The sequence below is a fragment of the Acinetobacter kanungonis genome (assembly GCF_009939195.1).
Taxonomy (GTDB): Bacteria; Pseudomonadota; Gammaproteobacteria; order Pseudomonadales; family Moraxellaceae; genus Acinetobacter; species Acinetobacter kanungonis.
This window is the reverse complement of record NZ_JAACKC010000007.1, coordinates 57,253-156,795: the sequence shown is the minus strand read 5'-3', so window position 1 is coordinate 156,795 and position 99,543 is coordinate 57,253. Positions and strand designations below refer to the sequence as shown.

The 99,543-nt window shown below is 41.6% G+C and carries 98 protein-coding genes, 3 tRNA genes and 1 pseudogene (1 of these 102 only partly in view); 71 read left to right on the top strand and 31 right to left on the bottom strand.

Annotated features, from left to right (window positions below; genetic code table 11):
• The 14 genes and pseudogenes from GWK51_RS13800 to GWK51_RS13735 all read left to right on the top strand — a co-directional run.
• Nucleotides 1-244 (top strand): annotated as a pseudogene (locus tag GWK51_RS13800) (acetyl-CoA C-acyltransferase); the annotation flags it as partial.
• 34 nt (nt 245-278) lie between these two features.
• Nucleotides 279-1,634: a 3-carboxy-cis,cis-muconate cycloisomerase gene (gene pcaB / locus GWK51_RS13795; protein WP_161934134.1), complete on the top strand. Its 1,356-nt coding sequence runs from the start codon at nt 279-281 to the stop codon at nt 1,632-1,634.
• 8 nt (nt 1,635-1,642) lie between these two features.
• Nucleotides 1,643-2,419: a 3-oxoadipate enol-lactonase gene (pcaD, locus tag GWK51_RS13790; protein WP_216071778.1), complete on the top strand. Its 777-nt coding sequence runs from the start codon at nt 1,643-1,645 to the stop codon at nt 2,417-2,419.
• A gap of 41 nt (nt 2,420-2,460) precedes the next feature.
• Entirely contained in the window at nt 2,461-3,816 is a 1,356-nt protein-coding gene (locus GWK51_RS13785; protein WP_100243157.1) for an MFS transporter, read from the top strand.
• Nucleotides 3,817-3,830: 14 nt separating this feature from the next.
• Entirely contained in the window at nt 3,831-4,265 is a 435-nt protein-coding gene (gene pcaC / locus GWK51_RS13780) for a 4-carboxymuconolactone decarboxylase (RefSeq protein ID WP_161934132.1), read from the top strand.
• A gap of 27 nt (nt 4,266-4,292) precedes the next feature.
• A complete protein-coding gene (gene pcaH / locus GWK51_RS13775; RefSeq protein WP_142768988.1) occupies nt 4,293-5,018 on the top strand; it encodes a protocatechuate 3,4-dioxygenase subunit beta in 726 nt (241 codons plus the stop codon).
• A gap of 15 nt (nt 5,019-5,033) precedes the next feature.
• On the top strand, nt 5,034-5,663 hold the full coding sequence (gene pcaG, locus GWK51_RS13770) for a protocatechuate 3,4-dioxygenase subunit alpha (protein ID WP_161934131.1): 630 nt from the start codon (nt 5,034-5,036) through the stop codon (nt 5,661-5,663).
• A 150-nt stretch (nt 5,664-5,813) separates the two neighbouring features.
• Nucleotides 5,814-6,674 (top strand): type I 3-dehydroquinate dehydratase, encoded by an 861-nt coding sequence (gene aroD / locus GWK51_RS13765; protein ID WP_161934130.1) that lies wholly within the window; start codon nt 5,814-5,816, stop codon nt 6,672-6,674.
• 29 nt (nt 6,675-6,703) lie between these two features.
• A complete protein-coding gene (locus GWK51_RS13760; protein WP_161934129.1) occupies nt 6,704-8,164 on the top strand; it encodes a NosD domain-containing protein in 1,461 nt (486 codons plus the stop codon).
• A 60-nt stretch (nt 8,165-8,224) separates the two neighbouring features.
• On the top strand, nt 8,225-9,541 hold the full coding sequence (locus GWK51_RS13755; protein ID WP_161934128.1) for a carbohydrate porin: 1,317 nt from the start codon (nt 8,225-8,227) through the stop codon (nt 9,539-9,541).
• Nucleotides 9,542-9,720: 179 nt separating this feature from the next.
• Complete coding sequence (locus GWK51_RS13750; protein WP_161934127.1) at nt 9,721-12,150, top strand: glucose/quinate/shikimate family membrane-bound PQQ-dependent dehydrogenase; 2,430 nt, start codon at nt 9,721-9,723, stop codon at nt 12,148-12,150.
• A gap of 94 nt (nt 12,151-12,244) precedes the next feature.
• Nucleotides 12,245-14,353 (top strand): TonB-dependent receptor, encoded by a 2,109-nt coding sequence (locus GWK51_RS13745; protein ID WP_161934126.1) that lies wholly within the window; start codon nt 12,245-12,247, stop codon nt 14,351-14,353.
• A 142-nt stretch (nt 14,354-14,495) separates the two neighbouring features.
• Nucleotides 14,496-15,530 (top strand): DUF1311 domain-containing protein, encoded by a 1,035-nt coding sequence (locus tag GWK51_RS13740; protein ID WP_161934125.1) that lies wholly within the window; start codon nt 14,496-14,498, stop codon nt 15,528-15,530.
• Nucleotides 15,531-15,601: 71 nt separating this feature from the next.
• A complete protein-coding gene (locus tag GWK51_RS13735; RefSeq protein ID WP_268895817.1) occupies nt 15,602-16,399 on the top strand; it encodes a Rossmann-like and DUF2520 domain-containing protein in 798 nt (265 codons plus the stop codon).
• 73 nt (nt 16,400-16,472) lie between these two features.
• Here the strand turns inward: GWK51_RS13735 and trmB are convergent, their stop codons facing one another.
• Complete coding sequence (trmB, locus tag GWK51_RS13730) at nt 16,473-17,189, bottom strand: tRNA (guanosine(46)-N7)-methyltransferase TrmB (RefSeq protein ID WP_100243162.1); 717 nt, start codon at nt 17,187-17,189, stop codon at nt 16,473-16,475.
• A 216-nt stretch (nt 17,190-17,405) separates the two neighbouring features.
• Nucleotides 17,406-18,854: a SulP family inorganic anion transporter gene (locus GWK51_RS13725; protein ID WP_161934123.1), complete on the bottom strand. Its 1,449-nt coding sequence runs from the start codon at nt 18,852-18,854 to the stop codon at nt 17,406-17,408.
• Nucleotides 18,855-19,069: 215 nt separating this feature from the next.
• Between GWK51_RS13725 and GWK51_RS13720 the strand changes: the two genes are divergently transcribed.
• Complete coding sequence (locus tag GWK51_RS13720; protein ID WP_161934122.1) at nt 19,070-19,681, top strand: glutathione S-transferase N-terminal domain-containing protein; 612 nt, start codon at nt 19,070-19,072, stop codon at nt 19,679-19,681.
• 58 nt (nt 19,682-19,739) lie between these two features.
• Here the strand turns inward: GWK51_RS13720 and GWK51_RS13715 are convergent, their stop codons facing one another.
• The 6 genes from GWK51_RS13715 to GWK51_RS13690 all read right to left on the bottom strand — a co-directional run bounded on the left by GWK51_RS13715 (nt 19,740) and on the right by GWK51_RS13690 (nt 23,275).
• Complete coding sequence (locus GWK51_RS13715) at nt 19,740-20,429, bottom strand: hypothetical protein (RefSeq protein ID WP_161934143.1); 690 nt, start codon at nt 20,427-20,429, stop codon at nt 19,740-19,742.
• A 73-nt stretch (nt 20,430-20,502) separates the two neighbouring features.
• Nucleotides 20,503-21,288: a thiazole synthase gene (locus tag GWK51_RS13710; protein WP_100243144.1), complete on the bottom strand. Its 786-nt coding sequence runs from the start codon at nt 21,286-21,288 to the stop codon at nt 20,503-20,505.
• A 12-nt stretch (nt 21,289-21,300) separates the two neighbouring features.
• A complete protein-coding gene (gene thiS / locus GWK51_RS13705) occupies nt 21,301-21,498 on the bottom strand; it encodes a sulfur carrier protein ThiS (RefSeq protein ID WP_100243143.1) in 198 nt (65 codons plus the stop codon).
• 26 nt (nt 21,499-21,524) lie between these two features.
• The gene (locus GWK51_RS13700) at nt 21,525-21,890 is read right to left on the bottom strand and encodes a DUF423 domain-containing protein (RefSeq protein ID WP_142768977.1); all 366 of its coding nucleotides are present in this window, start codon (nt 21,888-21,890) and stop codon (nt 21,525-21,527) included.
• A gap of 140 nt (nt 21,891-22,030) precedes the next feature.
• Nucleotides 22,031-22,900 carry an RNA polymerase sigma factor RpoH gene (gene rpoH / locus GWK51_RS13695; protein WP_016167620.1) on the bottom strand — a complete coding sequence of 290 codons (870 nt, stop codon included), beginning with the start codon at nt 22,898-22,900 and terminating at the stop codon, nt 22,031-22,033.
• 141 nt (nt 22,901-23,041) lie between these two features.
• Entirely contained in the window at nt 23,042-23,275 is a 234-nt protein-coding gene (locus GWK51_RS13690) for a sulfurtransferase TusA family protein (protein WP_142768976.1), read from the bottom strand.
• Between the two features lie 384 nt (nt 23,276-23,659).
• Here GWK51_RS13690 and GWK51_RS13685 point away from each other — a divergent pair, with 384 nt between their 5' ends.
• Nucleotides 23,660-23,872, top strand: coding sequence for a cold-shock protein (locus GWK51_RS13685; protein ID WP_005177104.1), 213 nt, complete (start codon nt 23,660-23,662; stop codon nt 23,870-23,872).
• A gap of 98 nt (nt 23,873-23,970) precedes the next feature.
• Entirely contained in the window at nt 23,971-25,122 is a 1,152-nt protein-coding gene (gene rhlB / locus GWK51_RS13680) for an ATP-dependent RNA helicase RhlB (RefSeq protein WP_100243140.1), read from the top strand.
• A 77-nt stretch (nt 25,123-25,199) separates the two neighbouring features.
• Here the strand turns inward: rhlB and GWK51_RS13675 are convergent, their stop codons facing one another.
• Nucleotides 25,200-25,574, bottom strand: coding sequence for a hypothetical protein (locus GWK51_RS13675; protein ID WP_142768975.1), 375 nt, complete (start codon nt 25,572-25,574; stop codon nt 25,200-25,202).
• A 198-nt stretch (nt 25,575-25,772) separates the two neighbouring features.
• Between GWK51_RS13675 and GWK51_RS13670 the strand changes: the two genes are divergently transcribed.
• The 14 genes from GWK51_RS13670 (at nt 25,773) to GWK51_RS13605 (ending at nt 39,033) form a co-directional block, all read left to right on the top strand.
• Nucleotides 25,773-26,348 carry a nitroreductase family protein gene (locus tag GWK51_RS13670; protein ID WP_100243138.1) on the top strand — a complete coding sequence of 192 codons (576 nt, stop codon included), beginning with the start codon at nt 25,773-25,775 and terminating at the stop codon, nt 26,346-26,348.
• 31 nt (nt 26,349-26,379) lie between these two features.
• A complete protein-coding gene (locus tag GWK51_RS13665; RefSeq protein ID WP_161934121.1) occupies nt 26,380-27,453 on the top strand; it encodes an NAD(P)H-dependent glycerol-3-phosphate dehydrogenase in 1,074 nt (357 codons plus the stop codon).
• Nucleotides 27,454-27,571: 118 nt separating this feature from the next.
• Nucleotides 27,572-28,027, top strand: coding sequence for a SixA phosphatase family protein (locus GWK51_RS13660; RefSeq protein ID WP_161934120.1), 456 nt, complete (start codon nt 27,572-27,574; stop codon nt 28,025-28,027).
• Between the two features lie 27 nt (nt 28,028-28,054).
• Complete coding sequence (gspL, locus tag GWK51_RS13655; protein ID WP_161934119.1) at nt 28,055-29,197, top strand: type II secretion system protein GspL; 1,143 nt, start codon at nt 28,055-28,057, stop codon at nt 29,195-29,197.
• Nucleotides 29,197-29,676, top strand: coding sequence for a type II secretion system protein GspM (gspM, locus tag GWK51_RS13650; RefSeq protein WP_161934118.1), 480 nt, complete (start codon nt 29,197-29,199; stop codon nt 29,674-29,676). The genes gspL and gspM overlap by 1 nt, the downstream gene beginning before the upstream one ends.
• 90 nt (nt 29,677-29,766) lie before the next feature.
• Nucleotides 29,767-30,777, top strand: coding sequence for a quinone-dependent dihydroorotate dehydrogenase (locus GWK51_RS13645; RefSeq protein WP_161934117.1), 1,011 nt, complete (start codon nt 29,767-29,769; stop codon nt 30,775-30,777).
• Nucleotides 30,774-31,358 carry a CvpA family protein gene (locus GWK51_RS13640; protein ID WP_142768970.1) on the top strand — a complete coding sequence of 195 codons (585 nt, stop codon included), beginning with the start codon at nt 30,774-30,776 and terminating at the stop codon, nt 31,356-31,358. Before GWK51_RS13645 ends, GWK51_RS13640 begins: the two co-directional genes overlap by 4 nt.
• A gap of 24 nt (nt 31,359-31,382) precedes the next feature.
• Nucleotides 31,383-32,924, top strand: a complete 1,542-nt coding sequence (purF, locus tag GWK51_RS13635; RefSeq protein ID WP_100243131.1) for an amidophosphoribosyltransferase — start codon at nt 31,383-31,385, stop codon at nt 32,922-32,924.
• A gap of 100 nt (nt 32,925-33,024) precedes the next feature.
• Nucleotides 33,025-34,905 carry a M48 family metallopeptidase gene (locus GWK51_RS13630; protein ID WP_407925991.1) on the top strand — a complete coding sequence of 627 codons (1,881 nt, stop codon included), beginning with the start codon at nt 33,025-33,027 and terminating at the stop codon, nt 34,903-34,905.
• A gap of 145 nt (nt 34,906-35,050) precedes the next feature.
• Nucleotides 35,051-35,695, top strand: a complete 645-nt coding sequence (locus GWK51_RS13625) for a hypothetical protein (RefSeq protein WP_407925990.1) — start codon at nt 35,051-35,053, stop codon at nt 35,693-35,695.
• Nucleotides 35,688-36,653 carry a 2-hydroxyacid dehydrogenase gene (locus tag GWK51_RS13620; RefSeq protein WP_161934116.1) on the top strand — a complete coding sequence of 322 codons (966 nt, stop codon included), beginning with the start codon at nt 35,688-35,690 and terminating at the stop codon, nt 36,651-36,653. The genes GWK51_RS13625 and GWK51_RS13620 overlap by 8 nt, the downstream gene beginning before the upstream one ends.
• 120 nt (nt 36,654-36,773) lie before the next feature.
• Nucleotides 36,774-38,177, top strand: a complete 1,404-nt coding sequence (locus tag GWK51_RS13615; protein ID WP_161934115.1) for a M48 family metalloprotease — start codon at nt 36,774-36,776, stop codon at nt 38,175-38,177.
• A 53-nt stretch (nt 38,178-38,230) separates the two neighbouring features.
• Complete coding sequence (locus GWK51_RS13610) at nt 38,231-38,596, top strand: GFA family protein (RefSeq protein WP_100243127.1); 366 nt, start codon at nt 38,231-38,233, stop codon at nt 38,594-38,596.
• A gap of 71 nt (nt 38,597-38,667) precedes the next feature.
• Complete coding sequence (locus GWK51_RS13605) at nt 38,668-39,033, top strand: hypothetical protein (RefSeq protein ID WP_161934114.1); 366 nt, start codon at nt 38,668-38,670, stop codon at nt 39,031-39,033.
• 71 nt (nt 39,034-39,104) lie between these two features.
• Here GWK51_RS13605 and GWK51_RS13600 read toward each other — a convergent pair whose 3' ends face one another.
• Both GWK51_RS13600 and rpsU read right to left on the bottom strand, forming a co-directional pair.
• The gene (locus GWK51_RS13600; RefSeq protein WP_161934113.1) at nt 39,105-39,551 is read right to left on the bottom strand and encodes a GatB/YqeY domain-containing protein; all 447 of its coding nucleotides are present in this window, start codon (nt 39,549-39,551) and stop codon (nt 39,105-39,107) included.
• A gap of 37 nt (nt 39,552-39,588) precedes the next feature.
• Nucleotides 39,589-39,804 carry a 30S ribosomal protein S21 gene (rpsU, locus tag GWK51_RS13595; protein WP_001136722.1) on the bottom strand — a complete coding sequence of 72 codons (216 nt, stop codon included), beginning with the start codon at nt 39,802-39,804 and terminating at the stop codon, nt 39,589-39,591.
• A gap of 145 nt (nt 39,805-39,949) precedes the next feature.
• On the opposite strand from rpsU, the gene tsaD reads away from it, so the two are divergent.
• The gene (gene tsaD, locus GWK51_RS13590) at nt 39,950-40,966 is read left to right on the top strand and encodes a tRNA (adenosine(37)-N6)-threonylcarbamoyltransferase complex transferase subunit TsaD (protein WP_161934112.1); all 1,017 of its coding nucleotides are present in this window, start codon (nt 39,950-39,952) and stop codon (nt 40,964-40,966) included.
• A 515-nt stretch (nt 40,967-41,481) separates the two neighbouring features.
• On the opposite strand, the gene GWK51_RS13585 is transcribed toward tsaD, so the two are convergent.
• The 4 genes from GWK51_RS13585 to GWK51_RS13570 all read right to left on the bottom strand — a co-directional run bounded on the left by GWK51_RS13585 (nt 41,482) and on the right by GWK51_RS13570 (nt 45,086).
• Nucleotides 41,482-41,994, bottom strand: coding sequence for a hypothetical protein (locus GWK51_RS13585; protein ID WP_161934111.1), 513 nt, complete (start codon nt 41,992-41,994; stop codon nt 41,482-41,484).
• Nucleotides 41,995-42,010: 16 nt separating this feature from the next.
• On the bottom strand, nt 42,011-43,006 hold the full coding sequence (locus tag GWK51_RS13580) for an AraC family transcriptional regulator (RefSeq protein ID WP_016165553.1): 996 nt from the start codon (nt 43,004-43,006) through the stop codon (nt 42,011-42,013).
• A gap of 46 nt (nt 43,007-43,052) precedes the next feature.
• The gene (locus tag GWK51_RS13575) at nt 43,053-43,883 is read right to left on the bottom strand and encodes an oxidoreductase (protein WP_161934110.1); all 831 of its coding nucleotides are present in this window, start codon (nt 43,881-43,883) and stop codon (nt 43,053-43,055) included.
• Nucleotides 43,884-44,213: 330 nt separating this feature from the next.
• On the bottom strand, nt 44,214-45,086 hold the full coding sequence (locus GWK51_RS13570; RefSeq protein WP_161934109.1) for an ATP-binding protein: 873 nt from the start codon (nt 45,084-45,086) through the stop codon (nt 44,214-44,216).
• A gap of 181 nt (nt 45,087-45,267) precedes the next feature.
• Between GWK51_RS13570 and GWK51_RS13565 the strand changes: the two genes are divergently transcribed.
• The 5 genes from GWK51_RS13565 (at nt 45,268) to GWK51_RS13545 (ending at nt 48,004) form a co-directional block, all read left to right on the top strand.
• A complete protein-coding gene (locus tag GWK51_RS13565) occupies nt 45,268-46,779 on the top strand; it encodes a DUF3336 domain-containing protein (protein ID WP_142768963.1) in 1,512 nt (503 codons plus the stop codon).
• Entirely contained in the window at nt 46,757-47,593 is an 837-nt protein-coding gene (locus GWK51_RS13560; protein ID WP_161934108.1) for a serine/threonine protein kinase, read from the top strand. The genes GWK51_RS13565 and GWK51_RS13560 overlap by 23 nt, the downstream gene beginning before the upstream one ends.
• A 107-nt stretch (nt 47,594-47,700) precedes the next feature.
• A tRNA-Leu gene (locus tag GWK51_RS13555) sits at nt 47,701-47,785 on the top strand.
• Between the two features lie 31 nt (nt 47,786-47,816).
• Nucleotides 47,817-47,890, top strand: a tRNA-Trp gene (locus tag GWK51_RS13550).
• A gap of 29 nt (nt 47,891-47,919) precedes the next feature.
• A tRNA-Leu gene (locus GWK51_RS13545) sits at nt 47,920-48,004 on the top strand.
• A 311-nt stretch (nt 48,005-48,315) separates the two neighbouring features.
• On the opposite strand, the gene GWK51_RS13540 is transcribed toward GWK51_RS13545, so the two are convergent.
• The 3 genes from GWK51_RS13540 to GWK51_RS13530 all read right to left on the bottom strand — a co-directional run bounded on the left by GWK51_RS13540 (nt 48,316) and on the right by GWK51_RS13530 (nt 51,410).
• A complete protein-coding gene (locus GWK51_RS13540) occupies nt 48,316-48,519 on the bottom strand; it encodes a hypothetical protein (RefSeq protein WP_100242376.1) in 204 nt (67 codons plus the stop codon).
• A gap of 349 nt (nt 48,520-48,868) precedes the next feature.
• Entirely contained in the window at nt 48,869-50,035 is a 1,167-nt protein-coding gene (metK, locus tag GWK51_RS13535) for a methionine adenosyltransferase (protein ID WP_161934107.1), read from the bottom strand.
• A 574-nt stretch (nt 50,036-50,609) separates the two neighbouring features.
• The gene (locus GWK51_RS13530; RefSeq protein ID WP_161934106.1) at nt 50,610-51,410 is read right to left on the bottom strand and encodes a hypothetical protein; all 801 of its coding nucleotides are present in this window, start codon (nt 51,408-51,410) and stop codon (nt 50,610-50,612) included.
• 604 nt (nt 51,411-52,014) lie between these two features.
• On the opposite strand from GWK51_RS13530, the gene tkt reads away from it, so the two are divergent.
• The gene (gene tkt, locus GWK51_RS13525; protein WP_161934105.1) at nt 52,015-54,003 is read left to right on the top strand and encodes a transketolase; all 1,989 of its coding nucleotides are present in this window, start codon (nt 52,015-52,017) and stop codon (nt 54,001-54,003) included.
• Between the two features lie 277 nt (nt 54,004-54,280).
• On the top strand, nt 54,281-54,865 hold the full coding sequence (locus tag GWK51_RS13520; protein ID WP_016167647.1) for a YceI family protein: 585 nt from the start codon (nt 54,281-54,283) through the stop codon (nt 54,863-54,865).
• A 105-nt stretch (nt 54,866-54,970) separates the two neighbouring features.
• Here GWK51_RS13520 and GWK51_RS13515 read toward each other — a convergent pair whose 3' ends face one another.
• Together GWK51_RS13515 and GWK51_RS13510 are read right to left on the bottom strand one after the other, a co-directional pair.
• Nucleotides 54,971-55,684: a glutamine amidotransferase gene (locus GWK51_RS13515; RefSeq protein WP_161934104.1), complete on the bottom strand. Its 714-nt coding sequence runs from the start codon at nt 55,682-55,684 to the stop codon at nt 54,971-54,973.
• A gap of 83 nt (nt 55,685-55,767) precedes the next feature.
• Entirely contained in the window at nt 55,768-56,322 is a 555-nt protein-coding gene (locus tag GWK51_RS13510; protein WP_161934103.1) for a TetR/AcrR family transcriptional regulator, read from the bottom strand.
• A gap of 90 nt (nt 56,323-56,412) precedes the next feature.
• Between GWK51_RS13510 and GWK51_RS13505 the strand changes: the two genes are divergently transcribed.
• From GWK51_RS13505 to GWK51_RS13490, 4 genes are all read left to right on the top strand, one after another.
• Nucleotides 56,413-57,165 carry an SDR family oxidoreductase gene (locus GWK51_RS13505; RefSeq protein WP_161934102.1) on the top strand — a complete coding sequence of 251 codons (753 nt, stop codon included), beginning with the start codon at nt 56,413-56,415 and terminating at the stop codon, nt 57,163-57,165.
• A gap of 36 nt (nt 57,166-57,201) precedes the next feature.
• On the top strand, nt 57,202-57,795 hold the full coding sequence (locus tag GWK51_RS13500) for a 2-hydroxychromene-2-carboxylate isomerase (RefSeq protein WP_161934101.1): 594 nt from the start codon (nt 57,202-57,204) through the stop codon (nt 57,793-57,795).
• Nucleotides 57,796-57,977: 182 nt separating this feature from the next.
• On the top strand, nt 57,978-58,556 hold the full coding sequence (locus GWK51_RS13495) for a TetR/AcrR family transcriptional regulator (RefSeq protein WP_161934100.1): 579 nt from the start codon (nt 57,978-57,980) through the stop codon (nt 58,554-58,556).
• The gene (locus tag GWK51_RS13490; RefSeq protein WP_161934099.1) at nt 58,553-59,503 is read left to right on the top strand and encodes a DMT family transporter; all 951 of its coding nucleotides are present in this window, start codon (nt 58,553-58,555) and stop codon (nt 59,501-59,503) included. Before GWK51_RS13495 ends, GWK51_RS13490 begins: the two co-directional genes overlap by 4 nt.
• 116 nt (nt 59,504-59,619) lie before the next feature.
• Here GWK51_RS13490 and exaC read toward each other — a convergent pair whose 3' ends face one another.
• Nucleotides 59,620-61,131 (bottom strand): acetaldehyde dehydrogenase ExaC, encoded by a 1,512-nt coding sequence (gene exaC / locus GWK51_RS13485; protein ID WP_161934098.1) that lies wholly within the window; start codon nt 61,129-61,131, stop codon nt 59,620-59,622.
• Nucleotides 61,132-61,326: 195 nt separating this feature from the next.
• Here exaC and GWK51_RS13480 point away from each other — a divergent pair, with 195 nt between their 5' ends.
• A complete protein-coding gene (locus GWK51_RS13480; RefSeq protein ID WP_161934097.1) occupies nt 61,327-62,517 on the top strand; it encodes a transcriptional regulator in 1,191 nt (396 codons plus the stop codon).
• On the opposite strand, the gene GWK51_RS13475 is transcribed toward GWK51_RS13480, so the two are convergent.
• Nucleotides 62,518-63,486, bottom strand: coding sequence for an alpha/beta hydrolase (locus GWK51_RS13475; protein ID WP_161934096.1), 969 nt, complete (start codon nt 63,484-63,486; stop codon nt 62,518-62,520).
• Between the two features lie 217 nt (nt 63,487-63,703).
• Nucleotides 63,704-64,915, bottom strand: coding sequence for an iron-dependent methanol dehydrogenase (gene mdh, locus GWK51_RS13470; RefSeq protein ID WP_100242390.1), 1,212 nt, complete (start codon nt 64,913-64,915; stop codon nt 63,704-63,706).
• A 276-nt stretch (nt 64,916-65,191) separates the two neighbouring features.
• Here mdh and GWK51_RS13465 point away from each other — a divergent pair, with 276 nt between their 5' ends.
• The 3 genes from GWK51_RS13465 (at nt 65,192) to GWK51_RS13455 (ending at nt 70,221) form a co-directional block, all read left to right on the top strand.
• The gene (locus tag GWK51_RS13465; protein ID WP_161934095.1) at nt 65,192-67,192 is read left to right on the top strand and encodes a PcfJ domain-containing protein; all 2,001 of its coding nucleotides are present in this window, start codon (nt 65,192-65,194) and stop codon (nt 67,190-67,192) included.
• A gap of 226 nt (nt 67,193-67,418) precedes the next feature.
• Nucleotides 67,419-69,134, top strand: coding sequence for an AAA family ATPase (locus tag GWK51_RS13460; protein WP_142768948.1), 1,716 nt, complete (start codon nt 67,419-67,421; stop codon nt 69,132-69,134).
• Nucleotides 69,135-69,237: 103 nt separating this feature from the next.
• Nucleotides 69,238-70,221 carry an ion transporter gene (locus GWK51_RS13455; protein WP_161934094.1) on the top strand — a complete coding sequence of 328 codons (984 nt, stop codon included), beginning with the start codon at nt 69,238-69,240 and terminating at the stop codon, nt 70,219-70,221.
• 77 nt (nt 70,222-70,298) lie between these two features.
• Here GWK51_RS13455 and GWK51_RS13450 read toward each other — a convergent pair whose 3' ends face one another.
• Entirely contained in the window at nt 70,299-71,519 is a 1,221-nt protein-coding gene (locus GWK51_RS13450) for an MFS transporter (RefSeq protein WP_161934093.1), read from the bottom strand.
• Between the two features lie 237 nt (nt 71,520-71,756).
• Nucleotides 71,757-72,701: a 3-carboxyethylcatechol 2,3-dioxygenase gene (locus tag GWK51_RS13445; protein WP_161934092.1), complete on the bottom strand. Its 945-nt coding sequence runs from the start codon at nt 72,699-72,701 to the stop codon at nt 71,757-71,759.
• Between the two features lie 922 nt (nt 72,702-73,623).
• Here GWK51_RS13445 and GWK51_RS13440 point away from each other — a divergent pair.
• On the top strand, nt 73,624-74,544 hold the full coding sequence (locus GWK51_RS13440; RefSeq protein ID WP_100242396.1) for a LysR family transcriptional regulator: 921 nt from the start codon (nt 73,624-73,626) through the stop codon (nt 74,542-74,544).
• 73 nt (nt 74,545-74,617) lie between these two features.
• Here the strand turns inward: GWK51_RS13440 and GWK51_RS13435 are convergent, their stop codons facing one another.
• Complete coding sequence (locus GWK51_RS13435; protein ID WP_100242397.1) at nt 74,618-75,070, bottom strand: DUF441 domain-containing protein; 453 nt, start codon at nt 75,068-75,070, stop codon at nt 74,618-74,620.
• A gap of 125 nt (nt 75,071-75,195) precedes the next feature.
• On the opposite strand from GWK51_RS13435, the gene GWK51_RS13430 reads away from it, so the two are divergent.
• Nucleotides 75,196-75,906, top strand: a complete 711-nt coding sequence (locus tag GWK51_RS13430) for a pseudouridine synthase (protein ID WP_161934141.1) — start codon at nt 75,196-75,198, stop codon at nt 75,904-75,906.
• On the opposite strand, the gene GWK51_RS13425 is transcribed toward GWK51_RS13430, so the two are convergent.
• The 3 genes from GWK51_RS13425 to GWK51_RS13415 form a co-directional block, all read right to left on the bottom strand.
• Nucleotides 75,899-76,342 carry a GNAT family N-acetyltransferase gene (locus tag GWK51_RS13425; protein WP_161934091.1) on the bottom strand — a complete coding sequence of 148 codons (444 nt, stop codon included), beginning with the start codon at nt 76,340-76,342 and terminating at the stop codon, nt 75,899-75,901. The genes GWK51_RS13430 and GWK51_RS13425 overlap by 8 nt on opposite strands.
• A 92-nt stretch (nt 76,343-76,434) precedes the next feature.
• The gene (locus tag GWK51_RS13420; protein WP_161934140.1) at nt 76,435-76,785 is read right to left on the bottom strand and encodes a type II toxin-antitoxin system RelB/DinJ family antitoxin; all 351 of its coding nucleotides are present in this window, start codon (nt 76,783-76,785) and stop codon (nt 76,435-76,437) included.
• Between the two features lie 109 nt (nt 76,786-76,894).
• Nucleotides 76,895-77,800 carry an RluA family pseudouridine synthase gene (locus GWK51_RS13415; protein WP_161934090.1) on the bottom strand — a complete coding sequence of 302 codons (906 nt, stop codon included), beginning with the start codon at nt 77,798-77,800 and terminating at the stop codon, nt 76,895-76,897.
• Between the two features lie 132 nt (nt 77,801-77,932).
• On the opposite strand from GWK51_RS13415, the gene tsaE reads away from it, so the two are divergent.
• The 4 genes from tsaE (at nt 77,933) to hfq (ending at nt 81,898) form a co-directional block, all read left to right on the top strand.
• On the top strand, nt 77,933-78,409 hold the full coding sequence (gene tsaE / locus GWK51_RS13410; protein WP_161934089.1) for a tRNA (adenosine(37)-N6)-threonylcarbamoyltransferase complex ATPase subunit type 1 TsaE: 477 nt from the start codon (nt 77,933-77,935) through the stop codon (nt 78,407-78,409).
• The gene (gene mutL, locus GWK51_RS13405; RefSeq protein ID WP_161934088.1) at nt 78,402-80,333 is read left to right on the top strand and encodes a DNA mismatch repair endonuclease MutL; all 1,932 of its coding nucleotides are present in this window, start codon (nt 78,402-78,404) and stop codon (nt 80,331-80,333) included. Before tsaE ends, mutL begins: the two co-directional genes overlap by 8 nt.
• A 6-nt stretch (nt 80,334-80,339) precedes the next feature.
• Nucleotides 80,340-81,284: a tRNA (adenosine(37)-N6)-dimethylallyltransferase MiaA gene (gene miaA / locus GWK51_RS13400; RefSeq protein WP_161934087.1), complete on the top strand. Its 945-nt coding sequence runs from the start codon at nt 80,340-80,342 to the stop codon at nt 81,282-81,284.
• 95 nt (nt 81,285-81,379) lie between these two features.
• The gene (hfq, locus tag GWK51_RS13395) at nt 81,380-81,898 is read left to right on the top strand and encodes an RNA chaperone Hfq (RefSeq protein ID WP_142768940.1); all 519 of its coding nucleotides are present in this window, start codon (nt 81,380-81,382) and stop codon (nt 81,896-81,898) included.
• A gap of 186 nt (nt 81,899-82,084) precedes the next feature.
• Here hfq and GWK51_RS13390 read toward each other — a convergent pair whose 3' ends face one another.
• Together GWK51_RS13390 and GWK51_RS13385 are read right to left on the bottom strand one after the other, a co-directional pair.
• A complete protein-coding gene (locus GWK51_RS13390) occupies nt 82,085-83,395 on the bottom strand; it encodes a peptidylprolyl isomerase (protein ID WP_161934085.1) in 1,311 nt (436 codons plus the stop codon).
• A gap of 16 nt (nt 83,396-83,411) precedes the next feature.
• On the bottom strand, nt 83,412-85,853 hold the full coding sequence (locus GWK51_RS13385; RefSeq protein ID WP_161934084.1) for an LPS-assembly protein LptD: 2,442 nt from the start codon (nt 85,851-85,853) through the stop codon (nt 83,412-83,414).
• Between the two features lie 120 nt (nt 85,854-85,973).
• Here GWK51_RS13385 and GWK51_RS13380 point away from each other — a divergent pair, with 120 nt between their 5' ends.
• The 18 genes from GWK51_RS13380 to gspK form a co-directional block, all read left to right on the top strand.
• Nucleotides 85,974-86,990, top strand: a complete 1,017-nt coding sequence (locus GWK51_RS13380; protein WP_161934083.1) for an aminoglycoside phosphotransferase family protein — start codon at nt 85,974-85,976, stop codon at nt 86,988-86,990.
• Complete coding sequence (gene murU, locus GWK51_RS13375) at nt 86,987-87,676, top strand: N-acetylmuramate alpha-1-phosphate uridylyltransferase MurU (protein WP_161934082.1); 690 nt, start codon at nt 86,987-86,989, stop codon at nt 87,674-87,676. Before GWK51_RS13380 ends, murU begins: the two co-directional genes overlap by 4 nt.
• Before the next feature lie 85 nt (nt 87,677-87,761).
• Nucleotides 87,762-88,394, top strand: coding sequence for a 16S rRNA (guanine(527)-N(7))-methyltransferase RsmG (gene rsmG / locus GWK51_RS13370; RefSeq protein ID WP_100242406.1), 633 nt, complete (start codon nt 87,762-87,764; stop codon nt 88,392-88,394).
• 21 nt (nt 88,395-88,415) lie between these two features.
• A complete protein-coding gene (locus GWK51_RS13365) occupies nt 88,416-89,198 on the top strand; it encodes a ParA family protein (protein ID WP_100242407.1) in 783 nt (260 codons plus the stop codon).
• Nucleotides 89,195-90,082 (top strand): ParB/RepB/Spo0J family partition protein, encoded by an 888-nt coding sequence (locus GWK51_RS13360; protein ID WP_100242408.1) that lies wholly within the window; start codon nt 89,195-89,197, stop codon nt 90,080-90,082. The genes GWK51_RS13365 and GWK51_RS13360 overlap by 4 nt, the downstream gene beginning before the upstream one ends.
• A 25-nt stretch (nt 90,083-90,107) precedes the next feature.
• Nucleotides 90,108-90,746 (top strand): MotA/TolQ/ExbB proton channel family protein, encoded by a 639-nt coding sequence (locus GWK51_RS13355; protein ID WP_161934081.1) that lies wholly within the window; start codon nt 90,108-90,110, stop codon nt 90,744-90,746.
• An 8-nt stretch (nt 90,747-90,754) separates the two neighbouring features.
• Nucleotides 90,755-91,177 (top strand): ExbD/TolR family protein, encoded by a 423-nt coding sequence (locus GWK51_RS13350; protein WP_142768934.1) that lies wholly within the window; start codon nt 90,755-90,757, stop codon nt 91,175-91,177.
• Nucleotides 91,177-92,904 (top strand): lipid A export permease/ATP-binding protein MsbA, encoded by a 1,728-nt coding sequence (gene msbA, locus GWK51_RS13345; protein WP_161934080.1) that lies wholly within the window; start codon nt 91,177-91,179, stop codon nt 92,902-92,904. Before GWK51_RS13350 ends, msbA begins: the two co-directional genes overlap by 1 nt.
• A gap of 3 nt (nt 92,905-92,907) precedes the next feature.
• Nucleotides 92,908-93,912 (top strand): tetraacyldisaccharide 4'-kinase, encoded by a 1,005-nt coding sequence (lpxK, locus tag GWK51_RS13340; RefSeq protein WP_161934079.1) that lies wholly within the window; start codon nt 92,908-92,910, stop codon nt 93,910-93,912.
• Nucleotides 93,913-93,921: 9 nt separating this feature from the next.
• Nucleotides 93,922-94,683 carry a 3-deoxy-manno-octulosonate cytidylyltransferase gene (gene kdsB, locus GWK51_RS13335; RefSeq protein ID WP_161934078.1) on the top strand — a complete coding sequence of 254 codons (762 nt, stop codon included), beginning with the start codon at nt 93,922-93,924 and terminating at the stop codon, nt 94,681-94,683.
• Nucleotides 94,684-94,695: 12 nt separating this feature from the next.
• A complete protein-coding gene (locus GWK51_RS13330; RefSeq protein WP_161934139.1) occupies nt 94,696-95,682 on the top strand; it encodes a DNA polymerase III subunit delta' in 987 nt (328 codons plus the stop codon).
• A 12-nt stretch (nt 95,683-95,694) separates the two neighbouring features.
• A complete protein-coding gene (locus tag GWK51_RS13325) occupies nt 95,695-96,036 on the top strand; it encodes a PilZ domain-containing protein (RefSeq protein ID WP_100242414.1) in 342 nt (113 codons plus the stop codon).
• Between the two features lie 24 nt (nt 96,037-96,060).
• The gene (locus GWK51_RS13320) at nt 96,061-96,834 is read left to right on the top strand and encodes a TatD family hydrolase (protein WP_161934077.1); all 774 of its coding nucleotides are present in this window, start codon (nt 96,061-96,063) and stop codon (nt 96,832-96,834) included.
• 54 nt (nt 96,835-96,888) lie between these two features.
• A complete protein-coding gene (locus GWK51_RS13315) occupies nt 96,889-97,488 on the top strand; it encodes a TetR/AcrR family transcriptional regulator (protein WP_142768928.1) in 600 nt (199 codons plus the stop codon).
• Nucleotides 97,489-97,503: 15 nt separating this feature from the next.
• Entirely contained in the window at nt 97,504-98,073 is a 570-nt protein-coding gene (locus GWK51_RS13310) for a prepilin-type N-terminal cleavage/methylation domain-containing protein (protein ID WP_161934076.1), read from the top strand.
• Nucleotides 98,063-98,434, top strand: coding sequence for a type II secretion system minor pseudopilin GspI (gspI, locus tag GWK51_RS13305; protein WP_161934075.1), 372 nt, complete (start codon nt 98,063-98,065; stop codon nt 98,432-98,434). Before GWK51_RS13310 ends, gspI begins: the two co-directional genes overlap by 11 nt.
• 2 nt (nt 98,435-98,436) lie before the next feature.
• On the top strand, nt 98,437-99,063 hold the full coding sequence (locus tag GWK51_RS13300) for a type II secretion system protein GspJ (RefSeq protein ID WP_171519184.1): 627 nt from the start codon (nt 98,437-98,439) through the stop codon (nt 99,061-99,063).
• Nucleotides 99,064-99,103: 40 nt separating this feature from the next.
• Nucleotides 99,104-99,543 carry the start of a type II secretion system minor pseudopilin GspK gene (gene gspK / locus GWK51_RS13295; protein ID WP_161934073.1) on the top strand. It continues 508 nt past the right edge of the window, so 440 of the gene's 948 nt are visible here — the first part of the coding sequence; the start codon lies at nt 99,104-99,106; its stop codon lies off the right edge, out of view.

The window sequence follows — 99,543 nt, the reverse complement described above, 5'->3', positions numbered from 1 at the left end:
GCTGAATGAAGCTTTTGCTGCACAAGCACTTGCAGTCACCCGTGATCTTGGTCTGGCAGATGACACGACTCAAGTCAATCCGAATGGTGGTGCGATTGCGATTGGTCATCCACTCGGTGCTTCAGGTGCACGTTTGGTGACAACTGCACTGAATCAATTGGAACAAACCGGTGGTACTTATGCCCTGTGTTCAATGTGTATTGGTGTGGGGCAAGGCATTGCGCTGATTATTCAGCGCGTTTAATTGGATGAGCAAAGCGGATTAGGGAAAGACAAACATGAGCCAGTTATATGCCAGCTTATTTTACCAAAATGAAGTGACTGAAATTTTCAGTGATCGCGCTTTGGTCTCTTACATGATTCAAACTGAAGTCGCGTTGGCGCAAGCTCAGGCTCAAGTGGGTGTCATTCCAGAATCTGCTGCAACAGCAATTTCGAACATTGCAGCAACTGCACTCGATCAGATTGATTTTGATGCTTTGACTGTGGCAACAGGCTTGGCGGGCAATATTGCGATTCCATTTGTAAAGCAATTGACCGCAATTGTGAAACAAAGCGATGAAGATGCTGCGCGCTATGTGCACTGGGGTGCAACCAGTCAGGACATTTTAGATACCGCATGTATTTTGCAATGCCGTGCAGCAATGGCGCAGGTTGAAACCTTAATTCAGCAATGTTATCGCACTGCTTTGGCTCAAGCACAGCAGTATCGTGCACAAGTCATGATTGGTCGTACTTGGTTGCAGCAAGGCCTGCCAATTACCTTGGGTCATAAATTAGCGCGTTGGGCTTCGGCATTTCATCGTGATTTAGCCCGTATCGAAGCCATGAAAACGCGTGTGTTTACTGCTCAATTGGGTGGTGCTGTGGGTTCATTGGCATCTTTGCAGCATCAAGGTACAGCAGTCGTTCAAGCCTTTGCAGCGCAGTTACAACTTTCAGTTCCAAGCTGTACGTGGCATGGCGAGCGTGACCGTATTGTCGAAGTCGCAAGTGTTGTTGCGATGGTCACAGGCAGCTTGGGCAAAATGGCACGTGACTGGTCGTTGATGATGCAAACAGAAATTGCAGAAATCTTTGAGCCTACTGCAAAAGGTCGTGGTGGTTCATCCACCATGCCACACAAGCGTAATCCAGTTGCGGCGGCATCTGTATTGGCAGCGGCGAACCGTGTACCTGCATTGATGTCGAGCTTGTACCAAAGCATGGTGCAGGAACACGAGCGTAGCTTAGGTGCTTGGCATGCAGAATGGCTGGCGATCCCAGAAATCTTCCAACTTTGTGCCGGTGCTTTAGCGCGCACATTGGATGTACTGCAGGGGATGCAAGTCAATGCCGAGAACATGCAGCGTAATTTGGAATGTACCCAAGGCTTAATTATGGCAGAAGCCGTGATGATGGCTTTGGCACCACATATGGGACGTTTACAGGCGCATCATGTAGTGGAAGCTGCCTGTAAAACAGCTGTTGCCGAAGGTGTGCATTTAAAAGATGTGATTGCGGAACTGGATCAAGTCAAAGACTTGTTTAGCGCAGCGCAGATTTCAGAAATTTTTAAACCCGAATCATATCTTGGCAATATTCAAGACCAGATTGATGCGGTGTTGCAGGAAGCAAAAGGAGAGGCAAAGTGAATATTACAATGACTAATCGTCAGGGCAAATGTTTGGCTGTGCAAATTAGCGGTCAAGAAAATGCCCCTGTAATTGTATTTTCAAATTCACTCGGCACAGACAAGGGCATGTGGCAACCTCAAGTTGCGGCATTTGAACAGCATTTTAAAGTCGTGACCTATGACACTCGTGGTCATGGGCATAGCGATGTGATTGAGCATACGACTGTACAAAATCTTGCTGAAGATGTGATTGATATCCTCAATGGTTTGAATATTGAAAAAGCCCATTTTTGCGGGATTTCCATGGGCGGTATGACCGCGTTATGGTTAGGTATTCATCATTCAGCGCGTTTTCATAGCATTACTGTAGCGAACTCGGCAGCCAAAATCTGGACTGCGGAAGGTTGGAATGCACGTGCAGATGCAGTGACTGAAAACGGTGTTGCGGACTTGGTTAAGACGACGCATACCCGTTGGTTCAGCGAACAGTTTGATTATCAACATGATGCTTTGGCACAACGTACCATTCAGTCTTTAGCAACGACCCCAGCATTGGGATATGCAGAATCTTGCCGTGCATTGGCACAAGCCGATTTAAGCAATGAAATTCAAAACATTCATATCCCAACTTTAGTGATTGCAGGGGCATTCGATCCTGTGACCACGGTTGCTGACGGCATTTTCATGCAACAACAGATTCAAAATAGTGAACTCGCGGTGATTGACGCATCGCATCTTTCCAATATCGAACAACCTGAGCTGTTTAATCAAACCCTCAGTCAATTCATTGGTTCGATTCAATAGTTTAAGGATTTAAAAAGGACTTTCAGCCTAAGGAGGCAGGTATGGCGTCTCAGGAATACGCTACTCAAAAAACGAGTATAGACGCACAGGCACTGATCAATGATGCACCACTTAGCAAGTATCAGTGGCTTATCGCAATTGTATGTTTTTTCATTGTTTTTGTTGATGGTATTGATACTGCAGCAATGGGTTTTATTGCGCCAGCCTTAGCACAAGACTGGGGCGTAGACCGTTCACAATTGGGTCCAGTGATGAGTGCGGCATTAGGCGGCATGATCATTGGGGCTTTGGTGTCTGGTCCTACGGCTGACCGTTTTGGTCGTAAGGTGGTATTAAGCGTTTCCATGTTGATTTTTGGTGGCTTTACGTTGGCATCAGCTTATGCACCTGATTTAGATACGTTGGTGGTACTGCGCTTTTTAACGGGTATTGGCTTGGGTGCGGCAATGCCGAACGCAACCACATTATTCTCTGAATATTGTCCAAAACGTTCACGTTCTTTACTCGTCACCTGCATGTTCTGTGGTTACAACTTGGGTATGGCAACAGGCGGATTTATTAGTAGTTGGCTTATTCCAGCATTTGGATGGCACAGCCTATTCTTGCTAGGTGGTTGGTCTCCGCTGATTTTAATGCTTTTGGTGATTTTCTTCTTACCTGAATCGTACCGTTTCTTGATTGTGAAAGGTGGTGATAACGCCAAAGTTCATCAAATTCTGTCACGTATTGCACCTGCTCAAGTACAGGGTGTGACTGAATTTCATGTACCCGAAGAAAAAATTGATGGTGCAGAGAAGAAAGGCGTATTTGGCATGTTGTTCTCTAAGCAATATGTCAAAGGGACGGTTTTACTTTGGCTTACCTATTTCATGGGTTTGGTGATGATCTATCTACTCACCAGTTGGTTACCAACCTTAATGCGTGAAACAGGCGCAACCATGGAGCGTGCAGCATTTATTGGTGGTTTATTCCAGTTTGGTGGTGTACTCAGCGCTTTATTTATTGGCTGGGCAATGGACCGTTTCAATCCAAACCGAATTATCGCTGGCTTCTACATGGTGGCGGGTTTATTTGCTGTTGCCGTGGGTCAGAGCTTAGCGAATCCAACCTTACTTGCAATTTTAGTGCTCTGTGCAGGTATCGCAATTAATGGTGCACAGTCTTCAATGCCAGCTTTAAGTGCTCGTTTTTATCCAACCCAATGTCGTGCAACGGGTGTGGCTTGGATGTCAGGGATTGGTCGTTTCGGTGCGGTGTTTGGTGCTTGGATTGGTGCGGTTTTACTCGGCAATGACTGGTCATTTACCGCAATTTTAAGCTTGCTGATGATTCCTGCAACCGCAGCAGCTGTCGCAATTTTTGTTAAATCACTTGTTGCTCACACTGATGCAACTTAATTGAGGGTTCTCCCATGAATGATGAACAACGCTATGAACAAGGGATCAAAGTTAGAACTGAAGTGCTGGGTGAAAAGCATGTGAATCGTTCGATCGAGAACCTGAATGACTTTAACGCAGATTTTCAAAACTTTATCAGCCGTTTTGCTTGGGGTGAAGTTTGGTCTAGACCAGGTTTACCGCGTCATACCCGTAGTTTAGTGACCATCGCGATTTTATTGTCGCTCGGTCGTGAAGACGAATTGCGTATGCATTTACGTGCTTGCTTTAACAACGGTGTGACCAAGGACGATTTAAAAGAGTTGATTCTGCATTGTTCATTGTATGCAGGTCTACCAGCAGCAAACGCAGCCATGCATATGGCAGAAGAGGTTTTTGCGGATTTGGGTATTGCACCCCAAAAACTGAATGAAAAGCAGTTAAACCAAGAACAAACCAACCAAGAGTAAATGGAACAAGTTTAAGAGGGACTTCACATGTCGCAACTTATTTTAGGTGCATACGCACAACGCAATACCGATGATCATCCGCCAGCATATACACCTGGCTATAAAACCAGTGTATTGCGTTCGCCTAAAAATGCATTGATCTCAATTGCAGAAACTTTAACTGAAGTCACAGCACCACATTTTAGTGCAGAGCAGTTTGGTCCAAAAGACAACGATTTGATTTTGAACTATGCCAAAGAAGGTTTACCAATTGGTGAGCGCATTATTGTGCATGGTTATGTACGTGACCAGTTTGGTCGTCCAGTGAAAAATGCCTTGCTCGAAGTTTGGCAAGCCAATGCTTCAGGTCGTTACCGTCATCCAAATGATCAATATATTGGGGCAATGGATCCGAACTTTGGTGGTTGTGGTCGCATGATGACAGATGCTAATGGTTATTTTGTATTTCGTACCATTAAACCAGGTCCTTACCCTTGGCGTAACCGTATTAATGAATGGCGTCCTGCGCACATCCATTTCTCTTTGATCGCTGATGGTTGGGCGCAGCGTCTTATTTCGCAGTTCTACTTTGAAGGCGATACCTTAATTGATTCGTGTCCAATTATTAAAACCATTCCTTCGGAAGAACAACGTCGTGCACTAATTGCTTTAGAAGACAAGAGCAATTTCATTGAAGCAGACAGCCGTTGTTACCGCTTTGACATCACTTTACGTGGTCGTCGTGCGACTTATTTCGAAAATGATTTGACTTAATTCAGGGAGAACAACATGAACAATTGGAATTTTCAAGAATTACATGAAACGCCATCTCAAACAGGTGGACCATACGTACACATTGGTTTATTACCAAAACAAGCCAATATTGAAGTCTTTGAAAATAACTTTAACAACCAGTTAGTTAAAGAAAATACTTTAGGCGAACGTATTCGTTTAGAAGGTCAAGTCTTTGATGGTTTAGGTTTGCCATTACGTGACGTTCTCATCGAGATCTGGCAAGCAGATGCCAATGGTGTATACCCAAGTGCTGCAGATAGCCAAGGCAAACCAGCAGATCCTAATTTCCTCGGCTGGGGACGTACAGGTGCAGACTTTGACACAGGTTTCTGGAGTTTCGACACCATTAAGCCGGGTGCAGTACCTGGGCGTAAAGGCACAACTCAAGCACCACATATCGCCCTGATCATTTTTGCACGCGGTATCAACATTGGTTTGAACACACGTGTTTATTTCGATGATGAAGCAGAAGCCAATGCGCAAGACCCAGTGCTGAAAAGCATTGAGTGGGCACCACGTCGTCAGACTTTAATTGCCAAGCGCGAAGAGCGTGATGGTGAAGTAGTTTATCGTTTCGATATTCGCATTCAAGGCGAAGATGAAACGGTGTTTTTAGATATCTAAACTCCCGAAAGCTTGTTGTAAGTCATCTTGCACGAGCCGAATAGATAGAAGTTTATACGTGGTGATTCCATGTCCCATTGCATGAATCCCACGTATGTTTGCGGCTGATGACTGAAGTCAGGCGATAGTTTGAAAATACAAGGAACTGTAATGATTACCATCAAAAAATTAGCAATTCAATTATGCTTAAGCAGCGCTGTTCTTGCAGTAATGCCAACGACCTTTGCAGCTGAAGTGGCTCAATCAAACGCACAACACTATATGGTGAAAAACGTCAATATTGGCGACTTACCTGTTAAAACCATCGTACCCATTACCGCAAAAACGGCTGAACAAGCGATTGCACAAGCCAAAGTGATTGCCAGCAATCCTGATGTCGATTTGGCTGAATTCCGTATCGATTTACTCGAATTTTCTGCTGACACGAAAAAAGTCATTGCACTTGGTCAGCAACTCAATCAAATTTTAAAAGACAAACCGCTGATTGCCACCATTCGTACCCATAACGAAGGCGGAAAAATGACGGTGTCTGACCAGGACTATGAAAAGATTTATCGTGAATATTTGAAAAAGCCATTCATGCAATTGCTCGATATCGAGATGTTCCGTGATGCAGGCAGTGTCGCAAAATTGACCAAATTGGCGCATGATAAACATGTGTTAGTGATCATGTCGAATCACGATTTTAATAAAACTCCTGAACAACAAGAAATTGAAAACCGTTTGCTGAAACAAGACCAAATGGGCGCAGATATTTTGAAAATTGCGGTGATGCCGAAATCTAAACAAGATGTCTTTACCCTGATGAATGCAACGCTTGCTGTAAGCCAAAAAAGTCAAAAACCATTATTGACCATGTCGATGGGGCAATTGGGCACGATCTCGCGTGTCGCTACTGCCAACATGGGGGGCAGCCTCAGTTTCGGCATGATTGGTGAGGCTTCAGCACCAGGTCAAATTGATGTGACTCAACTTAAACAGTTCCTTAAAACTGTGCAGCCTACACCTTAAGACTTGAAGATATAAAAAAGGATTTGAACATGAAATTATCAGCTTTACGTTTAAGCACACTGGTTTTAAGTTTGGCGGCTTCTGGTCTTGCCAGTGCAGAAACTTATATTGTTGACCGCTATCAGGACGATAGTGCCAAAGGTTCATTACGCTGGGCAATTGAACAATCCAATGCCAATGCTGCACAAGAAAATGAAATTCAAATTCAGGCAGTGGGCAAAGCGCCTTATGTCATTAAGCTGAATCAAGCTTTACCACCCATCAAATCTTCCGTGAAAATTATTGGAACGCAGTGGGATAAAACTGGTGAGTTTATTGCCATTGATGGTTCCAATTACATCAAAGGTGAAGGTGCCAAAGCTTGCCCGGGTGCAAATCCTGAACAGTATGGCACCAACGTCCGTACCATGACTCTACCGGGTCTGGTGCTGCAAGATGTGAATGGTGTGACTTTAAAAGGTCTGGATATTCACCGTTTCTGTATTGGTGTCTTAGTTAACCGTTCAAGCAACAACTTGATTCAGCACAACCGTATTAGCAATAACTACGGTGGTTCAGGCGTGATGTTGACGGGTGATGATGGTAAAGGCAACCCAACCTCAACCACCACCAATAACAACAAAGTCTTGAATAACTTGTTTGTAGACAATGGCGATGGTTTAGAACTGACGCGTGGTGCAGCATTTAACCTTGTGGCTAATAACCTGTTCACTTCAACCAAAGCCAACCCAGAGCCATCTCAGGGCATTGAAATTCTTTGGGGCAATGACAACGCTGTGGTCGGCAACAAGTTTGAAAACTATTCTGATGGTTTGCAAATTAACTGGGGTAAACGTAACTACGTTGCTTATAACGAACTGACCAATAACTCGATAGGTTTTAACCTCACGGGTGATGGCAACATCTTTGACAGCAACAAAGTGCATGGTAACCGTTTAGGGATAGCTATACGTTCAGAAAAAGATGCCAATGCACGCACTACCTTAACCAAGAACTCGATTTGGGATAACGGTAAAGATATTAAGCGTTGTGAAGCAGGCGGTTCATGTGTACCCAACCAACGTTTAGGTGCCATTGTATTTGCTGTACCAGCACTTGAGCATGCAGGTTTTGTCGGTTCTCGTGGTGGTGGTGTGGTGATTGAAGATGCAAAACTTCAAAAAACTTGCACACAGCCAAACCAAGAAGGCTGTAATGCGATGCCTAACCAAAACATCCAAGCACCGCGTTTAAGCTATAGCAAAGGACAAATTACCGCGACAGTTCAAGGGCAACCAAATCAGCGTTATCAGGTTGAATTCTTTGCCAACCGTCAAGCGAATAGTCAAGAAGCTGAACAGTACTTAGGTGCTCAAGTGCTCACAACCAATGCACAAGGTCAAGGTCAAGCCACTTGGAAAGCACTGAGTGGTGCTGCAAGTGTGACAGCCAATGTAACCGACCATTTGGGCGCAACTTCTGAACTCAGCCCAGCCGTTCGCATTAAATAATAAAAACCGCATGGAAAGCTCACTTGAGTTGAGCTTTCCTCACAAAAAAGGATGTTTGGTATGCAACAACTATTAAAACTTGGCACATTATCTTTGGCACTTCTGACTTGCCAACTGGCTTCTGCAAATGAATTTTATTCGGCTGATCGTCAATGGTTATTTGGGGATTGGAACGGTGAGCGGAAGCAGCTGGAAGATCAAGGTTATAAATTTACAGCAGCTATTATGAGTCAGGCGGCAACCAATCTGGATGGTGGTTATAACGATGACAATACTTTGGAAAATGCTGGACAACTGACCTTAGGTGCTAATTTTGATTTGAACAAAATTGCGGGTTGGGAAAATACCACAGCAGGTTTAATGATCACCAAACGTGATGGTAATTCTTTAACGCTAGAGCGTATTAAAGATCCGCGTGCTAGCACATTAGGCAATACCCAAGAAATTTACGGACGCGGAAAAATCTGGCGCCTTACTCAAGCATGGATCAAAACTGGATTTGATGACAATAAAGTCCAATTCAAGATTGGTCGTATGGGCATGTCGGATGACTTTAACAGCTCACAATGTGAATTCCAAAACTTGCTGCTATGCGGCGGTCAGTTAGGTAAATCGATTGGTTCAATCTGGTACAACTGGCCGGTCGGGGTTTGGGGTACTAACCTGAAGTATCAATTTGCCCCTGCATGGTCACTCGGCTTGGGTGTGTATGAAGTCAATCCTGACAATGTCAAAACACAATCCAACAGCGATGGCTTTAACCTCGATATGGATAATGTTGAGGGTGCCACCATTCCTTTAGAGTTGGCTTGGAAACCCAAATTAGCGGCATTCAACAGCTTGCCGGGGGAATATAAAGTGGGTGCTTTGTACTCTACTGCGGAAGCGAAAGATATTCGCAGTGGTGAAATGCAAGATAGCAAATACAGTTTCTGGCTGAATGCCCAACAACAATTGACACAACACGGCACCGATCCAAAACGTGGTTTATACATTAGCTTTAATGGCGTCGTGAACGATAAAGCCACGACAACAGTGGAAAGTACACAACAATTGGCACTTTGGTACAAAGGTCCATTTGATAGCCGTCCGAACGACTCGATTGGTCTGGGCTTTGCAAATTATGTGGTCAATGATCGCGTTACAGATAAACAAATTGCCACCAATGAAGGTCGTGGTTACTACAGTTACGATGCCATTGCCAGCGACTACGTTCCGATTCAGCGTGACGAGCTGAATGTCGAGCTGAACTATACCTACCAATGGTCACCAGCGGTCATGCTTAGACCGAACCTGCAATACATCTACCAACCAACAGGGGTTAAAGAAGTAGAGGATGCTTGGGTTGCGGGTTTAAGTATGAAAGTTAATTTTTAACAGCACTTAGATTGGAAAAATGATTAAAATATAAACAGTAGTGCTGTTTTGTTTAAACACTTAAGTCATGGCTTTCGTAACCCAGTTGCGAAAGCACAAGAATTTATTCGTGAAGATAAATGATACTCAAAGGAGAGAGGGAGTGATCATTTAAACGCACGGCACTTGGAGTAAGATGTATGTCTGAAGCTCAATCAAAGCCAGGACTCATATTTAAAATATGGTGCTTTGTCCTTGGCTTAGCCTTATTGTTAACAGGCCTATTTTATTTAATTGGTGGCGGAAAGCTCATCAGTTTAGGTGGCTCTTGGTACTTCTTTATTGCAGGCTTAGTGACCATCGTTTCAGCGATTTTCATTTTTAGAAAAAAAGCCCTTGGGGTTGGATTATTCAGTTTAGTCTTTATTGGCACTGTCATTTGGGCATTGATTGATACTGGCTTTGAATTCTGGCCACTGCATTCTCGCCTGATGTTCCCAGCAGGACTCTTTGCTGCAGTACTGTTTACGCTGCCTTCTATCCGTAAATACCAGCAACAAGATGCAATGAACGCACCGGCTTATGTCGTCGGTGGATTAACCGTTCTGGGTATGATCGGCGGTTTATATGGCATGTTTATTCCACATCCAACCGTTGAAGCATCGGGTCAGGAATTGCCGCTTGTACCTGTAGAACCCAGTAAACAGCAAGTGAATTGGGATCATTACGGCAGTGATGCAGGCGGTAGCCGTTTCGCTGCGCTTGATCAAATTAACCGTAATAACGTGTCTAAGCTTAAAGAAGCTTGGCGTTTCCAAACGGGTGATATGACCACAGGGTCGGGTAATGGTGCAGAAGATCAAATGACCCCATTGCAGGTGGGCAACAAAGTCTTGTTGTGTACCCCGCATAACAACATCATTGCTTTGGATGCGGACACAGGTAAGCAAATCTGGAAAGCCGAGGTCAACTCTAAAGCGGATGCGTGGGAACGTTGCCGTGGTGTAGCTTATTTTGATTCGACTCAAACATTGGTTCAGCCAACTTTAGCAGGGGCAACTGCCGTGACTGCTGTCGCGACCAATACGGCATGTCCACGTCGTGTCTATACCAATACCCCTGATGGCCGTTTAATTGCAGTGAATGCAGATACAGGTGAACGCTGTAAAGACTTCGGTGTCGATGGTACGGTAAATCTGCTTGAAGGCTTAGGTGATGGCACCAAAGCGCCACGCTTTGAAGTCACTTCAGCACCGACCATTGCAGGAACCTCCATTGTCATTGGTAGCCGTATTGCCGATAACGTGGGTGCAGACATGCCGGGTGGTGTGATTCGTGCATACGATGTCATTACAGGTCAGTTGCGTTGGGCATTCGATCCGCGTAATCCAGATCCGAACTATGTGTTAAAACCAGGTGAAACTTATAAACGTAGTTCAGCCAACTCATGGGCTGCTATGTCTTATGACCCGCAAATGAATACCGTGTTCTTACCGATGGGCAGTTCTTCGGTTGACCTTTGGGGTGCAAACCGTCAGCCGCTGGATCATAAATACAATACGTCGGTATTGGCTTTAGATGCGACCACAGGTAAAGAGAAGTGGGTCTATCAAACCGTTCATAATGATTTATGGGACTTTGATTTACCAATGCAACCAAGTTTGGTGGATTTCCCGCTAAAAGACGGTTCGACTAAACCTGCTGTGGTGATTGGTACTAAGTCTGGTCAGTTCTTTGTGCTTGACCGTGTGACAGGTAAACCATTAACCAAAGTCGTTGAACAGCCTGTCAAAGCCGCGGACATTCCAAACGAACAATACAGTTTGACCCAGCCACGTTCAGTTGAAATGCCACAAATTGGCAATGCGACTTTAACTGAATCTGACATGTGGGGCGCAACGCCATTCGATCAATTGATGTGTCGTATCAATTTTAAATCGATGCGTTATGAAGGTCTATTTACTGCACCAGGCACTGATGTGTCATTAAGCTTCCCAGGTTCGTTGGGTGGTATGAACTGGGGTTCTATCGCATTCGATCCAACCCATCGCTATATGTTTGTAAATGACATGCGTCTAGGACTTTGGATTCAGTTGATCAAACAAACCCCTGAAGACTTGGCGATTCAAGCCAATGGCGGTGAGAAAGTGAATACGGGTATGGGTGCAGTGCCAATGAAAGGTACACCATACAAAGTCAACAAAAACCGTTTCTGGTCAGCATTAAGTATCCCTTGTCAGAAACCACCATTTGGTACCATGACTGCAATTGACATGAAAACACGTCAAATTGCATGGCAGGTTCCGTTGGGTACTGTAGAAGATACAGGTCCTATGGGCATCAAAATGGGCTTAAAAGCACCGATTGGTATGCCAACCATTGGCGGTCCAATGGCGACACAAGGTGGTTTGGTGTTCTTCGCTGCAACACAGGATTACTACTTACGCGCTTTCAACTCTTCAAATGGTAAAGAGGTATGGAAAGCACGTTTACCAGTGGGTAGCCAAGGTACGCCAATGAGCTATATTTCACCAAAAACGGGTAAACAATATGTGGTTGTTTCCGCAGGCGGCGCACGTCAGTCACCTGATCATGGCGATTATGTGATTGCCTATAGCTTAGGCGAATAATCAACAAGAAGACACGGAAAGCCCTTCTGTACTAGAGGGGCTTTTTACACTCTACCAGATGATAAGAAAAGGATATCTTGTGAGATTACTTAATATGACTCCATTTCCCTTTCAATATGCATTATTGACTGCTGTGATCTTGCAGTCGATGGCACTGCATGCCCAAGATTCTTCCGAATACCAGCAACTTCCAGTGATTAAAGTGCAAGCGGTGCGTACGGATAGTGAATTGTTGCAGACCTCAGCCTCAGTGCAGAAAATTCAAGCGCCAAAGACGCAAGAAAATACCAATGTCAATCTATCTGAAGTACTGCAGGGTGTCGCGGGCTTACAAATCAATAATCGTGAAAACTACGCGCAAGATTTGCAAATTTCCATGCGCGGCTTTGGCGCACGTTCCACCTTTGGGGTGCGGGGTATTCGCCTGTATGTGGATGGTATTCCTGCCACCATGCCAGATGGGCAAGGGCAAAGCTCGAATATTGATTTAGACAGCTTAGACAATATTGAAGTTCTGACAGGTCCATTTTCTGCCATTTACGGGAATTCTTCGGGCGGCACCATTTTGACTCAGACCAAAGAAGGTCAGGGGAAAGATTCTATTCAGGTGGGTTTCATTGCAGGCAGTCACCATAAGCAGCAGGCCAATATTCAACTGCAAGGCGGTTCAGAGCAAGCCAATCAGCCTGCTTATGTGATTAGTTCTTCTTATTTCGATACAGACGGTTTCCGTGATCATAGTGCTGCGAACAAAGTATTGAATAATGCCAAGCTCACTTGGAATCTGGAGGATGGCAGTAAAATTAATTGGCTGATGAACCGTACGAAAATAGAGGCCGATGATCCTCAAGGTTTAAATCGAACACAATGGCAAGCCAATCCGAAACAGGTCAATGACAGTCAGAATGTTTATGATGTACGTAAAAGTATTGATCAGACCCAGACAGGGCTGACATGGAGCAAACCGCTGAATGATCAGAACGAACTCTATGCCATGTTCTATTTGGGTAATCGCCAAGTGGTGCAATATCAGTCGATTCCGAGCAGTGCACAAAAAAATCCGCGTCATGCGGGTGGTGTGATCGATTTTGATCGGGACTACTACGGTGCAGATTTACGTTGGACAGGCAAAGACTTGTTACCGAACACCACTTTCATTGCAGGCTTGGCATTCGACCAAATGCGGGAAGATCGTCAAGGCTATGAGAACTTCGATTCGGCAGGGCGTTATGGTGTGAAAGGCGCGCTACGTCGAGATGAAGTCAATACCTTATGGAATCTTGATCCCTACATCCAAGCCTCATGGCAGTTTTTACCGCAATGGCATCTAGATGCGGGTCTGCGCTATAGCAATGTCAATTATGAATCAGACGATCATTACATCACCACAAGCAATGGCGATGACAGTGGCAGTACCGACTATCAGAAATTACTTCCGACTGTTGCCTTGGGCTGGGATATATTGCCTGAGCTCTATGCCTATGCCAGTTATGGCAAAGGGTTTGAAACGCCGACCTTTACCGAAATGGCGTATCCTACGGTGGGAACGTCAGGGATTAACTTTGATTTAAAACCAGCAACCAGCGACACGACCGAACTCGGTTTAAAATCACAAAATCCATCTGGGCTGTTTACTTTTGCGGTGTTTCATACCGAAACCAAAGATGATATTGTGCCTGATGACGCCAATGGCGGGCGGAGTACCTTCCGTAATGCAGAAAAAACCTTACGTGAAGGGCTGGAGTTGTCGTGGCAAAAGCAACTCTGGCAAGACCTGAATATTCGAACCAGTTATAGTTATTTGGATGCAACCTTTGACGCAGATATTCCTGCAACCACAACTAAACCACTCATTCAGAAAGGAACGTATATTCCGGGGATTGCTAAGAATCAGGCTTTTGCAGGTTTGGCGTGGCAACCTGAACAGGGCTTTCAGGCAGGTTTGGAAGCGCGTTATATGGATAAAATCTATGTCGATGATATCAACTCGGATACTGCACCAAGTTATACTGTTGTGGCGGCAAACGTGGGTTATTTATGGGTGAATCAAGACTGGAAAATCAATACCTACGCGCGCATCGATAATTTGTTTGACCGTAACTATGTCGGTTCTGTCATCGTAAATGACAGTAATGGGCGCTATTTTGAACCTGCGGATGGACGTAATTTTAGTCTAGGAATGAGTGTAAACAAGACCTTTTAATTGAAACTGAGGCAGAATACAAAAGGGGCTAAATTGCCCCTTTGTTATGGTTGAAAATCTTTCATGGCGGAGGTGCTCGTTTTTTTATTACAAATTTGCTTAAATACGCCTCGAAAAATAACAAACAGACATTAGGCTTTATATGAATAAATTTGCCAATACTTTGGTTTTTGCAACATTGTGTAGCAGTATGCTTTTAACAGGGTGTGATTTCTTTAAAGGAAAGAAAGACAGCGCTGAAGCAGAACAAGCAGTACCCGCAGTCAATGAATGGGACTGTAGCAATGAAGCAAAATTAAAAGAGATAAAGGCTGCGCTACAGCAAGACTATCTAAAAAAACTGGATAAAGCTTTACGTGACTCTAGTTACTATCAGGCAGATAAAAACCTGACCGATACCATCACCCAAAACATTCATTTTGAAGTGAAAAGCATTACTACAGTGACTGAACAACCAGATACATCTAAACAATTAGAATGCCGTAGCGAGCTGATTGTGAAAATGCCGAAAGGGTTACAGCAACGTGCTGAAAATGGTTATGAAGCAGAAAGTTGTGATGATTGTGATCGCTATGACACCTTGAATGATTTACTGGAAAGTGAATCGTATGGTTTGAGCTTGCAGAAAGATCAGTTGAAAGGATCATTTAATTATCAGTTGATTAAAACCGATAAAGAAGGTATTCAACTTCAGTTACCCAAAGAAAATACAGTGTTAGATGGTTTGGTCTATATCACTGAAAAAGCAGTACAACTTGCCGCTTATGAAGAAGAAAATAAAGCCAATGCAGATAGCCATGAGGCTTACATGCAAAAGGAAGCCGAGCAACAGGAATTGGCTCAAAAGGCGATGGATATCCGACAAAAAGAACTCAATGATGACCAGTCGAAAGTGGTAGAGCGCTTAAATCAGACTTGGGATAATTTTACCAGTGAGCAAAAAGAACAGTTGCAACAAGACCAGTCTGATTGGTTTGAAAAGCGGGATGTAGACTGTAAAGTGCTTGCACAAACGAGTGTTTATAATATTCCCGAAAAAGATCGTGAAACCTATCAGCAGCATCACGATTATTGGGATGAGCAAATGAAAGCACAAAATCAGGATATGCAATACACCAAATGCTTTAACAAAAAAACAACTGAACGTATTGTTTATCTGAACAATGTCTTTAGTTAATACAAAAGCTGTTTGAAATAAAAAGGACGAATTGATTCGTCCTTTTTTTATTGGCATGCTTAGCACAGAAATTGAGAGAAATAGCAGACATGCGAATTAGTTTTATTGGTGCGGGACGCGTTGCTCACCATTTGGCATCAGCTTTAAAGTCACAGCATCAAATTGTGCAAATTTATAGTCGGACTTGGGAAAAGACACAGCAATTCGCAGCGCAGGTGGCGGCACAGCCTTGTCGATCGCTCACTGCATTAAATTCTGACATTGATCTGTTGATACTTGCTGTGAGTGATCAATCTATAGCCACGATTATTGCTGAAGTAGCACCATTATTGCCGAATGTGCTGATTGTGCATACTTCTGGTAGTACTGATTTACAGCGATTGCAGCAACATCACCCACGTTCAGGTGTGTTTTATCCTTTACAGACTTTTAGCTTGGAACGCGAGATTGACTGGAAGCAAACCCCGCTCTTTGTTGAAGCAGCAGTTGAAGAAGATCAACAGTGTTTATTGCAACTGGCACAACAGCTTAGTGACCGTGTCTATGCTTATAGTTCGCAGCAACGTTTAAGTCTGCATTTGGCAGCCGTGTTCGCCTGTAATTTTGCCAACTCCTGTTATGACATGAGCAAGCAAATAGTCGATCAGACACAGGTAGATTTTAGCTTACTCTATCCATTGATTTTGGAAACAGCCGCCAAAGCCACGCAGAATGATCCTAAAACCATGCAAACAGGGCCTGCAGTACGCGGGGATGTGAATATTTTACAGATGCATCAGTCGATCTTAACGGATTTACAACGACCAGATTTGGCTGAAGTATATGCCTTAATGAGTCAGCAGATTATGCAACGTCATCAAGCTGAATAAATGATTTGATCTTGAGAGGGGGAATCTCAAGCATGCATTGGATCATGCTTGAGAAAAATTTTACCGAGATGGATTACTTAATTTTCTTGAAAATAAAGTCATTAATTTTGTGACCAGCTTCCAAACCACGACGTTCAAATTTGGTTTGTGGACGCCATTCAGGACGCGGGTAGCTATTGCCTTTACCTGCCAGATTTTCAAGATTTGGACGGTTGTCTAATACATCCAGCATCCATTCTGCATACGGTTCCCAGTCAGTTGCGGCATGGAATGTTCCACCCATTTCCAACTTCTGCTCAACCAGTGGCATACGGTCATGTGAAACGAAACGACGTTTAAAGTGACGTTTTTTCTGCCATGGGTCTGGGAAATACAATTGTACGCAGTTGATGCTGTTGTCTGGCATTTCACGTAGCACTTGAATCGCATCGGCATCTAAAACACGTAAGTTTTTCAGTTCGGCCATGCCTGCTTCATATACGCATTGTGCGATACCAGGAATGTGAACTTCAATCCCGACAAAGTTGCGCTCTGGATTGGCTTTAGCCATTAGCACCAGTGAGCGACCCATACCAAAACCGATTTCAACGGTCAAAGGACGTTCAGGGTGTTCAAAATGCTGACGCAAATCACCTACTGGATATTCCAAAATCAAGTGACCATATTGTTCAAGCGCAGTACGTTGAGAAGTATTCAGCGGAGCAGAGCGACGCATATACGTCACAATTTCACGATGCTCATTTAAGTTGTCTAGCTCGACGACTTGCGGTTCTAATAGATCGGTTGACATAACTTTGGCAAATGTAAAAATTCGAAAGCGGTATTTTAAATCCTGAGACCGGCAAGTCAAATTTTTTACCGTTATTTCGGCAATTAAATTGTTTTTGATTTTGTCAGGGTAAATTTCAGGTCTAGGAAATTCGCGTTGCGCATGATTTTCGATGATTAATTTACGCAATAAAAAAAAGAGCTGAATCACCAGCTCTTTCCTCATACATCGCAAGTTTTACAGCGGATTGTAGCGATCAATCAGTGTGCTGCTGGCTTCATTTAAACCGACCACTTCAATCTCGATGCCCTGATCTCGAAATTTTTGCACGACAGTATTCAACATATTCACCGAAGTAATATCCCAGACATGCGCATGGGTTAAATCCAGAATGACACGTTTCGCAACAGTTGAAAAATCAAAGAATTGATAGAATTTTTCTGAACTGCTAAAGAAGATCTGTCCTGAAATTTGGTATTGCAGCGTTTCAGTATTCAATTGCTGAGCTTGCACTTTCACTTCACTTTCCAACTTGTTCACAAGGAACAGGGCAGATAGACAGACCCCGACAAATACACCGAGTGCCAAATTGTGCGTTGCCAATACAATCACCACTACACTTAACATGACGATGTTACTTTGTTTAGGATGTTTACTAAACTGCTTGACCGAATCCCAGTTAAAGGTGGTAAACGACACCATAATCATAATCGCAACCAGCGCAGCCATTGGAATGTACGCCAGCCAGTCTTTTAAAAACACCACCAGACACAGCAAGAACACACCTGCGACTAGGGTCGAAAGTCGTGTGCGTGCGCCAGAACTCACGTTAATAATCGATTGACCAATCATGGCACAACCTGCCATACCGCCCATAAAACCACTGACAATATTGGCATAACCTTGACCACGACATTCTTTATGGCGGTCACCTTCAGTACCCGTGACTTCATTGACAATGGTGGTGGTCATCATGGTTTCCAGTAAGCCAACAGTTGCTAAAGTCATGGCATAAGGGAAGATGATTTTTAAGGTTTCCAGATTCAGAGGAATATCTGGAATTAAAAAGACAGGTAGCGTGTCTGGGAACTGTCCTAAATCACTGACGGTGCGCATGTCTGCGCCAAAAACCAGTGCCACTAAGCTCAGTAAAATAATACAAACCAGTGGAGCAGGCAGCAATTTGCCAATTTTAGGGATATAAGGGAATAGATAGACAATCACCAAGCCTAAAGCGACAAAGCCATAGCCGATATAGTCCATTTTTTGTATTTCAGGGATTTGTGCCACAAAAATCAAAATAGCTAAGGCATTCACAAAGCCATAGACGACCGACTGCGAAACAAAGCGCATCAGTTTCGCGACTTTAAAATAGCCTGCAATAATCTGAATCAGACCAGTCAAAATGGTGGTTGCAAACAGGTACTGTAATCCGTGATCTTTCACAAGGGTAATCATCAGCAATGCCATGGCACCTGTAGCCGCAGAAATCATGGCAGGGCGTCCACCAAAAAAGGCAATACTAACGGCTATACAGAAGGAGGCATATAAACCCACTTGAGGGTCAACACCCGCAATGGCGGAGAAAGCGATAGATTCGGGAATAAGGGCTAAACCAACAACAATACCCGCAAGTACATCAGTACGAATATTTGATAACCATTCTGATCTTTTAAGGCTAATCACTACGACATTTCATTAAATTTAAAGAATGTGTATGTTAAAACATCTAACAATAAAAAAGCACACGAGATTGTCTTGAAAAATTGTAAAAATTGAACAATATTCAAGAAGTACTATTTATAAGTCGTTACGCTTTTTTGCAATTTACAGGTCTGAACGCTTGAAAGTTTGTCTGAAGGCATTTAAAAAATTAAAGAGTTAGATAACAAGGATTATATATGAAGCTTTATTATTCCCCAGGCGCTTCTTCATTGGCATCACATATTATTCTAAATGAAATTAATGTCGATTTTGATCTGGTTCGTGTAGACCTTAAGACCCATAAAACAGAAAAAGGCGAAGATTATTATGCCATTAACCCAAAAGGTTATGTGCCAGCGCTGGAAATTAATCCAGGGTTAATTCTTACTGAAAATGTTGCAATTTTACCGTTTCTGGCACAGCACGATCCAAAGCAAGACTTGATTCCACCATCAGGTTTAGGTCGTGCCAAAGTACTGGAATGGTTGGGTTATTTGAATTCTGAACTGCATGATGCCTATGCGGTGTTCTTCTGTGGGGCGTTGTCAGAAGAAGCTAAAACCAAAGCTTATGCTGAAATTGACCGTTTATTAACACATATCGATCAAGCCATTGCGGAATCGGATCACGATTATTTGGTAGATGATAATTTTGGACCTGCAGATGCTTACTTATTCGTGCTAACCAACTGGTCAAACTACATTCATCATGATTTAACGCCGTATACGAATATTATCGCAATTCGCAATAAAGTGGCTGAACGCCAGTCTGTACAAATGGCGATGCGCGATGAAGGCTTAATTCCTTAATCAATGAAATCTAGGTCTTAAGACTACAGTTAAAAGATGCCTCACGAAGAGGCATTTTTTATTGGTATTCCGTATATTCACTGAAATCGATATCTTGCAGTGTCAGTGGGTACTTATTTTTTAGTGTACTCCACTGAACCTTTATGGGTTGTGACGCATCTGCAAATTCATTTTTCCCTGTCGTGGTTTTGACTTTACTGGTAGAAAAATTGATGCTTCTCTCGGTGATGTCGCCCGAAGCACGATGAAAATCATTGCTATCGAAACCAATCAAGCTTAAGTTGTTATTTTGATAGCGGAAAGTATAGCTGTTATTGGTAACGTACCATGAGCCACAACTTAACCAATAATGCAGGTTTATCTTGAGTAATCCTTTGGTTATGGACATACCTCCATCTTCCAGTGGGTCAGCAAGGCAAGGGGATTCTTCGTCATTCTCAGTGGGAAGCGAGTCGTTTTCAGTAATCAGTTGATAACCTTGCGCTGTTTGAAAGAGGATTAATAGTTTTCTCGGATTCAGATTTAAGCGATCACTGCCTAAACCTTCATGGCTTTTGATATTGTTTGGGTTATTTTGCTGAATAATAAGCGCAGCATCTATTTTGCCATCACGGTTTAAATCGCCAGTGGCTGTTTCTAAAACGGTCCAGCCTTGGGGAACAAACTTTGCATAAGCTGATTTGTCTGAAGCTGCTAAGGTGACTGTGCTGAAACTGATTAAAGTTAGTGGAAGTATTGTTTTTAGCATATGATTCATAGCTTTATTATAAGAAAAGTTTAAAAGAAAAAATGGATTCCGAAGAATCCATTTTAGTCATTCATTATTTAAAGAAATAACCCGTTTCAGGCGAGCTGGCATTTGCCATACGCTTGCGTGGCATACGTCCTGCAAGGAAAGCTTCACGTCCTGCTTCAACCGCTTTTTTCATGGCAGATGCCATTAAAATCGGATTTTGTGCAGCAGCAATTGCCGTATTCATCAGCACGCCGTCACAACCAAGTTCCATTGCAATCGCAGCATCACTGGCAGTACCTACGCCAGCATCGACCAACACTGGAACTTTGGCATTTTCTTTAATAATTGAAATGGTGTGTGGATTTAAAATACCTAAACCTGAACCAATCAAACTCCCTAAAGGCATAATTGCGACACAGCCCATGCTTTCCAGCTCTTGCGCCACAATTGGGTCATCCGAGGTGTAAACCATAATCTCGAAACCATCATCAATCAGGGTGCGTGCAGCTTTCAAGGTTTCGGTAATATTTGGATAAAGTGTTTTCTCATCACCCAATACTTCCAGTTTCACCAGATTGTGACCATCTAAGAGTTCACGTGCCAACATACAGGTACGGATTGCACTGTTTGCATCAAAGCAGCCTGCTGTATTCGGTAAAATGGTGTATTTTTCTGGTGGAATCACAGAAAGCAAATTCGGCTGATCGGGGTGTTGCCCGATATTCACACGACGAATGGCCACCGTGACGATTTCAGCACCACTGGCTTGAATGGCTAAGTCAGTTTCGTTTAAATCTTTATATTTCCCCGTGCCCACTAACAGACGTGAGTGAAATGTTCTTGAACCTACAATAAGAGGGGTATCTTCCATGGGAGCTCCGAATTAGCCGCCACCAACGGCATGAATAATTTCAATGCGATCTTGATCACAAATGGGGGTTTGCTCGAGTTTAGATTTAGAAATAATCATTTCATTTTGTTCGACAGCAAAGCGTTTGCCTTCCAGTTCTAATTCTTGAACCAGTTGTAAAAGATTCAGGCAAGAAGTTTCTTGTGCTTCGCCATTTAGAAAAATTTGCATGTTTTAATTCCCAACAATCTGCGACTTTATTTGGCGTATTTATAAGCATTCCAAGCCAGAATCAGCCATCCAGCAATCATCAATGCACCGCCAATTGGTGTAATGGCACCCAAGCCGCGAGGTAAACCCAAAGCCATGACATACAAAGAACCGCAAAAGAAGAAAATTCCAATTTGAATGAGGGCGAAACTCACTTTAATTGGAAGTTGTGGAACTACTTTTGCCAAAATGGCGAGCGCCAATAAGCCCAATGCATGGTAGAAAAAATAATCTGTTGCAGTCTGCCACCAAGCCAATTGAGCTTCGGTTGCACGGGCTTTTAAACCATGAGCACCAAAAGCGCCTAACATGACAGCAATTGCTAAATTAAGTGCAGAGATTGCGATCCACATAAGCCATGATGACCTGAACAAATTTGCGCATAACCTTAGCATATTCTGCGTAGGGTAAAAAAGCGAAATGTGACATTGTTCAAAGCGTTCATACAAAAAGGGCACAACATGCAAGTTGTGCCCTTTAAGGATAGAAAGAATTAGTTGGATGACATCGCAACTTTAATTTTTTCCATCGCATTTTTCTCTAACTGACGAATACGCTCAGCCGAAACATTATATTCTGCGGCCAGTTCATGCAGAGTCGATTTATCATCATCTAACCAGCGGCGCTGCAAGATATTACGCGAACGATCATCGAGCTGTTCCATGGCTTCATGTAAAGCCGAGGTGCTTTGTTCTTCGTAGTCTTCACTTTCAACCAAGCGGGCAGGGTCGTAGCGATTATCTTCTAAATACAAGGCAGGCGCGACATGAGTTGAACCCTCATCGTCATCATCACCTTGTGCTTCAAAAGCTGCATCATAAGCGGTTAAGCGACCTTCCATTTCCAGCACTTGTTCTGGGGTCACATTCAAATCATTGGCAATTGATTGAGCTTCTTCGAGCGTCAATTTTTTGCTGGATTTTTTCAGGCTACGCAAATTAAAGAACAATTTGCGTTGTGCTTTGGTGGTCGCAATTTTGACAATACGCCAGTTACGAATTACGTATTCATGAATTTCTGCTTTAATCCAATGCACAGCAAAGGAAACCAAACGCACGCCCATGTTCGGGTCAAAGCGTTTAACGGCTTTCATTAAGCCAAGGTTACCTTCCTGAATAAGATCACCTTGCGGTAAACCATAACCTGCATAACTGCGTGCAATATGTACCACAAATCGTAAATGCGACATGACCAGCATTTTTGCAGCATCAAGGTCTTGGTCGTAGTAGTAACGTTCAGCCAACTCTTTTTCTTGTTCGGCTGTTAAAATTGGAATCTGATTGACAGTACTAATATATGCCCCAAGGTTTACACCTGGTGCAGATAATGACAGGGGCATCAATTGATTGCTGCTGTCACTCATAGGTACTCCTTAATAAAATTGGACATTGATGTTCCACTACCTTTTATCTTAATGCCTATAGGCTCACACATTAAGGAAATTTGGGTAGTGTTATGTAATTTTTTATGCCAAATTGAAACCATTTAGTCTAATTGAAAATAATTAAGATTCAATTAAGTAATGGTATTCATGCTCTGAAATTTTTTGCACAACACAAGCCATTTGATGCATTTGACAATATCGAGTGACATCAATTTGACTATGCGGATCGGAAGATTTAAGCAAGACCCGACCAGGCGGAGAATTTTTTAAAGCGCGCTTCAACATGAGTAAGGGCATAGGGCAAGGCTTACCCATTGCATCAATGATGAGGTCGCCTTCGCGTTGATTCGACATATGTAGTGAGTAGTCTCAGAAAACACCGCCAAATCTTAGCAAATTTGATGCCAAATCCCAACTTAAAACACAGTAAAACTATATTTATGTTTATCTTGGTGTTAAATAAGTATCGAAAAAAAATTACTTAATTTGATGTGGAATAAGTAAAAAAAATTCTATTAATTGTCATAAACCCATGTTAAGCTCGATGCCGTATTGAGGATTTATCACAACTATAAATTGTTTTAAACCCATGCTCTACAATTGGATGTAACCGGGATTTTGTTAATAGTTATACAGAATGATTACAAGCTTAGAAATAATAAATGTTTTTAAACCTTGTTTGCTCTGCTGTTTGCAACACCGGGTGGTCCTTCTTTTAAATACAATGAGGATTAACTTATGACAGCTCGTGAACAAGGCGTAGTTAAATGGTTCAACGACACTAAAGGTTTTGGTTTTATTCAACGCAATGGCGGTGACGATGTATTCGTTCACTTCCGTGCTATTCAAGGCGAAGGCCACCGTTCACTTCGTGACGGCCAACGTGTTGAATTCAGCGTTGTAAAAGGTCAAAAAGGCTTCCAAGCTGAAGAAGTTCAACCTTTAGACTAATACGCTAAAGATTCTTCGAAACGCCTCAATGTATATTGGGGCGTTTTTTGTTTATAATGACCATGTTTTTCTATATTCATTAGTTTGAGCAAGTATTTATGTCATCTGGTTTTGAAACCCTAAATTTACATCCTCAACTTAAACAAGCGATTGATGCTTTAGGGTTTAAGGAAATGACGCCAATCCAGCAAAAGGTGCTCAAATTTACTTTGGCTGGGCATGATGCAATTGGTCGTGCACAAACGGGAACGGGAAAAACAGCTGCCTTTCTAGTCAGTGTGATTAATGACTTGTTGAATAATCCAATTCAAGAACAGCGCTTCCGTGGTGAGCCGCGTGCCTTAATTTTGGCGCCAACACGTGAATTGGCTTTGCAGATTGAAAGTGATGCAAAACATCTAACCAAATTTTCAGACTTGCATTTGGTGACGTTATTGGGTGGGGTGGACTTTGATAAGCAAAAAGCACAACTCGATAAAAAACCAGTTGATATTATTGTCGCGACACCAGGGCGATTAATTGATTTTGTGGAACAAAAAGAAGTTTGGTTAGACCAGATTGAATTTTTGGTGATTGATGAAGCTGACCGTTTATTGGATATGGGCTTTATTCCATCGGTTAAACGCATCGTGCGTTATTCACCACGTAAAGAACAACGTCAAACCTTGATGTTCTCTGCAACCTTTAGCTACGATGTTTTGAATTTGGCACAACAATGGTTATTTGAACCTGTGACTGTTGAAATTGAGCCAGAAAAGAAAACCAATGCAGATGTAGAACAGCGTGTGTATATGGTGGCGAAGTCGGACAAATATAAATTGCTGCAAGATATTCTGCATGATGAGCCGATTGAAAAAGTCATGATTTTTGCCAATCGCCGTGATCAAGTACGAAAGTTATATGACAGCTTGAAGCGTGATGGTTATAAAGTGGTGATGCTTTCGGGTGAAATCGCGCAAGATAAGCGTCTGAAAATGTTGGACCAATTTAAGAATGGTAAACATAACATCATGATCGCAACCGATGTGGCAGGACGCGGCATTCATGTGGATGGCGTTTCACATGTTGTGAATTTCACGCTACCTGAACAGTCAGATGATTATGTACACCGTATTGGGCGTACAGGTCGTGCGGGTACACGTGGTGTCAGTATCAGTTTCCTTTCGGAAGATGATGCATTCCACTTGCCAGAAATTGAAAAGGCGATTGGTCAGAAATTGCCACTCACTCGTTTGGAAGGTTATTGCTAATTTCATCCTGAGCGTGAAAAAAAGGTTAGTTTAAACACTAACCTTTTTTTATTGCTTATACATTCTGCTGACTAGACTTAACTTTTACAGTAAAACGTCACCACGGTTTGATAATCGGTATCTTTGGCAATACTGGTATTGGTGCCTGCAATACTGCCAATCACATCTGCGGCAGATTGAATCATTTGCCCAGTTTGATCATCGACCATGCCTTTGAGTGCACCATTGTATTCAGTTTTGTCACTCACAATGATCGGAGTTGAGTTTTTACAGGTTTTATTCGCAGCCTCTATCGCATTGTTTTTAGAGATAATGCTGGTTTTACCCAAGCCTGTAACTTCAAATTGATTATTCTCTTTCTGAATTACTGTCGAAGAGGTTGGTGTAGATGCACAGGCAGATAGTAAAAGTGTGAATAATGCTGTGGTGCCTAAAGTTAAAATTTTATTCATTTTTTCCCCATTCATTAGAACTAAGTACTGCCAAATAGTGTTGATGATTAATCATCAAGGTGTTGTATAAAAAATGCAGTTTTATTTTATTGCTCTGTGAAAATAACCGTTGAAATGACTATTTATTCAGTGGGCTAGAGCATTCGGAAAATATTGTGATACTCTTGCTGAAGTATTTATGTATAGATCTAAAAGTCAATGACGGATTTAACAGCAGACCTTATTCATCAAAATATTCATCAACGTCAGTCGATTGGACATCTGGTTGAACCTGCACCCAATGCAGCACAATTAGAGTTGGCATTTCAGGCAGCCTTGACGGCACCGGATCATCATCGTTTAAAGCCTACAAAATTTGTGGTGATTGAGTCGGAACAGCGTGAAGCATTTGGTCAGCTATTATCACAAGCACTTGCCGATTTGGGTGAGCAAGATCAGGTGCAGTTAGATCGTGTTAAGCAACACCCATTTCGTGCACCGTTGTTAGTTCTTGCGTTAACAAAGTTTCAAGAGCATGCCAAAGTGCCTAATTTTGAGCAGACCTTAAGTACGGGTGCGGCTATTCAGAATTTTCTGTTGTCTTTGCAGGCACAAGGTTTTTCGACCATGTGGCGCAGTGGTGCAGTGGTTGAATCCAAATTATTAAAGCAGGCTTTGGGGTTGACAGAGCAAGATCTGATTTCTGGCATAATCTATGTTGGTACAGCAGCAAAAGCCATTCCGCCTCGTGCAGAGATCAATACTGCTGACTATGTAAGTACTTGGAATAAATAAGTTGAATCCATGCTTTGGGATATAAAAATAAATGTCTGAATTAAATTTTAGTGATTTCGTTGACCCTGTGATCATTGATCGCAAAACTGCTTTACGTGTAACGGTGTTGGGTGGGGGGAGTTTTGGCACTGCCATGGCGAATACCGCTGTCCGCAATGGCTGCGATACCAAGATTTGGATTCGTGACGAAGCAGTAGCTGAAGAAATTAACCGTACCCATGTCAATCAGCGTTATTTGCCAGATTTTCAACTTGAGACTGGCTTGGTTGCAGTATCGGATGTAGAACAAGCAGTACGTGATCGCGATATTATTTTGGTGGCAATCCCGAGTCATTCATTTCGTGATGTGCTGAAGCAGATTCGTCCATTTATCAGTTCGCAAGCGGTGGTTTCGCTAACCAAAGGTATTGAAGCGAATACCTTTTGCTTTATGAGCGACATTATTCAGCAAGAATTGCTTGAAGTACCTTTTGGTGTGCTGTCTGGTCCTAACTTGGCAAAAGAAATCGTTGCAGGTCAACCTGCGGGTACGGTCATTGCCAGCGATTCGGAATTGGTGCGCTATGCCGTACAGCAAGCCTTGCATAGTGCTTTATTCCGTGTCTTTGCCAGTGATGATGTACACGGAGTCGAGTTGGGAGGTGCGCTTAAAAATATTTATGCGGTCGCTATGGGAATGGCGGCTGCCTATAATGTGGGTGAAAATACCAAGAGTATGCTTTTAACCCGAGCTTTGGCTGAAATGAGCCGTTTCGCCGTGAAGTTGGGGGCAAATCCTTTAACTTTCTTGGGCTTGTCGGGTGTGGGTGATTTATTTGCTACCTGTAACAGTCCACTCAGTCGAAACTATCAGATTGGTTTTGCTTTGGGTAAAGGAAAAACTTTGGAGCAAGCCACCAAAGAGTTGGGGCAAACTGCGGAAGGGATTAATACCGTGGTTCAGGTGCGGGCGCGAGCAGAAGAGCTGGATGTGTATATGCCAATTACCTGCGCACTCTACGATGTGATTTTTGAAGGTGCACCGCCTTTATCGATTGCGGTTTCCTTAATGAAAAATGGTCATCGTAGCGATGTGGAATTTGTTTTGCCGCATCATGAAGTCTAAGTTTAATTTATTGAATGCATTAGAATTGTCATAAATATTGTATATACTTCAAAATTGAGCACCTGCTGATTTTAATTTTACAATACAGTGGTGTGCTCTGAAATAATAAGGAAATTTTATGCAACTTACTTTGGTTCGTCATGGTGAAGCTTCGCCAGCACTGGATGGAAATGATATCAAGCGCCCGTTAACAGCACGTGGTCATTTGCAAGCGCAAGAAACAGCAAATTATTTAAAAGATTTGGTTCAGCCTGATATTTTTATTGTGAGTCCATTATTAAGAGCCCAAGAGACACTCGCGCATATTCAAACCCATTTTAAAGGCGTGCCTGTTTTATTGTGTAATGCGATTAAACCTGATGATGATGCGCGCGTTGCAGTGGAATGGTTATCGCATCTGCCTTATGAGTCGATAGTAGTCGTTTGTCATATGAATGTTGTGGCGCATATTGAAGAACTACTTACCAATGAACCATTTCATCCCTTTGCGCTAGCTGAAGCACGTTGTTACGCGCAAACAGTGATTGCTGCGGGTTTATCAACAGTACAGAAGCGTTTTATTCCTCAGGCTTAAATGATACCGAACGGCAGATAAAAATAAATGTTGTATATATGGATGCCAGAAGCGAATGAGGCGTGGCAGTGGTCGCAAGGGGAATCTTGGCAAGCTGCTGTAAGTCTTGAACAATTGATTCAGGACTTACAGCCTTTTGCACAGCAAGAAGCGACGGTTTTTTTCCCGAGTCGCCATGTGCAAATGCTGCAACAGACGTTGAGCAAAATGCAATATAAGCAGTTGGGGCAAGAAGGCATTAAATATCTGTTGGAGGAATATATCGTATTTCCAATCGACAGTATGAAAGTCTTGCATCACTTTCAAAATCCAGATCAGTTGACCTTATTGGGTATTTCACAGCATCTGGTTGAAACATGGCAGCATTCACTTTCATTATTGCCAATCAAGATTGCAGCCCTTATTCCAGATTTTTACGCAGCACCGCAGCCTGTGAATGAGGATCAAACCGTTCTACTTCATTTGCATGGTCGTTTACTGGCACGTGAAAGCGAGTGGATGGGCTGCTCTATAGATGACTTGCCGCTGTATTTGGACTATCAGCTTGCTACGCATCATTATCAAGTGTCGAATATCAGTGATATAGAGTTGAATAGTTTGCAAGCTCGATTGACTCAAGATCAAATTACGAGTTTTCAATACACTTTTGAACCATTAAAGAAGACCAAACAACACCCTTTTAATGTATTGCCAAAATTGAAGTCCGATACTCAGCTTTCGGGATATTGGAAGGCTTGTACCGCTGTATTTTTGACAATTTTAGTGGTTCAGTTTGGTTATGATGCCAGTCGTTGGTATAAGAATAAAAAAGTCGCTGATGAAACGGCTATTCAGGCTGTATCTCAATTTAAATACTGGTTTGGACAAAATTACCCAGTGACGGAACAGACCTTGAAAAGTCAGTTTGAATTTCAGATGCGCAGTAATCAAATGGGGCAAAATGCAGGACTGCAATTGCTGAGTCGGGTTGGTCCTGTATTAATGCAGAATAAAATTACTGCGGATCGTGTTTCTTACGATGCTAATGTGCTGAATTTAGATCTCAAGGCAAATTCATCGGCTGTTTTGCAAAATCTGACACAACAACTGACTCAACAAGGGTTTAAGGTAGAGTTGGGGAATATTCAGCCGAATGGTTCGGGGGTCATTGGTTTGGTGAAAATACAATAATGAAAGCATTAGAAAAAATTCAAAGCTCTTTCGATTCATATGCAGAGCAAATTGCACAATATTTAGAGCGCTTGTCACTTCGTGAACGCATTATGGTGATCTTTACCGTCATCTTTGTATTGATTGCAGCTGTCGGCTCAGCATTGTGGTACATGCATAAGGCTGCAGAGTATCAGCAACAGCGGGTTAGTGAGCTAAAAGATTTGGTGGTATGGATGCAAAGTAATGCCGTGACCATGAAACCAGCAGGGGATGTCCAGTTAAGTGCGGCAGACAAAGTACAGCGTGCTGCACAGCAGCAAGGTTTGGGTGTGGCTTCGCAACAAATGGGTGAACAAATTCAAGTGGTTGTAAGTCATGCCAATTACGCCATTCTTGCAAATTTTCTCACGCAATTGGCACAGATGGGCTTAAGCATTGAAAAAATGGAATTTCAGTCCAATGCAGGACAGATTAAATTAACAGCGACACTACAATAATAGGTCAAAATAAACAGTTGCCAAGCATGGCGTTTTTGGTGGGCTACGCCTATAATATATCGACTTAAAAAGCCGTAGACTTTTCTAGATATGTTGTATTCTCTAGCCCGCCCTTTGTTGTTTTCTTTAGCACCAGAGCGTGCACATGAGCTAACATTATCCTTACTGAAATCAGCCCATGCGATGGGAATGATGCGTCAGCATGTTGCAGCAAAACCTGTGACCTGTATGGGTATTGAATTTCCAAATCCTGTAGGATTGGCTGCTGGTTTAGATAAAAATGGTGCTTATATTGATGCCTTAGCTGCACTTGGCTTTGGCTTTATTGAAATTGGAACCATTACCCCACGCCCACAAGCGGGCAATCCACAACCTCGTCTTTTCCGTTTGCCACAAGCAAAAGCCATTATTAACCGTATGGGCTTTAATAATGATGGTGTGGATCAACTGATTGAAAATGTCAAAGCGGCAAAATTCAAAGGTGTACTTGGGATTAATATTGGTAAAAATGCCGATACTCCTGTAGAAAATGCGGTAGATGATTATCTAATTTGTTTAGAAAAAGTCTATAACTATGCTTCATACATTACCGTCAATATTTCTTCTCCAAACACAAAAAATCTACGTAGCTTGCAAAGTGGTGATGCACTGACTGAATTGTTAGTCACCTTAAAGAAGCGTCAGCTTGAATTGGCGGATGAACACCAGCACTATGTACCTTTAGTGCTTAAAGTAGCTCCAGATTTAACTCCAGAAGATATTGCTTTTATTTCGCAGCAACTGATTGCCAATAAAATTGATGGTCTGATTGTGACCAATACTACTTTGTCACGCGAAGGCGTAGAAAATCTACCACAAGGTGATGAAGCGGGTGGTTTATCTGGTGCGCCAGTCTTCGAGAAAAGTACGGCTTGTTTATCTGCTTTTGCTCAAGCATTAAATGGTCAAGTCCCACTGATTGGTGTTGGTGGAATTTTGGCGGGTGAACAAGCACTGATTAAACAAAATGCAGGGGCAGCACTTGTACAAGTCTACAGTGGCCTCATATATACAGGACCTAAACTGATTAAAGATTGTGTCGATGCTATGCTTGCAAAATGAATACCATTGATATCTTCATACTGATCATTTTGCTCATTGGAGGGCTAAACGGTTTGCGACAAGGATTTGTTAAAGCCTTTGCGAACTTGGTGGGTTGGATTTTTGCACTGATTGTCGGTGCTAAATATGCCGCACTCATTGCTCCTTCAATGGGGGTGCTCAGTCAAGATCCAGTGGTTCAGAAAATAGCGGCATTTGCATTCATTGTCTTGGTCATCATCGTATTTACTTGGTTAGCCACAGCATTGTTAAATGGTGTATTAAGCACCTTGAAGTTGGGTCCGCTCAATCGCCTTGCGGGTGGCGCGTTTGGAACACTGAAAGGGTTGATGGTGGTTTTAATTACCATGCAGGGCTTAAGTCCATGGGTGGAAAGTTCTCCACACTGGAAGCAGTCCAAAGTCGTTCAATCCTTATTGCCTTATGCGCCATGGGCTGCCCAGTTATCGAAAGACGCAGCGCACGAAGCGCTTGAACATATTCAGTCGGAAGGTACACAGCAATCTTCCCACTCCTTGTCTGAACCAACGCCAAAAGATCATTCGCGTTCAGGCAATTCAACAAATAATCCTTTTTATTAATCCTAGCTTGTCTGCGAGGTTGCTATGTGTGGAGTTGTTGGTATAGCTGGTAAATCACCCGTTAACCAAATGTTGTTTGATGCATTAACGATGTTACAACATCGTGGACAAGATGCAGCTGGGATCGTAACTTGCCACGAAGGACGTTTATTTCTTCGCAAAGACAATGGCATGGTGCGTGATGTTTTCCATACTCGTCACATGCGTGCCTTACTGGGTAACTATGGTATTGGTCATGTGCGTTACCCGACAGCAGGTTCTTCGAGCAGTGCTGAAGCGCAACCATTTTACGTAAACTCACCTTACGGTATTACTTTGGCACACAATGGTAACTTGACCAATGCTGAAGAAATTCATGATGACCTGTTTAAAACAGATTTACGTCACATGAATACCGATTCGGATTCAGAAGTATTACTTAACGTTTTTGCGCATGAGCTGCAAAAGCGTAGCAAATTAGTGCCTACTCCTGAAGATATTTTCCATGTAGTTTCGCGTGTACATGAGCGTTGTAAAGGTGCTTATGGCGTGGTTGCGATGATTACGGGTCAAGGTCTGGTTGGTTTCCGTGATCCAAATGGTATTCGTCCACTCATTTACGGTTCTCGTGTAACAGAAACGGGTGAGATGGAATATATCATTGCATCAGAATCTGTTGCGATTACGGCACTTGGCTTTAAAGTTGAGCGTGATATTGCACCAGGTGAAGCGATTTTCATCAACGCAGATGGTGAAATGTTCACGCAGCAATGTGCTGAAAATCCACAATACCGTCCATGTATTTTTGAATATGTGTACTTCGCGCGTCCAGATGCAACGATTGATGGTATTTCCGTGTATAAAGCCCGCTTGAAAATGGGTGAGAAACTTGCACATAAAATTCTGAATGAATGGGGTCAGGAACACGACATTGATGTGGTTATTCCTATTCCTGATACTTCACGTACTTCAGCATTAGAGCTGGCTAATACGTTGGGTGTGAAATTCCGTGAAGGGTTTATGAAAAACCGTTATATCGGTCGTACCTTCATTATGCCAGGTCAACAGCAACGTAAAAAATCTGTTCGCCAAAAGCTCAACCCTGTAGAGCTTGAGTTTAAAGGTAAAAATGTGTTGCTGGTGGATGACTCGATTGTACGTGGTACGACGTGTAATGAAATCATTCAAATGGCACGTGATGCTGGTGCGAAAAAAGTATTCTTCGCTTCGGCAGCGCCAATGGTGAAATATCCAAACGTTTACGGTATTGATATGCCTGCGAAGAAAGAGCTGATTGCTTCTGAACGTAGCGTTGAAGAAATCCGTGAAATTATTGAAGCAGATCGCTTAATTTTCCAAGACTTGGAAGACCTTAAAGCGGCAATCCGCACCAGCAAAGTACCAGATTTACAAGAATTTGACTGTTCTGTATTTGATGGTGTTTACGTGGCGGGTGGTATTGATACTGCGTATCTAGATGAGTTGGAACAAAAGCGTAGTGACACCGCAAAAAAATCGAAAGATGGCTATATTGATGTCAACATCGATGCGGCTTCAGTAGATTTGACAGGTGTGACCGAGCAATAATTTTCAAAGATTTTGCGTGAAAAAGGTGGGTAATTCCCGCCTTTTTCATTTATGATGTGGCTGAATTACAATGTAATAAAGGAACTTTACATTGAAAGAAATGGGTGGCTTTTTGATCAAAAATAAAAATATGATGTGGTCTGCCAGTATCTGTGCATTGGCTGTTCTTTTGACCATGTTTATCCTTAATACAGTGTTGGGGTTGTTGGTCTATTATTTTGATCAAAGCCAATCTATTTTTTGGCATCAACTCAGCCCCTATGTCATCGCTTTATTGTTGCTGATCATCGGCTCTTCCATTCTGTATGAATTCTATGTCTTTCGTTCTGGTGGCCACTCGTTAGCGAAACAATTGCGTGCAAGACGTTTAAGCCTAATTGAAAGCACACCTGAAGAATTTGCAGCGCTCAAAATCACCGAACAACTCTCTGAGCGTTTTCTCATTGATACACCTGCCGTTTATGTACTGCCTGATGAAGTAGGGGTGAATGCACTAACTGCGGGCTTCTTACCACGTGATATTGCAATTATTCTGACTTGGGGGGCATTACAAAATTTGGATGAATCTGAATTGTTCGGCTTGTTAAGTCATGAGTTTAATCAGATTTTATCAGGCGAAACAGCGGACAATACCCGATTGAAAATTTTGTATAGCGGTCTCACAACGTTCAGCCAATGGGGCAGTAAAGTTGCGAAATTAGGCTTTAGTCGTCAGGGTTATGATCAACCGCAAAAATTTGAAACCATATTAGTGGCTTTGGGTGGTATGATTTGGTTGGTTGGGAGTATGGGGGTATTAATGACACGTTTCATTAAATACCTGACGCTAGGCAGCCGTACCTTCAGAAATGATTTAAAGACCAAACGTCTGATTCAGAATGATGCCAATATCCAAACCTTGTTGCGTATTTATGTGCATCATGCGGGTTCACAAATTCACAGTGAATACTCAGAATCGATTTCACATATGTGTTTTGCTAACTCATTGAGTCCACAAAGCTGGATGAATATTCATCCTGATATTGAGCAACGAATTTATGAGTTGAATCCTGGTTTGGTGCAAGACCTGCAATTGGAAAATCTAAAAAGATTAAGAAATCAGCCATTATTTAGTCTGTTTCGTTCTTTGGAAGAAACCAATGCAGAATATTACACCCCGTGGAGTTCACCACAACCCTTACCTTTATTGCGTTTATCTCCAATAAGCTTTGCAATTAAGGATGCGATTAAGCCCTTAAATCCAGAAGTGCGCAGCACCATGCAGCGCCCGGAGTTGATTGAGCGTGCCTTACAAACTGCCACGGGTTCGCGCGAGGTGATGGTAGCGATTTTGATGATTCGTCAATATCGCGAGTTTATTCCTGCTGAAGCTGAAGTTAGTCGTGCCATAATTGATGCATTGCTACATTTAGATGGCCGAGTACATTTATCTATTTTCCATGAAGCATGTGCCAACATTGGCGGTATGCCAGCAACCATTGCACGACAATTTGTGACTAAGCTGGCGCGCATTATTCAGGAAGATGGTGAAATTGGCTTATTGGATGCGTTGTTGTTGGAGCGGGTTAAATTTGAATTGAACCTGTTACCAGTACATACCCCAACGGCCTTGGATGAAGTAAAACCGCAAATTGTACGTTTGATTGATGCCTTACTGCATGTCCAGCAGATTAATAGCGATAACCAACTTACGGTGCGTGAGCGCATATTAAAAAAGATTCTGACCATAGATGAGTTGGATATTTACGAAGAAATATCTGATGAGCCAATTGATCTTGCTGAAATCGTGCATGATATTTCGGGATTGCTGTTGCGCGATCGTCTCATTATTTTGGGCATTGCAGAGTTGTGTTTATGGAATGACCGTATCATTACTCAAGATGAATTGGATGTTTTGGAGTTGTTGTATTGGCGATTCGGCTTTGAAACTTCAGAAATTGTCGAGCAGATGCAGAAGAAAAATAGTTTAATGATTATGTGATTAAGATATAAATATAGAGTTTAAAGGTATCAATAAGTGTTTTAATAAAGCACAGCAAAATAAAGCGAATGTCGTTAAAATAGCGACAAAGATTGAGATGTTGAACATAAAGATGATGGGGCACCAGCGAGATATATTAGCAACAATGGGAATCGATATTTGGATTCCTAGAACTCTCGCGCGTGTACAACACTCTCAGCTATCTGGTTTATGGCGCGATCAAGCGCAACCCGAAATTATTACTGAGTTAGCCCTAAGTCAAGTTGAGCTTCCTGTCTCTGGTGAATCTGATATTCCTGAAATAGATGATGCTTTAACTCAGTTTGTTGAAATTGAAAAGGAAAATGCTCAACAAACGCCTAAGCCAGTCACTCCAGTCGCAGCCGAATTACAATCACAACCAGCTATTCAAATTGAAGCTTTTGAATTACAGGCAGTAAGTCTTGCTACCTGTCTCATTGTGTTGGATGCTTCTCAGTTAACTGAAGCTCAGGCAGAACTTTGGGTTAACATTCAGCAGGCTATACCCGCAGAATATCATGAATTAAAGTGGCCATTTCCTTTGCGTGAAATGCAAGATGGACGAGGCGCTGGCAGTTATGTGCAGGGCTTTATCGATGCAATTGGTGTAGACAAAGATCTGATTGCGTTGGGGGATATCCCTCATTTACAACAGGTGGAGCTACACCGTTTGGCGAGCTTGCAGGAAATGCTGGAGCAGCCCATTTTAAAAAAACGCTTGTGGCAGTTTATGCAAAAATCACTCAATACACGGATGAATGATGAATAAAAAAGTTGTTGTTTTTAGCCAAATTGACCCTGAAATTTTAACCCGCTTACAAGCTCAATATGATGTGGTGGTGATTGATCCGAAGCAAAGTGACGTCAATCAGCAGATTCAAGACCATGTTCAAAATGCGGATGGCATGATCGGGGCTGGGCGTTTGCTCAATGAAAGTAATCTCGCTGGCGCACAACATCTTAAAATCATCTCGAGTGTCAGTGTAGGTTATGACAACTATGATGTGGGTTATTTAAGTCAAAACCAGATTTGGTTAAGCCATACCCCGCATGTTTTAACGGAAACCACGGCAGATTTGGCGTTTACATTATTGATGAGTGCGGCGCGTAAAGTGCCATATTTAGATCAATGGACCAAAACAGGTGAGTGGAAGCGTACCGTTTCTCAAGCTCAGTTTGGACAAGATATCTACGGGAAAACACTGGGAATTATAGGTCTAGGCAATATTGGTGCTGCGATAGCACGTCGCGGCTTATACGGTTTTAATATGAATATTTTATATCATAACCGTCGTGAAAAATTAGAAATGGCGCAGCCGTTGAATGCGCAATACCGTACCTTAGATGAATTATTGCAACAGTCAGACTTTGTCGTGGTTGCGGTAGATTTGAATGCAGAATCAAAAGCATTAATTTCTACTGAGCAGTTTGATTTAATGCAGCCACATGCGGTGTTGGTGAATATAGCCCGTGGTTCTGTTATTGATGAGCAAGCCTTAATTCAGGCACTGAAAGAACGCAAAATCTTTGCTGCAGGATTAGATGTATACGAAAAAGAACCACTACAAGATTCAGAGTTATTCCAACTAGATAATGTGGTGACCTTGCCACATGTGGGTTCTGCAACTGCGGAGACGCGTAAAAAGATGGCGGAACTGGCTTATCGTAATTTGGTTGATGCTTTGGAAGGACGTCAGCCACCTTATTTGGTCAATTCTGACTTTTAAAATATTGATAACACATCATTGCAAATCCCTTGCTGTTTCAATGTTATAGTCTGCTCAGAACGAATAAGATTTTGAGATGTGGCATTGAAACGGTTTTTCGTCATTGGTAGTTTGTGTGCAATGGCTCATATCGCATGGGCGGATGCAACACATTTTTCATCTACTCCTCAGTTTAATGTTCCCGAAATTGGCAGTGGAATAGGCTTAATTGATCGTCAAAATGAAAAAATGATTGGCGAAAAAGTCTATCGTGAAGTGCAGCATCAGTTACCGATTGCACATAATGCTTGGCTGGAAGATCAGCTCTTATTGGTATTTTCAAATATTCTCAGCCAGACCCAGCTCGGGCAGCCGATTGGTTTGGTATTGGTCAATGATGCTCAAATTAACGCTTTTGCTGTGCCTGGTGGTTTGTTTGCATTAAATACAGGCATGATTACTTCTGCACGTAATATGGATGAGGTTGCAGGGGTGATGGCGCATGAGATTGCTCATGTGACCCAGCGACATTACAGTCGCTCGCAGGAAGCATTTAAGGGGCAAAGTCTGTTGGCCTTGGCAGGTATTATTGTGGGGGCTTTGGTCGCCTCACAAGCCGATGGTAATGCGGGTGCTGCAGTGATGATGGGATCGCAAGCTGCATTGCTAGATAATCAGTTAAGCTATAGCCGTAATCAAGAGCGCGAAGCTGATCGTATAGGTATGCAGTATATGTACGCGGCGGGTTATAACCCACAAAGTATGGCAGATTATTTCGAAGTGATGCACCGTGCCACCAGTCGAGTTAGCTTTCTGCCTGATTTTTGGCTGACACACCCTCTTACTACCGAACGAATGAGTGAGGCGCGTTTAAGGGCGAATCAGTTGCCGCAAGTGAAAAGCAGTATGCGGGATGAAAATTTTGAAATATTAAAGTTGTACACCTTGGTGGTGTCAAATCAGGCGACAGAACAGCAATTACAAAACTTGGCGAAGCGTGGGGATTTTGCAGGACAATTGGCTTTGGCCGCATTTTATAGTCAGCAAGGTGATTTTGTATTGGCGCAAGCGCAATTGGATCAACTTAAAAAACAAAATAAGTTACACAATTTGCTCACTTTAATTCAAACAGATATTTATCTTGGGCAAAATAAATTAGATGATGCTTATCAGATCATTGCTTCGCCTGCACGGATTATGCCTGAGAACCGTGCTTTAGCCTATAAACTGGCGGAAGTACTGATTCGTCAAAAGCAACCCGTACAAGCCAGTGCACTGGTACAAAACTTTGTGAACCAAAATCCACGAGATATCACGGGATGGCGCTTGCTGCAACAATCGGCGAATATTGATGTGGCTTCACCTTTACGTGCAGTGAATGTATTGCGTTATCGTGCAGAGGTAGAGTACTGGAGTGGGTTAGAAGAAGGTGCTATAAAATCATTATTGCATGCGCAGCGTTTAGCGAAGGACAATACGGCAATGTCTGAACTGCTCAAACAGCGAATTGATCAGATGCAAAAGGAACGTCAGTTAAAGATTTAAGCATTAAATAGACATCATCCTTGTATAACATAACAACAAGAGGGGGAGATAAAATGATCGAAGGACAGTGTTTATGTGGTACGGTCAGTTACCGTTATCATGGGGAAATTGAAAAAACAATTCTATGTTATTGTCAGCATTGCCAGCGAGCGCAAGGTGGTTTTGCAGGGTGGAATAGTCCATTGCAAAAGTCACTGTTTGAAATTGTGCGTGGTGTAAAAGTGCTGAAAGAGTATTTTCATAGTCCGAATAAGGCACGTGTTTTTTGTCAGGAGTGCGGCAGTCCTATTTTTTCCTATCGTGTAGACTTGCCTGATGTGATTCGATTACGCTTGGGCACAGTAACTCTGGGGCAGATTCCTGCGCCCACTGAAGAGGCATATAAGCAATATAAGCCTGAATTTATTCAAATAAAATAATCTGCGCTAGTTTTGCATGAGTCCGCGCTGTATCATGATGTTCAATCATTTTTTTGATTTTAATGGTTCTAATGAAGAATAAAGTCCAGTTTCTAGCAGCACTTTGGCTTGCTGTTTCTTGTGGTTCAGCTTTTGCAAGTGTCGAAGATTATGTGGTTGCAGTTGATAAAATTAATCGCACATACAAGGCGGATGTTCGTCAGTTTTTTGGCCAACTTAATCCGCAGCAAACCAGTTTTACCGCAGAGCAGCAAACACGTTATTGTGGCATTGTGGGGCGTTATGTTGATCAGCTTTATACTGCGGCTGATAAAAATAGAAGTTCTTTAGACGCGCAATATCGTAATTTGACTAAGCGAGATGTAATTCAACAGGTTATGTCATCAAAAGAAATGATGATTTTAAAGAAGTATAATGTGCAGTGTAATTTGACTTAAAGGCTGTTATCTATGAACTGTCTTGTTTACGTAAAGGCAGTTCAACGATAAAGAAAGAGAGTTTTGAAAGATTAAGCGAGTTTTGCTTTGATTTTAGAAGAAACTAAAGCAGGATCGGCGCGCCCGGCTATGAGCGGACGCAGAGAGTTCATCACCTTACCCATATCTTTCATGCTAGTAGCTTCTTGAGCAGTAATTGTTTGCTCAATGATAGAATCAAGCTCTTCCTCAGTCATAGCTTCTGGTAGAAATTGAGATAAAACATCAATTTCGGCTTGTTCCTTACTAGCTAAATCATCACGACCAGCGCCTTCAAAGGCTTTGATCGATTCTTTACGTTGTTTGATTTGCTTTTCAATGACCGCAAGAGTTTGAGCATCGTCAAGCTCTTTGCGCTCATCGACTTCGATTTGCTTGATTGCTGCCTGTAGACTACGAATGACCGTTAACTTATCCATTTCTTTAGCACGCATAGTTGCTTTTAAAACTTCTGTTATTTGGCTTTTTAAGGTAGTCATTTATTTTTCCAGGTTGTCAATCAATCACAAATTAATCTTAGTAAAGGCGTGTAGTACGAACTGATTCGCGCGCCAATTTCTTTTGGTAACGCTTAACAGCAGCAGCTTTTTTGCGCTTACGTTCTTGAGTTGGTTTCTCATAGAATTCACGCTTACGAACGTCAGCTAAAACACCTGCTTTTTCGCAAGAACGTTTGAAACGACGGATAGCTACGTCTACTGGTTCGCCTTCTTTCAATTTAACTTGTGGCATGAAGAATCCTCATTAAGTTATGGATAAGATCGCGGCATGATTGCCTTGATCACAAGTGAAGGTCAGTATTTTACTCATTTACATCTCATACCACAAGTCTATAATAGGTTTCGCTTTGGATTTGATATAGGTTGTAGGCAGTTTAATGATCGTTTTAGGCTTAGAAACATCGTGTGATGAAACTGGTTTGGCACTGTATGACAGTGAAAACGGCTTACGCGGGCAAGTTTTATATAGTCAAATTAAGCTGCATGCCGAATATGGTGGTGTGGTGCCAGAACTGGCTTCGCGTGACCATGTACGTAAACTTATTCCCTTATTAAATCAATTATTGGCTGACAGTGGCGTAAAAAAATCTGAAATTGATGCAGTTGCCTATACGCGCGGACCAGGTTTAATGGGTGCGCTCATGACGGGTGCTTTGTTTGGTCGAACTTTGGCTTTTGCACTGAATAAACCTGCCATTGGCGTACATCATATGGAAGGACATATGCTGGCGCCGTTATTGTCTGCTACACCGCCAAAGTTTCCATTCGTTGCACTTTTGGTTTCAGGTGGACATTCTCAATTGATGGCAGCCTATGGTATTGGTCAATATGAGTTACTCGGTGAGTCTATTGACGATGCTGCGGGAGAAGCTTTTGATAAGGTTGCGAAAATGATGGGCTTGCCGTATCCAGGTGGTCCAAATATTTCTAAACTGGCAGAGCAGGGCGATCCAAACGCGTTTGCTTTCCCGCGTCCGATGTTACATCAAGGCTTGGAGTTTTCATTTAGCGGTCTAAAAACAGCCATATCTGTACAAATGAAAAAATTAGGTGATGAAAACCGCGACGCGGATATTGCTGCGAGTTTCCAAGAAGCGATTGTGGATACTTTGGTTAAAAAATCGATTAAAGCCTTAAAGCAAACGGGTTTAAAGCGTTTGGTTATTGCCGGTGGTGTTAGTGCAAATAAGCGTTTACGTGAACGTCTGGAAGCAGACTTAGCTAAAATTCGTGGGCAGGTTTATTATGCAGAACCTGCTTTGTGTACTGATAATGGCGCCATGATTGCATTTGCAGGCTACCAACGTTTAAAAGCGGGTCAGCATGATGGCTTGTCTGTAACAACTACACCTCGTTGGCCGATGACAGAATTAACTCAGCCTACAGAAATTTAAAAAATAAATTTTTTGCTTGAAGCATGCAAAATAAAAAAGCCCGACATCCTGTCGGGCTTTTTCGTATGGGTTGCTAGGTATAACTCCTGTCGTACCTCACGTCCTGGTGCTGAACTTATAATTATTGTTTTATGTTTTGGAACATCCTGTTCTCTATGACTTCATCATATGAAACTTCTCTAGGATGGAATAGAAGTGATCTGCCTGAATTGGTGTAAGCCGAGGCTTACAGAGTTGTAATGCACTTACCCCTAGGGTTATCCACAGAAATTGCGGATAAAATTAAGGGTACTATGTATTGATTTATTTGAATTTAATTAATTTTAGAGTGTTTTTTGTTCTATTTTATCTTTTAAAAGTTTCAAATCTGTTTAATGGTGGGTTCAGGGATTACTTAATGTTTAATCGTTTTATTTAAAGTAATGATTTATATTAGGGTATAGTAAAAATCTCAGATATTCATCATGCTGTTAAATGGATAGAGTTAAAACCTTTTATCTCCCCGTAATTCAATCTCAGCCTTTGCTCCAACTCTGAATTTCATTGTGTATATGGGCCAAATATATCTGGGCGCGTGCTTTTGAAAAATAATCGATAACCAATCCCGAAAAGCAAAATAAGAGAATGACCACGCACAGATAGTGAATCGATACGTTCTCAACAAATATCCATGTGAACAGTGCAAGTGCAGCAATGATGATTAATGCCCATGCTGTTTTCGGATACCAACGCATAAATTCATCAGTACGATTCTTTTCACTTTTTATAAACTCGATAGGATTTTCTAAAAATGACTGTTGGTACACTTTTATGCGCTGAGGATTTTTAAAAATGAGTGAACCTCCAACCATAAGAAAAATCAAAGCACTCAGTAACAAAGGAATGATCAAAAACTTAGAGTTGGATAGATGTGTCATAGGGAGGATAAAAATACTCAAAATCATTAATGTTAGTGCGTAGATCACGATGATTTTGCCTTCGAGAATTTCGCCCTGACACCAAGCAATTGTATGTTCTATAAAGCTCATTAAATTCACTCCAATATCAAGAATACTGGTGTCTATAGGTATTTGGTGTTGCTCCAGTCCAGTGCTTAAAAGCTCTAGAAAAAGAGTTCACTTCCTGAAAACCTAGTAAGAATGAGATCTCACTCGTACTAATCGAGGATTGTTTTAAATAATATTCAGCCAATGCCTTACGGGTATCATCCAGTATGGTTTTGAAATTGGTATTTTCGTCTTCAAGTAACCTTTGTAATGTGCGTTTACTTAGAGCCAGTCTTTTTGCTACTTCATCAATATTGCCCAATCCAGCAGGTAAACTTTCCAAGAGGATCGCTTTGACCTTTTCTTTGGTTGCAACACTGTGATCAAGTTCTGCTAGGCTTTGTTTTAAGTTGGGTTCAAAAAAAGACCACATTGTTGAGTTGGATGTTAAAAAAGCGCGCTCACTGTCTGTTTTTGAAAACTGAATGGATATACCGTGACTTTCTTGCGGAGCTACTCCAAAAAATTCCTGATATTTTTCAATCTCATTTGGTAATTCTGGCAAATAAATGGCTTTAGGAATGATTTGAGCACGAGTACAAATCCGTGCAAGTTGTGTAAAAAATATCAGTTCCGTCAGTATTAAACTCTTTGGAATTTCTGTATCTACTTCATAAAACTCAATATCTAAACTCAGCACATTTTCATCGACTTTGGGGTGCAATGCGATTGGACCAATTAAGCGTTTAAAGTGTGATAAGCGTTGCAGTGCAATCGTGAGATTAGGACTACAGATGCAAGCAAATATTGCAGGATCAAATAATTCTACTGTAATCATTTGTCCTATCTTTAAGGGAAGATTTTCGACGCCAGATACAGTCTCTATCGCGTTCCAGAAGTCAAAATATTGCGTGGCTGTCACATAAAACTCTTTACGATTAAAGGCATCGAGAGGTAAAGAGGCTAAGCGCAAAACATCTTCTGGTTGTACACCTAAGTCGATTAGAAAGAGTTTCCAACTCGGTTGTAGCATAAACTTTGAAGCATATTTCATGGTAATCCTCCTTTCCTCGCATGACTTTATTTTGATTTTTAGGAAATTACTTAACGACAGACATGACCATTTTGTCGAAGATGCGATCACCAAACCACTTTCTAACAAAAATCATGAGTTTAGCGTATTTTCCACCAACATAACGTGTTTTGGGAGTGTTGGCATGTACCGCTTGCATTAGCATATCTACCACCACTTGCACATTGGATAAATCGCCTTTCTGGACGGATTCCTGTGTAGCATTAGCGACAGCATTTGCCATGTTACTGTAAGGTCCTGTCCCTGATCGTTGTACTAATGGCTTGACCATGACATCGGCAAATTCGGTTGCAATCGCACCTGGTTCAATCACCACGACATCAATGTTAAAAGGTTTAAGTTCTAAACGAAGGCAATCTGACCAACCTTCTACCGCATGTTTACTGGCATGGTACCAACTGCCCATTGGGGTATAAATTTTCCCGCCCATTGAGGAAATATTAATAATGCGACCTTTATTTTTTTGGCGCATCGAAGGCAGCACTTTTTGAGTCAAATATGCCATGCCGAATAAGTTCACTTCAAATTGATAACGAGCATCTTCAATCGAAGTATCTTCCATTGCACCATATAGACCAAAACCAGCACAGTTAATCAGAATATCCACGCCTTTACTGTGTTTTTCAATGTGCTGAATGACTTCATCTACTTCGTGTTGCTGAGTAATATCCATCTTTAAAGTACGTGCACCAAGTGCTTTTAAATCCTCCATTGCATCAATACGACGCGCTACGGAATAAACAATCAAACCTTGCTTCAGAAGCGCTTTGGTAAAAGCTTTCCCCATACCAGAGGAAGCGCCTGTAACGAGTACAACTTGATCTTGAACTTTCTTCATTTTGATTACCTTTATTGATTATGCTCAACACTCATTAAAGGCATTTTAGAAATTATACGCTTTCAACAGTAAATCGGATCGTGCCAAATGATATGCAAATCACGACAAATAGCTAAATAGTGGCTATTTGATGAGAACCTTATTAACTTTTTTTAGAGTTTGCTTTTTAAATTAATATAATACGGTTTATACGAAATGATTATTTTATCTCAATATAAATCAGATATTTATCATATTAATTTTAGCCCAATCCTCAAGGATCGAGCTTTTTTATAATAAAAATTTAAACAATGTTCAAAGCGATTGCTGAAAAACTTACTTTATGAAAAATTAAAGTTCGTTTAGCTGTTGCGTACCGACCCAGTGCTTAGAAAACTGATAAGCAGCACGCCCTGAACGTTGTCCACGTGACTGACACCATCTGAGGGCTTCGGCACGCGCTGCACCGGTCATGGGCATATTTGACTTAGCCAAATAGTGCTCGACAATTTCTAAGTAAAGCGCCTGATCCATAGGATAGAAGGATAACCACAAGCCAAAACGGTCAGACAGAGAAATCTTTTCTTCAATCGCTTCTTGTGGATGTAGCTCTGTGTATTGCGGCACATCGACTCGCGTTACAGGCGTATTTTCATGCATGAACTCAGGTAGCAAATGGCGACGGTTACTGGTGGCATAAATAATAAAATTACTTGAGCCAGACTGTAATGAACCATCTAGCACACTTTTTAAGCTGCGGTAGTTTTCATCTTCCGCGTTAAAGGCCAAATCATCACAATAGACAATAAACTTTTCAGGACGGTTTTGAATAATTTTCTGAATTTCGGGTAAATCAGACAAATCATCACGTTCAATCTCAATTAAACGTAAGCCTTGTGCTTCGTATTGGCTTAAAAGCGCACGAACAATTGAAGATTTACCAGTACCGCGTGAACCTGTGAGCAAGACATCGTTGGCAGGTAGGCCTTTAAGGAACTGCAGGGTATTTTGAATGACTTTGGCTTTTTGGCGTTCAATCCCTTTCAAATCATCCAGTTCAATTTTCTTGGGATGAAAAATTGGAAGGAGTTGCTTATTTTGCCACTTAAATGCTGGGGCAGAGAAATCAGGTTCTTGCTTGAGTGTCGGGAGTGTCTGTTGTAATTGCGCCAGAACTTGAGTGAGGGATTGTAAAATGGTGTCAGGTAATTCGATAGTTGCCATAGTCATTCAGCTTATAATTACGATAAAGTAGCAAATAAGACCAACATCAGCCTTGGTTTTAGACTGTATAGTATAATGACTATGATTGCTAATCGAATCGTAATTCGCTTAAGCCAAATTTTAAAATTGAAAATGAAGAAGTTAAGTTAATGTATTTAAGCGCAGGTGTCTGAGGGAAGCTATGTTATTTCAAGAATTCATACAGGACATGAATCCGCATCAAGCCTATCGTATAAAAAAACTAAAACGACAATTAGAGCAAGCGGAAAGCTATGCCGAGTGGAAGAGTATTGCGCTCAAGATTGACCAAGAGTCAGGAGCGCAAGAATGGAAATATGACAATTGTTCTCCTTACTTTGATGCGGAAATGATTTCGTATCGTCTCAAATTACTCAAGCGCTATCGTTATCAGCACCGTACCCGTGACTTAATGTATTTGTTGCGTGAGGGTTTAACCTACGATATTGCCAATATTGCACACCCGATGCTGTTTGCAGCAACTTTGGTTGGTACTAAAACCATCATTGAAGATTATGTAGAAGAAGTGAGCGCGAGTTTAGCGTTCATTGCTTCGGATTCCTGTGAATGTCTTGCCTATGCGGAAAAACTGGACTTTTTCAAGCATTGTGAACGGGCATATGGTCAGCCTGCATTGATGTTTTCAGGAGGAGCAACCTTAGGGCTTTTTCATACAGGTGTATGTAAAGCACTACTTGAGCAGGATTTGATGCCAAAAGTGCTTTCAGGCTCCAGCTCTGGTGCGATTATGACTGCCATGCTGGGTGTCTCTGAGCCTAGCAATGTTTCGGGCATATTGAATGGTGAGAATTTCTTTAGCGAGGCTTTTCACTTTCGAAAATTGCGAGATTTATTAAAAGGCAATGGTGGTGTTGCAGACGTTAAATACTTAAAGAACTTCCTTGTCGAAAATTTAGGTAATTACACTTTTGAGGAAGCCTTCAAGAAATCAGGGCTGTATATCAATGTTGCAGTCGCTCCTTATGATGCGGTGCAAGATGCCCGCATTATGAATACTTATACATCACCTGATTTATTGGTGTGGAGCGCAGTGCTTGCTTCATGTGCAGTACCTATCCTGTTTCCGCCTGTAAAGCTCACCAGTAAGCGTTACGATGGCGAGCATACACCGTATATGGCAACGACCCGCTGGGTGGATGGTAGTGTGCGTAGCGACTTCCCACAGCAGAAAATGGCACGCTTGTATAATTTGAACTACAGCATTGCCAGTCAGGTCAATCCTCATATTGTACCGTTCATGCAGGATGATATTTCGCGTTTTCGACGTGATATGTTGAGCTGGCCAGAGCGTATTATTCGCCGCCAAGGAAAGGTTCTTGCCAAAGGGGTGATGGATTTCACTCGTGAACGGGCAGGAAAAATACCGTCAGTACGCCGTTTACTCGATCATGGTTATGGCGTGGTCGATCAGCGCTACTATGGGGATGTCAATATTATTGGCAGCTATAGCATGCGCCATTACAGTTATATGTTACAAAACCCGCGTCCACACCTGTTTAAGTTGTTACAGCGAGAAGGTGAGCGTGCAACGTGGCCCAAAATTTCCAGTATTGAAACCCATGCGCGAATTGGTAAAACCATTCAACACGCACTCGAACTCCTTAACTATCAGCAATTGCATCCACAGCCACATGTCCAAGCTCATACTGCCTGATTTTAAATACATAGAAGGCTTAGTCCTAAAAAGCAAACCGAATAGCCTGCGATATGGACGCAGGCTTTATTCTTTTCAGTGTCAAAGAAAAGCGTACTGGTTAAAAATACAGTTGCAGCAGGGGCATCCTAGTTATCTCAAGGGATTTCAGCACGAGTTAGCGTTTTATCAGCAATGTCTAGGGTCTGAAGTGCTATCTAAGATCACATTGCCCCCTAAAATCGTGTCTAAGGCGTTTTTAGGCGAAATAGGGCTAGAAGTCGAACAGGAGCAATCCTTAACACATACGTTGCTTCTACCAGAAGCTATGCCGTATTTTGCAGTTAGCCCACAGTCATGGTCTGTGCAGATGATTCAGTATCATTTGCTACGTGCTTTAGATGTACTTGATGATTTAAATGAAGCGGGGTGGTTGCATGCCGACTTAAAACAGGAACATTTTGTTGAATATGATGGGCAGTTAAAGTTAATCGACTTCGAGCAGGTCCTGTCGATAGGGCAGTCTGCACAAACTGAAATGAATGCAACCCCGCGTTATATGGCACCCGAACTTTTTCATGGCGAAGCCAAAACAGTATCAACAGATATTTATGCTCTGGGTATTATTTTCTATGAATGGCTGTCTGGACAGCGATTAAAGGCAGAAAATTATACAGATTGGGCGTATTTACATTGTCAGCGCCTAAATATTGAGCTTCATGAGAAATTTTTAGTATTTCAACCGCTTTTGTCGAAGATGTTGGCAAAGCATAAAGCGCATAGATTTGATAATTTTTATGCAATAAAACGTGCCTTAGTGACTGAAATTGCTTAATAAAAGTACATAATCGCAGTTTTTGTTTTATATTTAATCAAACAAGAGATTTTTTCATAAAAAGGGCTTGCCAGAGGGGAGTGATCTCTATAATATACACAGCCATCGGGGGCGTGGCGAAATTGGTAGACGCACTGGATTTAGGTTCCAGCGCCGCAAGGTGTAAGAGTTCGAGTCTCTTCGCCCCCACCACTTAATCATCAGTTGATGATGTTTAGGTAACAGAGGATTGGTGTAATGGTAGCATGACGGTCTCCAAAACCGTTCGTCAAGGTTCGAGTCCTTGATCCTCTGCCAAATTTTTCACTTAGTGTGAAACCCAGTATGGGGGCGTGGCGAAATTGGTAGACGCACTGGATTTAGGTTCCAGCGCCGCGAGGTGTAAGAGTTCGAGTCTCTTCGCCCCCACCACTTAATGAACTGGGAAGATTAAAGCAAGGTTAACACCTTGTTTTTTTTCGTCTAGAGAAAAGTGAAATTCAAAAATGCCTGTCAATATGAAACATCATCTAGATGCTTTTGATGATCTTGTTGTGCTTGTTAAAAGGTAAGGGGTTGGCTGAGTTATTCGTGGTCTTTGTTGACTAAAGATTTTGATGAAGCTGATAAAACTAGATTTCTCATCGATCAACAATAAAAAAAGCCCCGAAGGGCTTAAAATATAGGAATAGCGACTCGATGAACTGTGAATACGTGTACAAGCTATTGAATTGCTTTTATTGTTAAGCTTTTAAGTGATCTTCAAACTCTTCGCCAAGCTGCATAGCCAACGAATTACCTGCTAAATCACAAGTAACTAAACCATATTCTTTTTTAAAACTAAAAGTAAAACCACGATCATCAGCGAGAGTTTTGACTGAGTAACCTAATTTTTCTAACCAAATACGAAATGCGATTAAATTTTTTGCTTTTACAACCTTCTTCACGAGACAACTCCTGTAAACATATAAATATTTAATAGGGATAGGCTAAATTTTTTAAAGGGCAAAAACCTATTTTTTTATTTATATGCTTTTTTTTGCCTAATTTCTATGCTGATCTGTAAATCGCTCTGAGTTGTGGAATGGGGCTGAAGGTTAGTAGTTTGACGTGCTTTTGAGTGATTGTATTGCGCTAAATATTGGATTTATAATCAATTTTTATCTCGTGTCACCAATGATGTGTAACTTGATTATTTCTCAAGGTTTAGCATGCTTGAAATATTTTGTTATGAGAAATAATTTTCAAGTAGCAATAAAAAAGCTCACAGAAGTGAGCTTTTTTACACAGGGAGGATTAGAGACCAGCAGAAGACTTAAGCGCTTCAACTTTGTCTGTTTTTTCCCAAGTAAATGCAGTATCAGAACCTTGACGACCAAAGTGACCATATGCAGCAGTTTGCTTGTACATAGGTTGAATCAGGTCGAGCATACGAGTAATGCCGTATGGACGTAAGTCAAAGTGTTCACGAACCAATTGAATAATCAATTCATCAGCCACTTTGCCTGTGTTGAAAGTGTTGATAGAAATAGAAGTAGGTTCTGCAACACCAATCGCATAAGACACTTGAATTTCACACTTGTCTGCTAAGCCAGCAGCAACAATGTTTTTCGCAACATAGCGACCAGCATAAGCAGCAGAGCGGTCAACTTTAGATGGGTCTTTACCAGAGAAAGCACCACCACCGTGACGCGCCATACCACCGTAAGTATCTACAATGATTTTACGACCAGTTAAACCGCAGTCACCTACAGGACCGCCAATCACAAACATACCTGTTGGGTTGATGTGGAATTTGGTGTCCGCATGGAACATTTCAGCAGGAATAATTTTCTTCACGATTTCTTCAATCACAGCTTCTTTTAAGTTGGATTGAGAAATTTCAGGATCGTGTTGAGTAGACAATACAACAGCATCTAAACGTACTGGTTTGCCATTTTCATAAGCAAAAGTAACCTGACTTTTTGCATCTGGGCGTAACCACGGTAATGAGCCATTACGACGCAATTCAGCTTGCTTTTCCATTAAGCGATGCGCATATGAAATTGGTGCAGGCATAAGTACGTCGGTTTCACGGCTCGCATAACCAAACATTAAGCCTTGGTCACCCGCACCTTGATCTTCAGGCTTTTGGCGGTCAACACCTTGAGCAATTTCAGGTGACTGTTTACCAATCATGTTGATCACGGCACAAGTCGAACCATCAAAACCTAAGTCAGAGTGGTGGTAGCCAATACCATTAACAGTTTGGCGTACAACCGCTTCAACGTCGATATTAGCAGTTGTTGTGATTTCGCCAGCAAGTACGACAGCACCCGTTTTTACAAGCGTTTCACAAGCAACCCGCGCATATGGGTCTTCTTTTAAGATTGCATCCAAGATAGCATCACTGATTTGATCAGCCATTTTATCTGGATGGCCTTCGCTTACAGATTCCGAAGTAAATACAGCGTACTCGCGCATAAGTCCTATCACAGTTAATTTTAAAGACGCAATATGTTACATCGAGTTAGACTTTAGGACTAGCTCATCTTGTATAAAAAAGGATGAATTTATTTCAATTCAATGACTTTTTATTTGATATAACCATCTATAAAACTGATAAAGAAGGAATAAATATAAATATACTCAATATTTAGAGTAGATAAATTACACAATTAGATGCAATTATTTAAGATACAAATCATGGTCTATTTACTCCAAACCAGTCAAATGACTAACCTTAAGTTCAGTTATAGCAACTTAATCTTTCATTTATATTTAAAAATAGAACAGTTTGAATGTGTTTGGCGTTTGCACGGAGTTCTTCTTCAGGGTTAAGGGATTTTTACTGCAATGCTGTAATCGAGGTATAAGTTCTATTCAAGGGTTGGTTATGCGCTTTCTTTACCAACCATTTAGATCCTTCACAATATGCAGCTAAAGGATGACTAAAAGATAGAAGTTTATAAGGCACATAAAAGACTGAGATGTTATATGCAACAAATCAGTCAGATTATGCGGGTTAGTGAAGCGGCATGCTTAAGCCTACTTTGAATTAGTTAAACTGATAGGTGTACGATAAAATTAAGCGTTCATCAGGATTGTTTAAATAGGTATTGTTATCCATCATGAAAGCCATGGCGTTAAATGAATGACGCTTCTGGACCAAATAACCCAGACCTAAACCAGCAAAGTAACCTTTATAGTTTTCACCCGCATCATTTTCTGAGCCGTAGCTACCCACGGCAAAGCCCATCATTGTGAGTTCTGGAGTAAATGGTTTTAAGGCAAATGCACCTAAATAGCCGCTACTACCAGAAACTTCCACCATGCTAAAGCCACTTTCTGCATTGGGCATGCTGGCTAAATCTGATAAATTGGCACACTCACCATTCGGGTTGGTACAGCGTGGGGATTCACCATCATTATAGGTATAACCGGCTGTAGGAAATATTTGAATTCCTGCAGGCTCAAAGCCAAAATAGCTTAAGGGCATAAACGTACCAATACTGTAATTGGTCTGGTTCGCGCCATTGATATATTCACTTTTACCAAAGTTAAAATTCACAATACCAATCGGAAAGAGCCACGAGCCACCGATGCGCCATTCACTGGCATCGCTATTGATACGAGCATTGAGTTTTTTTGCCTGACCGATGGCATAAGAGCCAGAAAAAGAATAGTTGTCATCATTAAAATCGAAATTATTAGCATAGGAGACACCAAGTTTGGTGGTCACTTTGGTGGGATCGTCCGCTAGTTTTTCAGTATTGCTATTTACAGTGGTTTCTTCTGCTGCCATCACACTGCCTGCGAACATGAATATGGCGATGGCATAAAGGGGAGTTAATCTCATAAAAAACCTCTAGTGTTATATCGTTATCGGGCTATTTATTCTCATACAGAATGAGAGTGTCATTTTTTATACTTAATGGAAATATACTACAGAATCTGGTTGTTGATGAATTCATTACACTGCAAATTGCTAAAAACATTTTGATCCTTAAAAAATCAAAAGACGCTGGATTACTTGCGCTTACGATTAGGGATTTTGGATTATGTAGCACTTTATGCGAGTGATTTTATTTAAAGCTAGTGGTTGCCTGCACTTGAATGGATGCTTATTGAAACGCTCATTAAAACATGGTTTAAAATTTTATTTTGTAGTTATGCGCTGAGCTACATTCAATTCAAGATATTGATGTAGAAGCAGTGATTTAGCTTTTCGTGGGTCAGACACAATGGATGTTGTGTTGAGTTGGATGATTTATCAAGAAAGATAGGCGTGTCCTCATAAATCAAAACTTAAAATATCCCTGCCTACAAGTCCACATAAGTAGCAATTAGTCGGGAAAAATTGTGTATAAGGCTTTACCCATCCCGCTTTTTTTAAGACAATAGTGCCTAGTTTTGAATGTGATATTCATCTTCTTTAAATTGTTTTAATTGGACTCTGATCTATGACAACCCCTTTGAACGAACGTCGTGTTGCAAATGCAATTCGTGTATTGGCTATGGATGCTGTGCAAAAAGCCAACTCAGGACATCCAGGTGCACCAATGGGGATGGCAGATATTGCAGACGTCGTTTGGCGCGAATTCCTAAACCATAACCCGACGAATCCACAATGGGCAAACCGTGACCGTTTTGTATTGTCGAATGGTCATGGTTCAATGCTTCAGTATGCATTGTTACATTTAACGGGTTATGAGCTTTCAATTGAAGATTTAAAAGTATTCCGTCAACTTCATTCTAAAACTCCAGGTCACCCTGAATTAGGCTATGCACCTGGTATTGAAACCACAACTGGTCCATTGGGTCAGGGGATTGCAAATGCTGTAGGCTTTGCATTGGCTGAAAAAACTTTAGCGGCGCAGTTCAACAAAGAAGACTTAACTGTTGTTGACCACTTCACTTACTGTTTCTTGGGTGATGGCTGTTTAATGGAAGGTGTTTCACACGAAGTGTGTTCACTTGCAGGTACTTTGGGTCTAGGTAAATTAATTGCTTACTATGACGACAACGGCATTTCAATTGACGGTGAAGTAGAAGGCTGGTTCTCTGACGACACAGAACAACGTTTCAAATCTTACGGTTGGCAAGTGCTTCGCGTAGATGGTCATGATAACGATGCGATTCGCGCTGCAACTTTAGAAGCGAAAGCGGAAACTCAAAAACCGACCATCATTATTTGTAAAACAATTATTGGTTTAGGTTCGCCTAACAAGCAAGGTAAAGAAGACTGCCACGGTGCACCACTGGGTAATGATGAAATTGCATTAACACGTGAAGCATTAGGCTGGACGGAAGGTCCATTTGAAATTCCTGCTGATGTTTATGCAGCTTGGGATGCGAAGGCGAAAGGTGCTGAATCTGAAGCGGCTTGGGATGCGTTGTTTGCTCAATATGCAGCTAAATATCCGACTGAAGCAGCGGAGTTAAAACGTCGCCTTTCAGGTGAATTACCAGCTGAATTCCTTGCGCAAGCAGATGCGTTTATTGCAGATACCAATGCTAAAGCAGAAACAATTGCGACGCGTAAAGCAAGCCAAAATACTTTACAAGCATTTGGTCCATTATTGCCTGAACTATTGGGTGGTTCTGCTGACTTGGCGGGTTCTAACTTAACACTTTGGAAAGGTTGCCAAGGTGTTCAAGATAACCCTGCTGGTAACTATGTGCACTATGGCGTACGTGAATTCGGTATGACTGCAATGGCGAATGGTGTTGCATTACATGGTGGTTTCATTCCTTACGTTGCTACATTCCTTATGTTTATGGAATACGCACGTAATGCAGTTCGTATGTCTGCACTTATGAAACAACGCGTAATTCACGTGTATACGCATGACTCAATTGGTTTAGGTGAAGATGGTCCAACGCACCAACCTGTTGAACAAATTGCATCTTTACGTGGTACACCAAACCTAAATACATGGCGTCCAGCAGACACCGTTGAAACTGCGGTTTCTTGGAAGTCTGCGCTGTCTCGTCAAGAAGGTCCTTCTGCGTTAATCTTCTCTCGTCAAAACTTACCATTCCAAACACGTACTCAAGCGCAAATTGAGAACGTGGCAAAAGGTGGTTATGTATTGGCTGAAGAAAAAGGCGAATTAAAAGCAATTATTATTGCAACGGGTTCTGAAGTATCGTTAGCAATGGAAGCTTATGCACAATTAGAAGGTGTGCGTGTTGTTTCTATGCCATGTGCTGAAGAGTTCATGAAGCAAGATGCTGCGTACCGTGAAGCTGTTTTACCTGCTCATATCCGTGCACGTGTAGCGGTAGAAGCAGCGCATGTTGACTACTGGTGGAAGTTTGTTGGTTTAGACGGCAAAGTGATCGGTATGACAACATATGGTGAATCTGCACCAGCAAAAGACTTGTTCCAATTCTTTGGTATTACCACTGAAGCGGTTGTGAACGCGGTTAAAGAATTGACTGCTTAATCAGTTATTTCTAAATAATAAAACGCCTCACTATGAGGCGTTTTTTATGCGCTTAAAGTTCATAAATCATAACAATAAGAACAGATAAAACTTTATTAGAGATGGCATGCAAGCGATTCATTTACTGTGTAATCTGTCACAATCGTTCTACTAAAATTCAGAATCATATTAATTCGTTAAACTGTTCTAAATTTGAAACATATCGTCTTATACATAACAGTGAATTATAATTTCAAAGGTATACACTAATAATCATTCTGAAACGAGATACAATCACATGAACTTCAAAACATTAACTTTGGGTTTGGCAGTTGCTTCAGTTGCAACATTCTCTATGGCAAAACCTGTTGCATATCAAATTGATCCAACACACACGGCAACGGTGTTCTCTTGGAGTCACTTTGGTTTTTCTACGCCATCTGCGAACTTTAGCGATATTCAAGGCACAATTAACGTTGACAATGACAAGCCTGCGAATTCTTCTGTAAATGTGACGATTCCATTGGCAAGCTTAAATACCAATGTAAAAGCATTAGATGAGCATTTGAAAAAAGCTGAATTCTTTGATGCCATCAATTATCCAAACATTACCTTCAAAAGTACGAAAGTAGAATCTTTAGGTAATAATCAATATAAAATTACTGGTAACTTAACGGTTAAAGATGTGACTAAACCTGTTGTGCTTGATGCGGTGATGAACAAGCAAGGTGAGCATCCGATGACTAAACTTCAGTCAATTGGCTTCAATGCGACGACTTCGTTTGACCGTTCAGCATTTGGTGTTGGTGCTTATGTGCCAAATGTAGGTGACAAGATTACAGTTAACATTACGACTGAAGCGTCAGTTCCTGCGAAGAAATAATCTCCCCACGATTTCTTCGGGAAAGTAAAAGGCACTCATTGAGAGTGCCTTTTTTATGTCCGTTGCTTTTGGGGGGATATAGTGGATCGATCTGATTGAGCGGTCTTATTCAATGTGTTGCATGAAAAACTGTAAGACTTGAGGAGAATGTTGTTCTAAGGTTGTTGCAAAGCGTTGGTTATCTGCACGTAGGCTTGGAATATCAATCTTGGCGTGGCGAAGTTCACTGGTATGACCAATCAACCATTTTTCCATTGCGTCTGCGGTAACCTCAATATGAAATTGTAGCGCCAAAATATTATTACCGACTTTAAATGCTTGATTTGGATAGAGTGTAGAGCTTGCCAAAAGTTCAGCCTGTTCGGGTAAATCAAAGGTATCGCCGTGCCAGTGTAAAACTGGAGTATCCTGAAGTGATGCAAGCGGGTTCTGGGCGACAGGTTTAATCTCCAAACTGCTCCAGCCAATTTCCTTTTGTGCGCCTGCATAGACTTTGGCACCGAGCGCATGAGCAATCAATTGTGCGCCTAAACAAATCCCGAGCGTCGGTAAATTACGTGCGAGGCGCTGCTTGAGTAGTTCAATCTCTTGGGTAAGAAATGGATAGTCTGCCGTTTCGTAGACCCCAATTGGACCACCTAAAATGACCGTAAGTCCTTCATGTTCTAGGGCTTTACGTAAATCATCAACACCTGCCTCTACGTAACGCACGCGAAAACCAAGCTGATAAAAAGTATCTTCTAGTGCACCTAAGTCTTCAAAAGCAAGATGCTGAATAGCATAAATCGTTTCAGGGAAATCGGGAGCAGTGGTTTTCATAGACTTTGAATTATGAAGAATGGACAAGTTAGTTTTGAATATATACCAAAAAACCTAAAACTCGAAAGGAGTTAAGCCTGAGCTCAAAGGTTTGCTTTTAAAAAAGTCTTGCTCGATTCAATGATTTGCTTTTGTAGGCTTTCATCAGTCATACCGCGTGCAAGGGTTATTGCACCTACCAGTTGGCAAAGTACGCCCCATGCTTTGATTTCACAGCCTAAATGCCGAGTAAAAAGTGCATGACCCCGTAATAACTCTTGCTGATAAAGCTGTTTGACATCGTCTTCTGAGCGGGCTACTTCACTGGCAAGTGCTGGTAATACACAGCCCCGGTCGGCATGCTGAACATGAGACATATTTAGATAGCGATTCAGTTCGAAATCAATCCAGTCCGCAGGATCATCATGCGGATTTTCTTGCCACATTGCCAAACTCTGTTGCAGTTCAGCTTCTACCAGTGCTTTTAACAGCGCATGCTTAGAAGAAAAATGCGAATAAAAGGCACCACTGGTCACGCCAGCTGCTTTCATAAAGCCATCAACGCCAGTCGCAGCAAAGCCTTGTTGTTTGGCAAGTTGACCACTAATCTGAAGTAGTTCTTTGCGCTTTTCTTGTTTGTAGCCTGGCTTGTATCGCATAACGAGGACTCATGAATGAGGTTTGACGATTTGAAAATTATAACATAGTATTCGTTATAGTAACGATCGTTATTTAAAAAGAGAACTACAATGAGTCAAGGAAATGAACAGATAAGCACACATAAAGGCATCGCTTTAATCATTGGTGCAGGTGATGCAACAGGCGGTGAAATTGCCAAACGCTTTGCACGTGGCGGCTATATCGCATGTATGACCAGACGTAATGCGGAAAAGTTGCAGCCGTTAATTGATGAAATTGAGCAAAATGGTGGTACAGCGTATGGTTTTGCTTCCGATGCACGCGAAGAAGAACAAGTGATCGCGCTGATTGAGCAGATTGAAAGTTGCATAGGACCCATTGAAGTGATGGTCTTCAATATTGGGGCAAATGTGCCGTGTAGTATCTTAGAGGAAACTGCACGTAAATATTTTAAAATTTGGGAAATGGCATGCTTTAGTGCTTTTCTGGTTGGACGTGAAGTTGCAAAAAGGATGGTACAACGTGAGCAAGGGACTATTATTTTTACAGGGGCTACGGCAGGCGTGCGCGGAGCTGCCAACTTTGCTGCGTTTGCAGGGGCGAAGCATGCTTTACGCGCATTGGCTCAAAGTATGGCGCGAGAATTAGGACCAAAGAATATTCATGTTGCACATGTGGTGGTGGATGGGGCAATTGATACTGATTTTATTGAAACGACTTTACCTGAAATCTATGCGCTGAAAGAGCAGGATGGAATCTTAAATCCAGCCCACATCGCTGAAAATTATTGGCATCTGGCGCATCAGCCGCGTGATGCATGGACACATGAGTTAGATTTAAGACCATGGATTGAGCGTTGGTAATATTCGATTTTCAAAATGATAAAGAGGGAGTTTTTAATGCAAAGTATTGAGTTTTATTTTGATTTAGGCAGTCCATACAGTTATATGGGTTTTCATCGAATTCAGAAAATCACAGCTGAAAAGCATGCCAAAATTATCTGGAAACCGATGCTTTTGGGTGGCGTATTTAAAGCAACAGGGAATAGTAGTCCAATGACGGTGCCTGCCAAGGCGCAGTATGCCATGAATGATTTAAAGCGATGGTCAAAGTTATGGCAGATTCCGATGCAGATGAATCCTTATTTTCCAATTAATACCTTGCAACTGATGCGTTTGGTGACGGCTGTACAGCGCTATCAACCAGATCAATTTCTGGTTGTACTGACTGGCGTGTTTAATGCCATGTTTGGCGAACCTCGTAATCTGAATGATCCGCAAGAATTTAAACAACTGATGTCAGATTTGGGTTTGGATCTTCTGCAAGTACAAGACTGGCTAGATGATGAACAAGTGAAGCAGCAATTAAAGTCTGTCACAGAAGAAGCCGTGCAACGTGGGGTGTTTGGTGCGCCAACGTGGTTTAACCAAAATGAAATTTACTGGGGAATCGATCATCTGCACTTTTTAGAGCATGCCTTAACTTCAGCTTAAATGATATTCAAATTTTAAAAACAATCTCTTGTATGAAAGTACGGGAGATTTTTTCTTATTTTTTTCCTTCATATCGAGCTCTTTAGCACAGTAATACCTTTCTAGCACATAAATTTTCGATTGCAATTTCATACTCATTTTTATAAATTAGGTAGATCGGTATACCTATAAAGATGATTGGCATGAGTAATAAATCCGCAAAGGAAAAAATTTTAGATGCAGCAACCACTTTGTTTTATAACGATGGAATTGCCAATACAGGGATCAATGCAATTACTGATCGGGCAGGTGTGGCTAAAATGTCGCTCTACAATAACTTCCCGACCAAATCTGATTTGATTGCTACTTACATCCAAGTCAGACATCAGGAATGGCTCGATTTGTATGCCAAGCGCTTAGCAAATTGCAATTCTGCCTATGAAAAAATTTTGGCAGTGTTTGATGCCTATCAAGACCATGCTGAATATGCCTACGAAAAAGGGTTTAGAGGCTGTGGTTTATTGAATGCAGCGGCAGAATTTCCTGCTGCAAGTCCAGAAAGACTGGCGGTAAAGCAACATAAAGATGAAGTTGAGCAGATTTTGGTAGAGCATTTGAATGCAATATTTCAGGATCATAATAAAGCCCAAGAATTGGCATTGTTCATTTCCTTTGTTTTGGAAGGCTCGATTGCTCGCGCGGGGCTGGAAGGTAATGGCACGAAGGTACATGCCGCGAAACAAATGATAGAGCGCCTGTTACAGCAGGAGTTAAATGCGTGAGCCAGAAATTTGATTTAAGTGCGCATTATGGTTTCATTGCGGTACTGGTTGCTTCAGTATTATGGGGAACCACGGGTACAGCGGCATCCTTTGCACCCAATTTAAGTCCATTGGCCATTGGGGCGCTGGCAATGGGTGGTGGCGGGCTATTACAAGCACTGTTAGCCAGAAAGAAAATTGCGAAGCATTTGAATGATATTCCACGCAACAAAGGCATCTTGTTACTCGGTGCGCTTTCAGTTGCCATTTATCCCTTAGCATTTTATAGCTCCATGCATTTGGCAGGTATTACCATCGGTACAGTCGTGTCTATTGGTACAGCGCCGTTATTTACCGCATTACTGGAGCGTTTCTTGGATCAGAAGCAACTATCTAAGCGTTGGTTTTTAAGTTGTTGCTTCGGTGTTTTAGGCGTGTTGTTACTCTCGCTAGGTGAGTCACATGCGACCAGTCAGCTACAACAGTATTCAACTGATCAGAAAGTTTTAGGTGTCATTCTGGGCTTGGTTGCTGGACTAACCTATTCACTGTATTCATGGGCTGCCAAAAAGACGATTGACCGTGGGGTGGATGCTAAAGCCTCAATTGGTCTGATTTTTGGATTTGGGGCTATGTTATTGTTACCGACTGCGTTGTATACGGGTAGTAATCTTTTTGATGAAGCCATCCATGTCTATGTGGTGGGCTATATGATGCTCATCCCCATGTTTTTGGGCTATTTATTGTTTGGCTATGGACTTAGAACTGTGCCTGCGAGTCGTGCGGTGACTTTAACCTTGTTTGAGCCGTTTATGGCGGCTGTTTTTGCCATGCTGATAGTTGGAGAGCAATTGGATGGATTGGGCTGGTTGGGCATGGGACTTATTTTTGTGTGTTTGATAATTCTGTTTAAAGTTGAAGATCAACCTGAGACTGAGTCTAAAATGCTTTCAAGCATTGAAATTTAAAAAGCGGATCGCAAAAATACTTCGTCAAAATAAATAAAATATGAAAAGGAAAACAGCGAACCGATGTTCGCTGTTTTCAGTTTTCTTGCAAAGGAAACAAGTTTCAAGAGAGGGAATTAGAAGAAACCTGCTGGTTTAGTTGAGTAGCTCACTAACAAGTTTTTGGTTTGTTGGTAGTGATCAAGCATCATTTTGTGGTTCTCACGTCCGATACCTGATTTCTTGTAGCCACCGAATGCCGCATGTGCCGGGTAAATATGATAACAGTTGGTCCAGACACGACCTGCTTCAATGGCACGACCTGCACTGTAAGACGTATGTGCTGAACGAGACCAAACACCAGCACCTAGACCATAAATGGTGTCATTGGCAATTTTGATTGCTTCATCAAAGTCTTTGAACGTTGTTACAGACAAGACTGGTCCAAAAATTTCTTCTTGGAAAATTTTCATGTCGTTGTTGCCTTTGAAGACAGTCGGTTCAATATAGAAACCGCTACCCACTTCTTGACGAGCACCACCGCCCATAAGTACTTCAGCACCTTCGCCACGACCTGTAGCAATACAGCTCAAGATTTTGTCTTGTTGCTCTTGCGAAGCTTGCGCACCAATCATGGTTTCTGTGTCTAATGGGTGACCTGTCTTAATGCGTTTAACACGCTCAATCGCTTTTTCAAGGAATTTGTCTGCAATGCTTTCTTGAACAAGAGCACGTGAAGGGCAAGTACATACTTCACCTTGGTTCAAGGCAAACATGGCAAAACCTTCAAGCGCTTTTTCAAGGTAGTCATCTTCACGATCCATCACATCTTCAAAGAAAATGTTCGGAGATTTACCACCAAGTTCTAGCGTTACAGGAATAATGTTTTCAGTAGCATATTGCATAATCAATTGACCCACTTGCGTAGAGCCTGTGAATGCAATTTTTGCAATACGTGGACTAGTTGCCAGGGGACGACCCACTTCAGCACCAAAACCGTTTACGATGTTCAAGATGCCTTCTGGCAGTAAGTCTTGAATGAGTTCAACTAATACGAGAATGCTGACAGGCGTTTGTTCAGCTGGTTTAAGCACGATACAGTTACCCGCAGCTAATGCTGGAGCAAGTTTCCATGCCGCCATAAGAATTGGGAAGTTCCATGGGATAATTTGACCCACAACACCCAATGGCTCATGGAAATGGTAAGCAATTGTGTCTTCGTCAATCTCAGAAATGCCACCTTCTTGTGCACGGATACAGCCTGCGAAATAACGGAAGTGATCGATTGCGAGTGGGATATCTGCTGCAAGTGTTTCACGGATCGGTTTACCGTTGTCCCAAGTTTCTGCAACTGCGAGTAATTCAAGGTTTTGTTCTAAACGATCTGCAATTTTAAGGAGCAGGTTTGAACGCGTAGTAGGAGAGGATTTGTTCCATTGAGCCTTAGCTTTGTGCGCTGCATCAAGCGCAAGTTCGATATCTTCAACCGTTGAGCGAGGAACTTTAGTGAATACTTTGCCATCGACAGGCGATAGGTTTTCAAAGTATTCTCCTTTAACAGGTGCTACCCATTGGCCACCGATAAAGTTTTCGTATTGAGCTTTAAATTGAACCTTAGAACCAGGTTGATTAGGATCGACGTAACGCATATATAATTTCCTTTGCTTGTTGTTTGTCTAAGCATCTACAGCTTTGGTATAAGGTACATGAGTACATTATTTGTTTAGCATAGCTAGCATAAGGTTGGAGAAAGGTTGGAATGTAGAAGGTTTACAACAGGACGACAAATGCTTACAAAAACAGTTAAGTACAGGACGTCAGATCATTAGTTTTGAGAGAAAGCAATGATGAATAAGCAGGCATTATTAGAAAAAAGACAAAGGATTGATCAGTTCCGCCAAAGTAGTAGTCTTTCGCCTTTACATGCAGAACAATTAGGGCAAAGTATTGCAAGCTCATGGCAACGTTCAGCTTCGGCAGCCATTCCTAAAGACCGTATGGCAGCGCCCATCAATCATCAGCATCGCCGTGGTCAAAACAGTGCATTAGAGCATGCCTTACAGCTCTGCACGGAAGATCTTAAACACATTGCCCAGCAATCCTCTATGGTGGTTGCGGTTGGTGATATCGGCAGTACCATCGTTTGGTCGGCATCGAGTCATCAAATGCAAAGTGCTGCGGAAAGTGTACATTTTGTTGCAGGTGGGCAGTGGCGTGAAGAGTTGGTTGGAACCAACGCGCTGGCATTGTCCTTAAAGACCCAGCAATCGAGCTGCGTGTTCTCCAATGAGCATTATATGACCTCGATTCAGGATTGGGTCTGTTATGCGGCTCCGATTATTGATCCATATTCAAAACAAGTCTTAGGGGTGATTGATCTCTCGACCACGTGGAAAAATCACAACAGTTTGGGCTTATTGGCGGCAGAGCGCTGTTCTTCCATTATTCAAACCGCTTTATTAGAGCATCAGAAACAGCAGTTGTTTATTCGTGCTTTTGCCATTCCGCAAATTTTGTTTAATGGCAAAGTATTGGTGCTGACACCGCGTCAAATCGAAATTCTGGCGATCTTGGCACTCTGCCCGCAAGGTTTGACCTTAGATACCTTGCATCAAGCCTTATATGGTGAGCGTAAAGTCAGTATTGGGACTTTAAAAGCAGAAATGTCGCAGTTGCGTGATATTTTGGGTGGTATGCTCGGTTCACGACCATATCGTTTATTGGTCAATGTGGATGCGGATTTCTTGCAAGCCGAACAGGCATTGGATGCAGGCTATTTGGAAACTGCATTAAAGCTGTATACGGGTGTGTTTCTTGCCAAGACCGAAAGTCCGTTCTTGTGTGCATGGCGAGACTGCTTGGAATCACGCTTAAGTGACGCGATTTTCAAAGCCAACGAAACCGATGTATTGCTCAAGCATGTGGCTCATTTCCCTGAAGCCATCGATGCTGTTGAGCGTTTGATTGAACTGATGCCGAAATCACACCCTGTTCATCAAACGCTACTGAAACTGAAAGACAGAGAGGATCTTTAATCAGATCCCTTTCTCTTTAATCCATGCGAACAGGGCATGATAAACCTGTTCGCGGGTTTTCTTGTTGGATAACACCAGATCATGCAAACCGTTTTCAAAACTTCGAATTCGGACATCACCGTGTATTTTCTCAGCATTTTTCTGAATGTCATCCACGTTTAAAATGACGTCACTGGTTTGTGCTTCAATTCCCCATTTTTTCGGGTTGGTAGTTTGATGGGAATGCATCACCAGCGTCGGTACCGTCACGGTTACACCAGCGTGGATTTCTTTTTGTGCCTCATGAATTGCCCGTATAAAACTCAGTTTCACCATTGAGTATTTCGGTAATTTCCATTCAAGATTAAAGTTCCATTCGCCAGAGTAGTGACAGTGGATGCTCGGCACGTACCATGGGTTGAGACCACTTGGCACGGGAAGATTGGGCAATAGGCGTCCGAGCTTGCTCAGTTGCGGAAGGGCTTTATTTTTCTCAAATTCACTCATGTTGAAATCGTAAAAAGGACTATTCAGCCATAAACCCTTAATCAGCGGATGCTGCGGATAATGCGCAGCGTATAGGGTGCAAATCAGTCCACCTGTAGAATGACCACTCAATAATACCGCTTCATGTCCTTCTGCTTGAATGACCTCTAAGGCTTTGCTGATTTCGGCATCATATTCACGTAAGTCACGAACGTTATACAGTTGTTGATGCCCCAATCGTGAGCGTCCGTATTTACGTAAATCGAGTGCATAAAAGTCGAAACCATGCTGATTGAACTGGTCTGCCATTTCCGTCTGAAAGAAGTAATCAATAAAACCATGGATATATAAAACGGCTTTGGTACTGGTTTGCGCTGCTTTTTTGCGGACTAATGTGGCAATGACCTTACCTTCATAGTCATCAGGAAATTCGAGTACAAGTTGCTGATAATCTGGACCCAATATATCGGCTTGATAGGTGTTTGGAATTTTAAGCGATGTCATTGTTATACTCATCAAGATTTATTATCGGTTTAATCCTTGATGAAGTTAGGGTATTTGTCAAACTGAATTAAAAAATAGGCAAAAAAAATGCAACCCAGTGCCTTCTTCTGTAGAGAATCTAGTGTGCAGTCGCTGGTTAGTCAACAGTGACTGCACTCCATGCCTGATTCAGCCAGAACTGGGTTGCCAAAAGCAAAAAGTAAGAGATTGGAGAGACTTACACCGCTGCTTTAAAATCTACGACTGAGGCACCGCTTTTCAACGCTGCTTTGAAGATGTCGACCACTTGTGCATGAGTCGCTTTACGTGGGTTCGTCAACATGCAGGCATCTTTTTGTGCATTCTCAGACATAATACCGAGGTCTTGTTCCTTCACACCCAACTCAGCAAGGCTAGATGGAATACCAATTGACGCTGATAATTCACGAATCGCATCAATAGCAGCATAAGCAGCTTCAGTGACTGTTAAACCGTTGGTGTTCACACCCATTAACTCTGCAATGCGTGCATAGCGGTCAGGGCATGCAATTAAGTTGAACTCACACACGTGTGGTAGTAAGACTGCGTTACATACGCCGTGTGGAAGGTTGTAGAAACCACCAAGTTGATGTGCCATTGCATGCACATAACCTAAAGATGCATTGTTAAATGCCATACCAGCAAGGTACTGTGCATAGCTCATGGCATCACGTGCTTCTAGGTTTTCACCGTTTGCTACTGCAGGGCTTAACCATTGGCTGATCATGGAAATTGCTTTTTCTGCACAGGCATCTGTGATTGGGTTTGCTGCTGTAGAAACATAAGCCTCAACTGCATGCGTTAATGCATCCATACCTGTTGCAGCAGTTAAGCTTGCAGGTTTAGCAATCATCAGTTTAGGATCATCAATTGCAATGAGTGGAGTACAACGCCAGTCTACAATTGCCATTTTCACGTGAGTGTCTGTATTGGTAATAATACAGAAGCGCGTCATTTCAGAGGCAGTCCCCGCAGTTGTGTTCACTGCAATAAGTGGTGTCATTGGTACAGAGCTTTTGTCGATCCCTTCGTAATCACGAATATGACCACCGCCCGCAGTTACCAGACCAATACCTTTGGCACAGTCATGAGATGAACCACCACCAAGTGATACAATGAAGTCACAGCCTTCATCGTTGTAGGCTTGTACACCATTATGTACGTTAACATCTGTTGGGTTTGGTTCTGCACCTGGGAAGATGTGGCTATCAACACCTGCATCTTTAAGATAGCTTGCGATGGTGTCAGCTACGCCAAATTTGAATAAACCTGCATCGGTGACAATCAGTGCTTTCTTAGCACCTAAATTTTGAGCTTTGGTTCCAATTTCTTTGGCACAGCCTGGTCCAAAAAGTGAAACACATGGAATATAAAAACCGTTGGTTTGATCTGCAATATTTTTAAAAGCCATGGTGCGATTCCTTCTACCATTGTTATGTTCTGAGCGGTGACCCTCACCGTGGTTTGAGTATTGTATGAAGACAAAATTAAGCCTACCTACCAAATACCTACCATAGAATTGAAGCCATACTTTTTTTAAGACTTTTGATGGCAAGATAGCGGTTATAGTTTTTGGTATCTATAAGATAAATAAAAATAAAATGAAGCAAACGGCAAAAGGTGATTTTTTTAAAAATTTGATTAAAATAATGAGTAGCATTATACAAAAGTAGAATGAGGGGCGTGTATGGAACAAGAACGTTTAATACCGCAACATCGTCAAATTGCTCAAATGATGTTGAGTTTTTCTCCTGACCTGACTGCCATGCAACAGCAACAATGGCAGATTTTGGGGAATTTGAATGCGCAAAATATGTTTCGCATCGATCAAGAAAAACATACGATTTTTATTATGAATGAGATGTTTTATCTCAGCTTTAATTTGGTTCAAAACAACAATACGCCACTATTACAGCATGATTTTAACTATCAAGGGCAACATGCCGAATTACTTGAAGATTTCTTTTTGCATGATGTCGGTTTTCTGACCGATCATTTGAATGAACAGCACTCACTTTTTTTAAAAAATAAAGTGCAACAATTACGTGAAATTATTGCAAAGCAAGTTTATCAATGGGTGGGTGGGCCAGCGCGTGTACTGACTTTTTTGAATCAAATGACCTTGGCGCAAGCAGAATTATTAGATCGGCGTTTGATTGCGCTCGGGATGCTGAAATATGCCTGTTTTGTAGAAGCGCTACAAACGGGAGCGGCTTTAGATCCCGCCTTAAAACAACATTTTAGTCAACTTTGTGCCTTGCATATCGTCAATGGAGAAGACTTTTTACCCCTACAAGGGCTGATGGATAGCTATGATGAGCTTTGCCATAGCGCAGCGCAATTTTTACCGAGCGCTTTGTATCGCATTGCGACCTTAACTTTTGAGCAAAAATTTAATTTGGATGAATTGCTGGATCATCAAGCAGATTTTGCTTTGTTACAGCCCTATGCCATACAACAAAGTCATGTTTTGTCCTTTGTTAGGTTGATGAACCGCGAGCTGTGGCATAAAGATGATTTATTGGCCAAGCAAAACTTTTTACAAGCGCATAGTCAGATCTGGCAAAAAAAAGTCGCCCGATTGCCGATATTTGATTACTCGCGTACGGTGAACTGGTTATTTAAGCAAGATGCGATGGTACTGGATTGGTTGAGTAGCCATATTCAACATAGCCATGTGCGTGTCGCGGTGACTGCCTTGAGCTTTGTCGATACCAGTCAAATTCACCCCAGTATCATTTTACTGACCTTGCAGTATTTTCAGCATACTTGTGCGCGTATGTTTATTCAGAGCTGCGATATACACGCCACAGCAGAACAATGGTTTGAGCATCAAAATAATCAAACTGTGGTACTCAAAGGTCAACAACAGACTGCGGAGGATCAACGGATTGCCATCAGTCCTTCCATTTTGTATTTAGATGAATGGATGAATTTGCTGCGTAATGTCTCTAGCAAGAACGAAGCGACAGTCAAGCAGGTGTATAAAAAAATCAGTCGGGTGATGCAGGCGTACATGCTGCACTTGCATCATATAGTGCAAGATCTGCCGCAAGAACTGTTGAGTTATGTCCATCCAAGTACCCATCAGAATCGTGGTTTTTATCGAACCTTGCGCCGTCATCATGTGCCTGTGAATGAGTTTCGTGCCTTGTTCTATTTGCGTTATCAGAATTTAAGGGTATCTGTATTTGATGCCTATGTACGGGATTACTTAATTTATTGTTTTAATGAAAATCGTGATATTGCGAAAAACACCACTTGGTTGGGCTTATTTCATCATGCAGTGGAATGGCATCGACAATTGCATAAAGATGAAATTTTGGCGCGGCTGAAACAGAGTTTTGCGGTCAATACTTGGAATGCCGTTTCTCCAGAGACGATTTTGCAATATTCAGGCTGGACCTTTGAAGAATTGCATCATATTGAACGTATCATTGAAGAGTCGAATATCTTTCACCATTGTCTTGCGGTGAGTTATGCAGAACGGATTATGCAGGGTGAATATGTCGCTTTTCATATGTCTGCTCCACATTACACGCAGTCACTCACTTTGGGGTGTCATATTCAGGCAGGCAAGTTGCTGTTTGATCAATTGGAATATCCGAATAATCAAAAAGCGGAACAGCTCTTGGTCACAATCGCAGAACAATTTATTCAATGGTTCAATGAAAAGTATTCACCTTAATTAAAAATAGATAGGATTTTTGCTTGACCGATACAACTTAAAAGTTTTGAAGTACTATTATTTTTTATGTTTTAAATTTTGCTAGAAATATATAATACATATTTTTGATATTTATCATTTTTTATCAAAGATCAGTCGTAGTAAAATGACGAGATTTTGGGTCTGTGCTTAACTTTTAAGGCAAAAATCGTTAGGCTATAGCCGTTCTTTAATGGTTATAGGTCTTATGAAACAAGAAACTGCACTCAAGCTGCTCAAAGCGGGCGAAAATGTCTTCCTTACAGGTTCGGCTGGTGCAGGAAAAACCTATACCTTAAATCAGTACATCAATTACTTAAAAGCACGTAAAGTGCCTGTTGCCATTACCGCGTCAACAGGTATTGCTGCAACTCATATGAACGGCATGACCATTCATACTTGGGCGGGCATCGGTATTAAAGATAGCCTAAGCGATGATGATCTGAAGCGCATGAAAGAACGCAAATATCTGAAAGAGCATCTGGAAAATGCGCAGGTATTGATCATAGATGAAATTTCAATGTTACATGCCAAGCAGCTGAATTTGGTTAATCAGGTGCTGAAATACTTTAAAGAAAGTGATGATGCTTTTGGTGGTATTCAGGTGATTGTGGCGGGGGATTTTTTCCAGTTACCGCCAGTCGGGAAAAAAGAAGAACAGAATCGGGATAAATTCTGCTTTATGTCAGAGGCATGGGTCGAAGCCAAGTTTCGTGTTTGCTATCTGACTGAACAACATCGTCAGGGCAATGATTATCTGAATGATATTTTGAATGCGATTCGTAGCCAAAGCATTACTCAAGAACATTTACATGCTTTAGAGCAGACCCGTACCCAAGACATCGGTGAAACCTTCACACGTTTGTATACCCATAATATGGATGTTGATTCGATTAATTACCAACATTTAAATGCCATTGAGCAGCAAGGTCATGAATTTATGGCAGTCTGTGATGGTAATGATAAATTAATTGAAACCTTAAAATCGTCGGTACGTGCGCCCGAAGCTTTAACCCTCAAGAAAAATGCCAAAGTCATGTTTGTCAAAAATAACTTTGATATGGGATATATCAATGGCAGCTTGGGTGAAGTCATTGGTTTTGAAGAAGATGATGATCATGGCATTCTGCCAAAAGTGAAACTCACTGATGGTTCGGTGTTGTTGGTTGAGCCTGAAACTTGGTCTGTCGATAATGAAGCGGGTAAGAGTATTGCCAGTTTACAGCAGATTCCATTACGTTTGGCATGGGCAATCACCATTCATAAATCACAAGGCATGACCTTGGCTGCGGCAGAAATCAACTTAAGCCACACCTTTGAAAAAGGGCAAGGTTATGTGGCTTTGTCACGGTTAAAATCCTTACAGGGTTTAAAGCTGCTAGGTTTTAATATGCAAGCTTTGGAACTGGATAGTTTGGCCATTAAGGCCGATCGACGTTTTCAAGAGTTGTCACAAGAAGCCGAGCACAATTTTGAAGATCAAGATTTAACAGTTCAACACAAAGCCTTTATTCGTCATTGTGGTGGAACGTTAAATGAAGTTGAAATTGAACGCAATGAAAAGAAAATTGCGCGTAATGCAGGCAAGCAAAACTATGCCTCTGCGACCCTAGATGAAACCCGTGAACTCTTTGAGTCAGGCTATGAGATTGAAGATATTGCAACTGAACGAGGTTTAACACCCGCTACGATCATTAATCATCTTGGGCGTTTGCATAAAGAGCAAGGTTTGGATATTTCAGTCGCTCATCCTGGGGATGAAGTGGTCGAAGAAGTGCGTAAAATTTATAAACGTTTGCAAAAGCGTCAAAATTCAGATCATTTTGCAGATGATGGCGCCATAAAACTGCGTCCAATTGTGGAAGCCACCAACCCAAGAATGGGATATGATCAAGTGCGTTTAGCATTGCTTTACATCGAATAAAACTGTTGTAAAAGAGAAGCGTAGGCAAGTGCAATTCTTGCTTACTTTCTTAAAAACTTGCGCTACACTGCGATTTATCGGATAAGAATAAATTAGAAAAGCAATGAAATTTACGGCATGGTATACACTGCGCAAGTTTGTCTACAATAATTTGCACAATGAAGATTATGAATCTCGATTTAGTCGTGGGTTGAATATTTTTCTGATCGCATTGATTATGAGTAATGCGGCAGCAGTCTTAATTGAATCCATTCAAAAATACTATGTGCAGTACCACGATTTTTTTTACTATTTTGAGCTGTTCTCAATCTTTGTATTTTCCTTAGAGTACATATTGCGCTTTTGGTCAATTGCGGAAGCGGATAGCTTTGAATCACCGTGGACAAACCGCCTGAAGTGGGTGACCAGTGGTGGTGCGATTATTGATTTGCTTGCGATTTTACCTGCGTATCTGAATTTCTTTGTCCATTTCGACCTGCGTTTCCTCAGAATTGTACGATTACTCCGATTATTAAAACTGACCCGTTATTTTGTCTCGCTGCAAATTCTGTTGCGTGTGATTGAGCGTGAAAAAGGCTCGTTCCAAGCCGTGATTTTTATCTTGGTGATTATGATCATCATGGCTGCGGCAGGTGTATATCTGATTGAAAGTCGGGTACAACCTGAGGTCTTTAGTTCTATTCCTGCCTCCATGTGGTGGGCAGTGGTGACGCTGACCACGGTCGGTTATGGAGATGTGACGCCTGTAACCCCATTGGGACGTTTCCTTGGCGCCTTAATTACTATTTTGGGCGTGGGATTGGCTGCTTTACCTGCGGGTATTTTGGCAAATGGTTTGGCGAATGAACTTGAATTACGTAAGCAAGAGCTTGAACTCAGATTTCGCGAATTGATTCAAAATAGCGAGATCGATTTTGTTTTAGAAAAAGAGAAGATTGAGGAAATCCGTAAAGAAGTTGGGCTGACCAATGAACAAACCCAAGATATTATTCTGCAATTGATTCGAGAGCAAAAGGAAGAATCGCTGAAACAGGAACGGGATCAATATGCCTATTGCCCACATTGCGGTAAAAAGTTACCTGAATAAAGATTTAAAAGCATGAAGCAAAAGCCCTGAGCATTATTGTATTCTCAGGGCTTTTATTTGAAATGGATTAAAAATACTTAACTTGTTTCCTGACAGGTTTGAGTATCCTGTTGCTGATTCTTTTCATGCTGAAAGGCGACTAAAAGAATGATTAATCCACCAAGACTTAAGATCACACCTACCCAAATTGGCGCTAACCAGCCCATGCCATGACTGATCAACCATCCACCCAGAAAAGCACCAAGTGCATTGGCAATATTAAAAGCAGAATGATTTAGCGAAGCCGCCAAACTTTGCGCATCGCCAGCGACATCCATCAGGCGAGTTTGCAGTAATGGCCCTAAACCAGCAATACTAAAACTGACCAAGAATAATGCAGAAAAAGCGGTGTATAGATTCCCAATAAAAAATGCACAAATCACATAAGAACAGGCATTGGACAGCAAGACCCAAATAATGGCTTTATTTAGATTTTTATCGGCAAAATGTCCTGCAACCAAGCCCCCAATGACCAATCCAAGACCAATACTGGCAAGCGCAAAAGGCACAACCTGAATGCTGGCATGGGTGTATTCGGTCAGGATTGGGGAAACATAACTATAGACTGAAAACAGTCCACCGAAACCTATGGCTCCCACTGCAAGAGTAAGCCACATTTGGGTGTTCTTTAAGCCACGTAATTCATTTTGAATACTGGCCGTTTGCTTTTGCTGTATTTGCGGTACAAAAAAGAAAATTGCGATAACGGTTAAAAATGCGATAGATGCAGAGAATTCAAAGCCCGCACGCCAGCCATAGTTTTGTCCTAGCCATGTTGCAAAAGGCACGCCTATCACGGTTGCGACATTTAAACCCATCATTAATTTTGCCACAGCAGAAGCACGCTTTTGTTTCCCTGCAAATTCAGCAACCACTAAGGCGGCAATACCGAAATAGGCGCCGTGTGGTAATCCTGCAATAAAGCGTGAAATCAACATACTCTCATAAGTATGGGCGAGAGCTGTTACACCGTTGGCTATGCCATAAAAAAGCATCAGCCCAATCAGCAGCGTTTTACGCGGTACTTTCGCTGCAAGGATGGCAATAATCGGTGCGCCAATAGTGACACCTAATGCGTAGGCACTAATGAAATGCCCAGCCACAGGAATACTGACATGAAGATTATGAGAAATTTCCTGAATCAGTCCCATAGCGACAAATTCAGTCGTACCAATACAAAAGCCTCCTACCGCGAGGGCTAAAATCACCCAAAATAAGGAATAAGTAGGCTTTGCATCGATAGAATCATTGGAATTCATAGATGTCATTGTAATAGAGATAAGTTGGTGTGGGAGAGCTAGTTATTATAAGTGAAAGATCTAAAATTAAGCAGAGCAAATCACTCTGGATTGGACTTTTTTGTAAATTAATATGGGAATGATCACATAATTTATGACTTGTGAATATGGAGGAAATTCATACTCAATGTGAATTATTCACCAGATCGGGAGGGTGAAGCTAGTGTAATGGTCAACTAACTTCACAGTCAGTTGCTGCTAAAGCGGTGATGCAGTCATCATACCCATGCCAGCAATCCATTCCTGAATCGGTTCATAATATTGAATTTCTGCATCATATTCGCCAAAAGCAGAAAGTGCAGCAAAAGCAGCCATCCATGCACGAATTTCCTGACCGCCACGTCCTCCGTCACGACGTATTTCTTCACTGCTCATTGCAGCTAAATAATCAAAATCTGCATGTTTAAAGCGCTGGAGTAAATCTTTGTCCCATTCAGGATTTAAGGGTAATGCTGCACTCATATCGCCATTGGCAAGACGTTGACCAACCGCAATCACTTTAGACTGACGGATATTTCGCGCTTCAACCGTAGGATTACGTCCTGCAATCAAGAATTCCTGCACTTCGGCTGGTGCAGTTTGAATTTGCGGGGTTGGAGGATCATGTGATAATCCACCAGAACCGATAATCAGAATACGTTCATCCAAGGTTTTGAGATATTCACCAATGACTTTCCCCATTTGAATGACGCGTTTAGTGCGCGGCATTGGGCTGGCAGCGCCATTAATAAAAATTGGGATCACAGGGTAACGGTCCAATTGACCATCGCAAAATAAATCGAGCGGTTGGGTAATTCCGTGGTCGGCTTGCATACGGTAGGAGTAGGAAAGATCAATATCATGCTCTAAGCAATATTCAATCAGTCCAAGTGCTTTTTCTTCAGGCACATTCAGTGGTGCAGGTCCATAGTTCCAGTCACCAGCAGCAGTTGCGCGGACACCCACACAAAAGCTTGGCATCAAGTCATAAAAAAAACCATTAAAGTGGTCAGGACCAAAGGAAATAATCAGAGTCGGGTCATACGCTTTGACTTGCTGCGCAAGTTGGGCAAACGCTGCGCGGGCAGAAGCTTCAATTTCTGGTGGTGGGGAGGCAAAATCCAAAAGCGGGGTGTGTGAAACACAAATTAATTTAACGGGCATGTTTACACTCAAAGTCCAGTTTGATGATCTGAGCATAAAATGAAGTCATTCTAAGAATACAATATTTATCTGCAATGGAATGATAGTTGAAAGATTATGGTGAATTATAAGTAAATTACTATGCATTATTTAATTGAATAAAATTAGTGGCTTATCGTTTTTCGTAAACTTTGAAATTTTACTGGGAAGAAATTTCCGCTGATCAAGTGAATATATTATTCAGCAAACTCGACCAAAGTTCGAAATGGTTATTGGCTAAATATATGTTTGGATGAAGCCTTTAAATGCTCAGAATGAATGTTTCACATACTTGATATGACATTTCACTAATTCTATCAGTGTTTTTTTGTTTCGATCTAGTGATGTGTTTTGACCACCATTTGGGTCGAATGATAAACATATAGCAATAAGAGTCTATAATTTTTCTCGCTTTGTATAAATTCTTAGTCATTGATCCTGAAAAGATACTAATGATCAGTATTTAAGATGACTACTCAGATGAATGCTCTTCAGCTCAATGAGGATTTAAATCAATCATCAGTGAAAAAAATCAGAAGCTTATTAGATCAGAGAAGAGAATTTTTTGCTTCTGCCATGAATTAGAGTTCAACTTCAGTAGAAGTCGATGGAATATTTAAACGGTATATTTCAAAGCTAATCTTTTGATTGTTGAATTATATTCACTTAAATAGAAAAGACTGAAATAAAACTAAAAATGAAACTCACTAATGAATTTAATGATAGAATGAGTAGGTTTCATTTTGTGGGTTGAAGTCAATTCACATAAATCATCTTTGATATTGCCCGTACAGATTTAATGATATTGAGATTTTCTCCAGATCTCGGGTTAAGTGCTTAGTCGCTTGAAAACCTCAAATTCTGATGGGCTATAAGGTTTGACCTTTGCGGACTCATAATAAATATGCTTGAAATTAGACACTTAAAAACATTACTTGCGCTACGTGAACATGGCTCTTTAGTTGCTGCTGCCAATGACCTCTGTTTAACCCCTTCAGCGATTTCACATCAGTTGAAAGAATTAGATCATTGGTATGGGGTAGAGGTGGTAAATCGCCGTAGCCGTCCTGTGACATTTTCGAATGTGGGGCAGCGCTTACTCAAACTCGCGGATGATGTATTGCCACAAATTCAAATTGCGCAAACAGATATCACACGCATTGTGCATGGGCAGACAGGAAGAATTATTTTTTCTTCTGAATGCCACAGTTGCTTTGATTGGTTGATGCCGCTTTTAAATCAATATCGTCAGCAGTATCCAGATGTCGATTTAGACTTTGCTTCTGGCTTCGAGTCTAATCCGCATGAATTATTGCAAAATGCTGAGTTTGATTTACTAATTACCGCAGATCCAATTGCTTTAAAGGGCATTGATTACTTTCCAATTTTTGAATATGAATCCCGTTTAGTGCTGTCAAATACACATCCTTTGGTGCGTGCCGAGCGTATTACCGTACAAGAATTGGCCGAAGAAACCTTAATTACCTATCCAGTTGATAAACACCGTTTAGATATTATGTCGAAGTTGTTTATTCCTGCGAATATTCAACCTAAGCAAATCCGAACAACGGATTTAACCCAAATGTTAATTCAGTTAGTGGCAAGTGGTCGTGGTATTGCTGCTTTACCAGACTGGGTGGTGAATGAATATGAACAAAAGGGCTGGGTCACTTCACGCCGTTTAGATTGTGTGTCTGAAAAAGGCTTACGTCGTACTTTATATGCGGGTTATCGGACTGAAGAAAAAGAGAAGAACTATTTTGAAGGTTTCCTCAAACAATTGGAAAAGTTCTCGCAAAAACGTCATCAATATTATTTGTCATAAGATTGTTTAAGCGTAAAATCGTGATGATGTGGTTCATTTGCTGCATCATCACAATTCGTTTCTGTAACTTGAACTAAGATTGTCCAATAAATAAAGAAAGAACGCCCGCAGCAATCAGTGGGCCGACAGGCACACCGCGTAAGAGTGCAACGCCAGCAACCGTTCCAATTAATAATCCAGCCACGACATTTGGTTGATGCGTCATTAATTTGACGCCACGGCCACCTAGCCAAGCCACAAACAAGCCGATAGCAATCGCCAATAATGATTTCCAGCTTAAAAAAGATTTAAGGATGGCTTCCCCTGGAATCTTGCCACTGGCAATCGGAGTGAGTACTCCGATGGTTAAAATCACGATACCCACATTTAAGCCGTGTTGCTGTAAGAGTGGGAAAAACTCACTTAAAGGGGTAATTTTAAAAACGATCAATACCCCAGCCGCAATGGTAACAGCAGTGTTATGGCTGAAAATACCGCAGGCCAATAAAACCAGCAGGGCAATCAGATTTAGATCTAGATTAGACATAAGATATAGGGAGAATGTGTGAAAATGCAACTATTGTAGCGATTTTTGACGCATAACAGCGAGAAAATCAGCGTGTAATTGGAAAATTGTTTAAAATGCAGCAGTCTGATGATGGGTCACTAATTATGTTCTTGGAAAAAATATTGCAGTCTCAAGGTTTTGGTTCGCGTAAGCATTGCCAGCAATTAATTAAATCAGGCGCTGTCAGTATAGACCAAGACATCATGAAAAATCCAAAGCAGAAATTAAACTTAGAAAATTTGGTTTTTGAAGTGTATGGGCAAAGTTATCAATATCGGGAAAACATCTACATTGCTTTAAATAAGCCTGCTGGATATGAGTGCTCCCATCAGGCAACTCATCATTTTAGTGTGTTTGATTTATTTGATGATGTGCTCTTGAATCGTGGCTTACAATGTGTAGGTCGCTTAGATCAAGACACTACGGGCTTATTAATGCTTACCGATGATGGTCAATTTTTACAGGCTTTGACCCATCCCAAAAAGCACGTGGCTAAAGTCTATCGTATGCAAACCGCCGACCCTATTTCTCCTGAGCAGATTCAGCAACTTGAAACTGGTGTTGAATTACGTAATGAACAGGGCATATTTGCAGCAACGGATGTTCAACAGTTAGCAGAATGCGAATTGCAAATGACAATTCATCAAGGTGTTTACCATCAGGTGAAAAGAATGCTGGCTGCGGTGGGCAATAAAGTTGAGCAATTGCATCGCGTGCAAATTGGGGCTTTACAATGTCCAGACTTAAAAGAAGGTGAATGGATTTATTTAACGCCTGAGCAAATTGAACTGGCGCGCACCCGAGAATCTATTTAAGAAAGCAGTGGTACGTCCTAAATTCGCTATCTGGAATAAAGCCCATCATTTCATAAAGTCGATGTGATTCATGATTAGTCTTTTGCGTTTCAAGACTAATCCGCAGTGCATTTTCATGTCGAGCAAATAAAATTGCGGTATCGATCAGTTGCTTCGCAGAGCCTTGTCGGCGAAATTGCGGAGTGACATAGACATCATCTAAAATATAATAGGTCGAACAAGCGACAGAAGAAAAACCCAAATAAAGTAAAATAAAACCTGTCAATACATCGTCTTTGACATGAACAAAAATGACACTTTCTTGATTTTCAAAGCGTTGTTTTAAGAATTGTTGGGATAAATTTAAATTAGAAGAAGCACCATAAAACTGACGGTATTCATCAAATAAAACAGCAAGTTGATTCAGATCCTCAAGAGAGGCTTTTCTTACAATCATCAATTGCTCCATGCATTTGTATTGTCCTTGCATGAAGCATACCTAAGTTTTTAAATGAAAAAATTTAAATTATGTATAAAAATGCAACAGGACTAATTTTTGTCGCTTTCACCCAAAATAGCATTCAATTCTTCAAATAAATCTAGATGATCATCATCCATAAGAAACTCATCATTGTGCTGAGTGCTAGTCGCAGTGTCATCACTTTCTAGCGTAGCTGTCGCGGTTTTCTGCTCTTGTTTCAGACGTCTCAATTTAATCAATTGCTCTAAATTGATATTCTGATTTTCGATAGAGAAGGGGATGGACTTTGTTAGTACAACTTGTTTAAAAAAGAGGCGTACCGCTTGGGCTGGTGTAATTCCCAATTGCTTAAAGACAGCAAAAGCCTGTTTCTTTTCCTGTGAATCGAGACGAATTTGATAAACTTCGGTTTTTCTCATGATTTTTATAAATTTGAAGATTAAACTTTTAGCCTTCATTTTAAACAATTTCATTGTAATTTCAATATTGTTCAACTGAAAACTTAAGTTTTATGTAATGACAATAGTATTACAGTGTCAATTCAAAATTAGATGATAAATCCATAGACTCCCCTGTAACAGGGTCTTGAAATTGAATCCGCTTCGCTAATAACTGTAATGGATTGGAAAAATCATCATCAGTTTTATGTTGCACATTGGGATAGAACGGATCATTTTTAATCGCAATCCCTAAATAATTCAGGTGTACCCGTAATTGATGCTGTTTGCCTGTTTCTGGTTTGAGTAGATATTTAGCCCAATCTGCGTTGTGTTCTAAAATTTCAATGTGTGTTTCGCTGTTCGGTTCACCTTCCATAATTTGCATGGTGTAAAACGGCTGACCTTTATCCATCCTCAAGCGAAGTATTTGTGGCAGTTGGAGTGAAGGTTGGTAGGCAGCAATTGCGTGATAGGTTTTATGGACTTCTCGTTTGGCAAACATTTGCTGATAAATCCCACGAGTTTCTGGACGCTTGGAAAATAAAACCAAACCTGCTGTTTCGCGGTCTAAACGATGGATCGGGGTCAAATTAGCATTTCCCGTTTGGTTTTTTAATCGAACCAAGAGTGTTTCTTGCACGTATTGACCTGTTGGACTCATGGTCAGGAAATGTGGTTTATCAACAATGTATAAATCATCTGTTTCATGCAGAATTTGATGTTGAAACGGCACATGAATTTCGTGTGCTAAAAAACGGTAGTAATAAATATGTTGATTGGCAAGATAAGCACTATCTACATTTAAAATCGTACCGTCTGCCGCATAAATCAGTTGGTCTTGAAAACGTTGTTGCCACTCTTGTGCTGAGATGTGGTCAAATTGCTGACACAGATAATCATATAAGCGCTGTGGTGCAGGCCGTAACGTGGGTAAGAACAGTTTGCTGGCGGTAACACCACGAATCATTGGTGGAACAAAATTATTCGCAGTCATAAGATATCAATCACAACAGGTTGGCAGAACACAAGTGCTGTATTAAAAATGCACATTTCGTATGCGTGGCATAGGTATTAAAAGCGTTGCGATGCTATCATAATTCTACTTTTGAATCATGTTGTGAGTCATATGTCGTATTCATTTCATTTGCCCCTAAACTCTGAAGCAGATACCCAGCAACTTTCGCAAGTGATTGCTCAATATTTTACTGAGGGTGTGATTTATTTAATTGGAGATTTGGGTGCGGGAAAAACGACATTTACCCGTTTTTTAATCCAGCAGTTAGGGCATCAAGGTTCGGTGAAAAGTCCGACCTATACCTTGGTTGAGCCGTATAACATTCAAGATAAAGCAGTCTTTCACTTTGATCTCTATCGTCTGAATGATCCTTATGAGCTTGAGTTAATGGGCATTCGTGACTATCTGGATACACCACATGCATTATTCTTGTTTGAATGGCCAAGTAAAGGTGGTGAAGAAATTCCAACAGCGGACTTAACTATTGAAATTTTAAAATCTGAAGATGAGTTATCTCGTCAAGCGACTTTAAGTTTTCAATCTGAAGCGTTGTTAAAAGCGCTCGAACAGGCATTTCAACATGCATGAAGACTTTTCTACACGTCGTATTCATACTCTAGATCCAGCACTCGCCAACCAGATTGCAGCGGGTGAGGTCATTGAACGCCCAGCATCTGTCGTCAAAGAGCTGTTGGAAAACTCGATTGATGCTGGTGCTACAGAGTTGATTATTCGTGTAGAGCAAGGTGGCAGCACGCTGATTGAAATTATTGATAATGGTCGTGGGATTCATCCCGATGATTTGTCTTTGGCAGTCATGCGGCATGCCACCAGTAAAATTCAGACCGCTGAAGATTTACACGCGATTGTGAGTTTGGGTTTCCGTGGTGAAGCATTGGCATCCATTGCAGCGGTTTCGCGCCTCACTTTAACCAGTAGCCAAGTTGATGATGGTGTAGGTTATCAGGTTGAAGTGAATGGCACTGCTTTTCAACATCAAGAAATCCAAGCGGTTGCAGCATCACGTGGTACCCATATTCGGGTACAGGATTTATTTTTTAATGTACCTGCCCGCCGCAAATTTTTGAAAAAGCCAGGCACAGAATTTGGTCATATTGAAGAAATTGTACGTCGTTTAGCCTTAACACATTTTGATATTCGTTTTGTGCTAGAACATAACAACAATATTCGTTTGAATTTACCTGTTGCAGATAGTGGTGCTTTGCGTTTTCAGCGTGTGCAGCAATTATTAGGGCGTCAATTTACAGAGAATGCTTATTGGATCGATGCGGATAGCGTCAATATGCGTTTAAGTGGCTGGTTAGGGCATCCTTCAGATGCACGAGCACAAGCCGATTTGCAGTATGTTTATGTGAATGGGCGTATTGTCAAAGACAAGACCATTTCGCATGCCTTACGCATGGCTTATGACGGTATTTTGCATGGACATCAGCATTCGGCATATTTGCTGTTTTTAGAGGTTGATCCAGAAAATATCGACGTCAATGTCCATCCGACCAAGCATGAAATCCGCTTTTTAAATCAACGTGAAGTACATGAATTTGTGCGTCATTTTGCCAAAGATACTTTGGCGCAATTTCAAACTGCGAGTGCAGATTTGGCACAAGCCTTGAAAGTTGAACAAACCAGCCCAAATAATGTACAACAACCCCGCTATCAAGAGCAGTTTCAATTACATCGTGCTGTCGAGCAGACCGCTGTAGATGAACCGCAAGCAGTGCTGACTAATTTTGAATCATCACAGCCGCATACCGTGCAATATGTTGCGCAAGAATCGCGAAATTATCAGGTTAATTCGGCTCAACCTACCAATGCAGCTCTACAGAGTTATTTGGCACCGTTAAGAGTGCAGAGTCAGGTTGCTGCGGATACAATTGAAGATTTTGTAGCCACTAAAGTGGATGAACATCCACTTGGAATCGCGATTGCGCAATTACACGGGATTTATATCTTGGCGCAAAATACTGAAGGCTTAATTATTGTTGATATGCACGCAGCACATGAGCGAATTTTACTGCAACAGATGAAATCTGCTTGGGAAACCCCTGAGTTTTGGATTTCTCAGCAGTTGTTGATTCCTAAAGTGGTCAGTGTGAATCGTATGCAGGCGCTTCGAGTGGAAGATTTAAAAAATCCATTAGCACGATTAGGCTTGGAAATTGACCAGTATGGCGATGAACAAGTTATCGTTCGCGGTGTGCCAGCCATTCTACATAAAGCTGATTTCTCAGCACTGATTCCCGAATTATTGAATGATTTGGATCCAACTGATGAAGTACGCGGGCTTATGCAGAAGCGCGATCAAATCTTGGCGGGAATGGCTTGCCATGGCGCGGTACGTGCGCATCGCCTATTAAGTCTTTCTGAAATGAATGCTTTGCTTCGTCAAATGGAGCAGACCGAATTTGCGAGTCAATGTAATCATGGGCGTCCTACATGGCGTGCATTTCCATTGGCTCAGCTTGATAAACTTTTTGCTCGAGGAGAGTAAACCTAAATGTCGAATCAATTGCCTGTCATTAATTTGATGGGACCTACAGCCAGCGGTAAAACGGCTTTAGCATGTGAGTTATATGAACAGGGCAATTTCGAATTGATTTCTGTAGACTCGGCATTGGTTTATCAAGATATGGATATAGGCACTGCAAAGCCGAGTAAAGCAGAGCAGGCGCAGTATCCGCATCATCTAATCGACATCATTAGTCCATTGGAGGTCTATTCTGCCGCGCAGTTTGTAGAAGATGCCTCACGTTTAATTGATGAGATTCATGCGAAGGGTAAAACCCCAATTTTGGTTGGTGGCACCATGCTTTATTTCAAAGCTTTGCTTGAAGGATTGTCGAGTAACTTACCGAGTGCGGATTATGCGATTCGAGCAGAAATTGAAGCACAAGGTGAGCGTGAAGGCTGGGAAGCGGTATACGCATCGCTGTGCGAAGTGGATCCATTGGCAGGAGAAAAATTCAAGGTCAGTGACAAGCAGCGTATTATTCGTGCGCTAGAGGTGTTTCGGATCACAGGGCAGCCAATTACCAAACTACAGGCAGAACAGCCAAAAAATGTACCATATCGTTACACTTTTCATAATTATGCTTTGTTGCCAGATCGGTTAGAATTACATCAGCGAATTGAAAAACGCTTGGAAATTATGTGGGAAATCGGTTTTTTAAATGAGGTGGAATCACTAATTGAAAAATACGATCTAACTGATGATTTGCCTTCAATGAGATCAGTGGGTTACCGACAAGCCTTGGATTTTTTATTAAAAAGCGACAAAAGTCTCGAAAATAAGAAAGAAATGGAGGATAAAGCCCTTTTTGCGACACGACAACTTGCCAAACGTCAATATACATGGTTAAGATCTTTGCAACAGTCGCATAAATTTAAAACATATTTAACAATAAAGCAGGCTCAAGAAGACTTGCGAAACTGTTACGGATAAAGCAAAATTTACACACTGTCTTTTTTATAATTTTTAATTGAAAAATAAAGATAGTTTTTTGCGCTGATTTTTAATATTTTTTGGAGTTGTATAACATGTCTAAAGGTCAAACTTTGCAAGATCCGTTCTTGAATTCTCTCCGTAAAGAACGTATTCCTGTATCTATCTTCCTTGTTAATGGTATTAAGTTACAAGGTCATATTGAATCTTTTGACCAATATGTTGTTTTATTAAAAAATACTGTAAGCCAAATGGTTTACAAACACGCTATTTCTACGGTTGTTCCTGCTCGTAACCCACGTCCTGCTGGTGCCCCAGCTGGTGCGCAAGGTACAGGCTTTGGTGGTCAAGGTGGTGGCTTTGGTGGTGGTCAAGGCGGTGGCTTTGGCGGCGGTCAAGGTGGCGGCTTCGGTGGTCAAGGTGGCTTCGGTGGTCAAGGTGGCGGCTTCGGCGGTCAAGGTGGCTTCGGTGGTCAAGGTGGCGGCTTCGGCGGTCAAGGTGGCTTCGGCGGTCAAGGTGGCGGCTTCGGCGGTCAAGGCGGCTTCGGTGGTCAAGGTAGCTTTGATGGCGAAACTAAATTTGATGACTCTCAAGAAGACGACAACAATCGTTAATTGATATTCATGATAAAAGCCTCTCTGTTGAGAGGCTTTTTTTTGCCTAAAAGCATGAAAGAGTAATTAGGGCTTTTGAGCTTAATTGCTGATAGCGGTTAAGATGAGAATGTAAGATCGATGATTGTATTGCATGTTGCACATAAAAAAGCCAGTCATTTTGGACTGGCTTTTTGTGATAGATCTTTAAGAGGTTTTGTTGTTCTTGCGATCTAAGCTAGGATCTTTAATCTCAACAAAGGCATTGTTGCGAATTTCACGTAACCAGCTATCAAGTTCCGTATCAAATTGGCGTTCGCCCAAGATTTGACGCGCCATGCGCTCTTGATATTCCTGTGTCATATCCTGTTGACGAGTCTCGGTAACTTGCAGAACATGCCAGCCAAACTGGGTTTGGAAGGGTTCACTGATTTGTCCTACAGGTGTGCTTTTCATTTTTTCTTCAAACTGTGGAACCATCACGCCAGGGCTGACCCAACCTAAACTACCGCCATCACGTGCAGAACCTGAATCATTTGAGAAGGTTGCCGCAAGAACAGCAAAATCTTCGCCTGCTTTTAAGCGATTGTAAATGCTGTCAATCATTTGCTTGGCATTTTCAGGGCTAACCACTTCTGAGGGTTGAATCAAAATATGTCGCGTTTTGTATTGCGGGATAATCGCTTTTTGCTCAGATCCTTTACGCTCTAACAGTTTGATAATATGCACACCATCACGAGCGGCAATTAACTCGCTGGTTTGACCCACTTGTAATGGAGTCACGCGCGCTGCAAGCTCTGTTGGAATTTCTGAAAGATTTCTAAAGCCCATGTCTGCACCTTCGACTTTAGCGTCATTGGTGCTGTATTGCTTGCTAATAGCAGCAATATCATTGCTATTGTCTAAAGCGGTGCGGACTAGTTTGGCAACAGCCTCAACATTGTTTTCTCCTGATACACGGGCATGAATCACATGAACCTGACTACCTAAAGCTGCTTGGCCTTGTGGCGTTTTCAAGAAATTTGCAACATCTTGGTCACTAATTTTAATGCGTGACATGACGATCTGTTGGCGTAAACGGTTGATGGCTAAATCTTCAGCAATACGTTTGCGTAATGATTCGTATGTACCGGGCGCCATTTTATCCAATTTTTGTTGGAAAGCTTCTAAAGAGTTGCTTCCAGATTGGTTGGCAACTTTTAAGACTGCTTCATTTAAGCTCTTTTCATCTGCTTTAATGTTATAGCGTTTTACTTGCTCTAATTGAGTTTGACGTAATATCAGTTGTTCTAGTGCTTGTTGCTCAAGATACTGATCGGGCGGAACTTGGCGCTTTTGAGCTTCTAATTGGTGTTTGGTTTCAGCAACGCTTTGTTCTAAATCACTTCGTAAAATGACACTGTTGTCGACAACTGCGACAACTTCATCGGAAGTCTGTGCAAATGTCGGCATTGATGAAGAAAGGGCAATAGCGAGTGCAGTTGCCTTAAAGAATTGTTTTAACTGTTTTGTCTTCATTAACATCGTGTCCAAATTAATTAATACGATCGTAACCTAAAATTCGATTTTCAAGCATGGATGCCAGTTTGTTGTTAAAACCAGCTAAACCTTTCAGGTTGATTTCAGCCATGAAAGCTTTTTTAGGTTTAACGCTAGAATCACTTACATCATCTAAGTCGTTGTAGTAAGAACGTCCGTATAGGGAAATTCCCCAGCAGCACGATTCGTAATTCACGCCAAGCAAGTATTCACGCGCAACGTTGTTATCCATGTCATATTGAGCGTGCCCCATAATACGCCAGTTGTTATGTACTGGTTGTATAAATGATGCAACAAATTGGTCATATTTATCTTGACGATTGGTGATTTCTTTACGATAGAAATATCCGGCACTGTAGACATTGCCTTGATCACCCATATAGTAGAGTTGAACGTCACGTTGTGCATTATCTCCATTCGCCATCCATGCAGAGTTTGCGCTAAGTCGATAATGTTCAGACAATTGACTTGATAGGCTAACAATTGGACCTGTGTGTGATTCGGTGTTCAATTCATCTGTTGTGCCATCTAAGGTGACACGGCGATCATCAAAATAGAAGCTTTGACCCACGCTGGCTTTTAAACGCTCTAAACCAATATCATCAAACAGGCTATAACTTACCCCTAAAGATAAGAAATTGTTATCTTCTAAGCGGTCATGACCATAGAAGCGTTTTGAGCTGAACAGTTGGTCATAGTTAATTGAAGCACTAATGGTATCGAAGTTTGGATAATCTGATTGATTTTCATACGGTGCATAAGCATAAAACGCACGTGGAGTGATGGTTTGCAGATATTTACCATCTTTCTCGAAGGTCAAGCCGGTATCTAAGCTAAACTGCGGTACAACCACAGATTTGTTCTGGTCTGAGCTGACACTTGTGGTCTGGCTTTGTTGCGCAGTGATTGTATCTTGGTCGTAGAAGGTATTAATGCTGCGTACCGATACTTCTGGAATAACAAATGACCAAGGGTTGCGGTAATTATAACGGACAGCGAAGTCATTATAGATACGTGTGCCACTTGGTTCTGAGGTTGCTGAAGTGGTGCTGCCAATATTCTTTTTGAAATAAGCAGTATCGTTATTAAACTCGTACTGGAAACCTTGTGGATTTCCACCTTTATAGGTTAATAAAAACTGCGGTAAGCGAGCATACGGACGATCTTCATCAGAAACGGTTTTATCCAAAGTCTGGAAGTCTTCAACCTTTAACTGTGCAGTTAGTCCCGGTACACCATTTTTATAATTGAGTTCCCAAGCACGACGCAGGTTCAAGTCTGTTTTTGTATTAGGGTTGTTGTTTAAATCGGTAAAATAATCTTTATCCGATGCATAGTTATATTCTAGATTGGTTGAAAAACTGTCGTTAATTTGCCATTTGTGTAATACATGTAAATCTTTACGATCTTGATTTTCATAGCTTTCATCTGAAGGTAGGTAGCCTCCCCAGATTTTCCCTTCGCCAAAGTTTTCGGTGAGATAGCGGAACTCAGCGTCAATCATGGCACCACGATCACTCATATAGCGTGGTGTGAGTGTGGCATCATAATTCGGGGCAAGATTCAAATAGACAGGTACAGAAAACTCAATACCACCGTCATTGGTATAACCAAAACCAGGTGTTAAAATGCCTGTGGTTCTACGATCATCAATTGGAAAGTTAAAGTAGGGTACAGCCAAAACGGGTACATCTTTAACATACAATTTGGTGCCTTTGGTGACACCGCGTCCTGTTTCTTGATTTAGTTCAATGCTGTTAGCCTGAATCTTCCAAGTTGGTTTTTGTTCAGGAGGGCAGGTGCTGTAGGTCGCATTGCTTAACATCACCACATTTTCTGAGGTGCGTGCAATCTTTTCCGCATGCCCGTGAGCATGTTGTTCTTCAGCAATGTAGTAACTATTGTTTAAGTCACCTTGCTGGGTTTTTAGGTTGTAATTAATTTGATCGCTTTGTGCCAAGAGACCCGCTTGTGCCATTTGCACACGACCTTGCGCATTGGCATAAGTCTGCGTTTTATCAATGGTGATTTTATCTGCACGAATTTGTCGACCTTGTTGGTCGATCATGACATTCCCTTCAAGTACAGAGTCACCATTTGGGTCATAATGACCATAGTCAGCAGTCACAACGGAAGTTGCATTGCTTGGGTCGACAGTCGCCTGACTAGAAGCAATAGGTGTTACCCATGCACCTTGGCAATACGCACCACTCAGAGACTTGCCCTGACGTTGTTGAGCTTCTGGTGCAGATTTGTCTACATAGTATTGTTCAAAAAAGTGTTGCCCTGCATAGGCTTCTTTTATGCTTGCTTTAAGTTGGTCGTTGGTTAGGGATGAAACAGTATTAGATGTATCTGCGTATGCCGTAATCGAGCTTCCGCATAAGAGGCTGAAAATAGCAGTCGCTAAAGGATTGAATTTAAACTGATGCTTCATTTGTATCATTAACCAAGTATGCTTAATCGCAATTAATTATTGTCGCATCATAGAGAAAAAGTTGATAAGTGGCTACACTTAGCACTTTAAAAACTCAGCCTGTATTAGAATTTATCGCAAATGAATACACAACGTGAACAATTGATACAAACATGGATTACATCTGTACTTGGTTCAGATCAATTTGAAATTAATTTTTTAGCAGGCGATGCTAGCTTCCGTCGTTATGCACGAATCAATTTGAATAATAAAACATTTATGTTGATGGATGCACCTCCTGAGAAAGAAGATTGTGTACCTTTTGTGTCGATTGATGAATTTTTTGATGCACATGGCGTGCGAGTACCGCATATTGTGGCGAAGGATTTAGAGCACGGCCTGTTGTTGCTAGAAGATTTTGGCGATGTGTTGCTCTCTACACAGTTAGATGACCATACGGTTGATACGCATTATGAGCAAAGCTTTAAACAGTTGATTCAATTGCAGACGATTAATGGTGAAGGTCATTTCCCAGCATATTCTTATGAAAAGTTAATGACTGAAATGTCATTGCTCACCGATTGGTTGCTGCCAAGTTTGCAGATTCAACCGACGGATGAAGAATCTGCATTGATTAAACGGACATTTGCGATTTTAGCCAATGCTGCGTTGGCTCAACCACAAGTAATTGTGCATCGTGATTTTCATAGTCGTAATTTAATGCTTTTAGCTGGTGAGCAAGAGCAGGGTGTGATCGACTTTCAGGATGCGGTGATTGGCGCAGATACCTATGATCTGATTTCAATTACCCGTGATGCCTACGTGCAGTGGGATCCTGTACGCGTGTATGGCTGGTTTAAAGTGTTTTATGAGTTGTTGCCTGCTTCAGCAAAAGAAGGGCGCGACTTTGAACAGTTTAAGCAAGATGCAGATTTAATGGCTATTCAACGCCATATTAAAATTTTAGGCATTTTTGTGCGCTTGTTTGAGCGTGATGGTAAATCTGGCTATCTTAAAGACTTGCCACGTGTCATGTGGTATTTGTTAGAAGAAAGCAAGCCATATGCAGAATTACAACCATTTATGCAGTTTATTCAGGTTAAAGTAATGCCGAAATTTGAACAAAAATATGGCAAATACGAGGTTGTTGCTGCATGAAAGCCATGATTTTAGCTGCAGGTTTAGGGAATCGGATGCGTCCCTTAACCCTTTATAAGCCTAAGCCTTTGCTCGAAGTTGGTGGTAAGTCACTGATTGTTTGGCACATCGAAAAACTCAAAGAGATTGGCGTCACTGAAATTGTGATTAATTCTGCATGGTTGGCAGATGTGCTGATTGGTGCTTTGGGTGATGGTTCGCAGTTTGGTGTTAATATTTTGTGGACGCGCGAAGAAGAAGGTTTGGAAACCGCTGGTGGCATTATTAATGCTTTACCATTATTGGGTACAGAGCCTTTCATTTTGGTTAATGGTGATGTCTGGACGACTTTCGATTTTGCCTCATTGCTCGATGTCGAACTCAATCAGGATCTGGCACATTTGGTCTTCGTTAAGAATCCACCACAACATTTACAAGGTGATTTCACGCTGGTGAATGGACGTGCTTATACTTTTGAACAAGCGCAACAAGGCGAAGATTTGACCTATAGTGGTGTCGCGGTATTACATCCACAAATGTTTGCTGGTCTGGAAAATGGCAAGCGTCCGTTAGCACCATTGTTAAAACAGGCCATGCTGGATGGTCGTGTTGCGGCAGAAAAAATGCAGGCTTCTTGGGTCGATGTGGGTACGCCAGAGCGTTTATCTGCCCTAGATTTGCAGATTCGGCAAGGCATGTATGCTTAAGTGCATATTCACTAAGCATAAGCCACTATGACTTCATGTATAAATCGGTATACTTCACCTAACATTTTCGAGACGTTAATTGTATATGCACACGTTTTTTCAAGAACTAAAGCAGGGTAGTCAAGCTTTAGGTTTAGAGCTCAGCGAAGAGACTTTAAATTTATTACTCAAATACCAAGACGCTTTAGTTCTTTGGAATAAGGCGTATAACTTAACTGCAATCCGTGATCCTAAAGAAATGCTGGTCAAGCATTTGCTTGATAGCTTGAGTATTTTGAAGGATTTGCCTCAAGGGCGTTTGCTTGATATTGGTACAGGTGGCGGTATGCCGGGCATGATCATTGCATTATGTCAGCCTGAACGTGATTGCGTACTGTTGGATTCTAATGGTAAAAAGATTCGTTTCTTAAAACAGTTTATTGCAGACTTAAAATTAAAAAATGTGATTGCTGTGCAAACACGTGTTGAAGATGAAGATAGTATTCGTGATTTAGGACAGTTTGATGTCATTACCAGTCGAGCGTTTGCTTCACTGACTGACTTTGTAACTGCTTCCAAGCCCTATATGCATGACAAGAGCATCATTGCCTCTATGAAAGGCTTGATTCCTGAAGATGAAATTATCGCATTAAAAGATGAATACAGTTGTGAAATTATCGAGTTGAAAGTACCTCGATTAGATGAGCAACGCCATTTATTATTATTGAAACAGATTTAATTATTTCGAAGGACTGGGGTCATGGCTCAAATTATTGCGATTGCGAACCAAAAGGGTGGCGTAGGAAAGACCACAACCGCAGTTAATTTGGCAGCATCATTAGCCGTGCTGAAAAAAAGGGTTTTACTTGTGGATATGGATTCACAAGGTAATGCCACGATGGGGTCGGGCATTCAAAAGAATGACCTATTATATTCAGTTACCGATGTCCTCTTGGGTGAAGTGCCAATTGAAACAGCAATTAGCAAAGCAGAAGTGGGTTATAAAGTCCTTGGTGCAAACCGTGACTTGGCGGGTGTAGAACTTGCGATTGCCGAGCAGGAAGGTCGTGAGTTTATTTTGCGTGATGCATTGCAAAGTATCGATCATGCTTTTGATTATATTATTGTGGACTGTGCACCAAGCTTGAGTTTAATCACGGTAAATGCCTTAGCAGCGGTGCAAGGTGTGATTATTCCAATGCAGTGCGAATATTATGCACTCGAAGGTTTGGCGGACTTAACCCAAACTATCGACCGTATTCAACAGGCATTGAACCCTGACTTAGAAGTTGTGGGTGTATTGCGTACCATGTATGACGGTCGTAATGCCTTGACCCGTGATGTGTCTGCAGAACTAGAACAGTACTTTGGGAAAAAACTGTATGACTCAGTGATTCCGCGTAATGTACGTTTGGCTGAAGCACCAGCACACGGTTTACCGATTATTTATTTTGAAAAAAGTTCAAAGGGTGCAGTTGCTTACTTAAATTTAGCAGCTGAGATTTTAAAGAAAAGCAAAGTGAAGAAAGGAAGTAAAGCATGACCTTAAAAAAACGCGGACTTGCCAAAGGTCGTGGTCTGGATGCCTTGCTTGGGTCAATCCAAAAAGAAAAATTACAACTTGAAGTTCAAGCATTGGATCATGGTCAGCTGAAACAAATTGATGTCAATTTGCTTAAACGTGGTGAATATCAACCGCGTCGTTTTATTCATGAAAATGATTTACAGGAATTAGCGGCATCCATTAAAAAACATGGCGTGATGCAGCCGATTGTGATTCGTCCAATTGCGGATGAAGCATATCCTTATGAAATTATTGCGGGTGAGCGTCGCTGGCGTGCGGCTCAATTGGCGGGATTGACTGAAATTCCAGCTTTGGTGCGCGATCTGAATGATCAAGTTGCGATTGCATTGGCATTGATTGAAAACATTCAGCGTCAAGATTTAAATCCAATTGACCAAGCCTTGGCGCTACAACGCTTCCATGATGAATTTGGATTAAGCCATCAAGAAATTGCTGACACTGTGGGTAAAGCCCGCACGACTGTTAGTAATTTACTGCGTTTATTGACTTTGGCAGAGCCTGTGAAAGACATGATGCAGCAAGGCGAACTTGATATGGGGCATGCGCGTGCAATTCTAACTTTGAAAGCGAAAGAACAAATAAAAGTTGCTGAGTTAGTGATTGCAAAAAGCCTGTCTGTACGTCAAACAGAACAATTGGTGCGTGAGCTGACTGCGCCAAAAACTGAAAAAGCGAAAACGGAAGTAGCACCAGATTTACAGCAACTCACGCAGCGTTTGGCTGAGCGTTTTAGTGCTGATGTAAAAATTGACCATAATAAGCAGGGTAAAGGCAAACTGGTGATTCATTATCATTCACTCGATGAGCTGGATGGTATTTTGAATATTTGTTTAGCTGATTAATTTTTAAAATTCTTGGGGAAGAATAATGTGGGAATTAGTAAAAGCTGGTGGGTGGTTAATGATTCCACTGGTTTTATGCTCCATCTTTACAGTTGCGATTGCGATTGAACGTTTTATTCGTTTAAAGCGTTCAATGGTGTTGCCAAAAGAGCTACTGTTAAGTGGAGGACAGGATGTACAGCAGGTCGTACAACAATTACAAAATAGTCAAAACCTACAGTCGAGTAGCCTAGGGCGTATCTTAGTCTCAGGTTTGCAAAGCAGAAAACACACCGAGCAATATGCGCGCGCACAAATGGAAGCAACCGCATCTCAAGAAATTGGTTATTTGGAAAAAAATATCAATTTCTTGGGGACGTTAAGTGCGGTAGCACCGTTGTTGGGATTGTTGGGTACTGTAGTCGGGATTATTGAGTCTTTCTTGGTGATTGATATTGGTACTAATAGCAACCCAACCATGATGATTCCAGGGATTTCGAAAGCCTTAATTACTACTGCAGCGGGTATGCTGATTGCCATTCCTGCTTTATTTGCCTATCGCTATTTTCAACGTTTGGTGCAGGAATATGTTGCTGAGCTAGAACAGCAATCAACTTTATTCCATGCAGCACTTTTCTATCAAAATTCTGCTGTTGAAGAGCAAGAACTCCGTAAAGCAGGCTAAGGTGGAATATGAAATTCAAGCGTAGGCAAGTTGAAGATATTCATATTAATTTGACACCAATGATTGACTGCTTGTTGTTTATCTTGGTGTTTTTGCTGTTATCAACCACATTTAATCAATTCAGTCGCATGAATTTGACTTTGCCTGATGCGCAAGGCGTACCTCCGAAGCAATACAATCAAAAAATTGAAGTGATTGTAGACTCTTCGGGTCACTATGCTGTCAATGGGCAAGCTTTGTCGAGTAAAGAAGTTGCGGATTTAAGTACTGCAATTAAACAGATTTCTAACGAGCGACGTGATTTAATGTTTGTGATTGCTGCAGATGCCAAAGCCACTCATCAGGACGTTATTCGGGTGATGGATGTTGCAGGGCAGCTCGGTTTTGTGAATGTGAATATCAGTACCAAAGTACCATCTCGAGGTTATTAGTGAATCAGGATTTCAAGGTCTATCTACGTCTTTTAGGCTATCTAAAGCGGTTTTGGGGCGTAGCGATTTTAATCGTCATTGGTTTTGCTATTAACGCAGCAACCGAAGTGTCTATTGCAAAGTTGCTGGAAAAAATTATTACCGCCATTCAACATCGGGATCAGGGTTTTACCAATCTTATCCCATTTTTGGTGGTGTTGTTGATGTTCTTTCGTGGTGTGGGCTCATTCATTGGTGGCTATTTTACAGCGGTCATTTCGCGAAACTTGGTGTTCGATATTCGTCAGGAAGTCTTTGCTAAGCTGTTGCGATTGCCTTCGCAGTATTATCTAGACAATACCAGTGGCCACATCACTGCAAAAATTATGTATAACGTGGAACAGCTTACGGCTGCTTCCTCTGAATCTTTGAAAACGATTGTGCAGCAAGGTTTAATTACCTTGGGCTTGTTGGGTTATTTGATTTATACCAACTGGCGCCTGACCCTCATTATTCTGATTTTTGCACCTCTGATTGGTTTATTGATTCGTAAAGCCTCGAAGCGCATGCGTAAATTGTCATTACAAGTGCAAGACACCATGGGGGATGTGAATCATGTGGTGCAAGAAACGGTGAATGGTAATGTGGTGGTCAAAGGTTTTGGTGGGCAAGCTTATGAGCAAGAGCGTTTTAAAGCGACGTCTATTGAAAACCTTAAACGTGGTTTGAAAATGGTGGTGGTGCAGCAGTTGAACAGCCCTGTGGTACAGTTCATCATGTCCATCGCCATGAGTATTATCATGTGGATTGCCTTGCGCCCTGAAATTTTACGTGATACCACTGCTGGTGAATTTGTTGCTTATATTACAGCAGCAGGGATGTTGAGTAAGCCGATCAAAGCCTTGACCGATGTGAATGAGAAATTACAACGCGGTATGGCGGCTGCGCACTCAGTATTTGAATTGATTGATCTGCCTGAAGAGAAAAATACAGGGACTTTAACTCCTGTCTTAAAAGGTGATATTCAGTTTAAAGATGTAAATTTGGTTTATGCTGATGGTCATCATGCGATCCGTGATTTTAATTTGCAGGTCAAAGCGGGTGAAACGGTTGCCTTGGTTGGTCGATCAGGTGCGGGTAAAACCTCTTTGGTGAATTTGTTGCCACGTTTCCATGAGCTCAATTCAGGTCAGTTGTTACTAGATCAATATTCAATTGATGAGATTGAAGTGAACAGTTTACGTGCTCAAATAGCGATGGTGAATCAGCAGGTCGTGTTATTTAACCGTACAGTACGTGAAAATATTGCCTATGGTTTATTGCAAGATTCTACAGATGAGCAAGTGATCGCAGCGGCTAGGGCAGCTTATGCACATGACTTTATTATGGCTTTACCGCAAGGCTATGACACTCAATTGGGTGCGCAAGGCTTGAATTTATCAGGTGGTCAGCGTCAACGTATTGCGATTGCGCGTGCAATCTTAAAAAATGCGCCGATTTTAATTTTAGATGAAGCCACCAGTGCTTTAGATAATGAGTCTGAATATTTTATTCAGCGTGCATTTGATTCGGCAATGCAGGATCGAACCACCATTGTGATTGCACATCGTCTGTCGACCATTGAAAATGCAGACCGTATTGTGGTGATGGATCAAGGACGTATTGTTGAGCATGGTTCTCATGCAGAATTGATTGAAAAACGTGGCGCCTATTTCCAGTTACATCAGCGTAATTTTGAGGAAAACTAAGCAATGTCAGTTGCACAATTTATTCAGAATGCTTGGAATCGACAAGCAAAGTGGTTGATTGTGCTGCGTCCTTTGTCTTGTCTTTATCATTTTGGATTTTGGCTCAATAAAAAGCTCTATGAAAAAGGGTTAAAATCTGTATATACCGCACCAGTTCCTGTGATGATTATTGGCAACATAACCGTCGGAGGCAGTGGTAAGACTCCGTTGCTGATTCATCTGGTGAATTATTTACAAGCTGAAAATGTCAGAGTAGGTATTATTAGTCGCGGTTATGGGGGGAAGGGTCCATTTCCTGCTTATGTGGGACTGGAAGCTACCCCGGATCAAGTGGGTGATGAGCCATGTCTGATTGTGCAATCTACAGGTGCTCCCATGGTGGTTGGGTCCAATCGCCAGCATAGCATTGAATTGCTTTTAGCAAAGCATGCGTTGGATCTCATTATCAGTGATGATGGTTTGCAACATCATGCGCTTGCACGCCAGCTGGAATGGATTGTACTGGATCGTAATCGTGGTTTGGGGAATGAAAAACTCTTACCAGAAGGTTATTTGCGAGAACCGAAAAGTCGATTAGATTCGGGAACGGTCATTGAACATGCGGCTCAACCAGAATCAGAGTTGAATATGCATTTAGAGGTGGCACAGCCATACTTGCTGAATGCATTAGAAGCTAGCCCTTTCGAGCCTGAACAAGATTTTTATGCCGTTGTTGGCATCGGTTTTCCACAACGTTTTTACCGCACGCTGGAATCTATTGGCATCAAGCAATTTCAGTGTCACGAATTTCCTGATCATCATGATTATGAATTAACAGATTTGCAGTTTGAGGATACCAATCCCATTATTACCACGGAGAAAGATGCCGTTAAACTGCTGCCTATATTAAAACAACATCCAGATTTTAATCGTGAAATTTGGGTGGTTCCAGTTGAAGCTGTACTTTCAAGTGCATGTTATCGAGTGCTCAATCAGCAGTTAGCTGATTTAGGCATTCATATTGAATAAGAGTGAATTATGAAACATATCGTCATTCCTGCGCGTTTTGCCAGCTCAAGATTACCTGGTAAACCATTGTTAGAAGTTCATGGTCGCCCAATGATATTGCGTGTCGTTGATCAAGCAAAAAAAGTACAAGGCTTTGATGATTTATGTGTGGCGACGGACGATGCACGCATCGCTGAAATTTGCTGTGCTGAAGGTGTGGATGTGGTGCTCACCAGTGCAGATCATCCATCAGGTACGGATCGTTTAAGCGAAGTTGCACGCCTTAAAGGTTGGGATAAAGATGATATTATTGTCAATGTTCAGGGGGATGAGCCTTTATTGCCAGCAACTTTGGTGAAGCAAGTAGCGGAGCTTTTGGTCGCGCAGTCTGACTGCTCAATGTCGACACTGTGCGAACCGATTCATAGCATGGAAGAATTCCAGCGTGACAGCATTGTGAAGGTGGTGAAGTCGAAGTTTAATCAAGCCCTTTATTTTAGTCGTGCGACCATTCCTTATGACCGTGATGGTGCCAAACTTGCCAATCCAGCACTACATAATCAAGCTTATCGTCATTTGGGTTTATACGCTTACCGCGTCAGCTTATTACAAGAATATGTGACTTGGGAGATGGGTGTGTTGGAAAAGCTTGAAAGTCTTGAGCAGTTGCGTGTACTAGAAAATGGACATCGTATTGCAATTGCGGTTGCTGAAGCTAATTTGCCACCTGGGGTGGATACTCAGGAAGATCTTGATCGCTTAAATGCCATGGATGTTGCGCATTTTGAATAAGATAGATTGATGATGCAGACAGAACTTCAACCACAAATTTTTCCATGGCAGCAAAATGTATGGGACACCTTAACAGGGCGTTTCCCACAGATGGGGCATGGTTTATTGTTTTATGGCAAAAAGGGCTGTGGTAAAGAAGCCTTTACCCAGTATTTTTTGGCATGGATTTTGTGCCAACAACGCCATTTACGTAATGCGCCCTGTGGAGAATGCGGGAGTTGTCAGTGGTTGAAATCTGATACGCATCCGAATTATGTGTATATCTCGACAGATGAAGACAATAAAAAGCAAAACGCCAAAATCAAAATTGAAAAAATTCGTGATTTATTGCCTTTTGTGCAGCAAACAGTCGATGGTTGGCGGGTGATTGTGATTGAGCCAGCAGAAGCGTTAAATACGGCTTCTGCAAACGCATTGCTGAAGACGCTCGAAGAACCAGGTGATCGAGTAGTGATTATTCTTCTGGCAGAACACTATCTTAAATTACCAGCCACTATACGTAGTCGATTACAACATTTTGCACTTGATCGAATCAGTGCTGAACAGACTCAGAATTATTTATCAGCGCATATGGCTGCTGAGCTCACGTCAACACAATTTCAGTTGTTGCTGAATTTATCTAATGATATGCCGCTTCAAGCACTCGAACTTGCGCAGAATGATTGGCTGAATTTACGTCAAGACTTTTTAAATGATTGGCAAAAATTGGTCACAGATAAAAATATGCCAATCGCAATTGCGACTAAATGGCAGAAGGCGTTGGCATTTGATGATTTTAGTCGTATGTATGAGTACTTGTTGGCTGACCTGATTTGTGTCAAGCTGAACCAGCCCATTAAAAATATTGATTTGCAGTTGGCTCAGCTGGCAGAGCACTATTCTTTAGAAAAGCTTTTTGATTTATATTCAGATTTACAACAGTCCAAACAGTTTATCGAGCAAAACGTACAAACAAATCTAGTACTTGATCAACTGTGTATAAAACTAATGAATGTTTAAAGGGGAAATACAATGCAACCACGTATGGGCGGTATTATTCATGCAAATATCTCGGATAAGGAAACACTGTACAAATCGTACATGCCTTATGTTGCAGGTGGTGGTTTATTTATTCCTTCAAAGCAAGCAGTCAAGTTGGGTGATGAGGTTTTTGTATTGACCACATTGCCTGATCAGTCTCAAAAAATTCCCTTAACTGGTAAAGTGATCTGGATTTCACAAAAGCAGAATGGTATTAAGCCACAAGGTTTCGGTATACAGCTTGTGGGGGAGAAAGGGGTTTACTTTAAATCTGAGGCAGAAAAACTTCTCGCAGGCTTTAAAGCCGAAGGTCGTTATAGTTACACCATGTAATTGGATTGGAAATAGGAAAAAAATGTGTTTGTAGATACTCATTGTCATTTAACCATGCTGGATCTGACTCCTTATGGGGGAAATTTAGATTTGGCTTTGGCGCAAGCGCGAGAAGCTGGCGTTACAAAATTCATGAGTATCTCGGTCGATCTGGATGATCATATTGCTTTGGCTGAAATTGCTGTGCGCCATGCAGATGTGGGGTATACCGTTGGTGTGCATCCTTGTGAGGATGCCGCTACCATGGCAAGAGCAACAACAGAGTATTTGGTAGAGCTGGCTCAGGCAGATAAGGTTTGGGCATTGGGTGAAACTGGTCTAGATTACTTCCACAGTACTGATTTTATTCAGGAGCAAAAAGCATGTTTTGCTCGACATATTCACGCTTCGCAAATCGTGAAAAAACCTGTTGTGGTACATACCCGTTCAGCTAAGCATGATACGGTAGATATCATTCGTGCAGAAAAATCAACGCATGGGATTTTGCATTGTTTTACTGAAGACTGGGAAACAGCCAAAGCTGTGTTAGATTGCGGTTATTATGTATCGTTCTCGGGCATTGTGTCGTTTAAAAATGCACAAGATTTAAGAGATGTGGCCAAGCAGGTGCCATTAGATCGAGTATTGATTGAAACAGATAGTCCGTATCTTGCGCCAGTGCCATATCGCGGTAAAACAAATGAGCCAAAATACGTGCCATATGTAGCCAAAGCTTTGGCTGATGTATATGATAAGTCGCTGGAAGAAATGGCATTAATCACAACACAGAATTTTGAAAACTTGCTGCAATTAAAGTAATAGACTGTGTGGTTTTAGACTGAATATAAGAATTGAAGAGAGTGTAGAGTGAAGATGGATCGTCAAGCTCAGTTTCGAGCAAGAGAAACCCTAATTTTTCAAGTGGCTGAGCAATTGTTGCTAGAAAATGGCGAATCAGGTATGACACTCGATGCTCTGGCGGCAGAGCTGGACTTGGCGAAGGGTACTCTCTATAAGCACTTTCAAAGTAAAGATGAACTCTACATGCTGTTGATTATTCGTAATGAACGTATGTTGCTTGAAATGATTATGGATTCAGAGAAGGCTTTTCCAGAACATTTGGCTTTCTTTATGTTACATCATCTGCATCATCCTGAGCGGACGGTGCTGTTCCATCAAATTGAAGAGCGTCTGTCCATTACAGGTCAGGGCATCCAGCATTTATTCAGTGAGTTGTATAAAGTCAGACGTCACCGTTTACGCCTTATTATCAACATGACTGAAACATATCTGGCTTCAATTCATAGCTCAATGTCGGTACGTGATTATTTGGCTTCAATTTGGTCATTAACTCATGGTGCAGCGGCAATCTTAAATTCAAGTTTCTATCAGCGTTATTTAGGTTCGCGAGATACATTGCGTGTGGCGTATATCGACCAAGCACTTGCTTTGCCTAAGCAAGTAACTGCTTAAAATAAAGATCAAGCTATGATTATCCATCATCAAGCTTCAAATCGCGGTTTTACTCTGATTGAAGTGATGGTAGTCATTGTGGTCATTGCGATTGTGACCTCATTAATTATGATGAACTTTGGCGGGATTGATCAGCGTAAAGCAATGCAAGCCCGCGAAATATTCTTAATGAATCTACAGCGTATTTCCCATGAAGCAAACGATCAATCACGGGTTTTGGCTTTAAATATACAGCCAGCAACAGATGTCAGTCCTTTTCGATATGCAGTTGTAGAATATCAACAAAACTATTCAAATCAACAGATTGGTACTGAGCGAACTCCTTCATCCAATCAGTCTACATGGGCTGAGTATTCAGGATTTAAAGTCCAGCCTTTACCCGATGATGTGAGTTTTCAAATTCAGTCGACTGATTATCAATATGATAATGCCCAAAATTCAGCTTTATTGAACAGTCAAGCTCCGCAGTTAATTTGGTTGGGCAATGGTGAAGTTAAGCCGGTGCGAATTCAGTTCTATTTCTCCCAGCAGCCGCTTGGAGCTGAAATCGAAATTGACCATTTAGGTAAAATAAATGAAATCTAAAGGGTTTACATTGTTGGAAGTCATGGTTGCGCTGGCAATATTTGCAACCGCTGCAATGGCTTTAACCAAAGTGGCGATGCAATATTCACAGGCAACTGCTCAGGCAATTTTACGTACCAAAGCACAATTTGTGGCACAAAATGAAATCGCCAAAATGCAAATTAAAGGTGAATGGCTGGAAGGAACGCAATCTGAACAGTTGTCGCAACAAGGTGAGCACTGGCAGGTTGAAAAAAGTGCGCAATCGACCATGAGTCCAAATGTACAACGGGTCGAAATACAGGTGCGTTTATTTAATACAGAAACGGGTAAGGCTGTATCAGGTGTTACGCATTTGGTCTTTTTTAATAATAGAACATGATTATGCCTAAACGCGCAGGTTTTACTTTGGTGGAGCTTTTGGTGGCGATTGCAATTTTTGCAGTATTGTCTGCTTTGGGCTGGAAAGTTTTCGATTACCTGATCAAAGTTAAAGATCGGAATGCACAACATGAACAGAAATTGGCAAGTTTACAGCAAGCCTATCAACAGATATTAAAAGATACCATTCAGATTGCCCCTTTAACCTCAAATCTCAATGGTGAGGTTCAGCCTGCTTTAATCTTACAGAATGGTCGATTTACTTTTAATAAGGTAGGGGTGACAGATCCTTTATTGCAGGGGATTCCTTCTGAAGAGCGTGTTGAATATCAATATCAAGCGGATACACAGACCTTATATCGTTTACGTACGCGTGGTTTAAATACTGCCTCACAGACGCAGCCAGAATCTAGTGTTCTACTGGAAAATGTAGAGCAATTTCAGGTGGTCGTGCTGAATCCAAACGAAGCTTCCGCTTGGCCTGAGGCGTCGGGACAATCTGATGAGGCTTTGATAAAGAAACGTTTGCCTAAGGGAATAAAAATTAATTTAATGGTGAATGGTGTGGCCTATGAATGGATTTTTAGCTTGCTGAATACAGATTATTTAGACAAAAAACAAAATAGTTAAGCACTTCAGGTGTAGGTTGCAGTTCATGATGAGATGCTAAATGAAGAAACAAAAGGGTATCGCATTAATTACAATTTTGGTCATGGTGGCTTTGGCAACCATTCTTGCTGCAACAATTGCACAGCGCCAAAAGTTTACAGCGGAAAATACTGCATATTTGATGCGCCAAAATCAGTCGTTATGGTATGCCAAAAGTGCTGAAACATTTTTTTCTGAGTTGTTGGTGGAAGATGCAGAAAATGCAGGTGATGTCGATTATCTACAAGAAAACTGGGCGAAGCCTATGCCTGCATTCCCTGTTGAAGATGGTTATGTTACAGGTCAACTTTATGATGAATCAGGCAAGTTTAATCTAAACAGTCTTGTGGATGATTCAGGGCAAGTGAATGTCGCTGCGAAGGAGTGGTTTGAACGATTACTGACGAATGTCGGATTAAATGCACAATTGAGCGAAGCAGTGATTGATTGGCAGGATGCAGA

What these genes read in the sequence shown, in the direction of transcription:
- GWK51_RS13500 (WP_161934101.1), top strand. Translation starts at nt 57,202, where the DNA reads ATGCAAAGTATTGAGTTTTATTTTGATTTAGGCAGTCCATACAGTTAT.
- rhlB (WP_100243140.1), top strand. Translation starts at nt 23,971, where the DNA reads ATGTCATCTGGTTTTGAAACCCTAAATTTACATCCTCAACTTAAACAA.
- GWK51_RS13580 (WP_016165553.1), bottom strand. Translation starts at nt 43,006, where the DNA reads ATGAAATATGCTTCAAAGTTTATGCTACAACCGAGTTGGAAACTCTTT.
- gspM (WP_161934118.1), top strand. Translation starts at nt 29,197, where the DNA reads ATGAAAGCATTAGAAAAAATTCAAAGCTCTTTCGATTCATATGCAGAG.
- GWK51_RS13710 (WP_100243144.1), bottom strand. Translation starts at nt 21,288, where the DNA reads ATGGAAGATACCCCTCTTATTGTAGGTTCAAGAACATTTCACTCACGT.
- GWK51_RS13440 (WP_100242396.1), top strand. Translation starts at nt 73,624, where the DNA reads ATGCTTGAAATTAGACACTTAAAAACATTACTTGCGCTACGTGAACAT.
- GWK51_RS13570 (WP_161934109.1), bottom strand. Translation starts at nt 45,086, where the DNA reads ATGGCAACTATCGAATTACCTGACACCATTTTACAATCCCTCACTCAA.
- GWK51_RS13365 (WP_100242407.1), top strand. Translation starts at nt 88,416, where the DNA reads ATGGCTCAAATTATTGCGATTGCGAACCAAAAGGGTGGCGTAGGAAAG.
- GWK51_RS13355 (WP_161934081.1), top strand. Translation starts at nt 90,108, where the DNA reads ATGTGGGAATTAGTAAAAGCTGGTGGGTGGTTAATGATTCCACTGGTT.
- GWK51_RS13745 (WP_161934126.1), top strand. Translation starts at nt 12,245, where the DNA reads ATGACTCCATTTCCCTTTCAATATGCATTATTGACTGCTGTGATCTTG.
- GWK51_RS13475 (WP_161934096.1), bottom strand. Translation starts at nt 63,486, where the DNA reads ATGACATCGCTTAAAATTCCAAACACCTATCAAGCCGATATATTGGGT.
- GWK51_RS13425 (WP_161934091.1), bottom strand. Translation starts at nt 76,342, where the DNA reads ATGATTGTAAGAAAAGCCTCTCTTGAGGATCTGAATCAACTTGCTGTT.
- GWK51_RS13640 (WP_142768970.1), top strand. Translation starts at nt 30,774, where the DNA reads ATGAATACCATTGATATCTTCATACTGATCATTTTGCTCATTGGAGGG.
- GWK51_RS13505 (WP_161934102.1), top strand. Translation starts at nt 56,413, where the DNA reads ATGAGTCAAGGAAATGAACAGATAAGCACACATAAAGGCATCGCTTTA.
- kdsB (WP_161934078.1), top strand. Translation starts at nt 93,922, where the DNA reads ATGAAACATATCGTCATTCCTGCGCGTTTTGCCAGCTCAAGATTACCT.
- GWK51_RS13755 (WP_161934128.1), top strand. Translation starts at nt 8,225, where the DNA reads ATGCAACAACTATTAAAACTTGGCACATTATCTTTGGCACTTCTGACT.
- GWK51_RS13325 (WP_100242414.1), top strand. Translation starts at nt 95,695, where the DNA reads ATGCAACCACGTATGGGCGGTATTATTCATGCAAATATCTCGGATAAG.
- GWK51_RS13465 (WP_161934095.1), top strand. Translation starts at nt 65,192, where the DNA reads ATGGAACAAGAACGTTTAATACCGCAACATCGTCAAATTGCTCAAATG.
- GWK51_RS13645 (WP_161934117.1), top strand. Translation starts at nt 29,767, where the DNA reads ATGTTGTATTCTCTAGCCCGCCCTTTGTTGTTTTCTTTAGCACCAGAG.
- GWK51_RS13615 (WP_161934115.1), top strand. Translation starts at nt 36,774, where the DNA reads ATGGCTCATATCGCATGGGCGGATGCAACACATTTTTCATCTACTCCT.
- GWK51_RS13630 (WP_407925991.1), top strand. Translation starts at nt 33,025, where the DNA reads ATGGGTGGCTTTTTGATCAAAAATAAAAATATGATGTGGTCTGCCAGT.
- GWK51_RS13700 (WP_142768977.1), bottom strand. Translation starts at nt 21,890, where the DNA reads ATGTGGATCGCAATCTCTGCACTTAATTTAGCAATTGCTGTCATGTTA.
- purF (WP_100243131.1), top strand. Translation starts at nt 31,383, where the DNA reads ATGTGTGGAGTTGTTGGTATAGCTGGTAAATCACCCGTTAACCAAATG.
- GWK51_RS13510 (WP_161934103.1), bottom strand. Translation starts at nt 56,322, where the DNA reads ATGCGATACAAGCCAGGCTACAAACAAGAAAAGCGCAAAGAACTACTT.
- GWK51_RS13430 (WP_161934141.1), top strand. Translation starts at nt 75,196, where the DNA reads ATGTTCTTGGAAAAAATATTGCAGTCTCAAGGTTTTGGTTCGCGTAAG.
- GWK51_RS13605 (WP_161934114.1), top strand. Translation starts at nt 38,668, where the DNA reads ATGAAGAATAAAGTCCAGTTTCTAGCAGCACTTTGGCTTGCTGTTTCT.
- GWK51_RS13520 (WP_016167647.1), top strand. Translation starts at nt 54,281, where the DNA reads ATGAACTTCAAAACATTAACTTTGGGTTTGGCAGTTGCTTCAGTTGCA.
- miaA (WP_161934087.1), top strand. Translation starts at nt 80,340, where the DNA reads ATGTCGAATCAATTGCCTGTCATTAATTTGATGGGACCTACAGCCAGC.
- GWK51_RS13390 (WP_161934085.1), bottom strand. Translation starts at nt 83,395, where the DNA reads ATGAAGACAAAACAGTTAAAACAATTCTTTAAGGCAACTGCACTCGCT.
- GWK51_RS13610 (WP_100243127.1), top strand. Translation starts at nt 38,231, where the DNA reads ATGATCGAAGGACAGTGTTTATGTGGTACGGTCAGTTACCGTTATCAT.
- tsaE (WP_161934089.1), top strand. Translation starts at nt 77,933, where the DNA reads ATGTCGTATTCATTTCATTTGCCCCTAAACTCTGAAGCAGATACCCAG.
- GWK51_RS13450 (WP_161934093.1), bottom strand. Translation starts at nt 71,519, where the DNA reads ATGAATTCCAATGATTCTATCGATGCAAAGCCTACTTATTCCTTATTT.
- exaC (WP_161934098.1), bottom strand. Translation starts at nt 61,131, where the DNA reads ATGCGTTACGTCGATCCTAATCAACCTGGTTCTAAGGTTCAATTTAAA.
- mutL (WP_161934088.1), top strand. Translation starts at nt 78,402, where the DNA reads ATGCATGAAGACTTTTCTACACGTCGTATTCATACTCTAGATCCAGCA.
- metK (WP_161934107.1), bottom strand. Translation starts at nt 50,035, where the DNA reads ATGCGCGAGTACGCTGTATTTACTTCGGAATCTGTAAGCGAAGGCCAT.
- GWK51_RS13715 (WP_161934143.1), bottom strand. Translation starts at nt 20,429, where the DNA reads ATGCTAAAAACAATACTTCCACTAACTTTAATCAGTTTCAGCACAGTC.
- GWK51_RS13495 (WP_161934100.1), top strand. Translation starts at nt 57,978, where the DNA reads ATGAGTAATAAATCCGCAAAGGAAAAAATTTTAGATGCAGCAACCACT.
- GWK51_RS13565 (WP_142768963.1), top strand. Translation starts at nt 45,268, where the DNA reads ATGTTATTTCAAGAATTCATACAGGACATGAATCCGCATCAAGCCTAT.
- pcaD (WP_216071778.1), top strand. Translation starts at nt 1,643, where the DNA reads ATGACTAATCGTCAGGGCAAATGTTTGGCTGTGCAAATTAGCGGTCAA.
- GWK51_RS13690 (WP_142768976.1), bottom strand. Translation starts at nt 23,275, where the DNA reads ATGTCGAATCAACGCGAAGGCGACCTCATCATTGATGCAATGGGTAAG.
- rsmG (WP_100242406.1), top strand. Translation starts at nt 87,762, where the DNA reads ATGCACACGTTTTTTCAAGAACTAAAGCAGGGTAGTCAAGCTTTAGGT.
- GWK51_RS13480 (WP_161934097.1), top strand. Translation starts at nt 61,327, where the DNA reads ATGATGAATAAGCAGGCATTATTAGAAAAAAGACAAAGGATTGATCAG.
- GWK51_RS13720 (WP_161934122.1), top strand. Translation starts at nt 19,070, where the DNA reads ATGAAGCTTTATTATTCCCCAGGCGCTTCTTCATTGGCATCACATATT.
- gspL (WP_161934119.1), top strand. Translation starts at nt 28,055, where the DNA reads ATGTTGTATATATGGATGCCAGAAGCGAATGAGGCGTGGCAGTGGTCG.
- aroD (WP_161934130.1), top strand. Translation starts at nt 5,814, where the DNA reads ATGATTACCATCAAAAAATTAGCAATTCAATTATGCTTAAGCAGCGCT.
- thiS (WP_100243143.1), bottom strand. Translation starts at nt 21,498, where the DNA reads ATGCAAATTTTTCTAAATGGCGAAGCACAAGAAACTTCTTGCCTGAAT.
- GWK51_RS13660 (WP_161934120.1), top strand. Translation starts at nt 27,572, where the DNA reads ATGCAACTTACTTTGGTTCGTCATGGTGAAGCTTCGCCAGCACTGGAT.
- GWK51_RS13315 (WP_142768928.1), top strand. Translation starts at nt 96,889, where the DNA reads ATGGATCGTCAAGCTCAGTTTCGAGCAAGAGAAACCCTAATTTTTCAA.
- GWK51_RS13585 (WP_161934111.1), bottom strand. Translation starts at nt 41,994, where the DNA reads ATGAGCTTTATAGAACATACAATTGCTTGGTGTCAGGGCGAAATTCTC.
- murU (WP_161934082.1), top strand. Translation starts at nt 86,987, where the DNA reads ATGAAAGCCATGATTTTAGCTGCAGGTTTAGGGAATCGGATGCGTCCC.
- mdh (WP_100242390.1), bottom strand. Translation starts at nt 64,915, where the DNA reads ATGGCTTTTAAAAATATTGCAGATCAAACCAACGGTTTTTATATTCCA.
- GWK51_RS13600 (WP_161934113.1), bottom strand. Translation starts at nt 39,551, where the DNA reads ATGACTACCTTAAAAAGCCAAATAACAGAAGTTTTAAAAGCAACTATG.
- GWK51_RS13300 (WP_171519184.1), top strand. Translation starts at nt 98,437, where the DNA reads ATGCCTAAACGCGCAGGTTTTACTTTGGTGGAGCTTTTGGTGGCGATT.
- GWK51_RS13350 (WP_142768934.1), top strand. Translation starts at nt 90,755, where the DNA reads ATGAAATTCAAGCGTAGGCAAGTTGAAGATATTCATATTAATTTGACA.
- GWK51_RS13670 (WP_100243138.1), top strand. Translation starts at nt 25,773, where the DNA reads ATGACGGATTTAACAGCAGACCTTATTCATCAAAATATTCATCAACGT.
- GWK51_RS13740 (WP_161934125.1), top strand. Translation starts at nt 14,496, where the DNA reads ATGAATAAATTTGCCAATACTTTGGTTTTTGCAACATTGTGTAGCAGT.
- GWK51_RS13445 (WP_161934092.1), bottom strand. Translation starts at nt 72,701, where the DNA reads ATGCCCGTTAAATTAATTTGTGTTTCACACACCCCGCTTTTGGATTTT.
- GWK51_RS13685 (WP_005177104.1), top strand. Translation starts at nt 23,660, where the DNA reads ATGACAGCTCGTGAACAAGGCGTAGTTAAATGGTTCAACGACACTAAA.
- GWK51_RS13515 (WP_161934104.1), bottom strand. Translation starts at nt 55,684, where the DNA reads ATGAAAACCACTGCTCCCGATTTCCCTGAAACGATTTATGCTATTCAG.
- pcaG (WP_161934131.1), top strand. Translation starts at nt 5,034, where the DNA reads ATGAACAATTGGAATTTTCAAGAATTACATGAAACGCCATCTCAAACA.
- GWK51_RS13560 (WP_161934108.1), top strand. Translation starts at nt 46,757, where the DNA reads ATGTCCAAGCTCATACTGCCTGATTTTAAATACATAGAAGGCTTAGTC.
- GWK51_RS13760 (WP_161934129.1), top strand. Translation starts at nt 6,704, where the DNA reads ATGAAATTATCAGCTTTACGTTTAAGCACACTGGTTTTAAGTTTGGCG.
- GWK51_RS13575 (WP_161934110.1), bottom strand. Translation starts at nt 43,883, where the DNA reads ATGAAGAAAGTTCAAGATCAAGTTGTACTCGTTACAGGCGCTTCCTCT.
- tsaD (WP_161934112.1), top strand. Translation starts at nt 39,950, where the DNA reads ATGATCGTTTTAGGCTTAGAAACATCGTGTGATGAAACTGGTTTGGCA.
- GWK51_RS13455 (WP_161934094.1), top strand. Translation starts at nt 69,238, where the DNA reads ATGAAATTTACGGCATGGTATACACTGCGCAAGTTTGTCTACAATAAT.
- GWK51_RS13460 (WP_142768948.1), top strand. Translation starts at nt 67,419, where the DNA reads ATGAAACAAGAAACTGCACTCAAGCTGCTCAAAGCGGGCGAAAATGTC.
- GWK51_RS13360 (WP_100242408.1), top strand. Translation starts at nt 89,195, where the DNA reads ATGACCTTAAAAAAACGCGGACTTGCCAAAGGTCGTGGTCTGGATGCC.
- GWK51_RS13675 (WP_142768975.1), bottom strand. Translation starts at nt 25,574, where the DNA reads ATGAATAAAATTTTAACTTTAGGCACCACAGCATTATTCACACTTTTA.
- GWK51_RS13310 (WP_161934076.1), top strand. Translation starts at nt 97,504, where the DNA reads ATGATTATCCATCATCAAGCTTCAAATCGCGGTTTTACTCTGATTGAA.
- GWK51_RS13435 (WP_100242397.1), bottom strand. Translation starts at nt 75,070, where the DNA reads ATGTCTAATCTAGATCTAAATCTGATTGCCCTGCTGGTTTTATTGGCC.
- rpsU (WP_001136722.1), bottom strand. Translation starts at nt 39,804, where the DNA reads ATGCCACAAGTTAAATTGAAAGAAGGCGAACCAGTAGACGTAGCTATC.
- hfq (WP_142768940.1), top strand. Translation starts at nt 81,380, where the DNA reads ATGTCTAAAGGTCAAACTTTGCAAGATCCGTTCTTGAATTCTCTCCGT.
- GWK51_RS13785 (WP_100243157.1), top strand. Translation starts at nt 2,461, where the DNA reads ATGGCGTCTCAGGAATACGCTACTCAAAAAACGAGTATAGACGCACAG.
- gspI (WP_161934075.1), top strand. Translation starts at nt 98,063, where the DNA reads ATGAAATCTAAAGGGTTTACATTGTTGGAAGTCATGGTTGCGCTGGCA.
- rpoH (WP_016167620.1), bottom strand. Translation starts at nt 22,900, where the DNA reads ATGAGTGACAGCAGCAATCAATTGATGCCCCTGTCATTATCTGCACCA.
- pcaC (WP_161934132.1), top strand. Translation starts at nt 3,831, where the DNA reads ATGAATGATGAACAACGCTATGAACAAGGGATCAAAGTTAGAACTGAA.
- tkt (WP_161934105.1), top strand. Translation starts at nt 52,015, where the DNA reads ATGACAACCCCTTTGAACGAACGTCGTGTTGCAAATGCAATTCGTGTA.
- GWK51_RS13415 (WP_161934090.1), bottom strand. Translation starts at nt 77,800, where the DNA reads ATGACTGCGAATAATTTTGTTCCACCAATGATTCGTGGTGTTACCGCC.
- GWK51_RS13385 (WP_161934084.1), bottom strand. Translation starts at nt 85,853, where the DNA reads ATGAAGCATCAGTTTAAATTCAATCCTTTAGCGACTGCTATTTTCAGC.
- GWK51_RS13620 (WP_161934116.1), top strand. Translation starts at nt 35,688, where the DNA reads ATGAATAAAAAAGTTGTTGTTTTTAGCCAAATTGACCCTGAAATTTTA.
- pcaB (WP_161934134.1), top strand. Translation starts at nt 279, where the DNA reads ATGAGCCAGTTATATGCCAGCTTATTTTACCAAAATGAAGTGACTGAA.
- GWK51_RS13330 (WP_161934139.1), top strand. Translation starts at nt 94,696, where the DNA reads ATGCAGACAGAACTTCAACCACAAATTTTTCCATGGCAGCAAAATGTA.
- GWK51_RS13665 (WP_161934121.1), top strand. Translation starts at nt 26,380, where the DNA reads ATGTCTGAATTAAATTTTAGTGATTTCGTTGACCCTGTGATCATTGAT.
- lpxK (WP_161934079.1), top strand. Translation starts at nt 92,908, where the DNA reads ATGTCAGTTGCACAATTTATTCAGAATGCTTGGAATCGACAAGCAAAG.
- GWK51_RS13530 (WP_161934106.1), bottom strand. Translation starts at nt 51,410, where the DNA reads ATGAGATTAACTCCCCTTTATGCCATCGCCATATTCATGTTCGCAGGC.
- pcaH (WP_142768988.1), top strand. Translation starts at nt 4,293, where the DNA reads ATGTCGCAACTTATTTTAGGTGCATACGCACAACGCAATACCGATGAT.
- GWK51_RS13380 (WP_161934083.1), top strand. Translation starts at nt 85,974, where the DNA reads ATGAATACACAACGTGAACAATTGATACAAACATGGATTACATCTGTA.
- trmB (WP_100243162.1), bottom strand. Translation starts at nt 17,189, where the DNA reads ATGTCAACCGATCTATTAGAACCGCAAGTCGTCGAGCTAGACAACTTA.
- GWK51_RS13750 (WP_161934127.1), top strand. Translation starts at nt 9,721, where the DNA reads ATGTCTGAAGCTCAATCAAAGCCAGGACTCATATTTAAAATATGGTGC.
- GWK51_RS13625 (WP_407925990.1), top strand. Translation starts at nt 35,051, where the DNA reads ATGGGAATCGATATTTGGATTCCTAGAACTCTCGCGCGTGTACAACAC.
- GWK51_RS13420 (WP_161934140.1), bottom strand. Translation starts at nt 76,785, where the DNA reads ATGAGAAAAACCGAAGTTTATCAAATTCGTCTCGATTCACAGGAAAAG.